Origin of the sequence: Mucilaginibacter sp. UR6-11 (genome assembly GCF_020880695.1) — a bacterium.
Lineage (GTDB): Bacteria > Bacteroidota > Bacteroidia > Sphingobacteriales > Sphingobacteriaceae > Mucilaginibacter.
Window position 1 is genome coordinate 1 of record NZ_JAJIWO010000011.1, and the last position, 115,343, is coordinate 115,343.

At 43.9% G+C, this 115,343-nt stretch carries 99 protein-coding genes (1 of these 99 running past the window's edge); 46 read left to right on the plus strand and 53 right to left on the minus strand.

All coding sequences use genetic code 11. The features are described from left to right. The 7 genes from LJ658_RS19140 to LJ658_RS19165 form a co-directional block, all read right to left on the minus strand. The coding region (locus LJ658_RS19140) for a porin (RefSeq protein ID WP_230548162.1) at positions 1-297 on the minus strand (297 nt) is incomplete at its 3' end. 77 nt (positions 298-374) lie between these two features. Continuing rightward, positions 375-938 carry a K(+)-transporting ATPase subunit C gene (locus LJ658_RS19145; RefSeq protein ID WP_230548163.1) on the minus strand — a complete coding sequence of 188 codons (564 nt, stop codon included), beginning with the start codon at positions 936-938 and terminating at the stop codon, positions 375-377. Between the two features lie 4 nt (positions 939-942). Next, positions 943-2,976, minus strand: a complete 2,034-nt coding sequence (gene kdpB / locus LJ658_RS19150) for a potassium-transporting ATPase subunit KdpB (protein WP_230548164.1) — start codon at positions 2,974-2,976, stop codon at positions 943-945. A 9-nt stretch (positions 2,977-2,985) separates the two neighbouring features. Beyond that, positions 2,986-4,704 carry a potassium-transporting ATPase subunit KdpA gene (gene kdpA, locus LJ658_RS19155; RefSeq protein WP_230548165.1) on the minus strand — a complete coding sequence of 573 codons (1,719 nt, stop codon included), beginning with the start codon at positions 4,702-4,704 and terminating at the stop codon, positions 2,986-2,988. Positions 4,705-4,714: 10 nt separating this feature from the next. Next, positions 4,715-4,792 carry a potassium-transporting ATPase subunit F gene (locus LJ658_RS20600; RefSeq protein WP_370633098.1) on the minus strand — a complete coding sequence of 26 codons (78 nt, stop codon included), beginning with the start codon at positions 4,790-4,792 and terminating at the stop codon, positions 4,715-4,717. Positions 4,793-5,158: 366 nt separating this feature from the next. Beyond that, complete coding sequence (locus tag LJ658_RS19160) at positions 5,159-6,508, minus strand: sigma-54 dependent transcriptional regulator (RefSeq protein WP_230548166.1); 1,350 nt, start codon at positions 6,506-6,508, stop codon at positions 5,159-5,161. Between the two features lie 208 nt (positions 6,509-6,716). After that, a complete protein-coding gene (locus LJ658_RS19165) occupies positions 6,717-8,228 on the minus strand; it encodes an alpha-L-fucosidase (RefSeq protein ID WP_230548167.1) in 1,512 nt (503 codons plus the stop codon). Positions 8,229-8,619: 391 nt separating this feature from the next. Here LJ658_RS19165 and rlmF point away from each other — a divergent pair, with 391 nt between their 5' ends. Continuing rightward, positions 8,620-9,582, plus strand: a complete 963-nt coding sequence (rlmF, locus tag LJ658_RS19170) for a 23S rRNA (adenine(1618)-N(6))-methyltransferase RlmF (protein ID WP_230548168.1) — start codon at positions 8,620-8,622, stop codon at positions 9,580-9,582. Positions 9,583-9,612: 30 nt separating this feature from the next. On the opposite strand, the gene LJ658_RS19175 is transcribed toward rlmF, so the two are convergent. From LJ658_RS19175 to LJ658_RS19190, 4 genes are read right to left on the minus strand one after another with little or no spacing between them, the layout of a single operon-like run. Continuing rightward, the gene (locus LJ658_RS19175; protein ID WP_230548169.1) at positions 9,613-11,037 is read right to left on the minus strand and encodes a rubredoxin domain-containing protein; all 1,425 of its coding nucleotides are present in this window, start codon (positions 11,035-11,037) and stop codon (positions 9,613-9,615) included. 2 nt (positions 11,038-11,039) lie between these two features. Beyond that, a complete protein-coding gene (locus tag LJ658_RS19180; protein WP_230548170.1) occupies positions 11,040-14,564 on the minus strand; it encodes a nitrate reductase in 3,525 nt (1,174 codons plus the stop codon). A gap of 8 nt (positions 14,565-14,572) precedes the next feature. After that, positions 14,573-15,865 (minus strand): MFS transporter, encoded by a 1,293-nt coding sequence (locus LJ658_RS19185; protein WP_230548171.1) that lies wholly within the window; start codon positions 15,863-15,865, stop codon positions 14,573-14,575. A gap of 13 nt (positions 15,866-15,878) precedes the next feature. Further along, a complete protein-coding gene (locus LJ658_RS19190; RefSeq protein WP_230548172.1) occupies positions 15,879-17,420 on the minus strand; it encodes an alginate export family protein in 1,542 nt (513 codons plus the stop codon). A gap of 450 nt (positions 17,421-17,870) precedes the next feature. Here LJ658_RS19190 and LJ658_RS19195 point away from each other — a divergent pair, with 450 nt between their 5' ends. Further along, the gene (locus LJ658_RS19195) at positions 17,871-18,563 is read left to right on the plus strand and encodes a Crp/Fnr family transcriptional regulator (RefSeq protein ID WP_230548173.1); all 693 of its coding nucleotides are present in this window, start codon (positions 17,871-17,873) and stop codon (positions 18,561-18,563) included. On the opposite strand, the gene nirD is transcribed toward LJ658_RS19195, so the two are convergent. After that, positions 18,560-18,904, minus strand: a complete 345-nt coding sequence (gene nirD / locus LJ658_RS19200) for a nitrite reductase small subunit NirD (RefSeq protein ID WP_230548174.1) — start codon at positions 18,902-18,904, stop codon at positions 18,560-18,562. The two genes, LJ658_RS19195 and nirD, sit on opposite strands and share 4 nt — an antisense overlap. A 22-nt stretch (positions 18,905-18,926) precedes the next feature. Continuing rightward, entirely contained in the window at positions 18,927-21,419 is a 2,493-nt protein-coding gene (nirB, locus tag LJ658_RS19205) for a nitrite reductase large subunit NirB (RefSeq protein WP_230548175.1), read from the minus strand. 287 nt (positions 21,420-21,706) lie between these two features. On the opposite strand from nirB, the gene cobA reads away from it, so the two are divergent. From cobA to LJ658_RS19220, 3 genes are all read left to right on the plus strand, one after another. Next, positions 21,707-22,426 (plus strand): uroporphyrinogen-III C-methyltransferase, encoded by a 720-nt coding sequence (gene cobA / locus LJ658_RS19210; RefSeq protein WP_230548176.1) that lies wholly within the window; start codon positions 21,707-21,709, stop codon positions 22,424-22,426. 8 nt (positions 22,427-22,434) lie between these two features. Next, entirely contained in the window at positions 22,435-22,785 is a 351-nt protein-coding gene (locus LJ658_RS19215; protein WP_230548177.1) for a hypothetical protein, read from the plus strand. A gap of 66 nt (positions 22,786-22,851) precedes the next feature. After that, a complete protein-coding gene (locus LJ658_RS19220) occupies positions 22,852-24,000 on the plus strand; it encodes an exo-alpha-sialidase (RefSeq protein WP_230548178.1) in 1,149 nt (382 codons plus the stop codon). A gap of 6 nt (positions 24,001-24,006) precedes the next feature. Here the strand turns inward: LJ658_RS19220 and LJ658_RS19225 are convergent, their stop codons facing one another. The 5 genes from LJ658_RS19225 to LJ658_RS19245 are packed head-to-tail and all read right to left on the minus strand — an operon-like array spanning position 24,007 to position 32,562. After that, positions 24,007-25,302, minus strand: a complete 1,296-nt coding sequence (locus LJ658_RS19225; protein WP_230548179.1) for an FGGY-family carbohydrate kinase — start codon at positions 25,300-25,302, stop codon at positions 24,007-24,009. Position 25,303: 1 nt separating this feature from the next. After that, a complete protein-coding gene (locus LJ658_RS19230; RefSeq protein ID WP_230548180.1) occupies positions 25,304-26,572 on the minus strand; it encodes a TIM barrel protein in 1,269 nt (422 codons plus the stop codon). Between the two features lie 8 nt (positions 26,573-26,580). After that, positions 26,581-28,701 (minus strand): bifunctional aldolase/short-chain dehydrogenase, encoded by a 2,121-nt coding sequence (locus tag LJ658_RS19235; RefSeq protein WP_230548181.1) that lies wholly within the window; start codon positions 28,699-28,701, stop codon positions 26,581-26,583. 19 nt (positions 28,702-28,720) lie between these two features. Next, positions 28,721-29,851, minus strand: a complete 1,131-nt coding sequence (gene rhaT, locus LJ658_RS19240) for an L-rhamnose/proton symporter RhaT (RefSeq protein WP_230548182.1) — start codon at positions 29,849-29,851, stop codon at positions 28,721-28,723. An 11-nt stretch (positions 29,852-29,862) separates the two neighbouring features. Then, complete coding sequence (locus LJ658_RS19245) at positions 29,863-32,562, minus strand: glycoside hydrolase family 78 protein (RefSeq protein ID WP_230548183.1); 2,700 nt, start codon at positions 32,560-32,562, stop codon at positions 29,863-29,865. 87 nt (positions 32,563-32,649) lie between these two features. Between LJ658_RS19245 and LJ658_RS19250 the strand changes: the two genes are divergently transcribed. After that, complete coding sequence (locus LJ658_RS19250) at positions 32,650-33,675, plus strand: GntR family transcriptional regulator (RefSeq protein WP_230548184.1); 1,026 nt, start codon at positions 32,650-32,652, stop codon at positions 33,673-33,675. Positions 33,676-33,722: 47 nt separating this feature from the next. Here the strand turns inward: LJ658_RS19250 and LJ658_RS19255 are convergent, their stop codons facing one another. Further along, entirely contained in the window at positions 33,723-35,864 is a 2,142-nt protein-coding gene (locus LJ658_RS19255; RefSeq protein WP_230548185.1) for a hypothetical protein, read from the minus strand. Positions 35,865-36,045: 181 nt separating this feature from the next. Here LJ658_RS19255 and LJ658_RS19260 point away from each other — a divergent pair, with 181 nt between their 5' ends. Further along, the gene (locus LJ658_RS19260; protein ID WP_230548186.1) at positions 36,046-37,788 is read left to right on the plus strand and encodes a PQQ-dependent sugar dehydrogenase; all 1,743 of its coding nucleotides are present in this window, start codon (positions 36,046-36,048) and stop codon (positions 37,786-37,788) included. Positions 37,789-37,838: 50 nt separating this feature from the next. On the opposite strand, the gene LJ658_RS19265 is transcribed toward LJ658_RS19260, so the two are convergent. After that, positions 37,839-39,122 (minus strand): hypothetical protein, encoded by a 1,284-nt coding sequence (locus tag LJ658_RS19265; RefSeq protein WP_230548187.1) that lies wholly within the window; start codon positions 39,120-39,122, stop codon positions 37,839-37,841. Positions 39,123-39,326: 204 nt separating this feature from the next. Continuing rightward, the gene (locus LJ658_RS19270; RefSeq protein ID WP_230548188.1) at positions 39,327-39,482 is read right to left on the minus strand and encodes a hypothetical protein; all 156 of its coding nucleotides are present in this window, start codon (positions 39,480-39,482) and stop codon (positions 39,327-39,329) included. A 604-nt stretch (positions 39,483-40,086) separates the two neighbouring features. On the opposite strand from LJ658_RS19270, the gene LJ658_RS19275 reads away from it, so the two are divergent. Further along, positions 40,087-40,662, plus strand: coding sequence for a YdcF family protein (locus LJ658_RS19275; protein ID WP_230548189.1), 576 nt, complete (start codon positions 40,087-40,089; stop codon positions 40,660-40,662). Between the two features lie 4 nt (positions 40,663-40,666). On the opposite strand, the gene LJ658_RS19280 is transcribed toward LJ658_RS19275, so the two are convergent. From LJ658_RS19280 to LJ658_RS19290, 3 genes are all read right to left on the minus strand, one after another. Then, on the minus strand, positions 40,667-42,673 hold the full coding sequence (locus LJ658_RS19280) for a KUP/HAK/KT family potassium transporter (protein WP_230548190.1): 2,007 nt from the start codon (positions 42,671-42,673) through the stop codon (positions 40,667-40,669). Between the two features lie 224 nt (positions 42,674-42,897). Further along, complete coding sequence (locus LJ658_RS19285) at positions 42,898-44,247, minus strand: sigma-54 dependent transcriptional regulator (protein WP_230548191.1); 1,350 nt, start codon at positions 44,245-44,247, stop codon at positions 42,898-42,900. A 104-nt stretch (positions 44,248-44,351) separates the two neighbouring features. Continuing rightward, positions 44,352-45,110, minus strand: coding sequence for a DUF1080 domain-containing protein (locus tag LJ658_RS19290; RefSeq protein WP_230548192.1), 759 nt, complete (start codon positions 45,108-45,110; stop codon positions 44,352-44,354). Positions 45,111-45,459: 349 nt separating this feature from the next. Here LJ658_RS19290 and LJ658_RS19295 point away from each other — a divergent pair, with 349 nt between their 5' ends. The 14 genes from LJ658_RS19295 to cysM all read left to right on the plus strand — a co-directional run bounded on the left by LJ658_RS19295 (position 45,460) and on the right by cysM (position 58,103). After that, on the plus strand, positions 45,460-45,984 hold the full coding sequence (locus tag LJ658_RS19295; RefSeq protein ID WP_230548193.1) for a DUF177 domain-containing protein: 525 nt from the start codon (positions 45,460-45,462) through the stop codon (positions 45,982-45,984). A 15-nt stretch (positions 45,985-45,999) separates the two neighbouring features. After that, positions 46,000-46,188: a 50S ribosomal protein L32 gene (gene rpmF, locus LJ658_RS19300; RefSeq protein ID WP_144246778.1), complete on the plus strand. Its 189-nt coding sequence runs from the start codon at positions 46,000-46,002 to the stop codon at positions 46,186-46,188. Between the two features lie 15 nt (positions 46,189-46,203). Continuing rightward, complete coding sequence (gene plsX / locus LJ658_RS19305) at positions 46,204-47,139, plus strand: phosphate acyltransferase PlsX (RefSeq protein WP_230548194.1); 936 nt, start codon at positions 46,204-46,206, stop codon at positions 47,137-47,139. A 12-nt stretch (positions 47,140-47,151) separates the two neighbouring features. Then, complete coding sequence (locus LJ658_RS19310; RefSeq protein WP_230548195.1) at positions 47,152-48,141, plus strand: beta-ketoacyl-ACP synthase III; 990 nt, start codon at positions 47,152-47,154, stop codon at positions 48,139-48,141. Between the two features lie 228 nt (positions 48,142-48,369). Next, the gene (accB, locus tag LJ658_RS19315) at positions 48,370-48,834 is read left to right on the plus strand and encodes an acetyl-CoA carboxylase biotin carboxyl carrier protein (RefSeq protein WP_230548196.1); all 465 of its coding nucleotides are present in this window, start codon (positions 48,370-48,372) and stop codon (positions 48,832-48,834) included. 95 nt (positions 48,835-48,929) lie between these two features. Continuing rightward, on the plus strand, positions 48,930-50,270 hold the full coding sequence (gene accC, locus LJ658_RS19320; protein ID WP_230548197.1) for an acetyl-CoA carboxylase biotin carboxylase subunit: 1,341 nt from the start codon (positions 48,930-48,932) through the stop codon (positions 50,268-50,270). Positions 50,271-50,335: 65 nt separating this feature from the next. Then, positions 50,336-51,187: a twin-arginine translocase subunit TatC gene (tatC, locus tag LJ658_RS19325; RefSeq protein WP_230548198.1), complete on the plus strand. Its 852-nt coding sequence runs from the start codon at positions 50,336-50,338 to the stop codon at positions 51,185-51,187. Positions 51,188-51,203: 16 nt separating this feature from the next. Continuing rightward, positions 51,204-51,638 carry a ribose 5-phosphate isomerase B gene (gene rpiB, locus LJ658_RS19330; protein ID WP_255670532.1) on the plus strand — a complete coding sequence of 145 codons (435 nt, stop codon included), beginning with the start codon at positions 51,204-51,206 and terminating at the stop codon, positions 51,636-51,638. Positions 51,639-51,720: 82 nt separating this feature from the next. Beyond that, positions 51,721-53,106, plus strand: a complete 1,386-nt coding sequence (locus tag LJ658_RS19335) for a LutB/LldF family L-lactate oxidation iron-sulfur protein (RefSeq protein WP_230548199.1) — start codon at positions 51,721-51,723, stop codon at positions 53,104-53,106. 7 nt (positions 53,107-53,113) lie between these two features. After that, positions 53,114-53,674, plus strand: a complete 561-nt coding sequence (locus tag LJ658_RS19340; RefSeq protein ID WP_230548200.1) for a dihydrofolate reductase family protein — start codon at positions 53,114-53,116, stop codon at positions 53,672-53,674. 53 nt (positions 53,675-53,727) lie between these two features. Continuing rightward, the gene (locus tag LJ658_RS19345; protein WP_230548201.1) at positions 53,728-55,704 is read left to right on the plus strand and encodes a thiamine pyrophosphate-dependent enzyme; all 1,977 of its coding nucleotides are present in this window, start codon (positions 53,728-53,730) and stop codon (positions 55,702-55,704) included. A 10-nt stretch (positions 55,705-55,714) separates the two neighbouring features. Next, complete coding sequence (locus LJ658_RS19350) at positions 55,715-56,323, plus strand: class I SAM-dependent methyltransferase (RefSeq protein ID WP_230548202.1); 609 nt, start codon at positions 55,715-55,717, stop codon at positions 56,321-56,323. A 96-nt stretch (positions 56,324-56,419) separates the two neighbouring features. Further along, complete coding sequence (gene epsC, locus LJ658_RS19355; protein WP_230548203.1) at positions 56,420-57,229, plus strand: serine O-acetyltransferase EpsC; 810 nt, start codon at positions 56,420-56,422, stop codon at positions 57,227-57,229. A 1-nt stretch (position 57,230) separates the two neighbouring features. Continuing rightward, positions 57,231-58,103: a cysteine synthase CysM gene (gene cysM / locus LJ658_RS19360; protein WP_230548204.1), complete on the plus strand. Its 873-nt coding sequence runs from the start codon at positions 57,231-57,233 to the stop codon at positions 58,101-58,103. Between the two features lie 23 nt (positions 58,104-58,126). On the opposite strand, the gene LJ658_RS20605 is transcribed toward cysM, so the two are convergent. The 5 genes from LJ658_RS20605 to pdxA all read right to left on the minus strand — a co-directional run bounded on the left by LJ658_RS20605 (position 58,127) and on the right by pdxA (position 63,301). After that, the gene (locus LJ658_RS20605; protein ID WP_370633099.1) at positions 58,127-59,077 is read right to left on the minus strand and encodes an acyltransferase family protein; all 951 of its coding nucleotides are present in this window, start codon (positions 59,075-59,077) and stop codon (positions 58,127-58,129) included. A 201-nt stretch (positions 59,078-59,278) separates the two neighbouring features. Then, positions 59,279-60,271: a glycoside hydrolase family 43 protein gene (locus LJ658_RS19370; RefSeq protein WP_230548206.1), complete on the minus strand. Its 993-nt coding sequence runs from the start codon at positions 60,269-60,271 to the stop codon at positions 59,279-59,281. A gap of 10 nt (positions 60,272-60,281) precedes the next feature. Beyond that, the gene (locus tag LJ658_RS19375) at positions 60,282-61,487 is read right to left on the minus strand and encodes a DEAD/DEAH box helicase (RefSeq protein ID WP_230548207.1); all 1,206 of its coding nucleotides are present in this window, start codon (positions 61,485-61,487) and stop codon (positions 60,282-60,284) included. 214 nt (positions 61,488-61,701) lie between these two features. Further along, the gene (locus tag LJ658_RS19380; RefSeq protein WP_230548208.1) at positions 61,702-62,130 is read right to left on the minus strand and encodes a CBS domain-containing protein; all 429 of its coding nucleotides are present in this window, start codon (positions 62,128-62,130) and stop codon (positions 61,702-61,704) included. Positions 62,131-62,248: 118 nt separating this feature from the next. Beyond that, positions 62,249-63,301: a 4-hydroxythreonine-4-phosphate dehydrogenase PdxA gene (gene pdxA / locus LJ658_RS19385; RefSeq protein WP_230548209.1), complete on the minus strand. Its 1,053-nt coding sequence runs from the start codon at positions 63,299-63,301 to the stop codon at positions 62,249-62,251. Between the two features lie 166 nt (positions 63,302-63,467). Here pdxA and rsmA point away from each other — a divergent pair, with 166 nt between their 5' ends. Continuing rightward, positions 63,468-64,247: a 16S rRNA (adenine(1518)-N(6)/adenine(1519)-N(6))-dimethyltransferase RsmA gene (gene rsmA, locus LJ658_RS19390; protein WP_230548210.1), complete on the plus strand. Its 780-nt coding sequence runs from the start codon at positions 63,468-63,470 to the stop codon at positions 64,245-64,247. 4 nt (positions 64,248-64,251) lie between these two features. On the opposite strand, the gene LJ658_RS19395 is transcribed toward rsmA, so the two are convergent. After that, the gene (locus tag LJ658_RS19395; RefSeq protein WP_230548211.1) at positions 64,252-65,304 is read right to left on the minus strand and encodes a hypothetical protein; all 1,053 of its coding nucleotides are present in this window, start codon (positions 65,302-65,304) and stop codon (positions 64,252-64,254) included. A 25-nt stretch (positions 65,305-65,329) separates the two neighbouring features. Between LJ658_RS19395 and LJ658_RS19400 the strand changes: the two genes are divergently transcribed. The 3 genes from LJ658_RS19400 to LJ658_RS19410 all read left to right on the plus strand — a co-directional run bounded on the left by LJ658_RS19400 (position 65,330) and on the right by LJ658_RS19410 (position 67,511). After that, positions 65,330-66,286 (plus strand): 2-hydroxyacid dehydrogenase, encoded by a 957-nt coding sequence (locus LJ658_RS19400; protein WP_230548212.1) that lies wholly within the window; start codon positions 65,330-65,332, stop codon positions 66,284-66,286. Positions 66,287-66,555: 269 nt separating this feature from the next. After that, on the plus strand, positions 66,556-67,029 hold the full coding sequence (gene greA / locus LJ658_RS19405; RefSeq protein ID WP_230548213.1) for a transcription elongation factor GreA: 474 nt from the start codon (positions 66,556-66,558) through the stop codon (positions 67,027-67,029). A gap of 74 nt (positions 67,030-67,103) precedes the next feature. After that, positions 67,104-67,511: an HIT family protein gene (locus tag LJ658_RS19410; RefSeq protein WP_230548214.1), complete on the plus strand. Its 408-nt coding sequence runs from the start codon at positions 67,104-67,106 to the stop codon at positions 67,509-67,511. Here the strand turns inward: LJ658_RS19410 and LJ658_RS19415 are convergent. Genes LJ658_RS19415 through LJ658_RS19445 form a run of 7 tightly spaced genes read right to left on the minus strand, consistent with a single transcriptional unit; the run spans position 67,480 to position 75,829 of the window. Beyond that, positions 67,480-68,721, minus strand: coding sequence for an O-antigen ligase (locus LJ658_RS19415; RefSeq protein ID WP_230548215.1), 1,242 nt, complete (start codon positions 68,719-68,721; stop codon positions 67,480-67,482). The two genes, LJ658_RS19410 and LJ658_RS19415, sit on opposite strands and share 32 nt — an antisense overlap. Next, positions 68,702-69,826, minus strand: coding sequence for a DUF1972 domain-containing protein (locus LJ658_RS19420; RefSeq protein ID WP_230548216.1), 1,125 nt, complete (start codon positions 69,824-69,826; stop codon positions 68,702-68,704). The genes LJ658_RS19415 and LJ658_RS19420 overlap by 20 nt, the downstream gene beginning before the upstream one ends. Continuing rightward, positions 69,823-70,905, minus strand: coding sequence for a glycosyltransferase family 4 protein (locus LJ658_RS19425; protein WP_230548217.1), 1,083 nt, complete (start codon positions 70,903-70,905; stop codon positions 69,823-69,825). The genes LJ658_RS19420 and LJ658_RS19425 overlap by 4 nt, the downstream gene beginning before the upstream one ends. Continuing rightward, on the minus strand, positions 70,905-71,864 hold the full coding sequence (locus LJ658_RS19430; protein ID WP_230548218.1) for a glycosyltransferase: 960 nt from the start codon (positions 71,862-71,864) through the stop codon (positions 70,905-70,907). The genes LJ658_RS19425 and LJ658_RS19430 overlap by 1 nt, the downstream gene beginning before the upstream one ends. Beyond that, positions 71,861-73,516 carry a hypothetical protein gene (locus tag LJ658_RS19435; protein WP_230548219.1) on the minus strand — a complete coding sequence of 552 codons (1,656 nt, stop codon included), beginning with the start codon at positions 73,514-73,516 and terminating at the stop codon, positions 71,861-71,863. Before LJ658_RS19435 ends, LJ658_RS19430 begins: the two co-directional genes overlap by 4 nt. Positions 73,517-73,561: 45 nt before the next feature. Beyond that, complete coding sequence (locus tag LJ658_RS19440) at positions 73,562-75,016, minus strand: oligosaccharide flippase family protein (RefSeq protein WP_230548220.1); 1,455 nt, start codon at positions 75,014-75,016, stop codon at positions 73,562-73,564. A 15-nt stretch (positions 75,017-75,031) separates the two neighbouring features. Beyond that, complete coding sequence (locus LJ658_RS19445) at positions 75,032-75,829, minus strand: glycosyltransferase family 2 protein (RefSeq protein ID WP_230548221.1); 798 nt, start codon at positions 75,827-75,829, stop codon at positions 75,032-75,034. 255 nt (positions 75,830-76,084) lie between these two features. On the opposite strand from LJ658_RS19445, the gene LJ658_RS19450 reads away from it, so the two are divergent. Genes LJ658_RS19450 through LJ658_RS19470 form a run of 5 tightly spaced genes read left to right on the plus strand, consistent with a single transcriptional unit; the run spans position 76,085 to position 79,960 of the window. Next, on the plus strand, positions 76,085-76,723 hold the full coding sequence (locus LJ658_RS19450; RefSeq protein ID WP_230548222.1) for an RNA polymerase sigma factor: 639 nt from the start codon (positions 76,085-76,087) through the stop codon (positions 76,721-76,723). Beyond that, a complete protein-coding gene (locus LJ658_RS19455) occupies positions 76,720-77,997 on the plus strand; it encodes a hypothetical protein (protein ID WP_230548223.1) in 1,278 nt (425 codons plus the stop codon). Before LJ658_RS19450 ends, LJ658_RS19455 begins: the two co-directional genes overlap by 4 nt. 3 nt (positions 77,998-78,000) lie before the next feature. Further along, complete coding sequence (locus LJ658_RS19460) at positions 78,001-78,546, plus strand: YceI family protein (protein ID WP_230548224.1); 546 nt, start codon at positions 78,001-78,003, stop codon at positions 78,544-78,546. 29 nt (positions 78,547-78,575) lie between these two features. After that, positions 78,576-79,490: a DUF5777 family beta-barrel protein gene (locus LJ658_RS19465; RefSeq protein WP_230548225.1), complete on the plus strand. Its 915-nt coding sequence runs from the start codon at positions 78,576-78,578 to the stop codon at positions 79,488-79,490. A gap of 29 nt (positions 79,491-79,519) precedes the next feature. After that, entirely contained in the window at positions 79,520-79,960 is a 441-nt protein-coding gene (locus tag LJ658_RS19470; RefSeq protein WP_230548226.1) for a ubiquinol-cytochrome c reductase iron-sulfur subunit, read from the plus strand. Between the two features lie 75 nt (positions 79,961-80,035). On the opposite strand, the gene LJ658_RS19475 is transcribed toward LJ658_RS19470, so the two are convergent. After that, positions 80,036-80,599 (minus strand): arylesterase, encoded by a 564-nt coding sequence (locus LJ658_RS19475; RefSeq protein ID WP_230548227.1) that lies wholly within the window; start codon positions 80,597-80,599, stop codon positions 80,036-80,038. A 155-nt stretch (positions 80,600-80,754) separates the two neighbouring features. Between LJ658_RS19475 and LJ658_RS19480 the strand changes: the two genes are divergently transcribed. The 4 genes from LJ658_RS19480 (at position 80,755) to LJ658_RS19495 (ending at position 82,962) form a co-directional block, all read left to right on the plus strand. Beyond that, positions 80,755-81,204, plus strand: a complete 450-nt coding sequence (locus LJ658_RS19480; RefSeq protein WP_230548228.1) for a KTSC domain-containing protein — start codon at positions 80,755-80,757, stop codon at positions 81,202-81,204. A gap of 70 nt (positions 81,205-81,274) precedes the next feature. Further along, the gene (locus tag LJ658_RS19485) at positions 81,275-81,805 is read left to right on the plus strand and encodes an OmpA family protein (protein WP_230548229.1); all 531 of its coding nucleotides are present in this window, start codon (positions 81,275-81,277) and stop codon (positions 81,803-81,805) included. 140 nt (positions 81,806-81,945) lie between these two features. After that, a complete protein-coding gene (locus LJ658_RS19490) occupies positions 81,946-82,419 on the plus strand; it encodes a ribonuclease H-like YkuK family protein (RefSeq protein ID WP_230548230.1) in 474 nt (157 codons plus the stop codon). A 63-nt stretch (positions 82,420-82,482) separates the two neighbouring features. Beyond that, positions 82,483-82,962: an SRPBCC family protein gene (locus LJ658_RS19495; RefSeq protein WP_230548231.1), complete on the plus strand. Its 480-nt coding sequence runs from the start codon at positions 82,483-82,485 to the stop codon at positions 82,960-82,962. Positions 82,963-82,965: 3 nt separating this feature from the next. Here LJ658_RS19495 and LJ658_RS19500 read toward each other — a convergent pair whose 3' ends face one another. The 7 genes from LJ658_RS19500 to LJ658_RS19530 form a co-directional block, all read right to left on the minus strand. Continuing rightward, positions 82,966-85,101 (minus strand): tetratricopeptide repeat protein, encoded by a 2,136-nt coding sequence (locus LJ658_RS19500; protein ID WP_230548232.1) that lies wholly within the window; start codon positions 85,099-85,101, stop codon positions 82,966-82,968. 11 nt (positions 85,102-85,112) lie between these two features. Then, positions 85,113-85,907, minus strand: coding sequence for a hypothetical protein (locus LJ658_RS19505; protein ID WP_230548233.1), 795 nt, complete (start codon positions 85,905-85,907; stop codon positions 85,113-85,115). 68 nt (positions 85,908-85,975) lie between these two features. Beyond that, the gene (locus LJ658_RS19510; RefSeq protein ID WP_230548234.1) at positions 85,976-87,346 is read right to left on the minus strand and encodes an acetylxylan esterase; all 1,371 of its coding nucleotides are present in this window, start codon (positions 87,344-87,346) and stop codon (positions 85,976-85,978) included. Between the two features lie 10 nt (positions 87,347-87,356). Next, on the minus strand, positions 87,357-88,589 hold the full coding sequence (locus tag LJ658_RS19515) for an acyltransferase (protein WP_230548235.1): 1,233 nt from the start codon (positions 88,587-88,589) through the stop codon (positions 87,357-87,359). Between the two features lie 104 nt (positions 88,590-88,693). Then, the gene (locus LJ658_RS19520) at positions 88,694-89,677 is read right to left on the minus strand and encodes a TIGR01212 family radical SAM protein (protein WP_230548236.1); all 984 of its coding nucleotides are present in this window, start codon (positions 89,675-89,677) and stop codon (positions 88,694-88,696) included. A gap of 97 nt (positions 89,678-89,774) precedes the next feature. Next, entirely contained in the window at positions 89,775-91,187 is a 1,413-nt protein-coding gene (locus tag LJ658_RS19525) for a glycoside hydrolase family 76 protein (protein ID WP_230548237.1), read from the minus strand. A 358-nt stretch (positions 91,188-91,545) separates the two neighbouring features. Further along, positions 91,546-94,020 (minus strand): glycoside hydrolase N-terminal domain-containing protein, encoded by a 2,475-nt coding sequence (locus LJ658_RS19530; protein ID WP_230548238.1) that lies wholly within the window; start codon positions 94,018-94,020, stop codon positions 91,546-91,548. 700 nt (positions 94,021-94,720) lie between these two features. Here LJ658_RS19530 and LJ658_RS19535 point away from each other — a divergent pair. The 3 genes from LJ658_RS19535 (at position 94,721) to LJ658_RS19545 (ending at position 98,628) form a co-directional block, all read left to right on the plus strand. Further along, a complete protein-coding gene (locus LJ658_RS19535) occupies positions 94,721-96,436 on the plus strand; it encodes an IlvD/Edd family dehydratase (RefSeq protein ID WP_230548239.1) in 1,716 nt (571 codons plus the stop codon). A 126-nt stretch (positions 96,437-96,562) separates the two neighbouring features. Continuing rightward, positions 96,563-97,879: a gluconate:H+ symporter gene (locus LJ658_RS19540; protein WP_230548240.1), complete on the plus strand. Its 1,317-nt coding sequence runs from the start codon at positions 96,563-96,565 to the stop codon at positions 97,877-97,879. Positions 97,880-97,914: 35 nt separating this feature from the next. Beyond that, complete coding sequence (locus LJ658_RS19545; protein WP_230548241.1) at positions 97,915-98,628, plus strand: DUF1080 domain-containing protein; 714 nt, start codon at positions 97,915-97,917, stop codon at positions 98,626-98,628. A gap of 8 nt (positions 98,629-98,636) precedes the next feature. Here LJ658_RS19545 and LJ658_RS19550 read toward each other — a convergent pair whose 3' ends face one another. After that, the gene (locus LJ658_RS19550) at positions 98,637-99,452 is read right to left on the minus strand and encodes an alpha/beta fold hydrolase (RefSeq protein WP_230548242.1); all 816 of its coding nucleotides are present in this window, start codon (positions 99,450-99,452) and stop codon (positions 98,637-98,639) included. A gap of 159 nt (positions 99,453-99,611) precedes the next feature. On the opposite strand from LJ658_RS19550, the gene LJ658_RS19555 reads away from it, so the two are divergent. Beyond that, positions 99,612-101,279 (plus strand): ABC transporter ATP-binding protein, encoded by a 1,668-nt coding sequence (locus LJ658_RS19555; RefSeq protein ID WP_230548243.1) that lies wholly within the window; start codon positions 99,612-99,614, stop codon positions 101,277-101,279. Continuing rightward, complete coding sequence (locus LJ658_RS19560; RefSeq protein ID WP_230548244.1) at positions 101,272-102,336, plus strand: glycosyltransferase; 1,065 nt, start codon at positions 101,272-101,274, stop codon at positions 102,334-102,336. The genes LJ658_RS19555 and LJ658_RS19560 overlap by 8 nt, the downstream gene beginning before the upstream one ends. Here LJ658_RS19560 and LJ658_RS19565 read toward each other — a convergent pair. Next, on the minus strand, positions 102,312-103,409 hold the full coding sequence (locus LJ658_RS19565) for a glycosyltransferase family 4 protein (protein ID WP_230548245.1): 1,098 nt from the start codon (positions 103,407-103,409) through the stop codon (positions 102,312-102,314). The two genes, LJ658_RS19560 and LJ658_RS19565, sit on opposite strands and share 25 nt — an antisense overlap. A 129-nt stretch (positions 103,410-103,538) precedes the next feature. Here LJ658_RS19565 and LJ658_RS19570 point away from each other — a divergent pair, with 129 nt between their 5' ends. Beyond that, entirely contained in the window at positions 103,539-104,456 is a 918-nt protein-coding gene (locus tag LJ658_RS19570) for a hypothetical protein (protein WP_230548246.1), read from the plus strand. A gap of 8 nt (positions 104,457-104,464) precedes the next feature. Here LJ658_RS19570 and LJ658_RS19575 read toward each other — a convergent pair whose 3' ends face one another. Genes LJ658_RS19575 through LJ658_RS19590 form a run of 4 tightly spaced genes read right to left on the minus strand, consistent with a single transcriptional unit; the run spans position 104,465 to position 108,324 of the window. After that, entirely contained in the window at positions 104,465-105,412 is a 948-nt protein-coding gene (locus LJ658_RS19575) for a GNAT family N-acetyltransferase (protein WP_230548247.1), read from the minus strand. After that, complete coding sequence (locus LJ658_RS19580) at positions 105,405-106,412, minus strand: polysaccharide deacetylase family protein (protein ID WP_230548248.1); 1,008 nt, start codon at positions 106,410-106,412, stop codon at positions 105,405-105,407. Before LJ658_RS19580 ends, LJ658_RS19575 begins: the two co-directional genes overlap by 8 nt. 6 nt (positions 106,413-106,418) lie before the next feature. Then, positions 106,419-107,546: a hypothetical protein gene (locus LJ658_RS19585; RefSeq protein WP_230548249.1), complete on the minus strand. Its 1,128-nt coding sequence runs from the start codon at positions 107,544-107,546 to the stop codon at positions 106,419-106,421. After that, entirely contained in the window at positions 107,533-108,324 is a 792-nt protein-coding gene (locus LJ658_RS19590; protein WP_230548250.1) for a class I SAM-dependent methyltransferase, read from the minus strand. The genes LJ658_RS19585 and LJ658_RS19590 overlap by 14 nt, the downstream gene beginning before the upstream one ends. A 202-nt stretch (positions 108,325-108,526) precedes the next feature. Between LJ658_RS19590 and LJ658_RS19595 the strand changes: the two genes are divergently transcribed. Genes LJ658_RS19595 through LJ658_RS19615 form a run of 5 tightly spaced genes read left to right on the plus strand, consistent with a single transcriptional unit; the run spans position 108,527 to position 114,105 of the window. Continuing rightward, a complete protein-coding gene (locus tag LJ658_RS19595; protein ID WP_230548251.1) occupies positions 108,527-110,029 on the plus strand; it encodes a B12-binding domain-containing radical SAM protein in 1,503 nt (500 codons plus the stop codon). A gap of 12 nt (positions 110,030-110,041) precedes the next feature. After that, complete coding sequence (locus tag LJ658_RS19600; protein WP_230548252.1) at positions 110,042-110,776, plus strand: bifunctional 2-polyprenyl-6-hydroxyphenol methylase/3-demethylubiquinol 3-O-methyltransferase UbiG; 735 nt, start codon at positions 110,042-110,044, stop codon at positions 110,774-110,776. Positions 110,777-110,779: 3 nt separating this feature from the next. Next, positions 110,780-111,817: a radical SAM protein gene (locus LJ658_RS19605; protein ID WP_230548253.1), complete on the plus strand. Its 1,038-nt coding sequence runs from the start codon at positions 110,780-110,782 to the stop codon at positions 111,815-111,817. A 6-nt stretch (positions 111,818-111,823) separates the two neighbouring features. Further along, positions 111,824-113,284: a radical SAM protein gene (locus tag LJ658_RS19610; protein WP_230548254.1), complete on the plus strand. Its 1,461-nt coding sequence runs from the start codon at positions 111,824-111,826 to the stop codon at positions 113,282-113,284. After that, entirely contained in the window at positions 113,284-114,105 is an 822-nt protein-coding gene (locus tag LJ658_RS19615) for a bifunctional 2-polyprenyl-6-hydroxyphenol methylase/3-demethylubiquinol 3-O-methyltransferase UbiG (RefSeq protein WP_230548255.1), read from the plus strand. The genes LJ658_RS19610 and LJ658_RS19615 overlap by 1 nt, the downstream gene beginning before the upstream one ends. 9 nt (positions 114,106-114,114) lie before the next feature. Here LJ658_RS19615 and LJ658_RS19620 read toward each other — a convergent pair whose 3' ends face one another. Together LJ658_RS19620 and LJ658_RS19625 are read right to left on the minus strand one after the other, a co-directional pair. After that, entirely contained in the window at positions 114,115-115,035 is a 921-nt protein-coding gene (locus LJ658_RS19620) for a nucleotidyltransferase domain-containing protein (protein ID WP_230548256.1), read from the minus strand. A 119-nt stretch (positions 115,036-115,154) separates the two neighbouring features. After that, positions 115,155-115,343, minus strand: the 3' portion of a protein-coding gene (locus LJ658_RS19625) for a carboxypeptidase regulatory-like domain-containing protein (RefSeq protein ID WP_230548257.1). It continues 3,438 nt past the right edge of the window; only the last 189 of its 3,627 coding nucleotides appear in the window; the start codon falls outside the window, past its right edge; the stop codon is at positions 115,155-115,157.

Here is a 115,343-nt window from a genome sequence, read left to right on the forward strand (position 1 = left end):
TAACGAAGCATCACTGCGCGGGCCAAAAGATAATTCACCTACAAAAGCAGCTTTGCCTACTTTCTTCTTAAAACCAAAATCGATCATACCTATTGAAAATGAATTCTGGTCATTGCCATAATAACTACCTCCCGCCGGAAGTGCAATGTTGTTATGACCTGAAAAATCATATTTGTAATAAGCATCCGCCGAACCGAAAATAACTAACGGAGCATCACTGGTCGTTTTAACAGTATCCTGGGCTTTAACCGTAAAAGCTGTAACGGCAAGCACACATATCATTATTATTTTTTTCATGTATTTTTAGTAAGTTACGTAAACCATCACCAGCGGCTGCCCGTGATGGCGAATTTATTGTTATAGTATCCCGACGATTATTTTAACCCGTCAAGCGCCACATTTAACTTAAGCACATTGATTTTTGACGGACCGAACATCCCCAACAGCGGACCTTCGGTATGGTCGGCAACCAGTTTGGCCACTTTGGTTTCATCGAGCTTGCGATAGGCCGCAACCCGTTTTATCTGTATCTGTGCAGCCTCGGGCGATATGTCGGGGTCAAGCCCGCTGCCCGATGCGGTAACCATTTCGGCCGGGATATTACTGCGTTTTAAATACGGATGATATTTTAAAAGCGTATCAATACGTTTAGCCACATCCTTTAAATAATCCGGGTTGCTTGGGCCTTTGTTTGAGCCGGCAGAACCGGCGGCATTGTAAGCTACGGCGGATGGCCTGCCCCAGAAATACTGCGGCTTGGTAAAGCTCTGACCTACGGCGGCATAGCCAACTACCTTCCCGTTTACAACGATGGTTTCGCCGTTGCCGGCGCCTTTTGATAATTTGCCCGCGAAGGCGATAAATACCGGGTAAATAACACATAATAACACGGTAAGCACTACGGTAAGCCTGATGGCTTGTATGAGGTAAGTTTTCATAGTTTTATATCATTAAAGAAATAACCATATCAATTAATTTGATGCCGATGAAGGGCGCTATAATACCGCCAACCCCATAGATCAATAAGTTACGGCGCAGCAATGCGCTGGCACCGATGGGTATATATTCAACCCCTTTCAGCGCCAATGGGATCAGCATGGGGATAATGATGGCGTTGAATATCACAGCCGACAGGATAGCGCTCTCCGGACTGTGCAGCCCCATAATATTAATGCTTGCCAGCGCCGGGATACTTGCCATAAACAAAGCCGGCACAATGGCAAAGTATTTAGCCACATCGTTAGCTATGGAGAAAGTGGTTAACGTACCCCGGGTAATGAGCAATTGTTTACCGATCTCAACAATCTCAATAAGCTTGGTCGGGTCATTATCCAGGTCAACCATATTGCCGGCTTCTTTGGCGGCCTGGGTACCGCTGTTCATGGCTACACCTACGTCGGCCTGGGCTAACGCGGGAGCATCGTTGGTACCGTCGCCCATCATCGCTACCAGTTTACCGGCGGCTTGTTCCTGTTTAATGTAGCGCATTTTATCTTCAGGCTTGGCTTCGGCAATAAAATCATCAACACCTGCTTTCTCGGCAATAAATTTGGCGGTAAGCGGGTTATCGCCCGTAACCATAACCGTTTTTATCCCCATTTTCCGCAGGCGTTCAAAGCGTTCGGCAATACCCGGCTTGATAATATCCTGTAATTCAATCACCCCCAGTATCTCGTTATTCTGCGAAACCACCAGCGGAGTAGCGCCATTAGAGGCGATCGCTTTTACGCGTTCTTCCACATCTGCCGGAATTTCTTTTTTTGCTTTATAAGCCAGATTGCGGATAGAATCAAAAGCACCCTTGCGGATTGATTTTCCGTCCGGCGTATCGATACCGCTCGACCGGGTTTCGGCCGAGAATTTAATAAATGTTGATCCGTCCGGGGCTTGCACCGAGAATCCGGGTTTGCCTGTTTGTGCCAGCTCAACAATAGATTTCCCTTCGGGTGTCTCATCAGCTATTGACGATAATACCGCGGCCCTCACCAGGTCATCCGGCAGGATATTTAAAGCCGGCCAGAAATGGGTTGCTTTGCGGTTACCAATGGTGATGGTACCGGTTTTATCCAGCAACAAAACATCAATATCCCCGGCTGTTTCTACTGCTTTGCCAGATTTGGTGATCACGTTGGCACGAAGCGCCCGGTCCATGCCCGCAATACCAATGGCCGATAACAGGCCGCCAATGGTAGTAGGGATCAGGCAAACAAACAGCGAAATCAGGGCCGCAATAGTTATCGGTGTATTGGCATAATCAGCAAATGGCTTTAACGTTACACATACGATGATAAAGATCAGCGTAAAACTTGCCAGCAGAATAGTTAGGGCAATTTCGTTAGGTGTTTTTTGCCTTGACGCGCCTTCAACCAGGGCTATCATCTTATCCAGGAAGCTTTCGCCGGGTTGGGTGGTCACCTGTACCCTGATCTGGTCGGACAATACCTTGGTACCGCCGGTAACCGATGATTTATCACCTCCCGCTTCGCGGATAACCGGTGCAGATTCTCCGGTTATGGCTGACTCATCAATGGTAGCCAAGCCCTCGATGATCTCGCCGTCGGTAGGGATAATATCGCCTGTCTCGCAGGTAAACACATCGCCTTTAACCAGCTGGTTAGATGAGCGGATAACTACGGCGCCATTGTCAAGCACCACTTTGGCAGGCGTGTCTTCGCGGGTTTTACGCAAGCTGTCGGCCTGTGCCTTGCCGCGTGCTTCGGCAATAGCCTCGGCAAAATTGGCAAACAATACGGTAAGCAACAGGATGATAAAAATGGACAGGTTATATACAAAAGATCCCTGGCTATGGTTGCTGTAACTGTAAACGCTTACATACAGCATAATAGCGGTGCCTATTTCCACGGTAAACATCACCGGGTTACGCATCATGACCTTTGGATTTAATTTTACGAACGACTGTACCAGCGCGGTTTGCACTAAAGCCGGTTCAAATAATTTATTAGATTGATTCTTCATTTTGAGCAATTATTTAAGCATTGAAAAATGTTCGGCTATAGGGCCTAAAGCCAATGCCGGGAAATACGACAGCGCGTTAAGTACCAGTATTACCGCGAATGTCATTAAGCCGAAAGTCATGGTATCAACTTTTAGGGTACCGGCAGACTCAGGCACAAATTTCTTTTGAGCCAGCAGGCCGGCTATGGCAACCGGGCCGATTATAGGCAGGAAGCGGCCCAGGATCAATACAAACCCGGTAGATACGTTCCACCAGATATTGTTATCGCCCAAACCTTCAAAGCCCGAGCCGTTATTGGCATTTGCCGAGGTATATTCATAGAGCATTTCTGAAAAACCATGATACCCCGGGTTGTTTAACCAGGCCGAAGGTTTTACGGCCCAGTCGATATTTTGATGGGCCACAAATACATAGCTGGCTAAAGCGGTGCCGGTCATGATCAGGAAAGGGCTAAGCAGGGTTATCAGCGCGGCTATTTTTACCTCGCGGGCCTCAACCTTGTGTCCCAGAAACTCCGGCGTACGGCCAACCATCAGGCCTGATATAAATACGGCTATAATGAGATAGATGAAATAATTTAATAAACCTACTCCGCAGCCACCAAAGAAGCCGTTGATCATCATGGCCAATAATTGCCATAAACCGGTTAATGCCATGGTGCTGTCATGCATCCCGTTTACAGAACCGGTGGAGGTTACGGTTGTTAAGGTACTCCAATAGGCAGTAGCAGCAGGGCCGAACCTTACTTCTTTACCTTCCATTGCGCCGGTATGCTGGGTTATGCCCATTTTGGCAATCAGCGGGTTGCCGCCAAGCTCACTGCTTATTGTTGGCAGCATCAGCATCAATACGCCGGCCATCATCACCCCAAACATTACCCAGCCCAGTTTTTTGCGGCGGATAAAATATCCAAAAGCCAGGATCATGGCAACCGGGATAATGAATTGTGAAATGATCTCGGTCATGTTGGTTAAATAGTTGGGGTTTTCAAGCGGATGCGCCGAGTTTGCGCCAAACCAGCCGCCGCCATTTGTACCTAAGTGTTTAATCGCGATCATTTGTGCTGCCGGGCCGCGCGACAGGTTTACCGTATCGCCCTGTAAAGAAATAAATTTGTCTTTACCGGCATAGCTGCTGGGTGTGCCGTTAAAGGTTAAAATGATTGCTATAATTATAGATAGGGGCAAAAGCAAACGGGTGATGGATTTTACAAAGAAATTCCAGAAGTTTCCAAGATCTGCTGTGGTTTTGTCCCTGAAAGCTTTAAACACCGCAACGGCTGAGGCTATACCGGTAGCTGCGCTCACAAAATGCAGAAACATAAAGATGAAGTGCTGCGTAAGGTATGTGGCGCCTGATTCGCCCGAGTAATGCTGCAGGTTACAGTTTACAACAAAGCTTATGATGGTATTAAAAGCCAGGTCGGCCGTTTGGCCGGGATTGCCATCAGGATTTAATGGCAGCTTATCCTGGTAAATTAAAGCGAAAAAGCCGTATACCAACCAAAACAAGTTGATGGTCATCATGGCTTTCAGGAACTGTTTCCAGTTCATCGGCGTGTTGGGGTTTATGCCCGATAGTTTAAAAATGCCTCTTTCAAGTGGTTTCAGAAAGTCTGTCCATACTTTTTCGCCTGCAAACATCTTAGCCAGGTATTTAGCTAAGGGTATCGCAATTAAAAGCGTGATGGCGAATGAGGCAATGATTCCGGTTAATTCTGTGTTCATTGTGTTTCAGTTAAAAATTTTCGGGTTTAAGCAGTACATATACCATGTATATAAAAACCGCAATAGAAATGATGAATAGTGCTAACATAGTTTTCAGATTTTTTCGAACCAGTCGATTGATTTAAAAATGAACCACCAGCATATCAGGATGGCCAGGAAAAGGATTATTGTGTTCATGTTTTATTATTTATTGTTATTGAGCGTTTTGCTTTATAAAGTTTTGAAAATCATTTAGTTAATAAAATGTCGTGCGTCATTTAAAAACCTGATGGCACTTCTAGCCCAAATGCTTTCTTATAATGAAAAGACGGATGCCAAACCAATGCCATGATTTTTGCTTTACTTTTAATTATCTCATTATCAATGGCTTATTTGCATGACAGGCAATGTTTGCGACCCGGAAACAAAAAAACCCTACCAAAATGGAAGGGTTTTTTATCAAATAGGTAGGTTATTATTGTAGTGTATAATGCTCCAGCTTTCGGTAGAGGGTGGTGAGGCCGATGTTTAACAAACGGGCAGCTTCTGTTTTATTACCATGGGTATGGTTCAATACCTTATAGATATGTTGTTTTTCTATGGATTCCAGGTCAAGCGCTTCCGCATCCACATGGGCGGTTCTAAACTCAATAGGTAACAGGTCTGCACCAATGGTCTTATCCTCCGCCAGTATAACTACCCGCTCAATAACGTTTTTAAGCTCGCGTACGTTCCCTTTCCAATGGTGCTGGGTTAGCACCTGTAAAAATTCATCGCTCATGCGCTCAATCCTGATGTTTACTTTATCAGCAAACTGTTTAAGGTAATGTCTGGCAAGGATTTCGATATCCGCCTTACGCTCATTTAACGACGGGAGGTTGATTGTGAAAACAGATAGCCGGTAAAACAGGTCAAGTCTGAAATGGCCGGCCATGGCTTCTTTTTGCAGGTCGCGGTTGGTAGCAGCCAGTATGCGGATGTTCACGCTGGTGGTTTGCGTATCGCCAATTTTAATAAAGGTGCGGCTCTCTATTACCCGTAATAATTTAGCCTGCAGCTCAAGGCTCATTTCGCCTATCTCATCTAAAAATATGGTGCCGTTATTAGCCTCTTCAAACAGCCCTTTTTTATCTTTTAATGCCCCGGTAAATGAGCCGGCTTTGTAGCCAAACAGTTCGCTCTCCAATAATTCAGACGGAAATGAGCTGCAGTTAACCGCAACGAAGGGTTGCAGCCGGCGCTTGCTTTCATAATGGATCGATTCGGCAAAAACTTCCTTGCCGGTGCCCGTTTCGCCCAGCAACAACACGGTGGTATCTGTGGGCGCTACTTTTTTGGCCGCCTCAATAGATTCTTTTATCGCTTTTGATTTGCCCAGGATATGGTCAAAATCATACTTGCCGGTTAGGCGCGCCTCCAGGTTAAACACCCTTAATTGAAATTGGGCCTTTTCGGCGGCTTTGTAAACCAGGGGAATGATCTTGTCATTATCATCACCTTTGGTAATATAGTCGAAGCCGCCGTTTTTTATGGCCTGTACGCCATCGGCAATGGTGCCGTGCGCGGTAAGGTTTATAATTTCAACATAGGGCTTTTTCTCCTTAATTAGCTTAACCAGCTCAATGCCGTTTATATCGGGTAGTTTAACGTCGCTTATTACTACGTGTATATCTTCCAGCATCAGGGTTTTGAGGCCCTCTTTAGCGGTAAACGTTTTAAACAGATGAAAGCCCTCCAATTCTAATATCCGGGCAATTAATGCCGCCAGCCCCTGTTCGTCATCAATGATCAGAACATTGGCTGACGAGGTTATTTTAGTTTCCATGCAAACAGACCAGCCAAAAATATGCCCGTTATGGAGCCGGAAAAATAAAGCCTTTAATTAGCTGTAAATGAGCGCTTATTTATTTTGCGCCGTTTTTATTAAAATGATAAGCATTTCAAAATGATAGGGTTTATTATCAATATGGAATGACGAAAAAAGACCAGGATTGGGTACCTGATCTTTAACGGGCCATGTGTCTTTGAGCGGTTTAATTCAGTTCTATCTGCAGGCCCAATACTGTCCAGCCTGGCAGGTTTGCAGGTTTGGTGATCACCAGCGCATCCTCCTCCTGTTTCCAGCTGATTTTTTGGTTGCTGCCCAAAAGTGATACGTTAATAATTTTCTTATCATTAACCGTTGAGTTTTTCCCAAGGGATTTGATACGGATATCCTTTTCGGGCTTCTCCATACAAAAAGCGTACAGGTTGTTGCCCCTGGTTGTAAACCGGATATCGCCTGCCTGGTAAGCGCGGGTATCGGTCAGCCCCGAAAATTGTCCTTTTTTTTGATTCTCTTTAATGGTTGAGGGCCCCTCGCCATAAATTTTCCAGGGGCGGGTACCGTAAATACCTTTGCCATTGGCAGGCATCCAGGCAGCAATTTCTTCAACTATATTTAGTACGTCGGGTTCAAGATCACCCTCGGGGGTTTGCACAATGTTAATAAGCAGGTTGCCGTTCTTGCTCACAATATCAACCAGCATTTGTATAACCTGGGTGCCGGTTTTATATTTTTGGCCGGTTTGATAAAACCAGTCGCCTATAGAAGTATCTGTTTGCCAGGGGTAGGGATTAATGTTATCCTGTACGCCACGTTCCAGGTCCTGCACCCATTTGCCGTTTGAAGTTTCTTTGCAATTATAAACCGCTGTTGGGCCGCCGTTATGATAAGCGAAATTGCCGTTGTAAAAATTAGCCAGCATGCTGCGGCCAACTTCGCCAAAAGGCAACTGGCTGTCAGAGTAAAGCAGGTCGGGATGATAAGTGTCCACAAGTTCTTTTACATCAGTATACCATTCTTTCATCCATTCGGGATTGGTGGTTAACCAACCGTTATCGCCGGGTGCCGCTTTGGTGTGATACAGGTCTGCGTATTGCGGGTCAGCGCCATCATAGGGAACGTCCTTAAACTCACCATCCTTATCAGCGCCGTGCGATGTCTGGAACCAGGTATAGCTGGCCGCCAAATGTTCGGACACGCCAAATTTAAGCCCTTGTTTTTGAGCCGCTTTTTGCCAGGTACCCACCACATCTTTGTGCGGGCCCATATTAAAAGCGTTCCATTTATGGATCTTCGATTTCCATAAAAAGAAATTATCATGGTGGCTGCCCATGCTTACAAAGTATTTGGCGCCTGCCCTTTTATACAGGGCCATTAATTTTTCGGGGTTCCATTTTTCGGCTTTCCATAAGGGTACGAGATCTTTATAACCAAATTTTGACGGCGTACCATAATGGGCGACATGATATTTGTTTTGCCGGCTGCCCTGCTCATACATATTGCGGGCATACCAATCGCCCTGGCGCGGTACAGCTTGCGGGCCCCAGTGCGCCCAGATACCAAATTTGGCATCCCTGAACCACTCCGGGTATTGATATTGTTTTAACGACTCCTCGGTAGGTTTGAACGGGCCGGCATTTACCGGCAGATCCTGCGCTTTGACCGCCGACAGGCAAGTAAGCAGCGTCCCGGTTAACAGGTATTTAAGATTACTGTTCATAATTGGCTTGTATTGGTGATTAAAGTTATGACAAAAGCGGGTAAAACCGATAATGTTGAGCTCTTATTATCGCCTGAAAAATTTGCATCGGGGTGATCCATCCGGGGTGATCCACTCCGGATTATGCAAAACAACAAAAACACACAAGCGGCTTATTTGCAGCGACTTAGCAATGCTGCTAACGTATGGCGACTGATCCAAAGTGATCCATCATTTTTTATAAACAGCTCATTGTCAATTTATTATTCTGTTTTGGTGATCCGGCTGATCCACATTTTCGGTGGATCAGTCAATCGTATCTCCACCTATTATTGGCTGCATTTACAAAGCATGCCATTGCCCTTTTTAAATTAAGAATACCGACCTTAGCAAAAAACATCATCAGCCATAAATGAGCATCGAAGAGCCAAAGAAACCTGCCGAAAAAGAGAATATGCATCACCGTAACGGGCACCGCCAGGGTTATGATTTTAAGCAGCTCTGCAAAGCTGTGCCTGAGCTTAAGGCGTTTGTTGGTATCAATAAATATGGCAGCGAGTCGGTTGATTTTACTAACCCTGACGCTGTCAAGACTTTAAATAAGGCTTTGCTAAAAAGTGTTTATGGCGTTGATGGCTGGGACATCCCAGAAGGGTATCTTTGCCCGCCCATACCCGGACGTGCCGATTATATTCATTACGTGGCCGATCTGTTAAGAGAAAACAATAACGGTAATATCCCTAAAGGAAACAAGATCCATGTTTTAGATATTGGCATGGGCGCAAACTGTGTTTACCCGCTAATTGGCAACAGCGTTTACAAATGGCAGTTTACCGGTACGGATATTGATCCGGTGGCGGTCCGCTCGGCAAAGAATATCGTTGCCTTAAATAAAGAGCTGGAAAGCAGTATGGATTTTAGGCTGCAAACCGGCAACGATCATATTTTTACGGGAATGATCAGGCCCGGCGAACGTTTTGACCTGACGATTTGTAACCCACCCTTTCATGGTTCATTTAAAGAAGCACAGGATGCTACCGCCACCAAATGGAAAAAGCTGGGTGTAATGAAAAAGCCGACGTTATTAAACTTTGGCGGTCAAAAGAATGAGCTATGGTGCAAAGGTGGCGAAGCCGGATTTATCCGCCGCATGGTAGATGAGAGCGCACAGTTTGCTCAACAGTGTCTTTGGTTTACCACGCTGGTATCAAAGAAAGACAGCCTGCCCACTGTTTATAACGCCTTAAAATGGAATAAAGCAGTAGAGGTTAAAACCGTTAACATGGCGCATGGCCAAAAAACCAGCCGCTTTGTTGCCTGGACCTATTTAACGCCCGACGAGCAATTGGAATGGAGACAGAAATTTTGGAAATAGCCCAACCGCTGATTTAATGAAACGATATGGTTAAGCAGTGACGAGGCTAAAGTCGGTCATTGGGGCTTCACAAACCGGACAGGCATAGTCTTTAAGGGTTTCAAACGGTATGCCTTTTTCAATATTATTTTCGGGGTCACCATATGATTGATCATAGCGGCTCAGGCAACAGTTGCATTGGTAAATTATCGCATGGTCTTGTTGCGAAGGCGCTTCATCCGGCGGCGGGGCAGTCTGCAGGCGGTTGCTTTGCGCATCGTAAAACGCATGGCACAATACTATTAGATGGCTGCTCAGATCCCGGGGCTTAATCTGTTGCTTATAAATTACTTCGTCCCTTAAATTTGGATTAAAATCACGGGTATGCAAAATGTCATATAGCCCGGCATAGTCTTTTTTTAGGATGATTGAACCCTGCAATCCGGTTTTAGGTTGGGTTTTAACAGCAAAGCAAAGCTGGTAAGTGCGCAGGTCGGCCTCTTCAAATTGCCGTACCAACTGCTGTTTTAACTCCAGCCCTTCGGTACAGATGTCCTCAATTTGCCAGTTAAGTTCGTTTGCCGCATGGCGTATGTTGAGGTGGTACTTGCTTAATATCAAACCCCATTGATTACGGTCGGCCTGTTCAATCCCCTTAATGATGATAGATTTCCAGGGCGTGGTATAAATTTGGCCTATCCTTGATTTTAAGCATAGTAAACAAACCGCCTTTAAAAATTCCAGCGGAAACAGCTCATGACGACGGTAAATCCCCAGCCAATACTTATTACTGTATTTGTTGAATCCTTCGTAATAAGGTAGTTGAAAATCCGGCAGCTTCAATGGTTCCGTTACAGGCTGAAAAGCCACATTTAATTTTTTTGCCAGTGTTTTATAAAATAGTTCTTCGTCAATATCAGTCCGGCTATAAAACAGTTCTTTTTTTTGCAGGATGATGTCTTCGGCAGTTTTGGCAAGAGCGGGGATGTCTTCAGAATAAACCAACGTTGGGAAACAATACAATTTATCGGTTTTTGGGAACCGGACGTAGGTATACCAATAATTGCTGACGCCCGACGCGATAAAATTTATGTTGCCGCTAAAAAAAGGCACAAAGGTTTGATGGCTGTCAACCAGGTTAACCTTTAATTGCGGCTGATGATCAAACCGGTCAAAAATATCTTTGTAAACCCCTTCACGCACCCATCCCTCCTGGTAGTTAAAAATAGTGTCGGCAACATATGAACTTATGATATTGGCATGTTGATCCTCATCTACCTCATAATTGATCTCTGATTTTAGCATATCCAGCTCAAGGTCTTCCAGCCGGTCGCCGGTTATGGAAAAATACAATTGCTGCCGGTTGCCAAACCTTAGGTTTACGGCGCCGGCGCTCTCTGCAATCAGCAGGATCTCATAAAGGTCACCCGCTGATATAAAGCCACCGGGCAGGTTTATTTTTATCAAATGTTCCATAGTTAAACCGCTTTAGCCATTGTCAGGTTTTCTAATGCTTCGTCAAGTAAACGTTTAACTTCCGGCCGGCATGATCCGCAGCCGGTACCCGCCCCCGTTGTGGCGCACAGATCGTTCATGTTTTGACAGCCGTCTTCTATCTTCCTGCGGATATTTTCTGTGCCGACATTGTTGCAGCTGCAAACCAGTTTGCCCAATACAGGGTCGGCTTTGTTACCGCTACGCAGCAGTTGCAGGCGTTTTTCGCTCAGCTCAGTTTGGTTGGCAATCAGGTCGCGAAACTCCAGGAATTCACTTTTGTCGCCAATCAGTATTGCGCCCACCAATCTGTCCTGGTGGATGATGCATTTTTTATAGTAGCGCTTGGCCTTGTCTGTAAATACCACTTCTTCATAATTGGCGTCATCCGGGCACTCGGGTAAGCCTATGCTGCATAAATCAAACCCGTGAATCTTAATGATATTCATAAACAGGCTGCCTTTATAATAACTGGCTATATCCCCATTCATATAAGCGGCAACTACCTGTGCCTGCTGCTCGGCGGCGGCGGTAATACCGTAAAGGGTGCCGTTAAACTCGGCTATTTCGCCAATGGCGTAAATGTTTGGGTCGCTGGTCTGCAGGCGCTCGTTTACAATCACCCCCCGACGGCATTCCAGCCCGCATTCTTTGGCTATTTCAAAATTAGGGCTGGTGCCAATAGCCAGTATCATGGCATCGCAGTTAATTTTGCGCCCGCTTTTTAAGCCGATACCGGTTAGTTTTGAGCGGCCGTAAAAAAGCTGAATTTCGTCGTCATAATAAATATCACAACCCTGGTCGGCCATTTCTTCGTGTAGAAGCTGGCTGCCCAATGCATCCAGCTGGCGGTTTAAAAATCTGGAAGTACGCTGTATAATGGTGATCCTGATCCCAATTTCGCGTAATGAAGCCGCCATTTCCAGGCCCAGCAGGCCGCCTCCCACAATAACCACATGCCCGTTTGCAGGCACATGCTTTTTAAAACTATCGGCATCATTCCGGTTACGCATGGTAAAGATACCCGGGAGCGTGGGGACGTTCCGCGGAACGGCCGCCCTGCTGCCCGTGGCAATCAACAAAACATCATAGCTGGTTTTCACACCCCGCGAATCAACTACGATTTTATTAGCGCGGTCAATCCGCTCAATACTGATACCCCGTAACAGGTTAATTTTATATTCGGGTTCTTCTTCATCCTTCATTTTAACCAGTTGCTCCCACTGCTGTTCGCCACTGATATAGTCGGGCAGCATAACCCGGTTGTAGAACGGGTAATTCTCTTTACTGAAGATGGTGATCTCGTCTTCGCCATTTAATTCGCGGTATGACTTTACAAAGCCGTATGCCCCGGCACCTGCGCCGATAACCACAATACGCTGAAAAGGCTTTTTAAATTTAGCCACCTGCACGGCGCAAAACTTAAAGTCGGGCTCTTTCGATATAGGGTCCACCTTGTCGCTGGTGAGGTTGTTTGCGCGGTTAAGATCGCTGCCCAGTATTTTGCCCCAATGCATCGGTAAAAATACCACACCTTGTTTTATCCGGGCTGATATTTTGGCTTTTACCTGTACCGATCCCCGTTTTGAAGTTATTACGGTAACGTCGCCCTCGTTTATGCGCAGCGTTTCGGCGTCCGCCGGATGAATCTCTAAAAATGATTGGGGGTAATGCTGATTAAGCTTATTTACCTTCCCGGTTTTGCTCATGGTATGCCATTGATCGCGGATGCGGCCGGTAGTCAGGATAAAAGGAAAATCCTGATCAGGCATTTCGCTGGTCAGGCTATCTGCCACCGGGTGGATAATGGCCTTTTGCGACGGTGTATGGAACTTCTTATCGGTAAACAGGCGCGCTGTGCCCGCGCCTGATGTTTTCTTTTTATAGGGCCATTGTACTGTTTTGCGCTCTTTTAAGATCTCATAGCTTAAGCCGCTGATATCAATATTGGTTTTAGTCGTGAGGCGTACGTGCTCATTATAAATGGCGGCAGCATTTTCAAAATCAAAGCCTTTATAGCCCATTTTTTGCGCAAAGCGACAAATGATCTCGGCATCAGGCAAAGCTTCGCCCGGTGCGTCAAGTACTTTGTTGAGATAACTTATGCGCCGTTCTGAGTTGGTCATCGTTCCTTCCTTCTCTGCCCAGGCTGCGGCGGGTAATATCACATCAGCAAAAGCTAAACTTTCTGATTTATTGGTGATCTCCTGCACCACCACAAATTTGGCTTTTTTTAGGGCCTCTTCAACCAAACGTACATTAGGCATGCTGGTTAAAGGATTGGTACACAATATCCAAATCGCTTTTAAGCGGCCATCGTTCAATGCCTCAAACATTTCTGTTGCCGAAAGGCCGGGCTTAGGATTGATATGGGTGCCGCCCCAAAATTTCTCCACCTCTTCACGGTGCAGGGCATTACCCAGATCCCGGTGAGCGGGAAGCAGGTTTGCCAATCCACCAACTTCGCGCCCGCCCATGGCGTTTGGCTGACCGGTTAATGATAATGGACCTGAACCAGGCTTACCGATATGCCCGGTTATCAGGTTCAAATTTATGAGGCTTAAATTTTTATTTACGCCGATGGCACTTTGGTTAAGGCCCATGGTCCACATTGAAATATAGCCTTTTGCTTCGCCGATATATTTTGCCGCAAGGCGGATATCAGCTTCACTGACACCACAGATCAAAGCCGATTCGCAGACAGTTCTTTCAAAAACCAGTTTGCTGTATGCCTCAAAACCTTCGGCATGGTTGGTTACAAAATCAAGGTCTATATCGCCATTCTCTATCAGCACCCGCCCGATGGCATGGTTGAGCGTGACGTCTGTACCGGGATTGAGCTGCAAATGCAGATCGGCAATGCTACAGGTATCAGTAGCGCGGGGATCAACAACAATTATTTTTACCTGCGGATTGGCGGCCTTGTGCGCCTCTACCCGGCGCCATAAGATGGGGTGGCACCAGGCCGGGTTTGCACCGGTTACGTAAAAGCAATCAGCCAGTTCAATATCGTCATAGCAAAGCGGGACACTGTCTTCGCCAAGTGCCAGCTTATAGGCGGCAACAGCGCTGCTCATACATAGCCTCGAATTGGTATCAATATTATTGCTGCCAATAAACCCTTTCATGAGTTTATTGATAACGTAATACTCTTCGGTAAGGCATTGGCCCGAAGCATAAAAAGCGACAGAATCAGGCCCGTATTTGTTAATAAAAGTTTTAAACACCGCGGCGGCACGGTCTAAGGCGCTATCCCAGCTAACCCGCTGCATGGGCATGCTTTTACTGTATCGCATCTGAGGGTATAGCAGGCGATCAGTTTTATCATTTACGGTATGATGCAGATTCATGCCTTTGCTGCACAGTGCGCCCTTATTTACCGGGTGGTCTTTGTCGCCGGCTAAACTAACCGAGCCATTCTTTTCTTTATTTAAAAGCACACCGCAACCAACCCCGCAATAACAGCAGGTAGTACTTAGTTGGTTGGTGGTGTGCCTTGATTTTGACATGCTAAAACTTATGCGGCGCCTGCCAGTTTGCTTTCCGCTAATTGCTCCTCAGTAACGGTTTGATTTTGAAACCGGGTTATTAACACAATAACAGATACCACAATTACCGTATAACCTATATAGGTAAACGCCTGTACATAGGTAACCGAGGTTGACTTAAACAGGAAACCAAACAACATACCGCCCAGGTTGCCACCCGCGCCTACAATGCCGCTTACCAGGCCCACATTTTTTGCGTTAACAAAAGGCACAATGCCATAAGTGGCGCCATTAGACATTTTAAGGAACAAGGCAAACGTCAGCATGGACATAATGGCGATCATTAAAGAGCCTGATTGCGCAAAAAGTATTAATCCAAAGCCCTCTAACAGCAGTACACCGGCAAGCAATAAGCCTTTGCCGCGCATACCAAATTTCTTGCCCACTTTATCAGATGCTATACCGCCCAATGCGCGGGCAAATAGGTTCATAAAGCCAAATATGCCGGCCCAAAAACCTGCCGCGCTTTGGCTTAAATGAAAAGTATCTACAAAGTGCAAGGATGCCACGTTGTCAAAAGTCAGTTCCATCCCAAAACACATGGCATAAGCCAGGGTTAGCGCCCAGATGCGCCAGTCGGCCAAAATACTCCAGTCTGTTTTCGTGCGTTTTTGTTTATGACCTGTCTCATCGTAGTTGCCTTCAGGAGTGTCTTTTGTATATTTAGAATACAAAAAAGCAATGATCAGCATCATCACACCCGGAACGATCATGGCGTAACGCCAGGCTTCCGCTTTGGTGTAGCCGAAGCTAACTATAGCGGCGAATATTAACGGCATAACCATATTGGTTACCCCACCACCCAGGTTGCCCCAGCCGCCTGTTACCGCATTCGCGGTGCCTTTTATATTAGGGGCAAACATCATTGAGGTATGGAACTGGGTAATAACAAATGATGCGCCTATAACACCAATAGCCAGCCTGAATAACAGGAACGAAGTATAATCATGTGCCAATCCCACAAAAAACACCGGCAATGACCCCATCAACAATAACCTAACCGCGGTTTTCCGGGGTCCCCAGGTATCACAGAGCTTGCCTATTAAAAGGCGTGCAATTATGGTAGCGGCTACAGATGCAATAATGGTATTGCCAACCTGCGCTTTGGTTAAATGCAGTTCGGCGCGGATAGTAGGCATTAACGGCGCCAGGCCAAACCAGCCAAAGAAACATACAAAGAACATTAGCCAGGTGGTATGGAACGTGCGCATTTGCACCCCTTTTAAAGATAATATGTTGAGTTTAGTAAGTTGATGTTTCATGTCCGGTGAATAATTATTTGTTTAAGAATTCTGGTTTGATATTGATCTGCAAAAAGGCCCAAACAGGTTTCAGGCGGGCAGTTAACGGGGTGATGTTTTTGGCATATTCCATGCTGGCTGTAGCGGCCATATAAGATAAGCCGACGTCAACACCGGTAAACTTATTAAGTTTATAGCCCGCGGTAAAGTCAAGCTCGGTGCCGAGGTGTTTGCCGACAGCAGCGCCGTTTATATCTTTTTGATTATCGGCCAAAGAAAAATAATGGCCGGCAAGTTCTGTTGTCAGTCTGTTGTTAGCTGATGTATATTTTAATTTGAGGTAAGGGTCGATCAGCCCTCCCAGCGGTGAGCCGCTTGAAGCATAGAAATAATCCATATATCCCCAGAACTTATGTGGGCTGCCATATAACGGATCAAAACGATGATTTTCTGCCGATGTTGAAAAGGCGTCATTGCCTGATAGTACATCCAGTCCGCCGGTGTAAGCAAGCCGGCTTGATTTGTAAGATAGCGCCAGGGTATAAGTATAAGCGTTTAACTTAAGTCCGTCTTTATCGTGCCCGCCCTGGTAGTAATAGCCGCCATTAAAGGCCCATTGATTTTTATCGCCAAAAACCGGGTTAACCAGCAGGCCGGTAGTATAGCGGGTGTTTACCCCGGCCTGGTTAAACCGCTTGCCATATACATAGCCAACGTCGGTGCCTGAGGTGTTTTTTACAGAATCTAGTATATATTTACCAAACTGGTCAGCCAGGAACAGTCCTGATACTTTGGTTTTGCCAAACTTTTTTGCGGCATATAAATATTGAAGTGCTTTATAATTTTGATTGAGTGCATTGCTGCCCGGGGGGTTAAGGAATGCCGGCGATCCGTTCTTTGCGCTAATGCCTGATGAATTGATCAGCGGGATGAAACCTGCAGGGGTATTCACTAAATTCCCCTTACTGTCTTTTACGGTCGCAGGTACATTGGCAGGGGTATAATAGGTGCCGTTATAGTTTATGGCGTCGGTGTTTTGATTAAAGGCCACACCCAGGTCTATCTGCCAGCCCTTTTGCAGCAACTTAAATACGATGGCATCGTGACGTCTCGCCTGGCTCAGCCAGTCTGATGCGCCTAACAGACGTTCATCATCATATACCAATTCCTGTCGACCGACTTTTACAGCAAAATAATCAAACGGCGATACTTTAAAAGCAGTATCTTTTTTATTAGATAAAATAATTTCGGCCCATGCCTCATGAATAGCAAGTTTAGACCCATCGGCTGGTGTTATAGTAGAGGCATCCTGGCCCCATAGTCTAACATCCTGAATAGAGGTTTGAAAAATCAGATGGCTCGACTTATAGTTAAAAGTAAGCCTTGTGCGCTGCGCAATAAAGGCGGCATCTTTACTGCCAATTGCTTCGAGGGTGCCGTATCCGTCGCGCAATTCTCCGCGGGTACGCAGTTGACCTGTCAGCGAGAGCTGTGCTTTGGCGCTAAAGCACAGACAGACAAATAAAATTACAATTGTTGTAAATAGCCGGAGCTTTTTAAGTACATTTTTATACATTTGATTAGTTTTTGGTTTGTTAAAGCTATAAAAACTATTTGGCCTTGTTTGGGAATGCGACCTCCCTGCAAGGCTTTTTTGTTATTTTTTTAGTTGTTTTTTTTCATGTATTGTCTTTTTATAAATATTTGCTGATTTATTATGCTAAATATATTCAATTTCATGTAGTTTTTGATAAAATGGATATATTTTGAGTGATTTTTATGATATATATAATCGAATATTTATTTTTTTGTGAAATGCTTAAATATATAGCCGCATAAAATCCCTTTAATATGATTTTTATAAAAATAAATTGTAAAATTTTGACAAAAAATTCAATAATAGATAAATAAATATGGCAAATACAATCAAAAAACGGCGTGAATTTAAAAAACGATTGAAAATGTATGATGTAAATCACCCTTAAATTGACTAATATTGTATTATTAACTGATTTTATTTGTTAAAATGAAGAAAGTGACCATAATTGAGGATGAAAAAAACTGTTTTTTATGCCAAAACTGTTTAAAGGAGTGGATCCCGGCGATTTTAGCTCATAAAAAAAACTACAAAGTAAAAAAAGGCGAGGTTATTTTTAGAGAAGGCGACCCGGTAAAGGGTATTTTTTTTGTAAAAAGCGGAATTGTGAAAGTTCACAAACGCTGGGGTGCAGACAAAGAGCTGATTTTAAGATTTGCCAGCGAGGGATTAATATTTGGACACAGGGCCTTAGGTGGTGACGGTATTTATTCAATATCGGCAACAGCTGTGCAGGCGGGGGTGGTGAGTTATGTTGATATGGAGTTTTTTGATGCTACCTTAAAAGTAAATACCAATTTTACTTATGACCTGTTGATGTTCATGGCGCAGGATTTACGTATATCTGAAAGAAAGATGCGCAACCTGGCACATATGCCGGTAAAAGGGCGCGTTGCCGAAGCATTAATTATATTGAAAGATCAGTTCGGCTTGACGCCCGAAGGCTTTATTAATATTGAACTAAGTCGTCAGGACCTGGCATCCTTCTCTGGCGCTACCTATGAGACGGTGTTCAGGGTGATCAACGAATTGATACAGGACGGCCTGCTGGTGCTCTCGGGTAAAAGTATTTCCATCGCAAACTACAATAAACTTTTAAAGCTGACGGAAGATATAGCTTAAAGGCTTATAAATACTTTTCCGTCCTCAATTCTTACCCCGTACGTTTTAATTGAAAGTTCTTCGTTGGTTAAGCACTGCCCGCTTAACAGCGAAAAAGTGTTTTTATGAAAAGGGCAGGCAACTTTGGGCTCACAGCTTTCGCCGGTACTGCCGATCATCCCTCTTGATAATACCATCTGTTGTTTGTGAGGACATAAATTTTGGGTTGCAAACCACTCGCCCCGGCGGGTGAAGTTAAAAACCGCAATTTGTTCGTCGCCTAATTTTACGCAGGCACCCCCATTTTCAGGTACGTCGTCAACAAGACAAGCCAATACCCAGTTATCTATTAATGTTTCCATTTGTTGTCTTATTAATTAGTAATTACCATTTTGCCTTTACCTGCTCTCGCATTGGCTCAAATTGTACTGTAGGGTCTTTTTCACGGGGCGCGTTTACAAAGTGGGTAAAGCGTTTACGTAATGCGGGGTCTTCAATAACCTCTTTCCATTCGCAATGGTAGGTGTTTACCAGCGCCTGCATTTCTTCCTCCAGTTGTGCACATATGCCCAGGCTGTCATTGATCACCACATTTTTCAGATAAGCCAGTCCTCCATCCATCTTGTTAAGCCAGGTTGCGGTGCGCGATAAGGGCTCGGCTGTCTTAATGTAAAACATCAGGAATCTGTCGAGGTATTTAACCAGGGTTTCCTTGTCTATATCTGTCGCGAACAATTCGGCATGCTGGGGCTTTGATCCGCCATTTCCGCATACATATAAGTTCCATCCCTTTTCTGTTGCAATCACACCGAAGTCTTTTGATTTTGCTTCCGCGCATTCGCGGATACAGCCGCTTACGCCGCCTTTCAATTTATGTGGGGCGCGTATGCCCTTATATCTGTCTTCAATTTCAATAGCAAAAGATACGCTGTCATGCAATCCAAAACGACACCAGGTGCTGCCAACGCAGCTTTTTACGGTACGCAGGGCTTTGCCATAGGCATGGCCGCTTTCAAAGCCAGCATCTATTAATTCCTCCCAGATTGCCGGCAGATCATTTAAATGTGCGCCAAACAGATCAATCCGTTGGCCACCGGTAATTTTGGTATATAACCCATATTGTTTGGCAACCTGGCCCAGTACAATTAATTTATCCGGTGTAATCTCCCCGCCGGGTATACGCGGAACTACTGAATACGTCCCGCCTTTTTGGATGTTCGCCAAAAAGCGGTCGTTGCTGTCCTGTATGGTATCTTGTTTAACAATAACGTCGTTCCATAAACTTGACAATATGCTGGCTACGGCGGGCTTGCAGGTTTCGCAACCATCGCCCTTGCCGAAATGATCAAGCACCAGGTCGTAGTTTTTTAGGTTATTGATCTTCACCAGGTCAAATAATTCCTGGCGAGAATAATCAAAATGCTCGCATAGTACGTTTTTAACATATTGGCCATTGGCCTTCATGGTGCCGGCTATTAAATCCTTAACCAACGGAACGCAGCCTCCGCAGCCGGTACCGGCCCTGGTGCATTTTTTCATCCCGTCAATATCAGTAATCCCCAGATTTGTTACCGATGAGCAGATAGCCGCTTTGTCAACAGCTTCGCATGAACAGATCAGCGCATCATCAGGCAAATTCATTATACCGGCGCCTTCGGTTTCCAGGCCGCCTCTTGAGCCCAGTATCAAATCTTCCGGGTTGGGCGGAAGCACAAGTTTATTGTTGACGGTTTGCAGTAATATATTATAAGCATCGGCATCGCCAATTAAAATACCCCCTAACAGGTACTTGCCATCGGTAGTTATATTAATGCGTTTGTATATACCTTTGTGGGTATCTTCAAAAACAATGGTCCGGCAATCGGGCTCGGTAACAAAGGCATCGCCAAAACTGGCCACATCAACACCAATCAGCTTAAGTTTGGTGCTCATGTCATAACTGTAAAACAACTTACTGCCACCCGTTAGTTGCGATACCGCGATATCTGCCATTTCATAACCCGGAGCAACCAGGCCGTAGATCATACCATCATATAGGGCACATTCGCCAATGGCAAAAATGCATTCATCACTGGTTTGCATTTTATCGTTAACTACAATGCCGCCCCGGGTTCCAACCTGCAGCCCTGCAAGTTTCGCCACCTCATCGCGGGGGCGGATGCCTGCAGAGATAACCAGCATATCAATAGGTAAAACGCTTTCATCATTAAAGTGCAGAGCTTCTGCCTTATGATTGCCGCCGATGTATGATGTGCTTTTATTTAAATGGATATTTAACCCAAGCTCTTTCAATTTAGATTGCAGCATGGCGCTACCCGCAGAATCTATCTGCCGCGGCATTAACCTTGGTGCAAATTCAATTACATGGGTGTCTTCAATGCCCAGGTCAATTAGCGCCTTGGCGGCTTCCAGGCCCAGCAGGCCGCCGCCCATTACCGCGCCGGTTTTTGCGTTGGTAGCGTAGGCTTTTATTAGTTCAAGATCTTCGATAGTCCGGTAAACAAAAACGCCGTCTTTTTCAATACCAGGGATATCCGGAACAAAGGCCGATGAGCCAGTGGCTAAAACCAAGTAATCATATTGTATGGTAATGCCTAATAGGGAGTGTACGGTTTTAGTGGTACGGTTTATCTCTTGTATCGGATCGCCGAGATGCAGCATGATGCCCTGCTTGTCATACCATGATCGGGTTGACATCGAGAGATCGGCTGCTGTTTTGCCATTAAAATACTCACTCAAATGTACACGGTCATAAGCCTGGCGTGGCTCTTCGCCAAATACGATGATGTTGAACCCTGACGATTTGGATACAAGTTTTTCACAAAACTTGTATCCAACCATGCCATTGCCAACTACTATAATGGTAGGTTTTATCATGACGTTTTTGTTTGTTAAAGCGTTTTTATTAAGTAAATTCAATTAAAGTGCGACCTATATTGCATTTACAATAGCAAGTTTAAACAAAAAAATAATAAAATCAAATAATTATTGTTATTTTAGTCATGTAATTTATGTTGTTGATATAAAAATAATGCCGATTTACATGATTTATATCAGAATTAATTAAATATTTTAATAATAAAGTTAATTCTAATTGAAAAATTTGCCATTTATGGCTTTTATAACGAGTGTTTTTTAACAAATCACTAAAAATTATAAAAAATATGCCTTCACAACCAGAATTATATGTTTTAGGAGCGGGTCCCGGCGATCCGGAGTTAATTACGGTTAAAGGGTATAAACTTTTGCAGCAAGCTAAAGTGGTTCTTTATGATAATTTAGCAAACAGGGCGTTGTTAGATTTAACACCACCCGATTGTGAACAGATATATGTTGGTAAACAACCCTATGGTAAATATACCCCGCAGGAGGAGATACACTCTTTAATAAAACACTTTGCTTTTAGTAAGGGCAGCGTAGTTAGGTTAAAAGGAGGTGATCCGTTTATATTTGGGCGCGGTTTTGAGGAGATCATGTTTGCACGTGAACAAGGCATTAAAACATTCTTTATACCCGGGATTACCAGTATGCAAGCGTCTGGATTAGAAGATATCCCGCTCACCCATCGCGCTATAAGCGAAGGTATATGGGTGGTTACCGGTACTAAAAAAGACGGCACACTTTCAGGCGATCTGCGCTTGGCGATGCAAAGCAACGCTACGGTTGTAATATATATGGGGATGAAACAACTGGCGTCAATAGCTGCTGCGTATACCGATGCCGGACATGGCGATATACCGGCGGCAATTATACAGCATGCGTCAACACCAAATCAAAAATCAGTAAGAGGTGCGGTAAAAGATCTGGTAGCCTTGGCCGATAGCAAGCAGCTAACTTACCCGGCAATTATTATTATAGGTGCAGTAACCAACCTGGCTATTTAAAAATCGTTATGAAAATTAGAATAAAAGGCAATTCGTTACGGTACCGGCTAACTAAACGGGACGTGGAACAATTTAGCAAAGAGGGCTATCTGGAAGAGATCACCAATTTTGGCGGCCCATGTTTAATTTATGCTTTACAGCGCGGCGGTGACGATGGTTTGAAGGCATCATTTAACAATAATAAAATCCTGTTGACTATACCTGTTGCAATGGCTATTGAATGGGCGCAAACCGAACGCGTAGGTTTTGAAGGGCAGGACAATGACCTGTTCCTGTTAATAGAAAAAGATTTTAAGTGCCTGGATAATGTTGCCGAGGATCAAAGCGACAATTATCCCAATCCGCAGGCGTTTCGCTAAACTGCAATAAGTTTTATAACTTGTATTAATAGTGACTGCCATTATCTTTATATTATAAGTAATAAAATGAAAGCACATTTAAAGATCTGGTGGACCTCATCGGTTATACTAATAATCGCATTTTTTTTTATTTCATGGAGCGCGGAAGCCATGCCCGTGCAATCAGCAGTGCTGAATTATATTTATAAACCCGGCGATAACGGCTATAGTTGTTTCCGGATCCCGGCGTTAATCACTACTAAAAACGGCACGTTGCTGGCTTTTGCTGAAGGGCGAAAACAGGATTGCGGCGACTCGGGCGATATCGACCTGGTATTAAAAAGATCAGCCGATGGTGGCAAAACCTGGAGCAACCTGCAGGTTGTATGGAGCGACTCAACCAATACTTGTGGTAATCCCGTGCCTGTGCAGGACGTGACCACCGGGACTATTTGGCTTTTAAGTACCTGGAACCTGGGCACAGACCATGAAAAACAAATCCAGGCACAAACCGGGAAAGATACCCGCCGGGTTTTTGTATTATCGTCAGATAATGACGGCCGGTCATGGTCGGCCGCTAAAGAGATTACCAACGATGTTAAGTTGCCTGACTGGACCTGGTATGCAACAGGCCCGTGCCATGGCCTGCAGCTAAGTAACGGTAAATTTAAAGGGCGACTGGTAGTGCCCGTAAACCACGTTGAGGCGGCCACGCATAAAAATTTTGTACATATTATTTATTCGGACGATCACGGCGCAAGCTGGAAGCTGGGTAACAATACTCCGCAGGATAAAACCAACGAAGTAACAGTTGCCGAACTTAATAACGGAAACCTGATGCTTAATATCCGCAATGCGGACAGGCGGCATAGAACAAGGCTCACCGCTATAAGTGCCGATGGCGGCCAAAATTGGGGTGATGTGCAGACAGACACTACCCTGATTGAGCCAGTATGCCAGGGGAGTTTATTGAACTATGCACTCTCCCGGAAAAAGTCGATATTATTGTTTATAAACCCGGCAAGTACCACGTCACGGGCCAATATAACTTTGCGCGCCAGCTTTGACGACGGGCATACCTGGCCAAAAAAACAGGTGATTTATCCCGGTCCGTCAGCTTATAGTGATATCGCAATCTATAAAAAGCAAGTTGCCTGCCTTTATGAGGCAGGCAAACTTAAAGCCAATGAAGGTATTGCCTTTCAAATGATCAGTCTGAAAGAGCTGATCAGATAACGGTTGTTAATAGCTTTTAGATTTTACGGTCGAGTAATATTTAAGATTGATCAGGTCATTTGGTATTGGCCTGGTGTTCCAGCATTTATGGATCGCAAGTGCGGTACCCATAGCCGTTGCCTGCGCCATTGACGCGGCATAAACCTCTAACTGCGGGAAGGCCGCTGCCAGCAAATGCATAAATACCGAGTTTTTACTAAAGCCCCCATCTACAAAAATGCGTTTTACCGGCGTGTCTTTTAAAACATATTGGGTTGATATCTTCTGTTTGTCTATCAGCTCATGAACCAGCTTATAGTAAGCAACCACATCAGGTTCTGATACATTAGTGTCATAAGGGATATTGCGGTATTTGATAACATCGTGCCCAAACTCTTCTGCAATTTTCTTAATCCCCTGGTCATACTCATGGCCGCTAAATAACCTAGAGGCTTTAACCGGTTTGCCTTTATATTGAATGTAATTCAAACAATCATGTTGTAACTCCTCGGTCGTTAACGGTGATTGATCGAAGGGATTTAAGCTGATTGACCAGGTGCCGGTGGAGAGCAAAATAAAAGGTTCATGAAAACTGGCCAGATAAGGGATCAGCGCCGCTGAGCTATCATGTAATCCAATGCCTACTTTATAATTGCTGTTACTAATTGCCGGCGCAACAACCTTATCCGCGGCAGCTATTGGAGCCAGGATATCCGCAATGCCTTCCTTTTTAACCCAATCGTGATAATCGTTCTTTTCAAAATCCCATAAAGCGGTATGGCAGCCTATGCTGGTGAGGTCAGAAAACGGTTGACCGCTTACCAGATAGCTTAAATATTGTGGCAAATGCAGCGCATATTTTATCCGTTTAAATAATTCGGGCTGCTGGTATTTAATGCGGTATAACTGTAACCCCGAATTTAAACTGCCCAAAGCCGGCGATGCTGTTTTAAAGGCGATATCGGCCTCGTCGCCATAAGTGTCATAAAATTGCTTTTTGATATCTTCGGGATAGGGCTTAAGGTAATTATATAGCGGCGCCATTGCTTTACCGTCGTTATCCAGACATACGAAGCTTGCGCCGTAGGCAGAGAAGTTGACCGCTTTCAGATCAAACTGTTTCAGGCGGCCACCTTCAGTTAGCGAATCAAATACGGAAAGCCTCAGCGCCTCCAGGTTTTCGCAGGGAAAGCCGTCTTCATCGGTAATTTCATTAAACCTGGCCGAACGTTCAAAAACAATATTATAGCTTTCATCAAAAAGAAAAAGCTTTTTGTTGGTCTTGCCTACATCAAAAACTGCAATAACTGGTACAGGTTTCATATTATAACCCGGTTGCTACGGTTTTCGCACCACGCTGTTTAATCAAACTGTCGCGTACGCCCTGTTCGCGATATAACGTTATTGGGCTAAGCGCACCGCCTGCGCGTAAACGCGCTTCGGAAAGCAGCGGCCTTACATCGGTGCGGTAAGCAGCTTGTAATATCTCTTGCGCTTTGGCCACATCATTGTTTTGCTGAGCATCAACCAAAGCTTTGGTATCCACCAATAAAGCCTGCGCATAAGCCATTTTAATAGCCTCTACCGATTGGATCAGGTCCTCGATAGGATCTTTTACGTTGTGCGATGCATCGATCATCCAGCCTATGCCAGTAGCGTGATTTAAGCCACGCGCATCCATACCTTCAACCAGCTCATTAAATATCAGAAACAGTTGGTATGGATTAATGCTGCCCACAGTAAGGTCGTCATCACCGTATTTTGAATCATTAAAGTGGAAACCGGCCAGCTTTTGTTCCATCAGCAATAAAGAAACTATTTGTTCTATGTTGGTATTTGGCAGATGGTGGCCTAAATCAACCAGCGTCAAGGCTTTTTTACCCAATTTAGAAGCTAACAGGTACGATTGGCCCCAATCAGCAATAGTAGTCGAGTAAAAGTTTGGCTCAAATGGTTTGTACTCTATCCATACTTTCCAATCATCAGGCAGCGCGGCATAAATTTGTTGCAGGCTGTCTAAAGTATTTTGGAACGCCTTGCGGAAATTTAACTGTCCGGGAAAGTTTGACCCATCTGACAACCAAACCGACAACGCGTTTGAACCCAGCTCAACCCCGTATTTTATCACTTCAATATTGTGAGCAATAGCCTGATCGCGTACCGCTTTATCGGTATGATGTAGAGAGCCAAATTTATAGCTCAGCTTAGCATCTTTTTGATCCTGAAAGGTATTTGAGTTTACCGCGTCAAAATGCAAGCCGTATTGTGCCGCGTGGGCTTTTATAGCTGTAGCATTTTCCGGGATATCCCAGGGAATGTGCAGGGAGATAGAATTACTTGAACGGTTTAGGGCATGGATCATACCCACATCACTGATCTTTTCTTCCAGGTTACGCGGCTCGCCACCGCCAGAGAAACGGCCAAAACGTGTGCCGCCGGTGCCTAAGGCCCAGCTTGGTATGGCAATATTAAATGCCTGCAGTTTTTGCAGCACATCATCCAGTTTGTTTACATCCTCGGCAACAAAATTAAATTTGCGCTGATGATCTTTTATATGCTGATGATTAAACTCATCAATTTTATGTTGTTCCATAATGGGCTTTATCTTACAAAGGCAGCGGCAACACCGCCGTCAACATTTAAAACGTTTCCTGTTGACTTGCTCAATAAACCGCCGGCAAAAGCAAAGCAGGCATTAGCAATATCATCAGGCAGAATAACTTCATTTAATAAAGTGCGCTTAGCGTAATATGCAGGTAATTCAGCAACGGTTACACCGTATGCTTTAGCACGGCCTTCGGCCCAGCCACCGGCCCAGATATTACTGTCGCTAATTACAGCGTCGGGATTTACCACATTAACACGGATCTTGTCGGGCCCTAATTCTGCAGCATTTAGCCTGCTTAGGTGTAACTGAGCGGCTTTGGCGCTACCATAACCGGCATTATTTGGCCCGCTTACCAAAGCGTTTTTACTTACGATATTAATGATATCGCCGCCGATATCTTGTTTTTGCATAACTGTGCTGGCGGCTTGTGTTACCAGGAACTGGCCCTTTACCAATACATCATATAACAGGTCCCAGTCTTTTTCGGTATGGTCGCCAATAGTTTTTGAAATAGACAAGCCAGCATTATTAACGACCAGATCAACCCCGCCAAAAGCCAGAATAGCTTCTGCCACGGCGTCGGAAATTTGATCTGCCCTGGTAACGTCAAGGACAGCTGTGGTATAGGCGTCTTTACCGAATAATTTTTTAAACTCTTCACCGGCTCCTTCCAGGCGTTCGGCATTCATATCATTTAGTATTACGCAGGCACCTTCATCAGCGAATTTCTTGGCGATAGCCTTGCCGATACCGCCCGCACTACCGGTAACCAAAGCCACACGGCCGGTTAAAGCTTTAGGCTTAGGCATCCGCTGTAATTTAGCTTCTTCTAACAACCAGTACTCAATATTGAATGCTTCCTGGCGCGGTAATGAGGTATACTCAGAAATAGCTTCTGAGCCCTTCATTACGTTGATGGCATTGATATAAAATTCGGCCGCAACGCGTGCTGTTTGTTTGTCCTTAGCGAATGTGAACATCCCCACACCCGGATATAAAATAACAACCGGGTTAGCATCACGAATAGCCGGGCTGTTTGAATGCTTGCAGGTGTTGTAATAATCGGTATACATGGCGCGGTAAGCATCAAACGCAGGGGCAAGGCGGGCCTTAAGCTCCTTAACATCGCTCAGGTCTTCACCTTTATCCAGCGCTAATACCAGCGGGCTGATCTTGGTGCGTAAAAAATGGTCAGGGCAGCTGGTACCTAGTGGTGCCAATCTGTCCAGATCATTTGAGTTGGTAAACTCTAACACACGGGCATCATCAGTAAAGTGGCCAATCATGTTTTGTTTGGATGAGCAAAAGCCGCGCAGGATAGGGGCCAAAGCAACAGCTTGCTTTTTACGGCCTGCTTCATCAAGGCTTTGTATTTTGGCACCGCCAAATATTGGCCCTTTTTTTCCATAGTTCTGCTCCAGGTATTCGGCGCATTGCTCAATTACCTCCAGGGTATTAACATAGCTTTCATAAGCGGTATCACCCCAGGTAAATAAACCGTGTGAGCCCAGCATAATACCCCGGATACCGGGGTTAGCATCCAGACATGCCTTTAATTGCAGGCCCAGATCAAAGCCCGGTTTTTGCCATTCAACCCAGCCAATTTTGCCTTTAAATAAGTCGGCCGTAATTTGTTTGCCGTCTTTTGCTGCCGCGATAGCAATAGCCGCATCGGGGTGCAGGTGGTCAATATGTTTAAATGGTAAAAATCCGTGCAGCGGAGTATCGATTGATGGCGCCTTTGAAGCCAGATCATAAATGGTGTGGTTAAACAACTCCACCATTTCGTCCTCGTGCTCTAAACCGCGGTATACATTTTTAAGGCTTCTCAGTTTTTCAACATATAACGCGGCCAGGCCGCTTTTTTTCAATGTGCCGATATCGCCACCTGAGCCTTTGATCCACATCACTTCAACCTCCTGCCCGGTTAACGGATCTTTTGCCATTGCTTTACATGACGTATTGCCGCCGCCGTAATTGGTTAACCGCAGATCGGCGCCCAATAAATTTGAACGATATATCAGTAAGGCTACTTCGTCACCGGCTAACTTTGCCGCTTCGGCATCGTCCCATAAATAGCTTACGTTTTTAAAATTTGTTTCTTTGATAGACATTGTAATTGTGTTGATCGTACTATTGTTTAATTGTTTGAATTGCTGCTGTTTTCGGTGTTTCTTTATCTTTTAAGTTATTGCCGTAGCCTACTATAATAACCGAAATAATAATGGTGGCAATACCCACAACAAGGGTACCAAACGCTTTTTTACTAACGGTTTTCCACTCTTTTAAAACGATGCCCCACATGTTGGCTACTAAAATAATAAAGGCCATGTGCAGAATCCATGAGCTTGCGCCGTTACCCAGCTTACTTTCGCCCATGCCGTAAAAGAAGAACTGCAGGAACCAGGTTGTACCGGCCAATGCCGAAAAGATATAGTTTTTTAATAACGGTGTTTTGCTGTCTGTATAGTTCCCAAACGTTTTGTTGCGTGCGTTTAATATCATACACCAGATAAAGTTGGTAGTTAAGCCGCCCCATAGGATAACGATATAAGTAACGTTGTTTTTATACAGGAAATTTGCGCTGTCTGTAATGTGGTTAGCCTCCCGCCAGGCTGCGTTCGCGGCATTTGCCATACCTGCACCGGCATCAATACCGAAAGCGAAACAAGCGCTCAATACCCCCGATACGATCGCAACAAAAATACCCATGCCAAAACGGTAATCTTTATTTTCATTGGCTAAAGCTCCTTCTTTGTTCAGGTCGCGCTCTTTTAAGGTGCCTGCACGGCCACAGATCACGATACCGATAACGCAGATCAGGATACCTATCAATACCAGCTGTCCCCAGTGGCTTGATGCCAACATACCTATGCTGTCTTTACCGGCTTTTGGTGCAAATTCGTAATAAACCGCCGGTACTAAGGCGCCGAATACCGAGCATAAGCCCAATATAATGGTGCTGCCTAATGAAACACCTAAATAACGCACACCCAGGCCGTAAGTTAAACCGCCAATTCCCCATAATAAACCGAAGAAGTAAGTTAACCCCAGGATACCGCCATTGGTAGCTTTAATAATATCAACAAAATGCGGAACAGTTAAGTAAGCCGCTAACGGCGGAACGATAAGCCACGAAAAAATACCGCCAACAATCCAGAAACTCTCCCAGGCCCAGCCCTTAACTTTTTTGTACGGGATATAAAAACTACCCGAGGCAAAACCCCCGATAAAGTGAAAAATTACGCCGAAAATTACTTCCATGTCTTAATTTATTACAATGATGTACTAAAATGATAATTACCTGAACCAACGTTTACAGCAGTGTACCCTTCTATTTGGGTTGCCGCTTTTGTAACCGGTTTACCGCCTTCGGTAACTGTGTTGTCGCCTTTTGTAGGGACATAAATGGTAGCGGTTGTATTGGGTGGAATTACCACGTCAAGCGTAAGTTGGCCATTGTCAGCTTTCCAGTGTGAGCTGGCTTTGCCATAAGGTGTTTCATAATCAGCTGCAACGGTAGTTAAATTACCGCCGATAGTTGGTTTGATGATGATGCCTTTGTAACCAGGTTGGTCGCCCTTAGTATCAATGCCGGCAACGGTACGATACATCCAGTCGCCAATGGCGCCGTAAGCGTAATGGTTGAACGAGTTCATCCCCGCATCCTCAAAAGTGCCGTCGGTTTTTTGGCCATCCCACCGTTCCCATATGGTAGTTGCGCCCATTTTTACAGGGTATAACCATGATGGATAGCTGTCTTGCAATAAAAGTTTAAAGGCAACGTCCGAATAACCAAAGCGGCTAAGCGCGCTGCATAAATATGGTGTGCCCAGGAAACCCGTGGTTAGGTGATTGCCATAACGGCCAATGTTTGCCGCTAATCTTGCAGCCGCTTGCTGGCGCAGGTTCTCAGGCAGCATATCAAACTGTAATGCTAACGCATAAGCTGTTTGGGTGTCTGATGAGATCAAACCGTTAGGCGTAACGTACTCTCTTAAATAAGCTGATTTAACATCAGCAAGTAGCTTGGTATAAGTAGCTACATCATCTGATTTGCCTAGCACTTTTGCTGTATTGATCACCAACTGTGTTGAATAAGCGTAAAAACACTGCGCTATTAAATATTTGCTTGTGATTGCCGATGTACCGTCAACGTCATTATTACGGGTATAAAATAACCAATCGCCAAAGTGGTCGCCGGCGTTCCATAAATTGTTATGGCTGCGGCTTTTCATAAAACCAATCCAGGCCTTCATGCTGTTATATTGGTTAGCCAAAATCTCTTTATCGCCGTAGGCCAAATACATGTTCCATGGAACAATGGTAGCTACGTCCGACCACCCGGCACTGCCACCACCACCTGTGGGATGACCATTATCAAAAGCATCCGGAATAACATGGGGTACACTGCCGTCACTAAATTGATCCAGCGCAACATCTTTCAGCCACTTGGCAAAAAAATTATGCGCGTTCATGTTATAAGTGGCTGTACGCGAGAATACCTGCGCGTCGCCTGTCCAGCCTAAACGCTCATCGCGTTGCGGGCAATCCGTAGGGATATCCAGAAAGTTGCCTTTCTGTCCCCATTGTATATTATGTTGTAATTGATTGATCATTGGATTTGAGCACGTAAAACTGCCTGTAGCCGGCATATCCGAGTATAAAGCTATCGCTGTAAAATCTTCCGGCTTAATATCGCCCGGATAACCTTCAATCCTGATAAATCTAAATCCCTGCCAGGTAAACTGCGGTTCGAAAGTTTCTTCGCCATCGCCTTTTAAAATAAAAGTATTTTGCGAAGTTGCGGAACGCAGATTCTCAGTGTAAAAATTACCTGCTTTATCTATCACCTCGGCGTGTGAGATCACAATCTTATCGCCAGCCTTACCATGTACTTTAAACTTCACCCAGCCTACCAGGTTTTGTCCAAAGTCAATTACCTTTTCGCCTTTAGGCGTAGTGAATATTTTTAATGCTTTAAAAGTTTCATGTTTTTTTACCGGCTCATTAATGGTAGCTATCAGGTTGTTTTTTGGATAATTCTGTACGGTCACGCCGGTCCAGTTTTTATCATCAAAACCTGGTGATGACCAGCCTTTTTGCTGCAGGCGGTTATCTGTAACCGACCCCAAGTAGATCTCTGCCGAACGGATCTCGCCGGTTGATGTCTTCCAGCTATCGTCTGTGCCAATTATGGTTTTTGTGCCATCGGTATAAGTAATCTCCAACTGTAATAGTAAAGCAATGTCTTTACCGTAAATTTCATGTCTGTCGCCAATGCCGTAAAAGCCACGGTACCAGCCGCTGCCTAATGACGCGCCTACCGCATTTGTTCCCGGCTGCAGTAAACCAGTAACATCATAAGCCTGGTACTGAAGGCGTTTGTTATAGCTGGTATAGCCCGGCGTAAGGTATTCGTCGCCAACACGGTGACCGTTAATATGCGCCTCGTACAAACCGTGCGAGGTGATATAAGCCATTGCCGATTTAATTTTTTTGTTTACTGAAAAGCCTTTTCTAAATAAAGGACTTGGTCTGGTTGGTTCTTCTGTACCACTGGCTGCAATCCACTGTGCTTTCCAGTCGGCAGGCGATAACAAGCCCATTTGGAAAGTGGCTGTGCTCCATTGGGATGTTTTGCCTTTGTTGTCCCAAACACGTACCTGCCAGGTATATTTTTGGCCGGATGTTAAGGAGGTCCCTTTGTAAGTGACGTACATTGACTGATCAGTCAAGACCTTTCCAGTGCTCCAAACAACACCTTTCGCAGTGTTGGTGACCTTTATCTCGTAGGCGGTTTGCATTACGTTACGGGCATCGCCTGCAATCAGCTGCCAGCTAAAACGCGGCGCGGTTGCGTCTACACTTATGGGGTTTGGTAAATTTTCAGTTTGTAAATGCTGCACTTTGGTTTGTGCCATACAAATCTCGCCCGCCAGCAGGGCAATAAATAAAAAGAAGACTTTTTTCATCGTTTATTAAAAAAGGACGTATAATTGGATAGGGCAAGTTAACAAAAATGATTTTAGTTAACTATCCCCTACTGTCCTGTAAACGGAATGAAAAATTATCTAAAAATTATTCAGATTGATGAGCACTCCATCACCCCGAAATACCTGCAGATCTGCAACTCCATATTGCGTGGAATAGAGGACGGCAAAGTTGAAAAAGATGATATTTTACCATCTATAAATGATTTGAGCATTGCCCTGGAAGTTGCCCGCAATACCATTGAGCGGGCTTACAAAGAGTTGAAAAAGTACAATGTAATTAACTCGGTAGCGGGTAAAGGATATTTTATAAGCAACACGCAATTTAATCAGCCTATTAAAGTACTGCTGTTGTTTAACAAGCTAAGCAGCCATAAAAAGATCATTTATGACGCTTTTGCCGAGGTGTTGGGCAGTAACGCGGCTATCGATTTTTACATTTATAACAACAATTTCAATTTTTTTAAAAAACTACTGACCGGCAATATCGATCATTATTCAAAACTGATCATCATCCCACATTTTATTGAGAACGCCGGCAGCGCCAAAGCGGTAATAAACGAATTGCCCAAGGATAAACTGATATTGATGGACAAGCTGCTTGAAAACATAAGCGGCGATTTTGGCGCCGTTTATGAAAACTTTGAACAGGATATTTATGATGCTCTGAGCCAGCTGTTGCCGCAGTTAAGCAAATATAATACGCTTAAGATCATCTTTCCGGAAAACAGTTATTACTCTAAAGAGATCCTGACAGGGTTTGTTAATTTTTGCCGGCAGTATGCTTTTGAATATGCCACTATCCATGAACTGCATAAGGAAACCTTACTGCCGGGTACCGTGTATATTAATTTAATGGAAGATGATCTGGTGGAACTGGTAGAAAAGATCATCAGCAATAAACTAAAGGTAGGGCAGGACATAGGGGTGATATCCTATAATGAAACACCACTAAAAAAAATCATCCTTAACGGCATCACCACCATATCAACAGACTTTAAAATGATGGGCGAAAAGGCCGCGGAAATGGCTTTGAACAATACGAAGGCCCATTTGGCAATACCATTTAAGGTTACCTATCGGGATTCGCTGTAAGCAACTGTTTTGAATGGTTTCTTAATCAGGTAGCAGAAATTAAAAGCTTATAAAGCTTTACTCAACCCTTCCCATTTAACTACCCACGATCCGTCTTTTGGCCAGCCGGGCTGCTGTACATTTTTATCGCCGTTCCAGCCGGCAGTCATCATGGCGACAGCATATAGCAGGCCTCCATTTGATGGGAAGTACGGATATGGATTACCGCCGCCAACGAAGCCATGTTCATCAAAACCAAATTTACGCGATGGGTGTAAAAGCATTTTGACCGCGTCTTCGGGGTGGCCCAACCTGGCGGCGCCCATCGCCATCATCGGGAAATCCCAACCCCAGCATTTATCCCAGATCCAGACTTCCTGTACTTTTCTATAAGTTTTTTCCATGATAGCTAAATTGACACCATTGCCCGGCAAAACCCCATAAACTCCTATCAGCGCCGGATGCTCGTAGTTAAACCTGGTCCAGGGTTCCTCTATGTTTTCCCATTGCTCATACAAGCTGTCTTTTACCGGGATGGGCGAGAGGTTTTTTAATACTTTATCCCAGGCTGTGTTTGGTTTTAGCTTTAGTCGTTTGCGCCACTGTTGTGCAGTTTGTAGTCCAAACCGCCAGTATGAAAGATCAAATGCCGGGTTCTCAGTCGTAAAAATATCATTGTTTTCAGAAACTACACGTATAGGCGGGCCCAGCACATATTGGTTGCGTGTCTTGTCAAAAAACGCATAGGTAGCTAAAAAATTCGCGGTTTGCTCAACAACATTATCCCATTTCTTTAAAGTAGCCAGCGTTGGATGTGCCTGGTAATCCAGCTCGGCAAAGAAGATAGGATGCGGCTGTTGCCATACCAGGAATGCATGGTTTTTGTCGTCGGGCCATTCTTCGCCGTTAAAAACGTTGGGGCATTTGGGCCAGCGCGCCCCAAGATAGCCCTGCAGGTGTGCCCGCTTCATGGCGCTTTTTAAATTATCGTCATAAACATGCAGGCTATTATTCAACTCGGGCCACCTGTTCCATAAAGCGTAATGGGCGGCGTGCCACCAATACATTTCATAATGCGCCCGCCCATACCAGCTGTTGCTAACCAGCCCGGTTTCCTGCGGGGGATATTTACCCGAGGCATTAATAGCCATATCATATTGTGACAACACAATTCTTCTTTCCAACTCAAACCAACGTGGGTCTTTACTTGCTGACAGATCAATAGCACCGCCGCTTTTCCAAAATTTTTCCCAGTGGGTGATACTGCCTTTGGTTATTTGGTGAAGCGAGGGTATAGGGTGGTTTATCTTGGTTTGCGAAAAATCAAACTCATATTCAACCGCGGCGCCGCTATTATCCGGCGATAGGATGTAGCGATGTTCTTTTTCCTTTTCAATTTTAATGTTTCCCGTACACTGTACGGCAACGTGGTAAGCTATGCTATCCAATTGCCTGTCAAACAGAATGTTGTTTTTTCCGGTAGTTCTTAGTTTGGTTTGGTGTGCTGACGGTTTATTAAAATCGGCGCCATTATTAACATTGGTTAAAACGCCATATGGAAAATCAATAAATAAGCTTAAGCGGTTTTGCTTTATCAGGTTTGATTCTATTTTAAATCCAATAATGTCTTTATTGCCATCGCAGGCGGTGGTGACTTTTACTTCTTCGCCCTCAATAGTGAATTTGCTTTCGGCGATGCCGGTCCACAGGTTTAAGTGTTGGGTAGCGTTCTCAAAATCTTTTGCTTGTGCGATGCTGCCATCAGCCTTTTTTATTTGCATCCCTATCCTGCCCAGATTAATACGATGCGGATTTGCAGACAACCAGGCCATCATTGGCGCCTGGTTTTGATCGGCCATATCATAAGGTACCATACGGCCATGTGTATCGAGCATGGTTTTTTTGAACGAGTTTGCATTAAAGCCGTCGGGTGTTTTTACGCTGTTCCAGCCCCAGTGTGAAAGCGTGGCGTATTTGTCGCTAAAGGTCTGCATCCCCGTGGCATCAAATCCGTAGGCAATGCTGCCGTTGCCCACTTGCGTTGGGCCAGACATGTTTGTGCCTGTTATAAAGATATCATGACGGTTAACCAATGCTTTACGGTTTATGGTACCGCGTTTAACTTGTTGGGCAACGGCCGTGGTTAAAACCAAGCATCCGGCAAAAATCAGCACAGCAAGATTATGCAGGTAGCAGCTAAAACGTTTCATGAATTGATGGATTGAATTGGTTTACAATAATACGCTTATCCAAAGGTGTAAATAATCAAAGTGATAACCTTCCCTGTCTATCTGATTTTAGTTTTTGTATTTAATTTGATACGAAATATACAAACCGCTGTATCTTGTATATCTTAGATTTCAAAGACCAATACCAGTTTTATATCTCTGTATGAATTTTCAAAAAAGCAATTTCCTGCCTTCGTTTTTTAGTTGGGTGATAGTGGCCGCGGGCTTATTGTCAAATGTTAGCACCTATGCCCAGAAAAGCGTAAAAACCTATTCGGCCGATAAACAGGTTATTGATAAAGGTGATGCGTTATTTCAGAAAAACTGTGCCGAATGCCACAACTTCAGGCAGCGCGGTATAGGGCCCGGCCTGGCTGGTATAACTGCCGGTGCGACTTATGCCTACCTGAGCAAATTTATTATCAATTCGCAGGCCGTCATCAAAAGCGGAAATAAACGGGCAACTGCGTTGTTTGCCGAATATAAAGTATCGATGCCCGCCCATCCACAGTTTACACCTGCGGATCTCAATGCACTGCTATCTTTCATCAACACCCATAAAAAAGTAGCTGAGGCAGCGCAGAGCATCGCCAACCTCGGTCAAAAGGTTACCGACCCCATACCAACCAAAATTGCCAAAGGCGGCCTGATCCTGAAACTGGAAGAATGGGCAACCGCCCCGGCAACATCGGCCAAAAACCCGCTGACGCGAATTAACCAGACATTTGTTTTAAAAACAGATAAGGGCAACCGCATGTTTATGCTCGACCTGCGCGGCAAACTGTATGAAGTAAAAAACAAGCAGTTTAACGTAGTAATGGATATGGCTAAAGAAAAGCCGAACTTTATTAATGAGCCGGGGCTTGGCACGGGCTGGGGTGCTTTTGCTTTTCACCCCGATTTTTTAAAGAACGGATTACTGTATACTACGCATACTGAAAAGAAAAATTCAGCCCCGGCTGATTTTGCCTATGCAGACTCGATACCCGTTGCCTTGCAATGGATAGTGAGTGAGTGGAAAGTTAAGGACCCCACAGCGGCGGTTTTTGAAGCTGTGCCACGCGAACTTTTACGATTGGATAACCCATCGGTTATGCATGGGATGCAGCAAATAATATTTGACCCTACACTTAAGCCGGGCACACCCGGCTACGGATTATTGTATATTGATTTGGGTGACGGGGGCTCGGCAGAGACAGGATACCCGTGGCTTTGCAATGGCTCCACCGAGCCGAGAGGTTCAATTCTGCGGATCGACCCGATAGGCAGAAACAGCCGCAACGGCAAATATGGCATACCTGCCGGTAATCCCTGGGCCAAAACCGGCGACCCTAACATTTTAGGCGAAGTGTACGCTCGCGGCTTCCGTAATCCTAATAAAATTACGTGGGCGCCCGATGGCAAAGTATTGATTGCCGAAATTGGATTTAATAGTGTAGAGGAAATTAACATCCTTAAACCGGGCTTTAATTATGGCTGGCCGGCTCGCGAAGGCACGTTTCTGCTAAACTTTAACGGAAAAAAAAGCGGTATCTATAATCTGCCCGCGAATGACGATCCACGATACACCTACCCGGTTGCGGAGTATGATCATGACGAAGGCAACTCTATTTCGGGCGGATTTGTTTATATGGGTGACATCCCAACTTTAAAAGGCAAATACATTTTTGGCGATATAGTAAAGGGCCGTGTTTTTTATGTAGAGAACAGCGATTTGAAATTAGGCAGGCAATCCGTTATTAAAGAATTCGACCTGCAGTTTGGCAATCAGAAATCAACCTTCGTTGGTATGGTAAAAAATAAAAAAGCCGATCTTCGTTTTGGATTGGGTGAGAATGATGTACTTTATATCTGGGCGAAAACCGATGGCAGGATATGGGAGGTGAAAGATTGTGTTCACAACTAGCTACACGTCAATGAGCGCATACTTTGAGTGATGCCGGTTGATGCCTGGTATTATTGATGTTGTGTGGCCCAAAGCTTTAAACGCCTGATTGCGTCATAAAGCACACCAGCTTCGCCCCTGAAATTACCTGACCCTTTTGGTTCGCCGGTTTGCACATTATACCACTCATAAAAACCTTTATGGGCGATTACCCGGTTGGTCATTGGCGTTAGGTCGTTATAAGCCTCATTAACCAGATTGTAATTCAATAAGGCCTCGGTCATACGGCCGCCGAACCATGTCCAGTCGCCGCCATTTTGGTAATTAAACGGTGCCATATTTGGGTATTGTTCTTTAGGATATGGCGGGTATACGGTGATCCCTATCGTAGCATACTTTTCTTTTGATGCGGCGGCGAGTATTTGCCGGTTAATTTCCAGTACCTCCACACGGGTATTAAAACCGGCTAAAATCGCACAAATTGAGCCGCCTGTGTATAAGATCTGGTTTTCATCGAAATCTTTGGTAAAAGGGCTGCCATCCAGATAAAGATGTGGAAGGTATTTGTTTGTTTGTGGCTGCCATAAATACTTGCGCACATTGATTTTGAGGTTAGCGGCAACGATATTCCAGTTTTTGCTTGTCTTATAGCTTTTTGGCTTAAAGCTCATGAAATCCTTAATCGCGATGGCAAACATGGCATTATCATAAATATCAATTGCCCACTTGGTTTTTTGATTGATGGCTACACCCCAACCTGCTTCAGGCTGTACATCGCCCCAATCAATAGTGGTAGCGCCGATAACCAATCCATATTTAGCCGACCAACGGTCTTTCATGATATAATTTAATGCGTATTCAATCCTCTCGATAACAGATTTGCCACCTATCTCCTCATGGAGGATGGACACATCGCCTGTAACATCAATATATTTTTTTACGGCTTGTACCAATGACGATTCCTGGTCGGTTTCGACCGTATTTTTATGAGCCTCCCAACCGGGTAATAAATCAGAGTGCCGGTAGTTATAGCCAACATTTGCCTTTGTTGTTTCAACAACCCCGTCTACAATATTGCCGTCATCGCCCTGGATCTTAAAAAACATCAGCAACATTTTCTTTACTTCTTCTTTGGGGTGCGCCTTAAGCGAACCAATAATAAAGGTATTGAAATCGCGTATCCAAACTTCATTATAGGAGTTACCTGCCGAGAACCCTGATAGTAATTTTATAGCTTTTACCTGTACAGAGTCAAAGTTTTTGTTGGTTAAAATAAGTTGTTGAATCCCTTGGGCATTGCCTTTAAAATTTAGCAGACAAGCAATACAAAAACAAAACAGAAAAGGTCTTTTCATAACGATAATCAGAAACTTGGCAGGTTAAATTGGCGAGATTTACGATCACAGGCTTATTTGCCACGATTGATATCCCTGCACTAAGGTAGAAAAGTTTTGATAAAGAGCCTTATTTTGATAGTTACCCGATAAATCGGTGCTGTAATATAGCAATAACATGAGGAGAGGTTAACACAACATTGTGCTCCGTATTTAACGGAATTTCTAAAAATCGCCCGGATTTAAAGTATAGTCATCTTCGCCGACGGTAAAAATGCCTTCCAGGATAAAAAAGCTTTCTATAACATCGGTACGCAACTCATTGGTCACGTTAAGTTTTGTTACTATTAAAGTTTGTTCAATTTTATCATCATTACGCAAAGTATATGCAGAGAAATCTTCAAAAGGCTTAGCGGGTATTAAATCTTCAACCGCTTTTAGCCAGGATTGATAGTCTGAATAATTGTTAATTTCCGGCTGAACGAGCGTATTAATTATTTTTTGTTTAATGCCTCATCAGGAGTAATGGTGTTGGCCAATGCCAGGCGGTCAGGTTTTTTTTACTTCGGGATATATAGCACTCGTAACCAACATTTCTGTAGATGCATTTTTAATTAGATGATAATAGAAATAGTGCTCCAAAATCAGAGGTTTGTTTAAAGGCACGTAAATTTTATCACTGCAAAAGCTGCAGAAAGAATAGCATATATATAAATATACCAAATGTTTTGAACTTGAGTGTCATCCCTGTTGCTCTACTATTGTTGCCGAACAATTAAATTATTAGATATATTTAAACGATAATTAAATCCGTATGTATTTCATCTTGTCAAAAATCCTTTTGTTTATGTTGTTGCCTGTTTATTGGGTAGTAGCCCTATTGATTATAGCAGCAATCAGCAAAGATACCAGGACAAAAAAAAGGTTCTTGACAGCCGCACTTATTATGCTTTATTTTTTTTCCACTCCTTTATTTCTTAAAACTATGGAGCGGATCTGGGATATAAAGGCATATCCCGTTAACAATAATAGAAAGTACAGTTGTGTCATTGTATTAGGAGGATTTTCATCCGGCGGAGGTGCAGACGGGGGCCATTTTAACAATTCTGCAGACCGGTTTATTCAGGGGGTTAAATTATTACAAACGAACCAGGCATCGCATATATTAATAAGCGGTGGCAATGGACAATTGGTGCCCGGAGAATTTAAGGAAGCTGCCTGGGTTAAAACACAATTATTGAAATTAAATATTCCCGACAGCTTGATACTGGTTGAAAGCAATTCAAAAAACACCATCGAGAATGCCCGCTTTTCTAAAGTATTGTTAAAGAAGGTTAAACTGCCGCCGCCCTATCTGTTAGTCACGTCTGCATTTCATATGCGAAGAGCGTCTATGATCTTCAGAAAAGCAGGCGTGGATATTGTACCTTATCCATGCAATTATTTCCATACGTGGAACGGATTAGGCCTGATGGATTTTCTGCCGGATGCCGGCACCTTGTCTAACTGGGAGTTTTACACCAAAGAGTTAGTTGGTTATATGGTTAATTATTTGAAATAATAACTTAAGCATGGGCCAATTCAGGGATGGGTTCGCCACTAAAGGGGTCGATCCGTTTTAGTTTAAAGCTGGTAACTGGGTTAACTACCAACGGTATTTTTTCGATATGCGTTTCGCTTGTATCTAAACCAAATGTTTTGGCATCAGACTGAGCGAGTTTTTTAATGCTGAAATAACTGTTTAATATAAAACTCTCCGCCACGCTGAAAACATTATTATAAGACAAGAACTTTTCTAATATCACGAACCTGAAATCAGAAACAATTTTAAACTTGTTTAATGATTCGTATTTGCTGATGATGTCCAGCTCTTTACGGCTCAACATATCCTCAATCACTTTCCGGAAGAGCACATTCACCCGCGGCTGTATCCTGAAACCCAAACGGAAGTCTACCCGGATGATCTTCCCTTTTTCGATCTGGTCAACACTGTATTCCATTGTAAAGGGCTCGTCAGTAGTGTCTATATGGATAAACCAATAAGTATCAGCACGCTTGGGGCTGCGACTCATGATCGAGTACAATATTTTTTCTTCAAGTTGCCTGCCGTTATTGGCTTTGGTTAAATAGATAAGCTGGCCAGCGTATTTAGGGATAGACTGATCTGCGCTTAATGCGTTAAGTAACGGGATATGTTCTTTAAGATCGACAAAATTTAAGAAGCGGTTATTTATTTTGCGGGCCTTATACCAGATATACATGGTAAATATCAGTCCAACTTCAAATACCAGAAAGAACAGCCTTTTTAATATTTTAACCGCGTTCACTACAAAGAAGCTAAACTCGACGGTTAAAAACACGCATAGTATTATGGTAACCAACCATACCGGCCAGTGCTTTACGTAACGCATAAAATAATACATTAAAATGGTGGTCATCAGCATAGCTATAGTGATAGAGAAACCATAAGCGGCTGTCATATGCTCAACCGTGCGGAAATACAGGGTAACGGCGATGCATCCAAAACATAAGATCCAGTTTATGCTGGGGATATATATCTGACCGCGAATGTTTGATGGGTATTTGATAGTGATACGCGGCCAAAAATTCATACTTACTGCCTCGCTAATTAGCGTAAATGAGCCGCTGATCAGCGCCTGGCTGGCAATTATGGTGGCCAATGTTGCCAGTGCCACGCACGGTATCATTAATAATTGCGGATAAGGTACAATTTGATAAAAAGGATTTAACAAGCTAAAGTTAGTGTTAGCCGGCTGCATTAATACCCAGGCACCCTGGCCAAAATAGTTTAACAGCAAGGCGGTTTTAACAAAGATCCAGCTGGCCTGTATATTTTTACGACCGCAATGACCCAGATCAGAGTATAAGGCCTCGGCACCGGTTGTACATAAAAATACGGCGCCTAATAACCAAAACCCTTTTGGATGATCCATTAATAAACGCGCACCGTAGTATGGATTAATAGCTTTAAATATTCCGGGGTTATGTACTATTTGTAGCGAGCCTAAAACGCCGATCATTAAAAACCAAAACAGCATAACCGGGCCAAATGAAGTGCCTACCACTTTGGTGCCAAACTGCTGAAAGAAAAAAAGCAGCAATATGATACCGGTAACAATGCCCATTATAAGCCAGCTGCCGGGTATAAACGAAGATGCCAGCGCAGGTACATTGCTTAATCCCTCGATTGCTGAAGTTACTGAAACGGGCGGGGTGATAATGCCGTCGGCCAGTAAGGTGCCTGCACCAATTATAGCCGGTATAGCCAGCCATTTACCGTAGCGGCGCACCAGCGCATATAAAGAAAATATGCCGCCTTCGCCTTTATTGTCAGCTTGCAGGGTTATAAAAATGTATTTAAAGGTAGTTTGCAGCGTAAGCGTCCAAAATATACAAGACAACGAACCAAGTACCAAAGCCTGGTTTACCTTGCCGCCCTCAATTAAAAGGGTTTGAAAAACATATAAAGGCGAAGTGCCTATATCGCCAAAAATTATTCCGAGTGTTACTAATAAACCTGCTGCTGAGATTGTTTTTAAATGGGGCGTCATTATAGTTTAGAGGGGATGATGAATGATAGGATTTTAGAAAGCATAAAATCATCATTGCCAAGAAAATGCCACTTAAGCGTTGTTTTTGTAAACGGTTGAAAAATAACATATTAAATATATATAGCAGCATTTTTTAATGCGCCAATCATATCATTTTGATAGGGTATTATCAAAATGGGAGTGTGGGTTTGTTATAATGAGATCCTCTCTGGAACCGGACAAGATTATTCCAGTCCGTACTCTTTTAATTTGCGGTATAACGTAGCGATGCCAATATTTAACAGCCGGGCGGCTTCTGCACGATTGCCCTGGGTGTGTGCAAGAACACGTTGGATATGTTGTTGCTCTATCACTGCCAGATCAAAGGTTGAGGCTTGATTTGCCGTTTTGCCTGAAGTAAATTCGAACTCGTAAGGCAATAACGACACGTCTAATTCATTACTATCGCATAATATTACAGCACGCTCAATAACATTTTTGAGTTCACGGATATTACCGGGCCAGTTATAAGCTTCCAGCTTTGCTAAAAAGCCGGCTGTATAGCCAGTTATATGTTTGTTTACTTTTGTTGCATAGGTTTGTATAAAGCTGGTGGCTAACAGGGATATATCCTTCCTGCGATCGCGCATTGGCGGTAAAATAATCTGAAACACAGATAAGCGATAAAACAGATCAGACCTAAAATTTCCCTTTGCCGATTCATCCTGAAGATCGCGGTTGGTGGCAGCCAATATGCGCACATTTACCTGAGTGGTTTTGGTATCGCCGATCTTAATAAATTGCTGTGATTCTAATACACGCAACAATTTGGCTTGCAGATCATGGTCAAGCTCGCCTATTTCATCCAAAAATATAGTGCCACCATTAGCTTCTTCAAACAGTCCCTTCTTGTCTTTGATGGCCCCGGTAAATGAGCCGGCTTTATGGCCAAACAACTCACTCTCTAACAGTTCCCTGCTAAATGCGCTGCAGTTTATAGCCACAAATGGCTTGGCGTTTCGTGGGCTGGCCTGGTGTATTGCTTCTGCAAAAACCTCTTTGCCGGTACCTGTTTCGCCCAATAGTAAAACCGTTGTATCTGTAGGTGCAACACGCTGAGCCAATTTTATAGCTGCGGTAATACCTGCCGAGGTGCCTATGATCCGCTCAAAACCAAATTTTAAGTTCAGTTTATTTTCCAGTTCTGAAACCCGCCGCTGCAACAGCGCCTTATCCATAGCCTTGCTAACCAGGGGGATTATTTTTTCATTATCATCGCCCTTGGTTATATAATCAAAGGCGCCGTTTTTTATAGCCGTTACGCCATCGTTTATAGTGCCGTAGGCTGTAAGCACAATGATCTCGACAGCGGGGTGGGCGGCTTTAATCGTGGTAGTAAGTTCAATTCCGTTAGCATCGGGCAATTTTACATCACATATCACTACATCAATGGTGCCGGTGTCTAAATAGCGCAGACCCTGTTTTGCAGTTGCGGCTTCCAGCAGATCATAGCCTTCTAATTGCAAAATGCGTGCAAGCAGTTGTCTTAACCTATCCTCGTCGTCAATAATTAAAAGTTTACCCTTTGATGCCATACTTGCGTGTTACAAATCTGCCTAATTTAATTGTTATTATAAAACAACAAAGCCCCGTTAATGAAATGCATCAACGGGGCTTTATAATTGAAGCTAAAAGTTAATTAATCTTTTAACTCGCGGATCTTGATGTTTTTCCAACCGCTTGATCCCGGGTGTTTTTGAACAGCAATGTGACCTTTAGTGATTTTCATGAAGTCAGCAAAATATTTCTCTTTAAATTTGCTGCTTGCAATTGCCGCGTCCCATTCAGGGCTGCCTATTTTCACGTCAACGGTTTTAATGCCGTTTAAGTAAAATGTTAACTGGCCTTTATTTTGGATCAATCTAACCTGATTCCACTCGCCAACAGGTACCGGTTTTGAAACAGAAGCGTCGCCAATCATATCATATAAGCAACCAGCTAAGTGGTTTTGTTTTTTGTTGTCGCTTGCATCAATGTTATCCAATACCTGCATCTCTGCACCGGTTTGGTAGGTAGCGCTGTATTTAGGGGCCTCCTGGATATCAAAAATAATACCGCTGTTACCACCTTTGGTAATTCTCCATTGTAATTGTAACTCGTAGTTTTCGTAAACACCATCAGTCAACAAGTCATCGCCATCATTGTCATGCGTACGATCATATTGTATCTGGCCGTCCTTTACTATCCAGTTTGCCGCTGCAAAGTCCTTATGCCATGAGTGCCAGCCTTTAAGATCGGTGCCATCAAATAATAGTTTCCAGCCTTCTTTTTTCTCTTTACTGGTTAACGTGTTGTCTGCCGCAGGTGTCATAGCTGCTTTGTGCGCAGTACAGCCGGTTAGCATAACAGATAGCATAGCTGTAAATGCTATGGAACTTAGTACAAGTATTTTTTTCATGTTTAATTTTAAAATGGTTAGGGTAAATCTACAATAATTTTTAAAGCTGCGACATTATTTACCAGTTTGTCAGGTAAATAATGAGTTACAATTGAACTGTTACCGGGCTACGTATCTATTAGAGCTGCCTCATCATCGTGGCATTAAGTTGCTGACTTCTCCGGCAAGCCTTGAAAAAGAGCCATTTAGCCGTTTGAGTTAAGCTGGTTTACAGAACGGTTACCCTTAATTAAAGGCTGGTAAAATCTTCACCGCTGTAATTCTGTATTTTAAACCTCAAAAACCATTTAAAAAAAACCTTTTTCTGTATTAGTATTTTTCCCTACATTTGCAGGCTAATTGTTGCTCATTGAAATCGCTAAGAAATTATTCGATTCCTTTTACTGGTTTGGCACTGGGAAAGCATCATTTTGAATTTGATGTTGACGATGCTTTTTTTAGTGAGTTCGATTACTCACTGGTTAAAAAAGCTGATCTGAAATGTCAGGTGGAAATTGAAAAACAGGAAACTATGCTTATCCTGGATTTTCATATAACCGGTAAAATTGATGCTACCTGTGATAAATGTTTGTCGCAATATCCGCAGATGCTGGATGTACGCGAACAACAGATAGCTAAGTTTAGCGACGAGGAGATAGATGAAGATGATGAGATTATAGCCCTGGGCAAAAACGAGCATGAGATTATGCTTGCAGGGCTGATCTATGAATACATAAACGTAGCAGTGCCGTTTATATCGGTTTGTGACGACGAGGGTAACACCCCGTATTGTGATAAAGAAATGCTTGCCAAGTTAAACAACCTGGCAGCTGGTAGTAATGAACAAGATGAGAATCCGGACCCACGGTGGGACGCGCTCAAAAAAATTAAATAATAATAACATTAAGTTATGCCACATCCAAAACGTAAAATATCCAAATCAAGAAGAGACAAGCGTAGAACTCATGATAAAGCTATCGCTCCAACTTTAACTACTTGCAAAGTTACCGGTGCTGTACATTTGCCACACAGAGCTTATACGGTAGATGGTAACGTATACTACAACGGTAAATTACTGATAGAAAAAGCAGTAGCCTAATACTAATTTTCTAAAATGAAGATTGGCTTAGATATTATGGGCGGAGATTACGCCCCCAAAGCAACTGTTTTAGGGGCTATCGAAGCGTATAAAGTTTTATCGGGCCATACCCTGGTGCTTATAGGCGATAAAGACGCGGCTGTAGGCATTCTTCGTGAAAATAACTTTGACCCTGATAATTTCGAGTTTGTACACACAACCGAAGTTATAGGCATGGGCGAGCACCCAACTAAAGCGGTTGTTCAAAAACCTGATTCAAGTATCAGCGTAGGTTTTAAGCTGCTTAAAGAAGGCTACATACAGGCTTTTTCTTCGGCAGGTAATACTGGCGCCATGCTGGTTGGTTCCATGTTTAGCGTTAAAACAATCCCGGGCATTCTTCGCCCTGCTATTACCACTATTGTCCCAAGGTTAAAAGGCGGCATCAGCATTTTGCTTGATGTAGGCGCTAATGCCGATTGCAAACCCGAAGTATTAGTACAGTTTGGTGTGTTGGGCAGTTTGATGGCGCAACATGTTTATGGCATTGATAATCCGCGTGTAGCGCTGATGAACATTGGCGAAGAAGAAGAAAAAGGAAACCTGCTTTGCCAGGCCACTTATCCTTTAATGAAAGAAACAGATCTTTTTAACTTTATTGGTAATGCCGAAGGGCGCGACCTGTTTGGCGATCATGCTGATGTTTTTGTGTGCGATGGTTTTACCGGGAATATTATTTTAAAGCTTGCCGAGTCTTTTTACGTGATAACCCTTAAAAAAGGGTTGAAGGACGAGTTTTTCGATAGATTTAATTATGAACAATATGGCGGCAGCCCGATTTTAGGGGTAAACGCACCTGTTGTTGTTGGCCACGGTATTTCAAACCCCGAGGCTATAAAGAATATGGTTCTGTTGTCTAAAGATATGGTTGAGAGTGAATTGGTTAGTAAAATAACCAGGGCCTTTCAATAAAAAATTATAACTATGAGTAAAATTACTGCAGCTATTACCGCTGTTAATGGTTACGTGCCTGATTATGTACTCACTAACGCCGAGCTATCTACAATGGTTGATACCAATGACGAGTGGATAACCACCCGCACCGGGATCAAAGAACGCAGAATATTAAAAGGCGAAGGCCTTGCTACATCAGACCTGGCCGTACCTGCGGTTTTAGGATTGCTGAAAAAACGCGGCATTGGCGCCGAGGAAATCGACCTTATTGTTTTTTGTACCACCACACCTGATATGCCTTTCCCGGCTACTGCAAATTTATTTGCACATAAAATTGGCGCAGTCAATGCCTGGGGATTTGATTTGCAGGCAGCCTGTTCAGGCTTTTTATTTGGCCTGGCTACCGGCGCACAGTTTATTGAAACCGGCAGGCACAAAAAAGTATTGGTTGTTGGGGCTGATAAAATGTCATCAATTGTTGATTACCAGGACAGGGCAACCTGTATTATATTTGGCGATGGTGCCGGCGCTGCTTTATTGGAGCCTAACTACGATGGCTACGGCGTTATCGATTCTGTATTGAAAAGTGACGGTTCAGGCATCCCGTTCCTGCATATGAAAGCTGGTGGTTCTTTAAAACCGGCAAGCCACGAGACTATTGATGCCCGCGAGCATTATGCCTACCAGGAAGGTAAAGCAGTGTTTAAATTTGCCGTTACCAATATGGCTGATGTTGCGGCCGAGGTAATGGAACGCAATAGCCTTACCGCTGATGATATTGCATGGCTGGTACCTCACCAGGCCAACAAACGTATCATTGATGCAACCGCTGCCCGCACAGGCGTAAGCGAAGGTAAAGTTATAGTAAATATTGAGCGTTACGGTAATACCACAAACGCAACTATTCCTTTATGTTTATGGGAATGGGAAGATAAATTCAAAAAGGGCGATAACTTAATTTTAGCCGCTTTTGGCGGTGGATTTACCTGGGGATCACTTTATATTAAATGGGCTTATTAATTATATAATAAGTGCAGATGTATGGAAATGCTCAAACAAATACGCCTGAATTTAAATTGGAACATTATAAAACCAAACTTGTTATATAGCTTATAATTAACCTAATAAAAAATATTGCATATCTGCATAGCTGTCTGTTCGCACACCGAATAATGCACCTTGTACATTTGCGTATTATAACTAACTTAGATAAAAACACATTATCCAAAAACCCTATAATCTGCAACAATGGATATTAAACAAATACAAGATCTTATACGCTTTGTCTCCAAATCAGGAGTAAATGAAGTAGCTATCGAACAAAAAGATTTTAAGATCACTATTAAAACTACCGGCGAACAAACTATTGTTCATCACGCAACTGCAAGTGTGCCGTTACAGGCACCCGCACTTCCTGCCGCTGCTCCGGCTCCTGCTGCCGAACCGGCAGCTGCTGTTGTCGATGCCACAAACTATATTACAATTAAGTCGCCAATGATTGGTACTTTTTACCGTTCTGCATCGCCGGATAAACCATTGTTTGTAAACGTTGGCGATGAAATAAAAAGTGGTACGGTAGTTTGTATTATTGAAGCGATGAAATTATTCAACGAGATAGAATCAGAAGTATCAGGCCGTATTGTAAAGATACTGGTGGATAATGCTTCACCAGTTGAATATGACCAGCCATTATTTTTAGTAGAACCTATATAGATGTGCAAATATGCTGATGCGTGGATGTGCAGATAATATGCGTATTAAAACCATCAGTACATCAGCATATTCGCACATCTGCACATTTAAAAACTATGTTTAAAAAAATATTAATAGCTAATCGTGGTGAAATTGCCCTGCGGATAATCCGTACCTGTAAGGAAATGGGGATTAAAACGGTAGCTGTATATTCTACTGCCGATCGTGACAGCCTTCACGTACGCTTTGCTGATGAGGCTGTTTGTATTGGCCCTCCACCAAGTAAAGACTCTTATTTAAATATCCCCAATATTATATCAGCTGCCGAGTTAACCAATGCCGATGCGATCCATCCGGGTTATGGTTTCTTGTCAGAGAATGCTAAATTTTCGGCCATTTGTGCAGAATACGGCATTAAATTTATTGGTGCAACTGCTGATCAGATCAACGCCATGGGCGATAAAGCATCAGCCAAAGAAACCATGAAAAAAGCAGGTGTACCAACTATTCCCGGCTCTGAAGGTTTGTTGGCCGATGTTAAATCCGGTATCGCGATTGCAAAAAAAATTGGCTACCCCGTTATATTAAAAGCTACTGCCGGTGGTGGTGGCCGCGGTATGCGTGTAGTTTGGAAAGATGAAGAGTTTGAAGCGGCCTGGGATTCGGCACGTGCAGAATCGGGTGCAGCCTTCGGTAACGACGGCATGTACCTGGAGAAATATGTACAGGACCCGCGTCACATTGAAATACAGGTAGTGGGCGACCAATATGGTAAAGTTTGCCACCTGTCTGAACGTGATTGTTCTATCCAGCGCCGGCATCAAAAACTGGTAGAAGAAGCGCCATCGCCTTTTATGACAGAAAAGCTGCGTAAAAAAATGGGCGAAGCTGCTATAAAAGGCGCCAAAGCTGTAAAATACGAAGGTGCCGGTACGGTAGAGTTTTTGGTTGATAAGGACCGCAATTTCTATTTTATGGAGATGAACACCCGGATCCAGGTAGAGCACCCGGTTACCGAAGAGGTGATCAACTTTGACCTGATAAAAGAACAAATTAAAGTTGCTGCCGGCATCCCCATCTCGGGTAAAAATTACGAGCCAACGATGCATGCCATTGAGTGCCGTATCAATGCTGAGGATCCGTTTAACAACTTCCGCCCGTCACCGGGTAAGATAACCAACTTCCATTCGCCGGGTGGCCATGGTGTACGTATTGATACCCATGTTTATACCGGCTATGTTATTCCGCCTAACTACGACTCGATGATAGCCAAGGTGATATGTGTGGCACAAACCCGCGAGGAAGCCTTAAGCACTATGGAGCGCGCATTAAGCGAGTTTGTTATTGAAGGTGTAAAAACAACTATACCATTTCACTTAAAATTATTACATGATCCAAACTTCCGTGCCGGTAATTTTACCACTAAGTTTATGGAAACGTTTGACTATTCTGAATAATTAAAACTAACAACCCACGTTAACACGTAATTAGCATTCTGGCACACATACCGGGAACTAAAAAAATGAGCGATAATAAACTAGTAAAAGCAATACAGGATAAGGGTAAAACTATAGAGTCGGAAATGTCTTTCTTTGAGCATTTGGAGGCTTTAAGGTGGCATTTGATTAGGGCTGCTATATCTGTTGTTGTATTAGCAATTGTTGCATTTTTTAATTTCGACTTTATTTTTAATACCATTATAATGGGGCCGTTCCGCGGCGATTTCTGGACATACAGAATGTTGTGCAAGTTTGGCCACGGCATGTGTATCACAAAAATAAACGGGGAAATTATCAATACTGAAATGGCCGGCCAGTTTATGTTGCAGATCAATCAGTCGTTGTTAATAGGCATGATCCTGTCTATCCCTTATATATTATGGGAGTTGTGGCGCTTTATTAAACCTGCGCTGCTTGAAAAAGAAAGAAAAGCTGCCAGTGGGTTCGTTTTTTATGCTTCTCTTCTATTTGTGGTGGGTATTTTGTTTGGCTATTATATTATAGCTCCCGAGTCGATCTCTTTCCTGGCTGCATATACGGTTAGCCCTAACATTAAGAATCAATTTATGATAAGCTCCTACGTATCAATGGTGGCTACCATAACATTGATACTCGGTATTGTATTCGAGTTGCCTATGATCATTTATATCCTGGCTTCGTTAGGCATATTAACCGGCACCTTCATGAAAAAAACGCGAAGGTATTCGGTTGTTATCCTGTTGATACTTGGGGCCGTCATCTCTCCGTCGCCAGATTTTTTAACTACCATGATATCAACTATACCATTATTTGCTTTGTATGAAGTGGGTATTGTTGTTGCTTCAATGGTTGAGAAAAGACGTGCAAAAGCGCATAACGATTTAATGAATTCGTAATCAGTTTATATATATCATGATAGAAGGATTGAAAATTGCCATTGGCGCAGATCACGCCGGGTTTGAAATGAAAAACGCGCTGTTAACTATATTGGGCGAAAACGTAAAAGATTTCGGCACGTTCTCCAAAGACTCATGCGATTATACAGACTTTGCTCACCCGGTTGCTTCGGCGGTTGAAAGTGGCGAGTTTGATTATGGGATATTACTTTGTGGCAGTGCCAATGGCGTAGCCATCGCTGCAAACAAACACCAGGGTATCCGTGCTGCATTATGTTATAACGAGGCGGTAACCGAGCCTGCCCGCAGCCATACCGATGCCAATGTACTTTGCATTCCGTCGAACTTTGTGACGTTAGATCAGGCAAAAAATATTGTAGAGATATTTTTTAGTACCGAATTTGAAGGTGGCCGCCATGCCCGGCGGGTTGGCAAGATAGCTTGCTCATAATCATACATACAGCAAATTAAAAAAAAGCGATGGGTTTTAAACCCATCGCTTTTTTGTTAATGTAAATTCATAAATTAGCCGCATGACAAGTATAGCTGAAGAGTTTTTAGTCGACTCAGAAAATAAAGCATTTGATACCGGGCACCGCACCATTATCAACTACAATATTGCTAAATATGATACTGCTGTCGACAGAGGTTTATCAAGGATCGTCAATTTAGAGAATGCCAAACGTAAAGGGCACGTTCTGAAATGGAAGATGATGGAAACCCTGGATAAAGTACTGCCCGAGTTTGAAGCTAACTTTCAAAAACGCGGTGGCAAGGTAATCTGGGCTAACGATGCAGCTGAAGCGAATCGTGAGATACTTAATATTATACAAAAAGCCGGTGCTAAAACAGTTGTAAAGTCAAAGTCAATGGTTACCGAGGAGATCGAATTAAACGAATTCCTCGAGCATAATCATATTGAATCAATTGAAACCGACCTTGGCGAATACATTATACAGTTGCTGGGCCAAAAGCCTTATCATATTGTAACGCCGGCCATGCACCTGTCAAAAGAAGATATTGCCAAACTTTTTCATGAGCGCTTTGGTACGCCGATAGATTTCACGCCCGAGCAGCTTACTCAAAAAGCCCGCGAGCTGCTACGTGAAAAATATGTGCAGGCCGACGTTGGTATAACCGGCGGCAACTTTTTAATTGCGGATACCGGCAGCATTGCGCTGTCTGAAAACGAAGGTAACGCAAGGTTAAGCACATCATTTCCTAAAATACATATTGCTGTTGTCGGTATTGAAAAGGTCATCCCTTCAATGATGGACCTTGATCTGTACTGGCCAATGTTAGCGACACATGGTACCGGGCAAAACTTAACCGTTTATAATACCATACTAAGCGGACCGCGCCAGGCTGAAGAAACAGATGGCCCCGAAGAAATGTATGTGGTTTTGCTGGATAACGGGCGCACCAACCTGCTGGCACAAAAGGACCAGCGCCAGGGATTATATTGCATCCGTTGCGGCGCCTGTTTAAATGCCTGCCCGGTTTATAAAAACATAGGCGGGCATACTTATAACACGCCTTATAGCGGCCCAATAGGTTCAATCATTACCCCGCATTTGCAGGGCATGGAAAACTTTAAGCATTTAAGTTATGCATCAAGCTTGTGTGGTAAATGTACCGAGGTTTGTCCTGTTAAAATCGATATTCATAAAATCCTGCTGCTTAACCGCAGGGATGCTGTAAATGAAGGCCTGGCCCCAACCGCAGAAAAAATTGGCTGGAAAATGTGGAAACAAGGCATGCTTAGCCGCCGGTTGGAAGACTTCTTTAGCGGCAAAACCAAAAACCTGCTAATGAAGACCTTTTTCAAAAAAACCTGGGGTCATTATAAAGAAATGCCAAACGTTGCCGGCAAATCATTTGCCGAGCAATGGCGCGAAAAACATCAGCCTGAAAAATAAATAGGCCATGCGGAAAATAATTTTGAACCTGGCAGTTAGTTTGGATGGTTTTATTGAAGGACCCAACGGAGAAACCGACTGGTGCCTGACAGATCAGGATTACGGCATGGAAGCTTTTTTTGCCAGTACCGATGCGATATTTATGGGCCGCAAGAGTTATGATCTGATAGATGGGTTGCCCAGCCCGTTTGCTGACAAGCAGCTCTATGTTTTTACCGATTCCCCGTTCATTATACCCAACAGGAAGATTGTCGTTGTAAGCAGCAAGCGTTTTCTTAAAGACGTACAAGGCATTCGAGAACAGCCCGGCGACAATATCTGGCTTTTTGGCGGCGCTACCTTGCTGTCCAGTTTTATCAAACATAAATTGATCAGTGAGTTTATTATTTCGGTACACCCGGTAGTTTTGGGTGGCGGTACACCCCTGTTTCATGATATATCCGAAAAGCTGGATTTGCTGCTATTGGCCAGCGAAACCTTTTCAAGCGGATTGATCCAGTTAAAATATGCTATCAAGCCTAAGTTTGATTTCAGTATTTTAGATCAGCAGTTATCCTCATTAAATTAGATTCCTCTGTCAGGCTATTCGTTAAGGCCCCCAAATTTGAGTAAATTGCCTCTATGATTTTTGACCGGAAAAACCTGGACGATAATACGTTGATCGCAATTTATAAAAAGCTGCTGTTCCCGCGTGTTATTGAAGAAAAAATGCTCATCCTGCTACGGCAGGGGCGCATTGGCAAGTGGTTTTCAGGGATAGGTCAGGAAGCCATAGCTGTAGGCGCTGCAATGGCTATGCAACCTGATGAATATATACTGCCCATGCACCGCAACCTGGGTGTGTTTACCACTCGTGGTGTGCCTTTTAGCCGCCTGTTGGGCCAGTGGCAAGGCAAGGCATCGGGCTTTACAAAAGGTCGCGATCGGTCATTCCATTTTGGTACGCAAGAGCATAAGATCATCGGGATGATCTCACATCTCGGCCCGCAAATGGCCCTGGCTGATGGTATCGCGTTAGCTGATGTTTTGGCCGGTAACAAAAAAGCAACCCTGGTTTTCACCGGCGAAGGAGGTACCAGTGAAGGTGATTTTCATGAAGCCTTAAATATTGCCGCGGTATGGAACCTGCCGGTTATTTTTCTGGTAGAGAACAATGGGTATGCATTGTCAACCCCTACAAATGAGCAGTACCGGGCAAAGAGATTGATTGATAAAGCAATAGGGTATGGGATAGAAGGGCGCCAACTAAATGGCAACAATATATTAGAAGTTTATTATGCTATAAGTGATATAGCCAGCAATATCCGGCAGAGGCCACGGCCCGTATTGGTGGAATGTACCACCTTTAGGATACGGGGGCACGAAGAGGCATCGGGCACCAAATACGTGCCGCAGGACTTAATTAATGAGTGGCAGGATCAGGACCCAATTGCCAGGTTCGAGAATTTTCTGATTGCCGAAGGTGCGCTGAGACCCGAGTGGATACCTTTTTTACGTAATGAATTTTTAAAAGAAATAGACCCGGTTGTTGATTCGGTTTTAAAAGAACCAGCTATCCACCCTAATATATTTACAGAGATAGGTGATGTATATCAATCCTCGGCCCGGCCTGCATTTAAGCTTTCGGGTAAATCATCCGTGATCCGTTATATAGATGCTATCCGCGATGGTTTAATGCAGGCGATGCATAAATACGATAACCTGGTTATTATGGGCCAGGATATTGCCGAATATGGCGGTGTTTTCAAGGTAACCAAAGATTTTGTCGGGCTTTTTGGTAAAGAGCGTGTACGCAATACGCCGCTTTGCGAATCGGGTGTGATCGGCACTGCTATGGGCCTGGCGCTTAACGGTTACAAAGCGGTAGTTGAAATGCAATTTGCCGATTTTGTAAGCAGCGGCTTCACCCAAATAGTGAATAATCTGGCTAAAACGCATTACCGCTGGGGTCAAAATGTTGATGTGGTGATCCGCATGCCCACGGGCGCGGGTACGGCAGGCGGGCCGTTTCACTCGCAAAGTAACGAAGCCTGGTTTACCAAAACCCCGGGCTTAAAAGTGGTATATCCTGCCTTTCCTGCCGACGCCAAGGGGCTGTTAATGGCTGCTATTGCCGATCCGAATCCGGTAATGTATTTTGAGCATAAATATTTATACAGAAACCTAACCGGCGAGGTGCCCGGGGACGATCTTTTTATAGAAATCGGCAAGGCCCGCGTGGTAAAGAAAGGCACCATGGCCACTATAGTGGCCTACGGCTATGCGGTGCATTGGGCGCTTGAATATCTAAGTAACCACCCTGAGCTTTCGATAGAAATTATTGATCTGCGTAGTTTGCAACCCTGGGACAGTGCAACAGTGATAACAAGCGTAAAAAAAACCAACAGGGCAATGGTGCTGCACGAGGATACCCTGACCGGGGGCTTTGGCGCCGACGTTGCCGCAGTAATTACCGAACAATGCTTTAAGGATCTGGCCGCGCCGGTTTTGCGTTGCGCCAGCCTGGATACGCCTGTGCCGATGGACAAAGGATTAGAGAACCAATTCTTAGCCAAATCGCGACTGGAAAAGGCGATGCAGCAGTTGCTTAATTATTAATTATTATATTATGGCTGAGGACCTGCAACAACTATACGGCAATATCGATATCTACCTGTTTGACCAATTGTTAAAAGGCACCTATCAGCGTTGCCAAAAGGTTTTGGATATTGGTTGCGGCGGTGGCAGAAATCTCTTTTATTTCCTGAAGAATAACTACGAGGTGTTTGGTGTTGACCAAAATCCCGGGGCCATTAATTCGGTCCGCTTGTTATCAGGCGCTTTAGCACCGGTTAACCCAGCTACGAATTTTAGTGTAGCAAATGCCGATGAGCTTCCTTTTGAGGACGCAATATTTGATTTGGTGATTAGCAGTGCTGTGCTTCATTTTGCCAGGGACAAGTCTCATTTTGATGCGATGGTTAACGCTGCTTTCAGCGTTTTAAAGCCCAAAGGATATTTCTTTGCCCGTTTGGCTTCTGATATAGGTATAGAATCAATAGTTAAAGATATAGGCGACGGCCGCTATTTATTACCTGATGGTTCAGTAAGGTTTTTAGTTAATGAAAAGATTTTGCTTGCTTCTACTCATCGTTTCGGCAAGCTTCACGAACCAATAAAAACCACTAACGTGCAAAATTTACGCTGTATGACTACCTGGTGCGTGCAAAAAACATAAGTGTATTAATCTATCAAATCCGTATACTTTTTACATCCAGACAACAAATTTTTGCATAAACTTGCAATGCAGAGGGTAGCAAACCATTGTAATATTATGAACGACGAATTTTACCGGCAGATATTAAATAAACAGCAACTGGCTGAAGCCGTACCTTCTAATAAGGAAATTACGATCTGGGCTATGCAGGTAATACGTTTGTTGTTTCCTGAGCAATCAAAAAAGGTATTTATTTCTATAGGCCAGCTGCAGGACGAATTTGCAAAGCTACAGGAAGAGCTATTGCATATTATGAATGCCACCAAAGCTTGCGGTAATTGTGATAATAAAGACAGGGCCAAAAGTTTCTTTGACCAATTACCCGAATTATACCGCATACTGAATACCGATATCCAGGCTATTTTTAATGGCGACCCGGCAGCGCGCAGCGAGTTTGAGGTGATACGAACCTACCCGGGATTTTTTGCCATATCATTTTATCGTTTGGCGCATAGTTTATATAAGCACGACGTGCCGCTGATCCCGCGGATATTAACCGAATACGCGCACACCAAAACCGGTATAGATATACACCCGGCGGCTGATATAGACGAGTATTTTTATATAGATCACGGCACCGGCATTGTTATTGGCGAAACCAGCCGTATAGGCAAAAATGTAAAACTTTACCAGGGCGTAACTTTGGGCGCACTAAGTGTGGCCAAATATATGGCCGATACCAAGCGTCATCCAACAGTTGAGGATAATGTGGTGATCTACTCGGGTGCCACTATTTTAGGTGGCGAGACCATCGTTGGTCATGACAGTGTTATAGGGGGTAACGTTTGGTTAACCAAGAGTGTAGAACCATACTCAAGGGTTTATCATGCGCCTGTGGTAAAGGTTTTAAAAAAGGAGAAAAAATAGCATGGCAACATTGATTGACCTGATAGGCAATACACCGCTGGTTGAAATTAAACGGCTTAATCCTAACCCAAATGTTAAAATATTTGGCAAGCTGGAGGGCAATAACCCGGGTGGCAGTGTAAAAGACCGGGCAGCGTTAAACATGATCAGAAGCGCTTTGGAGCGTGGCGATATTAAACCAGGCAGTAAATTGATTGAGGCTACCAGTGGCAATACCGGCATTGCCCTGGCGATGATTGCGTGTTTGTTTGGCCTGGAGATAGAGCTGGCCCTGCCATCAAACTCCACCAAAGAACGAACGCTTACCATGGAGGCCTTTGGAGCCAAAGTAACTCTGCTGGACGGCATTGAGGCCTGCCGCGACTACGCCGAAAATAAAGCAGTTAATGAAGGCTATTTTATACTGAACCAGTTTGCCAATCATGATAATTATATGGCCCATTATAAAACAACCGGCCCCGAAATCTGGCGAGACACAGACCAAAAAATTACCCATTTTGTAAGTGCTATGGGCACCACCGGTACCATTATGGGTTGTTCAAAATATCTGAAAGAGGTTAGTCCGGAAATTCAAATAATAGGTTGCCAACCCACCGAAGGCTCATCCATCCCCGGTATACGCCGCTGGCCGGAGGCTTATCTGCCGAAAATATTTGATCCGTCAAGGGTAGACAGGACAATGGATATTTCTGAAACAGATGCCATAGCCATGAGCCGCAGATTCGCGCGCGAAGAAGGTGTTTTTGCGGGCATGAGCAGCGGTGGTGCGTTATCAGCGGCTATCAAACTGGCCGAAGAGGTTAAGGAAGGCGTTATTGTATTTATATGCTGTGACAGAGGCGACAGATACCTGAGCAGCAATTTATTTGGATAAAGTCATCAGGTATAATGCTCAACCTAATTGTTATGGTTCCGTTTAGCGTTGAGATCTTTTTTAATAAAGTGAGACTTTAGTTTCAAAAAAGGTTTTTCATACAGATAATAAGAGACATTGGCCACAATTAAAAGACTCAATAATTGAACTGGAATTGAGCTTGACGGGATAATTAGATTTTGGGAATTTGTAAATAATTGTTGCCAGATATATAAGCTATAAGAGAGCAATCCGAGGTATACCAATAGCTTACTATTTAAAATCGTTACAAGGATGTTGGTAGTACTTAAATTTAATATTATTACCAATCCAATCAATACCGGAAAAAGTACAATATCTAAGTAAGGAACGAAAAATAAAAAGCGATGGCTGCTTATTAAGATGGCAATCACCAACAAAATTAAACTTAAATAATTTGTTATCCAGCGCTTTTTTATTTCAAAAAAACCTTTAAACATCAACATAGAAAATAAAGAACCTATTAAAATATTTAAAGTGCTTCCAAACAGGTTTATTATTCCGTAAGTAAAAAGGTGAACTATACGATTTGAATAAAATATACCTATGTTGTGGTACCCCAACCACATAATTACCGGAATAAAAACAACCAATAGCAATAAAACTTTAAAATATTTATTTGAACTGAAGGCTAGCAGAAATGGAAAACTTATGTAAAACTGCTCTTCCACAGATAAACTCCAAAAGTGACTTGTATACCAATTATAGACATTTTTAATTGGTAGATTTTGAAAAAAACATAAGGCTGAGAGGAACGATAATCGTTGGATATTTAGGTGCAAATAACCGTTTAAAACAAAAAGAGTCAGCAGATATAAAAAAGCTACCGGTAGTATCCGCAAAAAGCGCCTGGCATAAAATAATTTTAACGAAATATTGCCTGTTTGTATTTTTTCTTTTAATAGTAGCGTTGTTATTAAAAAACCACTTATTACAAAAAAAATCTTTACACCAATTTCTCCATTAAAAAACTATGTGTAAGGCTTGCCCAAAAACAAATGGCTTAGTATGACAATTATTATAGAAAGTCCTCTTAGCCCGTCTAAACCAACAAGTTTTGTAGGTTGTAATACCTCAGGAATTACTTGTATATCGCTTAGTAACTTGGTCTTTAACGTTACCAAATTTTGTTTTAATCTGGCGCCCATGATAAAACATTATTTTACCACCCTTGCCGCAACACCCTCGTTGGTGATTTTCACCGGCAGGATGTGCCCATCAGCATCAAAATACATTTTATCAATACAGGTTACCCGGTGGTTGCCGTCATGCTCACCTAAAGGACGACGGTGATATATAATATACCATTCATCTGTTTTAGGGATATTGATAACCGAGTGGTGTCCTGCGCCAGTAGCAACGCTCATGTCTTGCTTCAATATTACGTCAATGCGGTTAAACGGGCCTGTAGGAGAGTCGCCAATAGCATACGCTACGCGATAGTTAGGGCCAGTCCAGCCACCTTCGCTCCACATTAAATAATATTTGCCTTTGCGTTTAAACATCACCGGGCCCTCTACGTAATCTTTAGGGGTGATAGATTTAAAAGTTTCGCCATTAGCAAACGGAACGACGTCCGTAAAATCGTTTTTTAGCTTCGCGATATTGCAATGTCCCCAGCCGCCATAAACAATGTAATACTGGCCGTCGTCATCTTTAAACACAAACTGGTCAATAGGTTGCGCCCCGTTAATGATCTTACCGATCAAAGGTTTGCCCAGGTAATCTTTAAATGGTCCGCCCGGTTTGTTGGATACTGCCACGCCGATACCGCCAATCTCGTGGTCATTTTGTATATCATTGGCACCGAAAAATAAATAGTACTTGCCGCCCTTTTCGGTGACAGCAGGTGCCCACATGGCACGTCTGGCCCATTTAACGGCAGATGTGTCTACAATACGATCATGTTTGGTCCAATGCACCAGATCGGTTGATGAGAAGGCGTCCATCAAAACCTGTTGGTTATATGGTGCGGAGTAAGTTGGATAAACCCAATACGTTTTCCCGAAGATCTTAGCCTCAGGATCGGCATACCAGCCCTGTACTATCGGATTCCCTGAAGTTGGTTTTGGCGCTTCCTGCGCAAAAGTAATCCCTGCAGATACTGCAAGGATGGTAATGGTTAGCTTTAATGATTGATAAAGTCTCATAAGGTATTACTTACTTTTTCCAGACGCGTTTTTTGCCCCTGTTATTGCGATTTTGATTTGGTTTCGCTTCCTGCCTAACCTCGGCAATACTGTTTAAATGCTCGGGTAGCGGGTGTTGCGTGATTTTTCTGTCAATTAGTTCTTCAATACTTTTCAGCCTGCGCTCGTCACGGTGATTTACAAAAGTAATGGCGGTGCCCGTAGTGGCGGCCCTTGCGGTACGGCCAATACGGTGAACATAATCCTCCGCATCGCCGGGTACGTCATAGTTAACTACCAGGTCAATGCCCTCCACATCAATGCCGCGCGATAAGGCGTCGGTACCAATGATAATTGGCAATTGTTTATTTTTAAACCGCAGCAAAATTTCCTCCCGTTCCTTTTGCTCCAAATCAGAGTGGAACGCTTCCGCTTTAAGGTGTATGCCCTTTAATTCTTTGTATAATGCTTTTACAATTTCTTTCCGCGAAGCGAAAATAATGGTGCTTAAGTAGTTTCCATCCTTTAGCAAATGTTGTAATAACGGCGTTTTTTGCTGATCGTGTAAACGATAGATCTGCTGATCGATACCGGCCGCAGGCTGCGAGATAGCAATATTGATCTGTTCCGGATTGTTCAATACCGATTTAGCCAGGTTGCGGATACGCCCCGGCATCGTTGCCGAAAATAACAGTGTTTGCCGCTCTTTAGGCAGGTAACTTATTATACGCATAATATCGTCAGAAAAACCCATGTCCAGCATACGGTCAGCTTCATCCAAAATCAGATGGTTGATTTGGTCCAGCTTTAATATGCCTGATGTAAGGTGGGCTATCAGCCGGCCGGGTGTGGCAATAATAATATTTACATTATTTTGTATGCCACGGCGCTGCTGTTCATATACATGTCCGTCGCCACCACCAAACACGGCGATAGAGCTTATGCCGGTAAAATAGGCTAGCCCTTCAACCTGCTGATCTATTTGTTGTGCGAGTTCGCGCGTTGGAGTTAGTATAAGGGTACTGGTATGGTTTTTAGCCGTACGGCCTATTTGTTCAAGTACGGGTAATAGAAAGGCCGCTGTTTTGCCGGTGCCTGTTTGGGCGCAAGCTATTAAATCCTTACCCGCTAAAATCAGCGGAATTGCCATTCCCTGTATAGGGGTTGGGGTAATGTACCCCATGCTCGTAACGCCCTCTGTTAGTTCGTTGTTAAAATTAAAATCCTGAAAAGTCACTATATTTTTTTGTGTGGTACAAGATAAGCAAAAATTGTGGTGCCAACAGTATTTTTAGCTTATTACTGAATGTCAATTAAGACGTAAGCGCAAGCCAATGCAACCGCTTTAACGAATCTACTTCCAAGGGTTAGCGGTATTAAATCCAAACTTAACAAGCTACATTTGGAAAATATTACAGAGAATGGTTGTCCCGGATAAGACCGGAACATTCTTAAGATTGTATATAATTCTTCAATTGCTCTATCGTATCCTCATGCGACAGGATGGTTTCATTAACCACATCGCTCATAGATATAATGCCGCATAACTTATTGAAGTTAAATACCGGCAGGTAACGCACATTGCTTTCACTCATGATATGCATACAGGTGTCTATTGAATTATCAGGCAGTAGCCTTGGCAGGTCTGTACTCATAATTTCACGTACGGTGGTGTGATCTGATGATCGGCCCTCTAAAATAACTTTACGCGCATAATCTCTTTCTGTAAGTATGCCCGAATATTCTCCATGCTCAGTCACTACTACAGAGCCAATGTTCTTGTCGGCCATCAGTCTTAATGCATTTAACACTAAAGTATCGGCATCAATGGCAATAACATCCCCACCCTTGCGGGCAAGTATATCTGAAATTTTTCGCATAACGTTAAGTAATTTAGTTGAACAATGGGTTATTTCAAATATAACGAAATAGAAAATAAAAAAAAGCCTCTGAATGAGGCTTTTATATTAACATTTGTGGAGTTCTGTTGTTGAATAGTTAATCCCTATCGCGTTGCAGCTTAGTAAATTGCAGCGGGTTTTCATTCAGCTCCAGGCCTTCCTTGCGGTGTTTTGCAATATGTAACGCTGTAAATATCGCCTCGCGGAAAGATACTTCAGATGCTTCGTTTTTACCGGCAATATCATAAGCTGTGCCATGATCGGGCGATGTACGGACGAATTTCAGCCCGGCCGTGAAGTTAACGCCCGATTCAAAGGCAATTTGTTTAAAAGGAATCAGGCCCTGGTCGTGGTACATAGCCAGCACTGCATCAAATTGCATATAGGTAGCGTTTGCAAAAAAACCGTCGGCCGCGTATGGGCCAAAAGCCAGTATGTCATTTGCCCTTGCCTCTTCAATAGCCGGGATAATAGTTGTTTGCTCTTCATCACCAATCAACCCATTGTCGCTGGCATGAGGGTTAAGCCCCAATACTGCAATTTTAGGTTTACGTATCCAGAAATCATCCCGCAGACTGGCATTCATCAACTTTAACTTAGCCAGGATCTTTTCGGTAGTAATACTTTCTGGTATCCTTGAAACCGGAATGTGGCCGGTAACAATACCAACACGCAGTGTATCGCTTACCAAAAACATTAATGATTCGGCGGCGCCGTCACGGTCCTGTAAATATTCTGTATGACCAGGGAAATTAAAGCTTTCGCTTTGTATAGTGTCTTTATTAATTGGGGCGGTAACCAGGGCATCAATTTCGCCGCTTAGTAAATCAGCGGTTGCACGCTCCAAAGACGCAAACGCAAATTTGCCAACCTCCTTGTTAGGCACACCCGGCTCAATTTTTACATCTTCATCCCAGCAATTGATCATATTGGCACGCTTAGGTTGCGCTTTTGACGGATGATCTATCACATTAAAGTTAAGCTCATTGGCTTCGGTTACACGGCGGTAAAACGATGCTACCTTAGTATGCCCGTAAACAATCGGTGTGCAATAGTTAAATATCATACTGTCAGACAATGTCTTGATGATGATTTCTAAGCCGATGCCGTTTACGTCGCCTATACTGATGCCTATTTTAAGTTTATTCATTTTTTTATGATGATAGCCGGTGGGTTTATAATTACACCGGTTGCGGCTTTTACCTTTAACCTTTGGCTCTTTGCTGCAAATTTATACTGCAAAGAAAAGATTTTAGGCTAAGAGTTCCTGATTAAAGCACAAATATGACGTAATTTGCTCAAATATTTGATTAATAATGACATTAGTACGGGCAAAAAAACATTTGGGCCAACATTTTCTTACCGATAAAAACATCGCTGCCAAGATAGTGGATAGCCTGCGCCCCGAAAACAGGTATACGCAGGTGCTGGAGGTTGGCCCGGGTATGGGTATCCTGTCTGATATATTATTGGAACGCGCCGGGTATGAGGTGTCATTAATCGATATCGATACGGAGTCGTATGAGTTTCTGCAAAAAAAATACCCCAAGCTTGGTGAAAAACTGATAAATGCTGATTTTTTAGCGATGGATTTCGCCGCCACATTTAATGGACCGTTGGGTATAATTGGCAATTTCCCCTATAATATATCATCTCAAATACTTTTTAAGGTGCTGGATAACCGCAGTCAGGTGGTAGAGGTAGTAGGCATGTTTCAAAAAGAGGTTGCCGAACGCTGTGCCGCCAAAGCCGGCAGTAAAGAATACGGTATACTAAGCGTATTTTTGCAGGCTTATTACAAGGTTGAATATTTGTTTACCGTTAAGGCCGGAGTTTTTAATCCCCCGCCCAAGGTGCTGTCGGCAGTGATCAGGTTAACCCGCAACGAAGTGGCGAATTTGGATTGCGACGAGAAGCTTTTTTGGCAGGTAGTAAAGGCGGGTTTTAATCAGCGCAGAAAAACGTTACGCAACGCATTGTCATCTATCATCAACAAAGAAAAAATGACCGGTGAACCACTGCTTGATTTGCGTGCCGAGCGCCTGACGGTCGCCGACTTTGTTAAAATAACCCAACAGGTAACGGCTAACCGGTAATTCCTTAATTTACAATAGCGATAGCATTTGGTGTAGTTGCCGAAAAATAGCCCATCAACTTGCCATTTTCATCCGTAAGTTTCCAGACATGTGATATAAAGGTTTTTTGTATTGCCCTGTTATAGGGTGAAATTATACCATACGGGCGGGCCTTACCGGTAAAGTCTATAAAAAACAGCTTTATTTTATGAGGCGTATTATTCACAAACATTAAGGCTGCCTTTTTACTGTCTGAGCCGGATAAGGTGCCGGGTTGTACCTGCTTAGCGGTGCTAATATTAATAATTGGGGGCTGCAATTTGCCCGAATAAATAGCTTTTAATAAAGCATAGCCTTCAACATCATACTTCATTAAACCATCAGGCCCCGGCGCCGGGATTTGGGCTCCCTTTAAAAATTCGCCATGGCCGCCAAAGTACCACATGGATAGTTCGGCCCAGTACTCGCCTGCGTCAACTGCGGCGCAAGCCCCTTTCCATAGACCTTTATTTAAAGCAAAACGGTATTGATTTTGAATTCTTTTCTGCAAACTATCATTGAGCCCGTAATACATAATGTTGTGGGCAAATTCATGTATGCAAATATCTGATCCGGCATAGCGATCGCCGGGCAGATTCAATAAGCTTTCTTCGCCGCACGAGGTATAAATGCCGCCCATGCCGCGGGTTCGGGTATCAATATTTGAGGTAACACCACTCTTGTCAACATCGGATACGACTTTTTGACCCCTAAACTCGGGCAAATCAGATGTTGGCTGATCTTTACCAATGATATGGATCTCAACCCCCCATTGCGCAAGGTTATGCCGGGTAGCCGGGATATTAGCCAGCATCATATTTATTTTTTGACCGGCTGCAATCAGCGCCCTGTCATCAACCACGCTTGAAGAACGTATGGCTACGCCCCCGCAATCAAGGTGTTTGGTATAAAAGCCAAATACCGGCGGACTAACCTGAACAACGGGGTCTGCAGTGGTTGCCTGTGCCATGGCATATTGCATAGTACAAATTATCCCCGTAAATAATACCAATGTCTTTTTGAGGAATAGGGTAATCATATTCAAAAGTAGTTAATCTTTCGTTATGTATATTTGGCTTTTTAGTGATATGGAGATCAACAACAGAATACTTATAGCAGACGATATACACCCCATCTTTATTGAACAAGCTGAAGAAATGGGCTATACCTGCGATTATCAGCCAACCATAAAATTAGATGGCGCGCTGCAAATTATTGGCGATTATGCCGGGCTGGTTATCCGCTCAAAATTTAATGTGGACAAGCAGATAATTGACGCCGCCGCGAACCTGCGTTTTGTTTGCCGTGCAGGTGCGGGGATGGATAATATTGATGTGCCTTATGCCGAAGAAAAGAATATAGCTCTAATCAATGCCTCGGAGGGTAATATGGATGCCGTAGGTGAGCATGCCGTAGGCCTGCTCCTGGCCTTAATGAACCACTTTAATACTGCCGATGCCGAGATCCGTAATGGCCAATGGAGACGCGAAGCTAACCGCGGGTTTGAGTTAAAAGGTAAAACAGTGGGGATAATAGGCTATGGTTTTATGGGTAAAAGTTTTGCTAAAAAGCTATCGGGTTTTGAAGTTGAAGTAATTGCCTATGATAAATATAAAACAGGTTTCTCTGACCGGTACGCCCGCGAAGTTAGCATGGAAGAAATTGTAAAACACAGCGATGTATTAAGCGTACATGTCCCGTTAACTGCTGAAACAAACGGCATGATCAATGACGAACTGCTGTTTCATTTTAAAAAGCCTATTTTTTTTATCAATACGTCTCGTGGTAAGGTGGCTAAAGTTAGGGCGGTGTTAAATGCAGTTAAAGCCGGTAAAATACTGGGCGCTGGACTTGATGTGCTGGAGACAGAGAAATTCCCGGCGCTGGCAGAGCAGGAATGGTTTGACGATCTTAAAAAATCAAACAAAATAATATTAACGCCGCACGTTGCCGGCTGGACGTTTGAATCATATCGCAAAATAAGTGAAGTAATGGCGGCGAAGCTCGGAGAGCTTCGGTAGATCAGTGAATAGTTGAGCAGTGATTAGTTGCCTGCTGCTTAAACTAATCTCTGACCTCTAATTACGAATCATCAATTTTTTGTGCCCCGCACAAAAAATTTGCATTTTAAAACTTAAATAACTTATCTTCGTTTTACATAAAACAAGACTATATGGGCGCGCCTTTATAGTCTTGTTTGTTTTTAAAGTCATTGCGTCCTTCTATAAAAAAAGGGAGGGCGGTTTTTTTTGGCAACCAATTAGATAAAAAGAATTTTAAATAGAGCGTTATGGCAGAGGTAGCATATTTTACCAAAGAGGGTTTAGAGAAGTTAAAACAAGAGTTACAAGAGCTAAAAACAACGGGCCGTTCTAACATATCAAAGGCGATTGCCGAAGCACGTGATAAGGGCGACCTTTCTGAGAACGCCGAGTATGACGCGGCGAAAGAAGCACAGGGACTGCATGAGGCTAAAATATCCCAGATGCAGGAAACACTGGCTAATGCCCGTTTGCTGGATGAGTCGAAATTAGACGCAACAAAAGTATTAGCTTTGTCTATCGTTAAAATAAAGAACGTTAAAAACGGCGCCACCATGAGTTACCAGCTGGTAGCCGAAAGCGAAGCTGATATGAAAACCGGCAAAATATCGGTAAGCTCGCCAATTGCCAAAGGGCTGTTAGGAAAAAAAGTAGGCGAAATAGCCGAAATAACCGTACCGGCCGGAAAAATGGAATTTGAGATATTGGAAGTAAGCAGGTAATTGTTGTTATATGTTTGACGTTTTGGGCATGATTTAACTTACGACGTCAAACCGTTAACTTAAAACATCATATCATGTCAAGCATATTCACCAAGATCATAGCCGGCAATATCCCCGCCTATAAAGTTGCTGAAAACGATGAGTTTTTAGCCTTTTTGGATATTGCCCCGCTGGCAGAAGGCCACTTATTGGTTGTCCCTAAAAAAGAGGTTGACAAACTGTTTGATCTGGATGATAAAACCTATACAGGGCTCATGCAGTTTGCAAAAACGGTTGCCATAGCTATGGAAAAAGCGATCCCCTGTAACCGTATCGGGGTTACGGTGATAGGTTTGGAAGTGCCCCATGCCCATGTACATTTAATACCAATTAATGGCGTTAATGACATGAATTTTACCCGCCCCAAATTGAAATTTACGCCGGAAGAGTTTCAGGCCACTGCCGACAAAATCAAAGCAGCTTTTTATCCCCTGAAAAAATAAAGAAAGAGAAGAAGAACGCATAAAAGATTACCCCCTTATCTACATCAAGCAGATTTTCTGAAAACGATACAAAGGTTATCAGCAGCATAAAAGTAAAAAACAGCAGGTCCTTATGTTTTAAAGCCTGCGTAAAGCCAAACCACAAGGTAGCCAGGTAAACCAGCAAACCTATTATCCCCGACTTTAGCCAAAAACTTAAATACTGATTATGTGCGTTAAGATGGTTAAGAAACGAATTATAATATTTCTTTGCAAAAAAGCTTTCATGTAACAGGCTCAGTTCTGAGCCGGCTCCATAACCAATAACCGGCGATTTTTTTATCAGTTCCGCGGCGGTGCGCCAACGGTCAAGACGCGAATCAAACTGCTGATCTTTTGAAGTTAGGGCCAGGTCATATTTTAAGTTGGTGACATAACGATTTTTTAAAATGCCGAAGCTAAATATACCTGCAATGAGCAGCACCGATAAGGAGCCGGTAACCGCTATAAATGTAAGGCGTTTTTTTCCTTCTAAAAGAAATAACGGAATGGCCAGGTTGATAATAAAGAACAGTGGTACAATCACCGATTTTGAAGAGAGCTGCACCAGCCCGGCTAAAAGCAGACAGGCACAACAAACATAAAAAAACCGCCAGTTTTTTAAGGGCTCTTTAAGCAAAGCCGACAACAGGTAAATCAACGCAACAGCCAGTTGCATAGAAAAAAATGTAGCATGGATATCAATAGGTTCTGCAAAATTATGGTTGGTGAATGCTGAGGTGAAGATGGCCCGGTAAGGCAGTCCGTAAAACCGGATGGTGCGTAGGGCATCCAGATACAAATAAGCAACAACTGCAGTACAGATCGATGAAAACCCCAATAGTAATTGGTCGCGATATTTTTTCAGGTCAAAAGATGTTAAAGAAAATATTACCGGGAACAGTAAGATGGTAACATGCCTGCCCCACTGATTGAAAGCTCCCGGGAGGTTAATAGTGTAAATTGTGCTTAATACGGTAACAAAAAATACGGATTGCAGCACTAGATTTCTGCGCGTTAAAACTGGTCTTATCGCTTGTTTATTAAGCTGTATTAAAGTGTGTAAGCAGAAACTTATCAGGATAATATGGCTATAAAACATATTAAAAGGCAAACTGGCCATAAAAAGCATAATATGATAATAGCTTATTTTGGCAGCTGTGGTGCTTTCTTTAAGTAATAATCCGTTCATTGTTATAGTTCAGGTAGCATTCAATCGCATATTGCTCATAACCATCAACTACGCTCTCCCAGTTAAACAGGTGTTTTATTTTTTGCAGGTTATTGCTAACCATTACCTTTTCAGTTTCTTGTCTTTGTACGTTTTCAACCAAATGCTTTACATCTTTTGGGTTTGAAAAATAAAAGGCATCGGTACTCAACACGGCTTGGTTAAAGGGGTTGTTATGTGCAGCAATTAGGGCTTCGCTGGCCATGGCTTCTAATAATGATGGGTTGGTGCCGCCAACGCTGTGGCCGTGAAAATAGAGGTATGAGTTGTTTTGAAGGGCACGTACTTTGGCGGTATCAAAAATGGCCCCCTTAAACTCAATGCGGCTATCATTTTGAAATTTATGCGTTATGAATTTGCCGAACCGGTTGCCGGTATCCCCTAAAACTTTAAATGGTTTGCCCGAGTTGCTTTGATTATAACCTTCCAGGATAGTTTCAATATTATTCTCTGGCTCCATCCGCGCCATTAATAAAAAGTAATCTTCTTTTGCCGCTTCGGCCGGGGTTATTTGCTCCCGCTCAAGTGGGGTTATCATATCCGCACCATAGGGTATATAACGACTGTCGATATCATATTTCCGGGCCAGGTATTGTTTAATAACCATTGAGTCGGACACGTAATACCGGCTATGTTTTACCGCCAGTTTTTCGGCATATTTTAAAAAGCTTTGTACCGGTTTTGAGTATTTTGATCGTTTCCATTCCAGGCCATCCATATTGGTAATGATGGCGCTGTTTTGCGGATACCAGCTGCCCCAAACCGAGCTGCTGGTGTAACCCATGATAATGATCACATCAAATGCCCTTTTACGGGCGTCGCGGATACAATTCAAATCATACACAAACTGCCCCGCCGAACCAATTAGATACTCCGGATCATAACAATGGATTATGTTTACGCCATTCCAGTTGTCTTTGGTGTAGGGATGGTTATGCGAGTTATAAACGCATACATTGTGCCCGCGTTTAGCCAATCCGGCTGATACATATTCTGATATATGCTCAAACCCACCGTAGTGGTTGGGGATGCCCCGGGTTCCTAATATGGCTATTTTTAGTTTCATGCGCTGGGTAGTACTAGTTGATACGCGTTAAGTGTACAATAGGCTGCCTGCGCCCAGGTATATTTTTTTAATATTTTTTTGCGGAGCTGTTGATTTATTTTCGCAGTACTTGCCTGCTCAACAGCGGCTAGTATGCTTTCAGGCCGGGCAGGATCACAATAGAAGGCATCGTTCTCGAAATATTCGCGGGTATCGCCTTTGTCGGTAATAACCAGATTGCAGCCCATTGCCGCAGCCTCAACCGAGCTCAGGCCAGTTGTTTCAAACCAGCTGGGTAAAACGTGTACGCCGGCCTTTTGATAATAAGCCACCAGTTCGTCCTGTGGTAAATGAGCGATAAATCGGATGTTTGCTGCCGCGATATTATGGCACTCCTGATAATAAGCTTGCTGATTAGGACTGTGATTACCTATCAGTAATAGTTTAAACTGGGTGTTATTTAAAGCTTTTATTAAATTAAGCTGATTTTTTATTCCCTCGATGCGGGCAACGCACAGCACCAGCAACGGATCTTTTTCAACGGTTCCATCATATTGAAACAGCCTGGGGTCAATACCATTTGGGATGATACCATATTTTACATTGGATGGATAGGCTTTTAAAACGCGCAGGTATTCTGATTCAGAATTAGGTAAGATCATTTTAGCAGACCGCAATATTTGTTGTATGCTTTTCCGCTGCCCCTTCCAGATGTAAGACAGGCTTGATAAATGATCGCGCCCAAGCAGCCAGCGGGCTACGGTTTTCAGGTATTCAATACTGTCGGGCGGCAAATAGCTAAACAATGATCCCAGCCCCTTACGGTAATGTTTATCATACTCGCTATAATCAACCAGTATGGTTGATACTACGTAAGGTTTATGCGCCTTTTGGCTATGATATACTATGTCCGCGGGACGTATAATATTGAAAAAATGTAATAGGTCATATTGGCTGTAATCAATAACTTCATTGCTTAGTTTGATAGTTGCGCAAACACCCAGATCAGCCAGGTGCGACGCGGTTTGCACCGCCTGCACGGTATCGCCGCCCGGGACGGTATATAAGGTAGATCGTGCTATAATGGCCACCCTCATCATTACAAACGGTTTGGACTGAGTTTATGCAGCCAGGTTATTATGCTTTCGGGGAAATAACTTAGCAGGTACAGGAGGTAATTTTCAAAGCGCAGCGGATATATTTTTATGGCTTTATTAAAGTAATTTCTGGCTCTTTCTGGCTGATGGTTAGCTGTAAGGAATTTTTTTCCGCATAGTGAATTATAGGCCCCTTCTTTTATTTTTCGTACATCCTGATCCCTGATAATAGCCAATAATTCGTTACCCTCGGCAGCAGTTATCGAACCACGTAAAACTATCCCGCGCTTTAACTCGCGGAACCTGCGGCCGCGCCATTTCTCGTCAATCGTAACTGAGCTTGAGTTAAGGCGATATTTAATCAACGGCTCGGTAAGGTTACAAAACAGGCCCTGGTTTACCAGGTTGGTCCACAGTAAATAATCTTCAAAGTTATGGGCGTGGGTGGGATAGCCACCGGCATTTAGCACCGCAGCTTTTTTATACATCACTGCAGGGTGCACAAACGGGCAGTAGAAATAAAGCTTAGCCATGATCTGCTCATGCGAGTAGGCAATGCAGTGAAAGTCGAATAAAAAATCGCCGTTCTCTAAAATATACTTCGCCTCACTGCCCACTAAAATGTATTCAGGGTTATCCTGTAAAAAACGTATTTGTTTTTCAAGGCGGTAAGGATAGCAAATATCATCAGCGTCAAACCGGGCAATATACGGCGCCCTGGCGTACTTAAGGCCGGTATTCAACGCGTCGGCCACGCCCCTGTTGGATTGGTTAATTAATACTATCCGCTCATCATTAAAACTGTTAATGATAGCCACTGTTCCGTCGGTCGATCCATCATTAACAATAACCAGTTCAAAATCAGTATAGGTTTGCTGCAAAACAGAAGTAATGGCTTCGCCTATATATTTTTCAGCATTATAAGCGGGCATTAAAACGGTTATGTTTGGCGTGATTTTCATTTGGAATATGCTTTGGCGCTAATTGATTCTTTGCCTTCTTTAATATTTAAAAAGAGGAGCAATTCAAAAAATACAATAACTGATAACTGCTCGAACCAGTAATCAATAAAAAAAATAAACAGCACCAACAGCAATATGGGGACACCATAGGTAAGCGTAGCATAGTTCCCCGTAAAAAAGCCCAGATAAAAAACAAAGAGGGCCACTAAACCAAGCAGGCCATATTCGGCCAATAACTGGTCATATACTGAAAATGGACTGTTGGTTAATGAATGGGTAGCTGCCGACTGGGTAAAAAAGCTCAGGTAAACATCAAGATGATTGCTTAAAAAATCAGGATTGATATAAATATACTTTTTAGGATATCCGCCCGTAAAAGCCAGGCCGGTTGCTCTGAATGTCAGCTTTGATGAAAAATTGCCTACGCCGGCACCGGTCAATATTTTTACAGGATGATATTTTAAAAAATTAACAGTTTGCAGCAACCCGATAACTTTTCCCGGGGTGAGGCTTAATTGATGGGAGCGTGAAATAGGGAGCGCCGCCTGGTTCGTATTGACAAAATCAACCAGTTGCTTTTGTTCCGGCGGTGTTGTTTTAAGCCATTGGTAAGCCGGTGCGTTAACATCCGGCCCGGGTATTATTATTTTTCCTTCCGGCGTTGCCAATACCCCAGGGGGGAGCTTGCTGTGCTTTATTTGGTTAATAGGTAACGCTGCGATACTATCTAGATAAAGCGTGGCAATTTTTTCTCTTTTTTCATCCGGGTTTAGGGTGCTGTCGGGCCGTCGGGTAATTGGTATATGGTTGTTTTGGGGCCACGGCGATATGATTTGTTTTTGGTAGAAAGCAGTTTTAAGGGTATTCACCACGTAATTATTGTTCTGCGGCGATATCCTGGCCATAAAAACCACTAAGAAGGAAACACAGACAATGATCACACTTTTTTGGTCGCGGTTGCTGTTAAAAGCAAACAGAAATGCCAGTATGGCCAGCGTAAATACATTGGTAAAGTTGCTACCGGTAAGCAGTAAAATGATCATGCAAACCAGCGTCATCCCCATGTTTTTTTTGGTAAGGAAATAGATAACGCCAAAGGCGTTCAACACGGCGTTGGTTGTCGAGGTATCAAAGGTAATGCCTTTAACAAAGTCGCCGGTGCTGATAAAATATTTTTGGTATTGGCCCTGGTAAGTGTAGGGATTAACGGCGTGCGTCTCTATTACAATGAAGGCCAGGTTTAATAATGAAGCTATGGTATTAATAATAAAAAAAAGGACGATTGTGCGGTGTATGGTTTCAGTATCATTTTTTTCCACCGATAATTTAACCTGATGGATAGCAAGGATGCAGATTAGCCAAAAACCGATCCCGGTAATAAAAACCAGATTATAATTGAAATTAGAATAGTGGCCATTGAGTATAAAGCCGGCCAGCGCCACTAAAATTATTAAAGGATAAAACAAGGGTAACCTTGAGTTTTTAAGTTTAAAGCCAAACTTAAAATCAAACTGTAGTAAGTAGATCAGGGCAATTGCCGGAATCTTTACCGCCAGTTTTACATTTAAAAGCAGCAGCAAAAACAGCAGTAGTTTCCAATCGGCATAGCCTCTTAGTTTTTTTAAATTTAAAGCTGATTGCAATTGCGTCATCCGTGTTTTCGGCCCCTGTAAAACCGGTTAATCCCGATAGAGGGATTACGGCCGAAAATTGGGTTTGGTTGCCTGTAGCGGCGGCACCTGGCCAAAAATAGTTTTAAATCTTTGCGTGTCTTTTACCTGGATTTGCCCGGTAAGAAACAGTAAAATCCAATAATTTATTATTGAGCATGGTATCACCGGCCAGCCGGCGGCAAAAAGAGCTTTGGCGGCAAAGCAGCTGCCCAGGGCGCAAGCCATACAAATAATTAGCGGCTGCCATATTTTATTCAGATCAGGCAAAGTGTTTTTACAACTGTAAAATATAGCCTGGGCAATACAGGCCAGCAAAAATGCAATTGCGGCGCCTTCGTTTTTATAAATAGGGATAAGCATGATATCGCCGGCCATATTAACCGCCAGCGTTACTATAAACGCGTTCAGGATCATTTTTAAACGGCCCTGTGCAAAAAACATCGTCCACAAAAAATTCTCGATATACAGCAATGGTAAGCAGAGCGATAATATGAAAATGGTATTAATATTTACCGCACCGTATTTGCCGCCGGTGAGCCAGTCAATGACAGGTGCCCAGTATATATTTAATACCAGTACCGTAAACGCTGCGATGGTAATTTCTATCCTGATCAGAAATTTCAGGCTTTCGGTATTAATATCGCCCTGCTTAAACATTTTGGTAAAACGGGGGATAAGCAGCGGTGCAATGGCGAGCAGGGGCAGCGTGGCCAGTTCAAATAATTTATAGGCAAAACTATATTCGGCCAATTTAACGGCCGACAACATGAAGCCGATAAATATCCAGTCAAACCGCGCCAGCGATGAGGTAATTAATACTACCCCCATTTGGGGCAAAGCTTCGCGCAACAGGTTAAAATAGTTGGCCCTGTCCCATTTTACCACAATACGTATTTGGGTAGATCTTTTAAATAAGAGCAATCCTGTTACAAATTCTAAAGCATCGCCCGCTATAAAAATGGCGATGATTGTTGTCAGGCCGAGTTTATGAAGTATTAAAAAGATCAACAAACAAACAGCCCGGACCAAATTGGAGATAACGGACAGGCGGGCCAATAAATTAAACATTTCCAGTCCGTTTGCAGCTTGCTTATAGGGGGTCGAAAAATAGATCATCAACTTTCCAATACCTATCAGCAGCAATAAATTATATACCGCGGGCAGGTTAGGCAGCCATATGTAGCCGGTAAACAGTAAACCGTAAAACACCAATCCGGTAATTAAAGTGTGGGTAATGTAAAGTGACAGTGCTGATTCCTTATCATCCCCCGAGGCAATTTTCCGGACGATGAGCTGATCCATCCCGCAGGAAAGAATATTAAAGACGGCTAATAAAATGGCCAGCGCCAGGTTGATCTGCCCAAAACTGTCTTTGCCAAGGCTGGTTGACAGCACGTAGAATATTACCAACCCCAGCAGCTGATTAAAAATCAGCTGCAAAGCATTTGCCGAGAGATTTTTTAAGTGGGGCCTTTTCACTATACAGCTAAATAATTAATACTCAACCGCTAATTTAGGTTTTAGGTATTGTTTTTTCTTAGCGTTATTTTCGAGGCGAAGGAGGTAGTGGTATTTAAGCCATTTGTTTTTGTAGGTAATGCGTGCAATAGCCAATCCTTCTTTTCCATCCAGGAAACCGCCAAAAAAAATGTAGTTTTTTATAAAGCTAAAAATTGGCGATAAATACAAATTAACAGTATTGGCCTTTTTGCCAATGCTCAAATATTTCTCGGCGCTAAGGCGCGCGTAATAAAGCGCTTTGGCATTACACTCCCTGGTGTTTTTTACCGAGTAATGATGTATAAAGCCATCTAAGCGCTGCATTTTGGTATGATCGGGCAGTACCAATGTTTCATGCACGTTTGATTGCGACCATTTAACCCGGGTACGGTTAAATAACCGAATATGATGATCCCTGCCCCAGCTGCCATAACGTATCAGCTTTTTTCCGAAATAAGATTTAAACCTAACGTCATACACCATGGCCGGGTCGTCAAGTTTCAGGCTATGCAGTGATAGTGCCAGTTCAAGGTCGGCAATTTCATCGGCATCGATGCTTAAAATCCAGTCATATTTAGCCAGGGCAATCCCTTTGTTCTTGTTAGTGCCATAGCCATCCCAGTTCCGCTGATAAACCCGGCAGCCCCCGGCCACCGCAATGCTATACGTTTCATCGATACTGTAATTGTCAATTATAAGTATATCATCTGTTATCATTTTTGCCGCGGTAATACAGTCACCTATAACTTCAGCTTCATTTTTGGTAATAATTACTACGGAAACGGGTATCATGCCAATGTTATTTATACGTGTTTTAACAGGTTGATTACTATGAACACGGGCACGGATTATAAAAGGTTGCCTATCCGTATAAAAATTACAATTGAAATTCGTAAGTGCCTGTGTTTAAACATTAATTGTTTTAATGGGCCTTGTTTTCAATTATTTTAAACTAAATTTAAATTGCGGGGCAACCTTTAGGCTGCAATCAACGTGATGCATATAAACACGGGATAATATCACTTTAGCAACTATTTTATAACCCATATGGGCGAAGAAGAGTTACATCAATTGATCGACGGCTGTATGAAACAGGACAGGAAATGCCAGAAAATGCTGTATAAAGCATTTTACGGTTTTTCTATGGCCATATGTTTGCGTTATGCCGGCGACCGTGATGAAGCTGCTGAAGTGATGAACCAGGGCTTTTTTAAGGTTTTTACCAAGATAGAATCGTACGACACTACCCGCCCGTTTAAGGCCTGGCTGGGCAGAATAATGATGAATGTATCAATTGATTATTACCGTGCCAATCTTAAAATGGCATATGCCGAAGATCTTGACCAGGCCGAGCACCTGTATGATGCCAGCATAGCTACAGACAATAATTTAAATTATAATGATCTGTTGGCTATGGTGCAAAAGCTGCCACAGGGGTACAGAACCGTTTTTAACCTGTTTGCTATTGACGGCTACTCGCACGAAGAAATTGCCGAGATGCTGAACATTAACATAGGCACGTCAAAATCAAATCTGTTTAAGGCCAGGCAAAAATTAAAGCAAATGATACAGGATGCTGACTCATCCGGTAATTATATAAATGGAGTGAGTTTTACACCGGTAGTTGCCATGAACGCATCTGTTATTACGCCGGTGTTCTATAACGATAAAGGTATTAGAGAATGAAAAAGGAAAAGGGCATAGATGACATCTTTAAGCACGGCCTCGGGGACCCGGTTGATGAAACCGCATTCAGGGAAAGTGATTGGGATGGACTGGAAAATATGCTCGATGAGCGTAAGGGGAAAGGGAAGATTTTTTGGCTGCCCATTTTAGGCAGCGTCGCCGCAGTGTTGTTGGCGTTTTTTGGCTTGTGGATGTTTAGGCCACAGGCAACACCAACAAAACACAATACAGAAATGGTTGCCACTAAAACTATAAAAAGCAAATCATCTGTTGCTTATGTTCCACAGTCACGGCAGCATCCGGCAGTTAACCAGCCGTCGCAAAATGGTAATGCACCAGTTTCTAAATCAATAAGTACAACGGATGATGGGAAAATAGTTACACAACCGGGTAGATCATCGTATTTAGCCGGAAATTTAAATAAAAGGAAACGCGGTGTGGCAGATACGGCTCCACAAACCGCAGGGAATTACGGGATATCGGCTGCCGCCAAAAAAGGCCGTGATGCAGCAGGGCCTAACACCACTCTGGCCGCCATAAGTACAGGGGTTGTTACAATAGATAATGGTTTGCAGGTGCCGGCCATTACCACAACTGATATTTTACCGAAAAGGGGTTTTGATGCATTAGCAGCCTCGAAGCCCGTAAGCAAAAAAATAGGTACTTCGGCATTTCGTCCGCAATTTGCTTTAAGTGTACTGGCCGCTTCTGAGTTAAATGGGGTCGGTTCATTCCAATCCACAAGCAGCGGCACTAATTTAGGGCTGATGTTTTCAGTGGGGGTAAAGAAGTTTACCCTAAGCACCGGCGCAAATTACTCTACCAAACCATATACATTACCGTTTGATCAGTATCATACTTCTTACCAGTTTAAAAATACCCCCCAGTATGTAACCGCCGATTGTCGGGTTTTGGATATCCCGATAAATATCGGCTACCAGTTATACAACAAATCGCGCAACAAGATAACCGTCGGCACCGGCATTTCATCATACATCATGATGCATGAAAGTTATACTTATGATTATGGCAATACATCAACGTTATACGGGCCGTCGTATTACGCAGTAAAAAACAAGGGTAAATATATATTCAGTATTATGAACCTGCAGGCAAGTTATGAGCGCCAGATAAATTCAAAAGTGGGGATAAGTTTACAGCCTTATCTTAAAGTGCCATTATCAAATATAGGCTACAGCCAGGTTAAGGTACAAACCTTTGGGGTAGCTGTAGGGCTTAACTGGAACATAAATTCGTTAATAAAACCTAAGTAAAACATGAAACATATCAGTATTATTTTACTCGCCTGGCTAAGCATCATGAACCAGACGGGGCAGGGACTTTATGCTTGTAAAAACGCTCAGATCAGTCTTTTTTCGAGCGCACCCATAGAGGATATCGCCGCTAAAACATCCTCAGGCACATCGGTTTATAATTCCGCCACCGGAGATTTGATTTTTAGCGTGGCGATAAACACTTTTAAGTTCCCCAAGGCGCTTATGCAGGAACATTTTAACAGTGATTACCTGGAAAGCGACAAATACCCACGGGCTACTTTTAAAGGTAAAATACAGGAACATCCAGATCTGACCAATGATGGGAACTATCCCATAACCGTAACCGGCGAGCTGGATGTACATAATGTAAAGCAAACCCGCACCATACCTGCTACGCTTACGGTAGCGGGTGGAATTATCACCATGAAAGCAGAGTTTACGGTAAAATGCGTCGACCATCATATTGATATACCGAGGTTGGTATTTCACAACATTGCAGAGAGTATTAAAATTAATGTCACTGCCACTTATACGGCAGCCAAATAAATAATAAACACAACACAATTATCACAACAATGAAAAAACACATCGCACTATTAGCCTTGCTGGCAGTAACAATGGGAGCAAGAGCGCAGCAAAAATCAGCGGCAGATTCTTTAATGAACGCTATGAATGCAAACGAAAAACCGGTACCGGTCACTATATTTAAATCAAGCCGGTTAGTATTGGCCCAAACTACCGAGACGGTTAAAAAGAACGAGCTAAACTTCCAGATCATTCACCGCTTTGGCGACATCGCCGGCAGCAACGGCGGCGGCCAAACCGCATTTGGTATTGACCGGGTTAACGATGTTTTCTTTGGATTTGAATACGGGGTTAGCGATAATTTTAACATTGATCTGGGCCGCAGCACTATTGGCCAATTGGTGCAGTTAGAGGCAAAATGGGCAGTGATGCATCAAACATCTGATAATGCTTCGCCATTTGCAGTAACCCTGGTTGGCGAAGCCGGGGCAAAGCCTTATCAAACAGCAACCTTTCCTACATTTAGCAGCCGGTTGTCTTATTTAGGGCAGGTTATCATTGCGCGTAAGTTTTCGTCTGATATTTCTTTGCAGGTATCGCCAACTTATGTGCGTGATAATACACCGTTCCCGCTATTGCCGGGCAACGAGCAATCTTTTTTTGCGATGCAGGCTTCGGCACGCATTAAATTAACCAATCACTCCGGTTTGATATTTGATTACGCCCATCCCTTTTCAAATTTCAGGAAAAACACCGACACTTTTGAAGACCCGATAGGCTTTGGCTACGAGGTTGAAACAGGTGGTCACGTTTTTACAGTAAATATCACCAATACTAACTCGGTATCTGAAATGAATATGCTAAGCAACTCGCAGCAGCGTTTTTCAAAAGGTCAATACCGCATAGGTTTTACTATATCCAGAATGTTTGATTTTAACCCAAAGGTTAAAAAAGAGAAATACTAATAGTTATCCAACAAAAGAGCGAAAAGATTATGGAACGTGACGAATTTTTATCGAAACTGGGCATAGGCGCCCTTGCCGCCTGTATGGGCTGCAGCCTGATAGCCTGCAGCAAAAGTGGTGATGCAAATCCTTCAGGCGGCAATAATACCACAACCCCGCCTGTGGGTACAACATTTTCTATCGACCTGAATTCGACACTTACTTCGGTGGGCGACTCGAAAGTAAGCAATGGAATTATACTGGTAAGAATTGCCGCCGGTAATGCCGCTAGCTCATTTACAGCCGTACAGGTAGCTTGTACCCATGAAGGCACCGCTATTAATTATAACAATAACCAGGGCCTGTTTATTTGCCCGCTGCATGGCAGTGAGTTTAGCAAGAGCGGCGCGTTGATACAGGGCCCGGCAACCACATCATTAAAGCAATATACGGTTGCAGTTACCGGCAGTACTTTAACGGTGACCGTATAACAACTGAACCATGATATTCCGGATTAATAGATTAGCTGATTGTGGTATAATCATAAAAATCCTAGAACCCTGAAGTCATGGTTCAGACAATAACCCCTTTATAACCGGCCAAACATTTTCGGCTATAACTTTGTAGCCTTCGGCAGATGGGTGCAAGCCGTCTGCCAGATTTAAATGTTGTTTATCCGCTACACCATCTAAAAAGAAGGGTACAAAGGCCAGGTTGTTTTTGTCTGCTATGGCGCCAAACAGGTTTCTAAATTCAACGGCCCTGTTGCCGGGTATAAAAACCGGCAGTTGCATACCCATAAGGGCAATCTTTACGTTTGGGAACTTAGTCTTTACTTTGTCAATGATCTGCTGCAAATTTTGCTGTATGGTAGTAACGGGCACATTACGTATAGCATCATTAATGCCAAGCTCCAGCACAAGCACGGCAACGGGCCTGCTTAGCCAATAGTCAAGCCGGCTTAAACCCCCGCGTGTGGTGTCGCCGCTTAGCCCGGCGTTTATTACTTTGTAATTTAATTCCAGTTCATCTATTTTATGCTGGATCAGCGCCGGGAACGAATCAACATCCGCATTGGCAAGGCCATAGCCGGCAGTAAGGCTGTCTCCAAAAAATAATATGTTTTTCATAAAGCTACAATAGCTTAAGGGCGCTATTTGTTTATTAGTGAGGATATTTTTAACGCTATCAAAAGAATTGGTACCTTTGCAAAAATTATTTTCTTGAACGATAAGTGCTTATTACTAATGCTTTCTGCTTCAATTACAAAATTATAATTTATAAGATGAAAAAAATTGTTGATTACAGAAAGCTTTTGGGCGTTGCAGAAAATGCTGAACTACAGGAATTAAAATCAGTTTACCGCGGATTGATGAAAACATGGCACCCTGACAAATTCCAGGACAGCGAAGAGCATAAGCTTCATGCCGAAGAAAAGAGCAAAACCATTATTGAAGCCTACCATTTTTTAGTGAGCATTGCGCCAGAGACGCGCGATCAGTCATTAACCGAATATACGGCCACTACCACCACCGCCAGCATTACCGATTTTGAGTTTAAACAACAGGTGCTTAAAGTTGATTTTTCGGATGGTAACAGTTATGAATACTTTGATGTTCCGAGAGCGGTATATGTAAAACTGGTTAATGCCGACTCGCCCGGGCGGTTTGCGCGCCGGCACATTTATAACGAATTTGTGTACAGGAGTTTAAACAGGCTGGTTGCCACCACGTAGATTTTATAGTGTATTATTTACAATAACCGGCCGTAAAATCCGTTTTCTGAAGATACCATTAATCGCAATTATGAAATTTCTAAGAACCCTTAACTTCTCTATTTTTATTTTATCGGCCGTTATAGCGCTGGATGCCTGTAAGGCAAAAAAACCGGTACAAACGCCGGTCGCACCCGTTGAAGAAACTACACCGCCGCCTGCCGCAGCTAAACCCGCACCTGCTGAAGAAGCTGCAAGGCCTGCACCTGCGCCTGTGGTGCAAGCGCCCGATTATAACTTCAGCAACATCCAGTTTGAGTTTAACTCCGGGATATTAAAGACAGCTTCATATCCAATTATGGACAGGGCCGCTGCCGAAATGAAAAAGGAGCCGTCTGTAAAATTTATACTTAATGGCCATGCATCGGCAGAAGGTACTGACGCGCATAATATGTCATTATCTGTTGAAAGGGCAACCGCCGTAAAAGCATATCTGGTAAACTCTGGCATTAGCGCTGATAACCTGGAGGTTAAAGGTTATGGCGATAAAAAACCTGTTGCTGATAACAGCAGCGAAGCCGGCCGCGCCAAAAACCGCCGTGTTGAGATAAAGAAACTTTAACCATTTACAAGATTGGTGCCGTTAACCTGTTGATATATAGGTGACTGTTAACAAATAAATCATAATAAGGTAACGTTTTTATAGTTGCATATGTGCTATCTTTAGGATATGCATTAACCACTACTATAAAAACGCACTTTATGACCTGGAGAAAGTTTAGCGGGGAGATTATCCAATCGCCCATTATCGAAGAAGTAGAATTAGCAATTGAACGGGAAACGCTGCTTGGAAACAAGCTCAAAGTTTGCATCGGGACCGACTCGCAGGTAAAAGGCGCCATTACTGATTTTGCGACGGTCATTGTTTTTTTGCGCGAAGGGCGGGGCGGTTTTATGTTTATCCACCAGGAACGTACCTCTCAAAAAATGAGCATTAAGGAACGCATGCTTACCGAAGTGCAAAAATCAATAGATATTTCCTATAAACTATGCGATTTGCTTGATCTGTATGACGTGGATCTGGAAGTGCACGCGGATATCAATACCAACCCTATGTTTAAATCAAACCAGGCCCTGCACGAAGCTATGGGCTATATATTGAGCATGGGCTTTGTATTTAAAGCCAAACCAGAGGCTTTTGCCAGTTCATGCTGTGCCAATAAAATGGTGCAATAAACGCAGAATTAATTAAGCTGCCCCAAGCCGGGTACTTGGCTGAGTTTTTGCGCTGCTAAAAACGTGAAAACATATCTATTTAAATTTGAACAGGACCTGCCCATCCCCCTGGCAGAAACCTGGGATTTTTTTACTTCGCCTTTAAATCTTGCTAAAATAACCCCGCCGCAAATGCGGTTTGAGGTTACCTCGCCTTATAACGCAAAAACCAAAGTGTATGAGGGGATGATCATTACCTACAAAATAACGCCGTTGCTGGGCATAAAGATGAACTGGATGACCGAAATTACGCATGTAAAGGAATATGAATATTTTGTAGATGAACAGCGCTTTGGCCCTTACGCGCTGTGGCACCACGAGCACCATTTTAAAGAAATAAAAGGCGGTGTGCATATGACGGATATTCTTAACTATGCCGTCCCTTACGGTGTGCTGGGCCGCTTAAGTAATAAACTATTAGTTGGCAAAGAGATAAAGAAAATATTTAAGCACCGCGAGAAAGCAATCAACGAGCTATTTGGCGTGTACAAAAAACCGGCGTAGGCCTTATCTGCAATACCTCGCAACTGCCGCCTTACCCTCTTTCGAGCCGAGTGCTGCCGCGGTATTAAAATCCATACAGGCACCGGCTTTATCTATCTGGCTGATCTTTAACATTCCCCGTTTAATAAAAGAAACTGGATTTTTAGGATTCAGGCTTATAGCCAGGTTATAGTCTTTCATGGCGCCGGCAGGGTTCCTTAAATTTAGTTCGGCATCGCCCCAAAGGTTATAATTATCCTCGTTTTTTGGGTCGAGCATTATAGCATAATCAAAATCTTCCTTTATGCGCTCGGCATCAGGTAAAAAACTTTTGGCATACCCGCGATAAGCAAACGCCTTAATATTATCCAGGTTTATAAATAGGGTACTGTTATAGTCGTCAACGGCGCCCTGGTAGTCTTTAAGGGCTAGTTTAACGCCGGCCCGTAAAAAATAAGCTTCATCATCATTGTCATTTATTTTGATGGCCCGGTTAATGTCTTCCAATGCCCCGTCGTAATCCCCAAGTGTAGTTTTGGCGTGACCACGGTTTTGATACGCTTTAAATGATGCAGTATCCAGTTTTAGGGCTGCATTATAGTCATCCATGGCTGCTTGTACATCATTCAGGTTCTCGCGCGCTATGCCGCGTTCTACGCGCAGGCCGGCATTGTTAGGGTTTTGGGTAACCATGCCGTTAAATAACATAACTGCCTCGTTAAAAAACTTACCCCGCACCATTGACTGCCCAAGCCTTATGAACAGATAATTGTCTTTCGGGTTAAGATCACCTATCTTTTTGAAATCCTGCAGTGCCCCGGTTCTGTCTCCTAATTTAAGGCGGATATCGCCGCGCTTTAAGTAATTTTCCGTACTGCGGGGGTTATTCGCTATGGCGTTGCTGTAGTCGGCCAGTGCGCCACTATAGTCTTTCGTCAAGGTCTTTATATCGCCGCGTATGGAATAGGCGTAATCATTTTGCGAATTAATTTCAATAGCGATATTGATATCTTTAAGGGCGCCCGGGGTATCATTAAGCGTTAATTTTATTCGGGAGCGGGTTATAAAAGCATAGCTGTTTTTCGGGTCAAGTTCAATAGCCTGATCTGCATCGTCACCGGCCTCATCATATAGTTTGCTGTTGAGTTTAGCGTCTGCGCGGGCCTGGTAAGCTTCACTATTGTTGGGGGCCAGTTGTATAGCCTTGTCAAAATCAGCAATGGCCCCTTCCTTGTCATTCAGGTTGTTTTTAACAATGCCGTCATATAAGTACAGGTCGGCATTATTGGGTTCGGCCTTAATCCTGTCGCCAAAATAATCGAGCGCGGCTTTTTCATCGCCATTTTTTGCCAGTGCATTAGCCAGGTATTTATAAATGTTAGGTATTTTAGAGTTAATGGATATCGCCTTTTTATAATCCGCAATGGCGGTTGTATAGTCACCGATATTACCGTAGGTGTTTGCGCGGTAAAAAATTGCGTCAACATTCTTAGGATCCATGGCAATTGTCCGGGTATAGTCAGCAATGGCACCTTTAAAATCAGGGATATTGCCTTTGGCATTTGCACGGTAAAATATAATGTCCGGATTTCCGGGGTCAAGTTTAGCGGCGATATCGTAATCAGTAACGGCGCCTTTATTGTCGCCCAGGTTGGCTTTGGCAACGCCCCGGTACTCATATAAAGAGGGGTCATTGGGTGAGAGCTGCAAAGCCCTGCCGAAATCCTCTATAGCCCCTTTAAAATCTTTAAGGTTTGATTTTGCATCGGCGCGATAATGATAAAGGATGGCATTCCTGGGGCTTATACTTAGCGCCTTTGTATAATCCGCGACTGCCTCTGCATAGTTTTTATTGGCATTATAGCTGTTGCCACGATAGTAGTAGGCAAACATATTATTGGGGGAAGGATCCAGCTGGATAGACTTTGTAAAATCTTTTATGGCTGAATCATAGTCCTTCAGATTATTGTAAGCATTGGCCCGATAAAAATAGATTTTGGCATTGGTGCCATCCTGCGTTAGGGCTTTGGTAAAATCGGCAATGGCACCTTTATCATCTTTTGCCCCGGCTTTAGCATTGCCCTGCTGTATAAATGTTTCTGCAGATTGCGCCAGGCAGTAAAAAGGGAAGAGAAGGAAAATAAGCAATGATTTTACCATGTTCTTACACACTAAAAAGGCCTTATAATTAATGATGCTGAAGCGCTTGATCCGTCGCCGGTATTGCGCCCGTTAATAAATGTACCTGCCGATAAAAACAACGACAGGCGCTTGCTGAAGGCATAGCCATAGCTTAATGAAACCTGGTTAAAAGCAAAGTTTTTATTGCTGGCGATATGCGCCGGATCATAAGTGCTGCTAAGGCTGCTGGTGGAGTAAAAACCACCCGCCGAAAAGGACAGCTGGTGTTTGAACTTCTTGTCCAGCGTTAAGCCGAACGTGGCAGTGTACCTGTCCTGTAATGGCCCCGCTGTGCCAAAATATTGTCTTAAACCATTCTCTATCGTGAAATAATAATTTTTGCCCAAAACATGGCCGCTGCCGCCAAATGATGCTTTTAATTCTGCGCCTTTTTCGCCATAACCTAAATTAACGTTGTTGGTATATAACGGCATAATAAAGGTACCCTGTACAGAAAAATAATAGATATAGTTAATATTGGCCACATAACATTTAAGGCCCACTTCAAGGTCTGTCAGTCCGTTGGTCTGGCTGTTATAGCCGCTGTTGTCGCGATAATTGTTCATTACAAACGGAAGGGTACCCACCACTGCGAAACGCTTGCTGATGCCATACTCTGTATATAATGAGTAGCTGACAGATTGAAACCGCCCGCCCGCAGCAAACGGATTACGTTTACGCAAAGAATCCCATCCTTTGTTGGCAAAGAAATAATTTACAGACGGCGATAAAACTAAACTGCCCGGCCGCACCGGAAAAGCGCCGCCGTAACTATCAGGCTGCATTGTAAAAAAAAGTATTGTTGCCGTTACAAGAAATCTTAGCCGGCTTTTAGTAAATTTCATATCATTCTTTAAAATAATGCAAAGGTGTCGCGCATCCAGCGGCCTTCCAATTCTTTGTAGGCAATAGATATTTCGTGGCCAAGGTCTTTAAATACCATTATGCGTTTACTGGGTTTAATGTTATTATAAGCCGCATATTCATTATTTGGCGGGGCAAACGGATCCAGCAAACCTATACCCATTATGGTAGGGCAGGTTAAATTGGTGGCAAAGTTTTTAACATCAAAATAGTCCAGGTTGTCTAATACTTTATTCATGGTTAAACCGGGCTGTGTCGCAACATATTTGGTAATGTCGCTAATGGGCCATTTTACTTCGCCAACCAGGTTACGTATGTCGCATAGGATAGGATTTTGCGCCGAGCAAAGCCGTACCCTTTTATCTAAACTGGCGGTTGCCACGGCCAAGAACCCGCCCATGCTGCCACCTGATACCAGTATCTGGTCATGCCGAAGGTCTGGTTGCGCACAAATAAAATCAACGGCACGTAAACAGTCAGCAATTACACCACGCATAACGTACTTGTTTTTATCTTCGATGTGATAAAAAATAAACTCGTCCCTGCGGGTATCAACCGGCCCGCGGCTGTTTCCCTGGCCCCTTACATTTAAGGTTATAATTACCAGGTCATCATCCAAACCCATTAACGGATTTAAAGCAACCTGGTATCCCGGAAGGCCAAGCAGGACAGAAAACTTGCGGTTTTTGTTGTGTGTTTTTGGCATGGTCATCCAGCCCCTGATCATCATATTGCCTAACGACTGCATTTCAATCGCGTATACGCGCCGGTTATCTTCATCCATTTTAGGGATGCCAACTACCTTGAACTTGGGCGGCACTTTAGCCAGCTCGTCTTTTACAGTTTGCCAGAATACTTCAAAATCAGCCGGTTTTTGGTATTGCGATACAATTTGCTCGGGCCTTATACCAAATACCTTTTTTATCGTATCATCATAGTCGCTTACATTGATGATGAAACTGAGTTTGTAAAAGCCAACGCCATTGGCGGGGATCTCAAAATTATATTTTTCAGCGCTTTTTTTGCCGATCCTCACTTTGATGGAATCCTCACGTAAAAACTTGCCGGTTTCTGTAGTAACCCGGTATGATACCTTTCCAATCTGGTCATTAGGTGTGGTGTTTTTCACCTCAAAGGTATATTGGGCCTTGTTATCAAAAAAAGCATTTTTATTGGCCGGGGTTAAAATAGTTGATATTTCACCGTCATCGCCGGTTTCGTCTTTTGCCGGGACGGATGCCGGCGTGCCGTCATGCGTTTGTGCATCGGCGCTCCCGGGCAATTGTACACCCAGAATAACCACCGACAGTGAAATTATTTTTATCAGGCCCTTAAATATATTAGTTGTCCTTTTCAGCATAGGGTCGGGTTTATTTTATCGCTACCGAATTATTATCAGGATTACGCGCTCTATTCCTGATCAGGAAATCTGATTTACGGATATAATGATTGAGCGGTTCCTCTATCGTTTTAAAAAGTAAAACTGACAGTGCGTTCAGCAAAATAAAGGCATAAAGTAAATTCAATTTATCATACTCAAATGGTGAGTGCCAGTTTACGCCCCACTTATCATACAGTTCAAATACATAGTTGTTTAACCATTCGGTAGCTTTATGGATAAGGTTATAGAGCCAGCCTAAATGGATCAGGTAAAATATATAGGAGCTTTTACCCAATAGTTCGACAAATGGCATAGCCAGCAATCTTTTTAAGGCAGTAGTTTCCGTTAATATGCCATAAAAAAACAAAGCCACTGCCAGACATAAAAAATAATTATTGACGATGATACCAGTCGGGCTTTCAACCCCGGCTGCCCAGCCTTTGGGTATGGGCTGCAGGGCCATAACCAGCACACATAAAAATATCAGCAGGAAACCTAAATAGGTGTATACTATTTTATTGGTACGCTCAAAACCCTTGTTTAATACAATGCGGGCCAGTTGTATGCCAACAAAAAACTCAAAACAGCGCCCAAAAAAAGTAAACAGCATTACAAACGGAAAATTGCTGAAAAAGCCATACCAGTTAACTTGGCTAAATATTAGTACCAATACAACAGCAATGGCAGTTAATACCAATGGCTGTATATAAAATTTGCCATATTTTTTGGCGATAAGAAAGATGATTGGCGCCGAAAAATAAAAGCATTCCTCGACAGTGAGGCTCCATCCCTGTGCAATGCCGGTATCCCAAAAACGGTAAAAGAAACCGCGGATAAACGTGATGTTCATTACCATTAACCAAACCGGGTTTTGATAGCCCCGGGTTATGCTTTCGTCTTTGGTAAAAAAGTAATAAATAAAAGCGCAAAGGGTAAGCAGGGCATACATGGGGTATATCCGCGCCACCCTGTTTTTAAGATATTGCTTAAACCAGTCGGCTGTTAAATGAAAATTATTGTAATACCTGAAAGTGATTAAAAAGCCGGATAGCACAAAGAAGATAGATACCCCGATATGGAACTCACCAAGAAAACGTTGCACAATATGAGGAAAAGAATCATCAAATACATAATAGTAATGTGATACAAAAACCAGGTATGCGGCCAATGCACGCACGCCGGTTAAAGCCGGAAAGTAGTTTTGTACAGGTTTTTGTGCCAAACGACCTATTATTTAATTGTATTTAAAATACTTGTTCGTGCTTTTAGTGCAAAAGTGATGCCGCCGCCTGGCAGTTTGCAATTCCCGGTTTACAGGTGACTGATTTATTGGGTGTTGTCCTCTGAAAACTGCCTGGCGTTAACTGCACTGCCCTGTACAACGCCGCTGTTTAGTATCTTTTGGTCGATATAATATTGTATTTCTGATTTCTTTAATCCCCAGTTTGGGGCGATGAGTAATTCGCGGTCGCTCAAACCAAACAGGCGCTGTATCACTACGTCCGGCCTTACCAGCGGCAACAGCTCGCAAAGAAACCCGGCATATTCGTCAAGGCCGAATAGTTTAAAAGGCTCGCGTTTGTATTTCACCCCCATAACTGATCCTTCAACGATATGCAGGTGGTGAAACTTTACAAATTTTATTTGCGGATGGCGGTTTATCTCGTCAGCGTATTTTAGCATCATTTCCCGGGTTTCCCACGGGAAGCCAAAAATAGTATGGACGCAAATATCGAGTTTGCTGTTTTCAACCAGTTTCAGGGCAGTTAATAAATCGTCGTGGCTGCAACCGCGGTTTATCTGGTCAAGCGTTTCGTTATAGATGCTCTCCATGCCCATTTCCAGGTCGACATCAAAGCGGTCGGTATAGCTTTCCAGCAGGGCTATCTTTTCAGCGTCGATACAATCGGGGCGGGTACCTACACTCAGGCCCACAATATCCTCGGGGCAATAGCTCAGCGCCTCGTCATACAGGGCTTTTAAATAATGTACGGGAGCATAGGTATTGGTATTGGGCTGGAAGTAGATGATAAACTTATCGGCCTTATTGCCTTTACGGGCACGCTCCATACCCTCCATCACCTGTTGCTTAATGGTGCTGGCATTACGGCTTACTGATGGGGTAAATGAATCGACATTACAATAGGTACAGCCGCCAAAACCTTTGCTGCCGTCGCGGTTGGGGCAGGTAAAGTTGCCGTCGACAATAACCTTAAATACGCGGTGCCCGGGGTACTTCTCTTTAAGCCATGGCCCATAGTTATTGTAACCCTTTTCCCAAATACTTGCCGGTGTGTCTGTTAGCTGCATTGCCGCAAAGATACGGATTGCTGTGCAAATGCCATGTCACAAAAAAAGCATAACCGGCAGCGGCCGGTTATGCTTTTTTAGATTTAGGTTGAATGCACTATTGAATTTTTACCGATGTAACCAAATCATTGGCCGTCGGCGTAAGATTCGGAAAATGTGGCGTATCACCAGCAGGCAGCGTCCATGCCTGGCCGGTGAAATTGTCATCGGCGTACATGGTTACTGTCCATCCCGCAGGTACTTTTGCTGATGATGCCCAATCGTTCACGAAGCCGTAGGGCGTTAGCTGCGACAGGGTATAATTTCCTTTTGGGATAGTGCCGGTTACGGTACCGCCATATAAAGTATTCTGGTAAAAAGTAACCCCCGGATACAGCTGCATAAAAGCTACCAGGCTGCAAGCCTCATAAGTTTGTATATAGCCCGTTGGGCAGGCAACGGCGTAATTACGGTAAGTTAAATTACGGGACGGATCGCGGTTTGCCCAGCCAGTATCAACATTGGTTTGAACCCAGCTTAGGTATTGGGTTTGTCCACCCTCGTTTATCAGCTGCATCAGGTAATCAGCAAAGATGGCTTTCATCACGCCCTGCTCATTAAAATCGCCCTCGGCAGGTAAAATGCCCTGCGCGTTGCACATGTTGTTTTTTACATAGTCGGCATAGCGGGTAGCGTCAGAAAGGTAGGCGCTGTTGCCGCTTTGTTTGTAAAGTGCAAAGGCAGCGCCAATGGCTGTGCCCGAGTTATAGGTATAATCAGTACCGCCCGGAGGGTTGGTGCCGATTTTATTGTCATAAACCTGGCCCGTTGAAGTATTGGTTAGATTAGCTTTTGCCCAGGTATAAATAGATTGTGCTTTTGTTAGATACGCACTGTTGCCGGTTAGGTTATACAAACGCATGGCAGCAATAACGGTTGGAAAGTTAATGCACGAGTTTTTGCCCGAGTGGTTAAAATCCCAAAACATGCCGCCATTTGTCGGGTCATATGATCCGGCCCACACACGGTCAAAACCGGCCTGGGCGGTGGTTAAATAAGTGGCGTTGCCGGTAATTTGATTGGCGCGCGCCAAAGCCATCACCCACCACATCATGTCGTCATAAATAAACCATACCGTGGTGTTGTTCCAGTCGTATTGAGCGTACTGGTTATACCCTCCGGTATACATATCGTTTACCCGGGTAAGTGCTGCTGATGTACGCGTGCGGATATAATTATCCATTGCCATATCCCAAAAGATGGCGTTGGTCCAGATAGCCGCTATGTTATCTTTTAACGTGGTACTGTAATACAGCTTGGTAGCAGGGTTATAACACGCCGTATTAAATGCGTTATAAGCAGTAGTAGCATCGGCGGGGTCCCACGAGTTAAATGAACCTGTAATAGCGGCTGACGGGACTGAACCCAAAGTTGTTTTGCCCGGAGGGACCTGATTTTGAGCCCCCTCTTTTTTACTGCAACTTAAAAACGCAACACATGCGCCCAACATTAAGATACTTGCTTTCTTCATAATTGTAAGAATTAGTGTTTATTAATTGTTTAGTAGTATTAATAACAATAATTGTAGGTCCAACTACCACAAGCTATACCTAAACGAAGACGCTGGTTGCCCAAAGGCAAGCCCGTTCAATAATAACCATTCAACAACTTTTCGATCTTTATGGGGGGGACAGATCGGTTTATAATTAATTTACTTATACGTTAAGTATCTTATAAAAGGTTTCGTATAACTTAATTTTTCGCGTTATTTTTTTAACTGAGATATTATAATGTCAGCCTCTACAAACGTTGCCGGATACTAAGAGTAATGGCAAAAAGGAAACATCGTTGTTAGATGCTTCCCTTTTAAATAATGTGGCTTATGTTAATTATATCCCTACCAATGTATAGGTTTTACCTGCTACCGTTGCAAAATCATATAATAAAGTAGGCCTGGCTCCGGTTGGCTTTAGCTGCGCTTTGTCTGATATGATGGGCTTGGCGGTTTCCTCGTTCCGGTAAAAGAAGTTGGTATTTGCTCCTTTTGCAATTTTTAATGTGCCGCCCTGTAATTTTATGTTGTTTGGCACACGTAACCGGCAATTGCCACCAACCGTCGAGCGGATCTTTACTTCGGCCAGGTTGCCGTCTTTCCATTTCATGCTTACAATTTCAAAACCACCGCGTGCCCGCAGGCCGCTTACTGTTCCGCTTGGCCAGGCATCCGGCAGGGCAGGTAATAAATTTAAAGAGCCGTCTGCGCTTTGCATCAGCATTTCGGTAATGCCTGCAGCGCAGCCAAAGTTGCCATCAATCTGGAACGGCGGGTGGGCATCAAACATATTTGGATAGGTTCCGCCGCCATTATTTGAGCTGCCGCGATTTTTACCTGTAGGCGTAAGCTGGTTTTGTATCAGCTTAAACGCATGGTTCCCATCCAACAGGCGGGCCCATAAGTTAACTTTCCAGCCCATACTCCACCCGGTTGATACATCAGTACGGTAGATCAAAGAGGTACGTGCGGCATCAAACAGCTCGGGCGTACGGTAAGGCGAGATCTGGTTTCCTGGATATAAGCCATACAGGTGCGATACGTGACGGTTATGGTCATGGGGGCTATCCAAATCATGCAGCCATTCCTGCAATTGGCCGTATTGACCTATTTGCATCGGGGGTAAACGGTCGCGGGCGGCTTTTATTTTGGCAGCGAAATCTTGATCTACATTTAAAACCTTAGCGGCGGCAATAACCTCACTAAAAATATCAAAAACCAATTGGTTATCCATGGTAACTCCCGCGTCAATAGCTATCCCGTTGCCATAGGCTTCAGGGTTGTTCTCCGGCGATACGGAAGGCGATATAACCAGCCATTTGTGCTCAGGCTCCTCAATCAAAAACTCCAGGTAAAATTGGGCCGCACCGCGCAACGTATTATATACGGATTTCAAATAAGTTTTATCCGCATTGTACAGGTACCTGTCCCAAAGCTGGGTGCTTAACCAGGCGCCGCCCGACGGCCACAGGCCCGAATAGATACCGTCTACAGGACCGGTAATGCGCCACAGGTCGGTATTATGGTGCGCCATCCAACCGCCCACGCCGTACATGTCTTTAGCGGTTTCTTTGCCGGTTTCACTTAGCTCTTTAACCATTTGTATCAGCGGCTCGTGCATTTCGGCCAGGTTGGTCTCTTCTGCCGGCCAGTAGTTCATCTCGGTATTAATGTTGATGGTATATTTACTGCCCCAGGGCGGGCTCATTTCCTTGTTCCAGATGCCCTGCAGGTTGGCAGGCTGTCCGCCCGGTTGTGAGGACGAGATCAACAGGTACCGCCCAAACTGAAAATATAGCTCAACCAACTGCGGGTCATTGCCGCCGGCAAAATCATTGATCCGTTTATCGGTTGGGTTTTTAACAGAATCAGTCGAGCCCAGGTTAAGTTTTACCCTGTTGAAGTACTTTTGATAGGCAGCGACATGATTGCTCACCAGTATTGAATACGGGATTGACCAGGCTTTATTCAGATAAGCGTTGGCCCGCGCCGACTCGTCAGCACTTACATCGTCGTATTTTACAAAGTTGGTAGCTATGGAAATAAATAAGGTTGCCGATGTTGCTTTGGTTATATTAACCGAGGTGTCAGATGCGGAAACCTCGCCGCCGTCTAATTTAACTTTTACCAATGCCTGGAATTTATCCCTCCCTTTCACGCCGTCCCGGCTGCCCGAAACGCCTGACAGCATTACCTCATTCCTGCCCCTGGTTACCACAGCTGACTTTTGCGGGCTGGACATAGCCGCCGAAAAAGTAAGGCTGGCAGGTTTGCTTGCGGATAGATGCACCACAATTACCTGGTCGGCATTGGATGCAAATACTTCGCGTTTATAGGTTACGCCATCAACTGTATAAATTGTGGTTGTTATGGCTTTGGAGATATCCAGGTCGCGGGAATAATTTTCATACAGCTTATGGCCCGGAAAGTTAAGATACACATTACCCACCGGCTGATAGCACATGCCATTATCAGGGTTTGAGCGCATAGCCTTACTGGCTATAGCAGCGGCTTCTTTACGTTTATTCTCAAATATCAGGCGTTGTACTTCTTTTAACACGGCTAAAGAGCCCTTGCTATCGTTGCGACTCGGGCCGCCGCTCCACAGTGTGGCTTCGTTTAATTGGATGGTTTCGCGTGCGGGATTGCCGTATACCATCCCGGCCAGGCGGCCATTGCCAACGGGCATAGCTTTTTCCCATACGCTACCCGACGGTTTATCGTACCATAGCTTTAAATCGTTTTTTTGTGCAAATAGGTTAGCGGTTGTACTTAACAGCACAAGCGTCAACAAGGTTCTTCTAAAAGGCATAATCTTGGTTTACAGCTATAAAGCTATTTAAAAAACTAATACTGTGTAACCAAATAATAACAGGTGTAAGGAAAATATTACAGTTGAAAGCCAATCTTATATTATATTTCCACGGTATGCTTAATTAGTAAGCTATTTTGTCCGTTCTTGAATTTTTAGATTGTTTTATTTCACTTTTTGGCGGGGTTGAGTTTAATCTTCATTCGAATGACACCTATTATATTTGCGAAGATCCAGGAGAAATGCTTTATAAGATTGCGCGTGAAGGAGATAAGAATAATTATGCCGGCATAACCTAAGTTATACCGGCAAATTAACCAACTCAAACTAAATAACGGTATGCCAACCCCCTAATTGGCATGCGCTAATACAGTTGTTCTTACACGTGATATGGTTTAGGTTCTTTGAAGATAGAAAATATAAAATAATAATTTGTTGTTCATTTTGTTCACAATTTAATTTCCTGATTGTCAGTATGTTTGTAATTGTCAGCCTTCTTTTATAAGGGTAATTATATTTTATAAAAATAAATTGTGAACAACCTTAGCCTATATAGTTTTTAATTGTTTTATTTAAAGATTTGCTACTTTGCAAATAATAACACCAATTTTAAAATAACGGATATTTTATAAGATCGATGCAGTTGTCTGGTATGGACAAGGTGCCGCATATTCCGGGAATTAAATTCACTATAAGAATTATGTCTACATTTCGCAGCGCCGACTGGTTTGGCAAGAAAGATAAAATGGGTTTCATCTATCGCAGCTGGATGAAAAATCAGGGAATGCCCGAGGATATGTTTGACGGCCGTCCGGTAATCGGCATCTGCAATACCTGGTCTGAACTTACCCCGTGTAATGCCCATTTGCGTGATCTGGCCGAAAGTGTAAAACGCGGCGTGCTGGAGGCCGGTGGTTTCCCGCTGGAGTTCCCCATCATGTCATTAGGCGAAACCCTGCTAAAACCAACCGCCATGTTGTTCAGAAACCTGGCCAGCATGGATACCGAGGAATCAATCAGGGGCAATCCTATTGATGGCGTGGTGCTGCTTACCGGCTGCGATAAAACTACGCCATCCACTTTAATGGGCGCCGCCAGTGTCGATCTGCCAACCATTGTGGTACAGGGCGGGCCGATGCTGAATGGTAAATACAAAGGGCACGATATCGGATCGGGCACTAACGTGTGGACTTTTACGGATGACCTGAAAACGGGCAAAATGAGCCCTGCTGAATTTGCTGAGGCCGAAAGCTGCATGTCGCGCAGCCCCGGCCACTGCATGACGATGGGCACCGCGTCAACTATGGCCTGTATGGTTGAGTCATTAGGGATGTCATTAAGCGGTGGCGCGGCTATCCCGGCTGTTGATTCAAGACGTAAAAGAATAGCCCAGTTATCCGGCAGGCGCATAGTAGAGATGGTTAAGGAGGACCTTAAAATGTCAAAGATCTTAACCCGTTCTGCTTTTGAGAATGCGATCAAGGTTAACGCAGCCATCGGCGGTTCGTCAAACTTCGTGATCCACTTAACAGCCATAGCGGGCCGTGTTGGGGTTGAATTAAACCTGGAGGATTTTGACCATATCGGCAGTAAAATGCCTTTGTTGCTTGACCTCATGCCGTCGGGCAAATTCCTGATGGAAGATTTTTATTATGCAGGCGGGTTGCCGGCCATTATTAAACAAATGAGTTCGGTGTTAGATCTTGATGCCCTAACCGTAACAGGAAAATCGCATAAAGAAAACATTGAAACCGCCGGCACCATATATAATGAACAGGTGATACACCAATTTGAAAGTCCTGTTATACCCGAGGCCGGCATTGTGGTACTGAAAGGTAACCTTGCTATAAACGGGGCGGTAATTAAACCATCGGCGGCAACACCTGCGCTGATGCAGCACCGGGGCCGGGCCGTGGTATTTGAAAACATTGAAGATTACCACGACCGGGTTGATGACCCTAACCTGGATATAAACGAAACCTGCGTTATGGTTTTAAAAAGCGTGGGCCCGGTTGGCTATCCCGGCATGCCCGAGGTGGGCAACATGACACTGCCCAAAAAGCTATTGGATAAAGGCGTAACTGATATGGTGCGCATCTCTGACGGCCGGATGAGCGGTACGGCTTTTGGTACCGTGATATTGCATGTATCGCCCGAGTCGGCCATTGGCGGTAATCTGGGGTTGGTTGAAAACGGCGATATGATTAAGCTGGATGTCGCCGGCAAGTCAATTCATTTAGAAGTATCTGACGAAGAACTGGCGGCACGCCGTAGCAAGTGGATAGCACCGCCGTTGGCATCAGGGCGCGGGTATGTTAACCTTTATGTTAACACCGTACAACAGGCAGACAAAGGTGCCGACCTGGATTTCCTGGTAGGCGGATCGGGATCAGAAGTGTTAAGGGATTCGCATTAATTATAGAAAACTTAAACAACATGTCATTTCGAAACGGAGTGAGAAATCTTATACGAGCGACCTCTAATACGGTTAAGATTTCTCACTCGTTCCTCGTATCGCAATGACAAAAACACTTATAGCTGTATGGTCATACTAACCCTCGTCCTCTGCATTGTAACGCTGATATTGCTGGTAACCTGGGCCAGGCTAAACGTGTTCCTTACCTTTTTGGTTATATCATTAATGGCTGCCCTGTTATTGGGTATGCCGTTAACGCATATCGTCCAGTCAGTAAATAAAGGGCTTGGTGATATGCTGGGGTCGCTGGTTATTATTATTGTCCTGGGCTCAATGCTGGGCAAGCTGGTTGGAGTGAGCGGCGCGGCACAAAAAATTGCCACTTCAATGCGCAATGCTTTTGGCGAAAAATATATTACCTGGGCCATGTGCGCCACCGGTTTTATAGTGGGCATACCCTTATATTATAATGTTGGTTTTTTCTTGTTGATCCCCATTATCTTTTCGGTTGCCAACCGGTATAAATTGCCGCTGGTTTATGTGGGGATTCCGATGCTGGCGTCCCTGTCCGTTATGCACGGATTTTTGCCGCCGCACCCATCGCCTATGGCGCTGACAACGCAGTTCCATGCAGACATTACCAAAGTTTTCATCTATGGGTTCGCGGTGGCTATACCAACCATTATCATCGCCGGGCCGTTGTTTGCCAGGCTTTTGCGTAATATGCCGTCGCAGTCAGTAATAGCCATGTCTGTGCAGGAAATGCCCGCGGACAAGCTTCCCGGATTAACCAACAGTATTCTTTCATCACTTTTGCCGGTTATTATTATCGGATTGAGCACGCTGGTAATTCGTTTTGCAGGAAATAACGCGCCGTTAAAAAATGTTGCCGCCTTTTTAGGCGATCCGAGTATAGCTATGATGGAGACCATCGCCATTGCTACCTGGACCTTAGGGATGCGCCAGGGCATGAAATTAAACGAGGTAATGAATGTGTATGCCGATGCGGTAAAAGAAGTAGCCATGATATTACTGATAATTGGCAGCGCCGGGATATTAAAACAGATATTTTTAGATAGCGGTGCAAGCGGTCAAATAGCCATGACGTTACAGGGCCTCAGCCTGCCGCCGTTGTTATTAGGTTGGATCATAGCCGCCGTTTTAAGATTATGCCTGGGTTCGGCAACGGTTGCCGGACTAACAGCCGCCGGGATTATTTATCCCTTAATGCAACATGTTCCGGTTGATGCTAACTTAATGGTGCTGTCAATAGGTGCGGGAAGTTTGTTTTGTTCGCATGTTAACGATACCTCGTTTTGGGTCACTAAAGAATACTTCGGCCTCAGCATGAAAAATACTTTTTTGTCCTGGTCGTTAATGGAAACGCTGGTATCTGTAATAGGATTGATTGGCATACTGATACTGAATGCCCTGTTGCGATAAATTTTAATTATTTTTGACTTACACCAATAAGAACCATGAAGAAATTATTTTTAACCCTGCTGATGGGCGTTGTTATAACCTCGGCCTTCAGCCAAAAGGCGAAAGACAATACCTTAACCAAAAAAGAAGCTGCCGCACATTGGAAACTATTGTTTGATGGCACAAGCGCAAACGGCTGGGTAAACGGAGATGGATCGCCGGTTACGGCTGCCCCGGGTGCCTGGGAAGTTGTAAATGGCGCTTTAACGCTAAAAAAAGACGCTAAAGGCGGCGATATTTATACTACGGATGAATATGGTGATTTTGAATTCAGCGCCGATTTTAACATTGAGCCCGGCACCAACACTGGTATTAAATACTTTTGTCATAAATATGAAAAAGGTGGCAACCTGGGCTGCGAGTTCCAGATCATAGATGATGTTTTGGGCGAGGATAATAAATTGCCTAACCACCTGCTGGGTTCATTATATGATGTATTGCCACCCATTGAGGCTAATAAAAAAGTAAACCCGCCGGGCCAGTGGAACACCATACGTATTGTGGCCAAAGGTAAAAAGGTACAGCACTGGGTAAATGGCCTTAAAGTATTAGAATACACCCGCGGCAGCGACGAATACCTGGCCGGGGTAGCAAAAAGCAAATTCAGCAAAGTTGAGCCGGTATTTGGTACCGTTGAAAAAGGACGTATCCAGTTACAGGATCATCATGGGCCGGTAGCGTTTAAGAATATTAAAGTAAGAGTGTTGTAAGTTTATTGCTATCGCTTTTTAAACGGCATGGTAAAAAAATCATCAACTATTTTGTTAAACTCATCCCTGTGCTCATTAAGCGTAGCATGCCCCGAGTTGGGTACTATCCATAACGAAGCATTGGGGATGTTTAAATAGATATCAACGGTATGATGCACCGGGATAAGGTCATGGTCGCCGCCGATGATGAGCGACGGCGCTTTAATGGCCCGCAGCGCACTAAACGGGATATTGGGTTGCAGCCAGTCCAGCAGGAAAATCTTATAGGTGTTTTTCGTTTTGGCATCCTTTAACGGCATTTTGGTTTGCCATTCTTTATAGTCCCTTTCCTCGCTTTTCCAGTAAGACGGGATCAGGCCGGTAGAATCAGGCACCAAATTGGCCCCGGTTGATGCAAGCCTGATCACTTTACCCGGATGCCGCATTGCCAGAACCAAGGCATTAATACCTCCATCGCTCCAGCCCAAAACATAAGCCGAATCAATATGCATGGCGGTAAGCAGCGCGTCAAAATCATCAGCCATCATTTCAAAGCTTAATGAGTCACGGTCGTCTTTGGTACGGCCATGCGCCCGGCTGTCGGCAGCAATTACCTGATACTTTTTAGCGAAATAGGGTATGATGCCGCTAAACGATGCCATATTGCCACCATTGCCGTGGATCAATAATAACGGTTTGCCGCTGCCGTAAACTTCGATATACATTTTAATGCCCCGAACGTCATAAAACCGGCCAACGCTATCGTTATGCCCGTAGTTTATTTTAGACTGACTAAAAGCGGTTACGCTGAGTAGTAATAACAATAAGAGAAGGGCTTTTTTCATCAGGACAATTAATTACTTTCTAAAAATATTTTGTTCGATCAGCCTAACGGCTGTGCTTTGGTATTCGATTTTTAAATATAATCAATTACTGTAAGGCAACGCATAGTAATTTTTATCCGTAATGCTTAAAGCGCGTTGAATAATAAACAGGGACCTGATTTGCGACAAATATTAACCGATATTTTAAACATCCTTGAACGACGGGAAAAGTTAAAGCTGGCCCGGCTGGTTTTATTTGACCTGGCGATGGGTGTGCTGGATGTGGCCTTTTTAGGGATGACATTGGTGGTGATTAATTTTTATACCAAAAGCCAGCCCGCAGCCGTCATCTCTTTCCTTCCCGACAGGTTGTTAAACCGGGACTCGCTTTTACTGATCTCGATATTCCTGGTACTGTTTGGGTTAAAAAATTATCTGGGGTATTTAAATACCAAATGGCAACAGCATTTTTTTTACGGGGTATCTTCCAGGTTGTCAAAACGGAATATACAGGGTTATCTGAAAGATGATTACCTGCGCTTTGTAAATATTGATTCGTCTGTACTGATCCGCAGGATAAGTCAGCAGCCTATTGAGTTTAGTAATTACGTACTCACTAACCTGCAGCAAATTATATCGCAAAGCATACTTATTACTGCTACCATCACGGGTATCCTGTTTTGGCAACCCGGTTTATTTTTTATGCTGTTTTTGTTGCTGACACCGCCGGTGATATTGCTGGGCAATTTTATCCGCAACAAGCTAAAAGCTATCCGTTACAGTACACAACTGGTCAGCCAAAAAACTATCCAGCATTTAAATGAATCATTAGCCGGTTATATAGAGAGTAATGTTTATCGTAAGGATGATTTTTTTGTAAAACGATACTATGATCAGCAATTGCAGCTAAACAACAACATTGCCACCCAGCAAACTTTGCAGGGACTTAGCTCAAGGCTGATAGAGGTTTTTGCCATACTCGGTTTTTTTATTTTGATAGCTATAAACAAGCTATCGGCGGGCCAACCTGCGGTTAGTTTATTAACCATCGGTGTTTTTTTGGCAGCCAGCTATAAGATTATCCCCGGTATTGTAAAAATATTAAACAGCGCCAGCCAGATAAAGACTTACCGGTTTAGCATAACTGATTTGCAGCCTGCAGGTAAAGCAATACCTATTGTTGATGAAAAGACGCCTGTTAAATCAATATTATTTGAGCAGGTTAAATTCAGATACGATGGCCGGTATATACTCAACAGCCTTAATTTTGATCTGCGGGCCGGCGATTTTGCAGGTATTTCGGCCCCGTCGGGGAAGGGTAAAACTACCATTATACACCTGATGCTGGGCTTTTTAAAACACCATAAAGGCAATATTTATTTTAACGGCGAAAAAACTAACTGGATAAAGCGGCAGGGTTATTTAAACCGGGTGTCGTATGTAAAACAGCAATCATTTATTATTAATGACACCTTGCTTAAAAACATTACACTTAGCGACGGCGCTTACGATAAAACCAGGCTTGATGAAGTTTTATCATTTTGCGGCTTGCAGCCCCTGGTCAACCATTATCCCGGCGGGATAAATGAATTTATAAAAGAGAACGGCAAAAATATAAGCGGCGGGCAGCGCCAGCGGTTGATGCTGGCCAGGGCTTTATACCATGATTTTGATTTGCTGGTTTTAGATGAGGCTTTTTCTGAAATGGACGAGGAATCAGAAAATACTATCCTTCTAAAATTAAAACAGCTGGCACGGCAGGGAAAAATGGTGATACTGATAACCCATAACAACGCCAGTCTTAATTTTTGCGACAAGATAATAGCGTTAGATACCACTTATGCGTAAAACATTGATCATAGTTACCCCCGGTTTCCCTGAAAATGAGCAGGACACTGCCTGCCTGCCAGACCGTCAAATATTTGTGCGGGTTTTAAAAGAAACTTATCCCGAACTGAATATTGTGGTGCTGAGCTTCCAGTATCCCGACCAGCCGCGCCAGTACAGCTGGAACGGCGTACAGGTTATTGCACTCGGCGGAAAAAATAAAAGCGGGCTATACCGCAGGATAACCTGGATAAGTGCCTGGCAGAAACTTAAAAAGCTAAACGAAACCCATAAAGTAATTGGCCTGCTAAGCTTTTGGCTGGATGAATGCGCCTTTATAGGTGATAAGTTTTCAAGAAGCTATAAGCTAAAACATTACAGCTGGTTGCTTGGGCAGGACGCCCGCCCGGGTAATAAATATGTTTACCGGATGATGCCCAGCGGCGAAAGCCTGATTGCTTTGTCTGACTTTATTGTAACGGAGTTTAAGCGAAATTATGGCGTGACGCCTAAGTACCTGGTGCCGGGCGCGGTAGACCCCGCCGTGTTTAAAACCTATACCGGCGACCGGGATATTGATATTATAGGTGCAGGCTCACTCATCAACTTAAAACAGTATGCTGTTTTTGTGGATATGATTTTTGAGTTAAAAAAAGATTTCCCGGCAATAAAGGCGGTAATATGTGGGAAGGGGCCCGAGATGAGAAGGCTGCAAGATAAAATCAGACAGTTGGGTCTTGAAAATAATCTCGAATTAAAAGGCGAGCTACCCCATGCCGAAGTATTGACCCTGATGCAACGGGCAAAGGTGTTTCTGCATACTTCAAAATATGAGGGATTTGGCATTGTTTGTTTAGAGGCATTAGGCGCCGGCGCAAAAGTGGTAAGTTTTGTACAACCCATGAACACCGGTATACCCAACTGGCATATTGCAAAAAATGCCCGGGATATGCAACACATAACCACCGGCCTGTTAAGAGCCGACGAAGATTACCAACCGGTTTTACCATACCGGGCCGATGATGCCGCGCGGGCCATTATGCAGTTGTTTGATCAGCAGGAACTGGCGATGTCCTGAATGCGGTTGGCTATGGCCTCAAAAGACAGGGTTGATTTAAAATAAGCAAGCGCTTTTTCTTTTTCTGCGGATTTGTCCAGGCCGGTTGCCTGGTGCAGGGCGGTTAACAATCCGGCCTCGTTCCCGGCTTCATACAGCAGGCCGATATTGCCGTTGTTCGTCATCATCCTGAAAGAAAAGATATCTGTAACCAGGGGTATGCAGCCGCATGACAATGCTTCACAGACAGCCGTCCCGCTGCCTTCGTAATGCGATCCGGATAGCACGAAATCTACACTGTTATACCAGTACAGCATATCCTCATTAGGTATTTTGCCGATTAGTTTTATCGCAGCGGCACGGGGGGCATTGTTTATCAGCCGGGTTATTTCGGGCAGTAATTCTTCGGTATGGTAAAGCATATATAAACAAGCCGACGGTGTGTCAGCCGCAAATTTCAGGAAGGCATTTACTACGGTTAACGGGTCCTTATTTTGATCTAATCGCCCCACCCATAAAAAAGCGTTGGTTTCTGTAACCCCGGTTTTTGCCTGTGCCAGTCGTTTATCTATCGGGTAAAATACGGAGGACAGCTCCATTACCTCATGGATTTTATCCGCCGAGGCCAGGTTACCTTTTCTTACCCAGTCCAGCCCCATCGCTTTCGAAGCGAATAAATAAGCATTTACATAGCGGCTGGCTAGTTTTTGTGCCGCCTTTTTTAGCCCTTTGGCGGGCTTTTCTGCATGGTTTTGAACAATGATCTTTGTTTTGCCGGCTAAGTAAAAGCGTAATTGCATGGTTTGTAAAGGCTTGTGCAATCCATGTACGATTACTACATCCGGCTTCATACTACCTATAAGCCGGTGCATTTTATGCGGAAACCATAATCGCGCGTCATTATAATTTACAAATCTAAAATGTGCGCCGTTAAAGGTGTGTTCGCCCTCATAACTGATCTGTTTGATGCGGGTGACATTATTGTTTTTGCTTAAAGCAGTAAGCACCCCCAGGTATGCCTTTACCCGGGTAATCCAGGTACCGGGCGAACTATATTCGGGGTTGTAGTTATAGCTTACAAAAACAAATTTCATATATCCTGTAGTTTAATAGGATTGTAAATACGCTTCCTTCTGAAATAGCGTCACCATCATAAAGCAACCCGCAACAAACAATCCCCGTATTTTAAATAAACATACATAACATATACTTATAACTGGCCAATGGGGTTGTCTGTAAAAAACATATTTTTTAAGCATACGGATATTAAGACCTTTTTTATAACCCGCCTTACCGAAAGCCAGATAAAAGAAAAAATATGGCTAAAAAAAGGTGGGCTGATTATTGACATAACCCACCGGCAAAGCATGATCTGTTTAGATCCGTTTTGTATAGCCGTATGGTTGCCTTTAGCACAGGGTGTTGGTGATAAGGCTGATGCCCCAGTAATTTTTTTCACAAAAGATGGTAAAACTACCGCCTCAATTAATGTTAGCCTGATAGAAAATGTACCCACCGATAACGGCACATTGCTGTTGTATAAAATTGAAAGTGTTAAAAATTACCAGCTAACGTTAATGCACCGGCTGGCCGTTTTGGGTTATCTGTTACGCTCAAAAAAAAATACCTTCCAAAGCCGCAGGATAATCAGCGCTTTGTATTCATACCCGCGGAAGATCATCATCGTATCTTACCAGGATGATGAATATTACAACATCTTCCCGATGGATATCCAGGGTTATATCCTCGAGCAAGGCATTTACCTGTTGGGTTTACGGACCACCAATGTCACGCTTGATAAAATACTGGCTGCAAAAAAAGTGGTGATTTGCGAGAGCGATGAAATGGATATCGAAATTATCTATCAGCTGGGGAAACATCCCAGTACGTCTCCTACGAAAAAAGAAGAAATGCCGTTTGCCATAACTGAGAGTGAGTTATTTGGCTTCCCGGTACCGGCAACTATTGGCGGATACAAGGAGCTTGAGATTTTTTATAATCGAAAAATGGGCTATCATATGTTGCTGGTGGGTAAGGTTGCCAATTCAAAAGTTATTAAAGAAAGCCCGGCTTCACTTTACCATGTCGGGTTTTTGCAATTTCAAAAGGGAGACTATAAAAGCATAGACGCTATCTATTAATATTGCCGCTAAAAAATATCAATATCCGCAAAAGTAAACTTGATATTTGAAGTTGGCAAACCCTCCTCCAAATTTTTAAAGCCGGTTGTATAGGATGCGGTGGGCTGGTAATATTGGGCAAACAAAGTGTGCAGGCCCGTTTGGGGGCTTGCCTGGAAATGGATTTGGCTAATCCCTAATTTACGGGCAAATGCCCGGAGTTTTTTCAGGGTTGGTCCAAAACCGTCCGTCATATCCTCTATGTCGCCTATATGCAGCCCGTTTTTCAATTTTATCCAGAATAAAGATCCGTTTATCTGAACCACATAGGTGGGCGAATAGCTTTTATACCTGAGGTAATCGTCATCACGAAAAACCCCGTTAAATCCATCGGCTAAAACAGAGTTTGCAATACCGCGCCGCGGTTGCAGGCAGGGTTTTAATACCCACCTCTGGTAACGGCGGTATCCCGGCCGCAGGAAGGGGAACCTGCGGGCAATCCTTTCTAAATTAATAACACGCCCCACCGGGATCATGAAGCGGTCCATAGTCCCGGTGGTATGCCAGTTTAATTTATTCATCAAACCCGGTAGCGAATTTTGATTGGGGAACCCAAAAACCAGGCGGATCCCCGCGTCTTTACACAATGCGTAGGTTTGATTGGCCAGTTCTGTAAACAGGCCCATGTTTCTATAGTCGGGATGCGTCATCGTATCGGCCGATTGGGCCGCTAAAATGGTGTGGCCATCATACCAGAGCAGCGTAGGGATTACCCCGTAGTAGGCTATTGGCCGGTATAGTTGGTTATAGGCGATAAAGCCGATATATTGTGCGCCGGTATAAGCAGTATCGTATTTTTTTTGAAAGAAATCCGCCGCCTGGCTGCGTTTATATACTGCCTGGTATAACGAAGCCAGGTGGGTTATATTAAATACGCTTAACCGCTTAATTGTGTATGCTTTTTGCGTGCTAGTCATATTTACAGGTTATGGTTGCGTAAAGCTGATTAACGGGCGATATAAACGGATTAACAGTAAAACGTTCGCGCATAGTATTATCCAAAGCATCTGTTGCCGCATAAAAATCCATCGCCAGTAATTGGTTATATCCCGCTTCTTTGGCCAGGCTTATTACCTGCGGGTTATAGCTGCCGTACGGAAAGGCGAGGCTGGTTACCGGTTTTGCTGTCAGCTTTTCCAAATATTGCTTTACCTGCAACAGCTCACTAAAAGCATCGCCGGGGCTTATTTTAGCCAGGTCATTATGGTAATAGCCATGCGCGCCTATCCGCGCAAACGGCGAGGCCGCCAGCTCTTTGATTTGGCCCGCCGTCATTTGCAGCCAATAGTCTTTAAGCTGCTCCTCATTTTTAAAAGGTACCAGCGGATATAGCTGTTCCATCAGCTCTGCCTTTTCTGTAAATCCCGTATTGCGCAGTTTTTCTTTAAGTGCGGCTTGATCTTTAGCCGACAGATAGTGATCGTACCGGCCCTTGGTATAGCGCTCGTTTTTAAAGGTTATTTGCCGCGGGCCGTATTTACTAACGACGCCTAAAAAGTCGTTCCATAAAATGTCGTAATTTTCATTGGTTATGCCGGTGATAAAAAATGTGGCGGGTATTTGATATTGCTCCAGTAACGGCAAAACATAGTGATGATTATTGGCAAAGCCATCGTCAAAAGTGAGGCAGATATTAAACTGGTCATTGCTAAAATTACCGGCATAAAAATCATCCAGCGGGATAACGTTGCAATGCTTTTTATAAAGCTGCAAATGCCGCTCAAACATTCGGGCGGTTAAAAAAATAGGGTTAAAACGGGTATGGTCTTCTTTACAAATACCATGATAGATGAGGATGCGGCTACCCCGTGCATTTTTATAAAAAGACTTATCCAGGCCGGTAAAATACTTGGCATCACGCATCAACCCGCGAAAACCGCGGGCTACTTTGGAGCGTATTTTTGAATAGATGTCCATAGGTGGTTAGCTGGCTGTTACCGGGAAAACCGCTTCGGGATAATATTCTTTTATATTGGCCATTAAGCCAGGCAGATCGCCCTGCACATATTTGCAGGCGCCGTTGATATAGATCTTACTGAACCGGCTCAGATCAAGCTGGCCCAGCTGATCCAATAAACTGTCATCAAATAACCTGATCTGCTCTTCATGCACCACCAGCAAGATGTCTGCCGGGTCGGTGGCAAAAAAAACATCGAGGGACGATCCTTCACTCTTCCTTTTAGCTACTACGATGGCTGGCCGGTTGCCGCCGCTGGTGTACCGCCAGGCTGCCCCTTCGGGATGAAGCGAGCGGTACAATTCCGGGTCGGTTAACATTTTTGTTTTGCGCGCCAGCCTGATATGGTTCCAGATGTTCCAGCTGCCGGTGAGGGTGGAGTCTGTGCCGAATAAAATGGTAGTATGTTTCTTTAAATCATCAGCCGGCGCTGTTTTATCCAGCAAAAAATAATTTGACTCCGGGCACCATACCAATGCTTCAAACTTTTTGGCCTGTGCGCCGGTCATGGCAACCCCATGTACGCCTATCAGTTTTTTTTTAAGCAGGTTCCAGTTAATGAGCCGGTCTATCTCGGTACCCGAAACTTCGTCGCTGCCTTCACCTACGTGTATCACTACCGGCAGCTTTCTTTTAAGTGGATTGTTGAGCCTGACCTTCCACAGTTTTTCAAACCCTACGGAGTGGATGCTGTGGCATTGGGCTATATTAATAGGCGCGTTATTTATAGCCAGCGGCTCGCCATGATTAACTACCGTAGTAACGCCGCAAAGCAAATTTTTAAATATGCCCCAGCTAACGCGCAGGGCCAGCGGTATTTTTAACACCGCCGCTATTTCGTTTTGATAATTGGCATGCAGATGATTGCCCCATTCGGTATAGTTATTATAAATTTTGTCGCCCAATTGCGGAAACAGGTTAAAATCAAGATGATCATGTGAATTAACGAGGCCCGGAAAAGCCAGGGCATTATCAAAAGTTAATTGAAGGGCGTCTGCCGGGGCATTGCTGCCCGGGGCAACAATCTGCCCGTTTTTAAGCTGGATGTTAACAGGTCCGGTGCCGGTAATCGTATTAACATTATTTAATATCATGGCTTCGTTTTAAATGAATGCCGTAGATAATGCGGGCATCTTTAAATCTCTCATAAACCGGCAACGCGTTTTTTGCCTCATAATAATGCTTTACCGATTCATCTATTTTTCGCTCCAGCTTATTAACTATCCTGAAACCGTGCTTAAAAAGGATGCTTTCAATATCATATACATAATGCACAAAGTTTTGTATGGCTATGCTGCTGTGTTTATGCTCAAACGTGCGCCTGCCGCCAAATGCCAGGGCGTTTGGGTGGAAATCGGTAATAATGATATCACCGTTATACTTCAATATCCGGCTCCAGGCGTGCAGTGCCTCGTCAATATTTTCAATATGCGCAACCGTAAGGGTTGACACAATAACATCATACGTGGCTGTGCCGGTATCTTTAAAAAGGTTATCGGTTATCTGGTTAGTTTTTGCATTGGGGAACTTTTGCTCCAGACGCCTTAACATCCCCGCCGAGACATCAAAGCCGGTTAGGCCTGCCGGCTTGTTATTAAAAAGTTTGGGCCAGTGCCTGCCGGTACCGCAGCCTATATCAGCAACCTGTTTGCCGGTAATGTCAGTTTCGGCCAATAGTTGGGTAAACACTTCTTCGTCCAGGTCCAGCATCAGGTTGCCGGGTTGTACATCATAACTTTTTGCCCACAGGTCGTACGCCTCAACCGATTTTTTTTCTTTCACGGTGTTAAAAAACAGGGCGTGCTGCACAGTTTTTTTTAAAGCTGATAACAAGCTGTTAACCGGGCTGACAGTTGCTGTAACCGTATTCATTTTTAATGTTTTTTAAAGGCGTCTATAATCAATTACGGCAGGCTATTTATAAAGGTTGCCCCGGCATTTTATTTCATTTAGCGGGCAACCTTTGGTTTGCGGGGGGCGTAACTCTTTTGATAATTGTGTAATATATTTAGTTTTTAGTTTGATAGTGATGGGCGCCACCTGTCACTATCTGTTTACCTGCGAAAAACATCAGATGAATAAGATCTTACTGTTTAACCCCAAAAGCGCCATTGCCAAGTATAGGATCCCGAATTCTATTTTAAACATAGCGGCGTCTGTTGAAGGGAAGTACGAGTGGGTGATTGTCGACGGAAATTGCGAGGCTGATCCGCAGAAAAAAATAGAAGCCTATTTAAATACCGGCGAATTTAAATACCTGGGGTTTACCGTGATGCCGGGCCCGCAGTTAAGGCAGGCCATTACCGCCGCTAAAGCTATCAAACAAAAATATCCGTTTACAAAAATGATCTGGGGCGGCTATTTCCCGTCTAACCAGCCCGAGTCGGTATTATATTCAAGTTATGTTGATTTTATTATCAACGGACCCGGCGATCATGCTTTCCCGGCATTAATAACCGCATTGGAAAACGGCGAGCCTTATGAGTTTATCAAAAACCTGATTTACCGGGGCGCTAACGGGCAGATAGTTAAAACCGCCAAGGAGGATCTGATAGACCAGGACTCATTACCCCCGTTGCCTTATAATAAGCTGAACGAATTTTACCCGATCCCTAAATTTTTAGGCAAAACTTACCTGGGCGAGAAAACGCTGGCCTATCATTCAAGCATCGGCTGCCCGTTTACCTGTTCGTTTTGCGCGGTGGTGCCTATTTATGAGGCGCGCTGGAAAGCTAAATCGGCACAAACAGTTTATAATGACGTTAAATATATTAAGGATAAATGGGGCGCTACCGCGATAGAGTTTCATGACAATAATTTCTTTGTATCAGAAAAACGCGCGGTTGAGTTTTCCAGGCTGATAGAGCCCGAGAACATGACCTGGTGGGGCATGGCCCGCATTGATACCATGAGCAAGTTTAAAGATTCATCGTTGGAGGCTATTCGCCGCGGCGGCTGTAAAATTATATTTTTTGGCGCCGAAAGCGGTAACAATGCCATCCTTGAACAAATGGATAAAGGCGGCACCCAAACCGGCGACCAGATACTGGAATTTGCCGAACGTTTAAAGAAGTTTGACATCATCCCCGAATATTCATTTGTGCTGGGCACGCCTGCGCCCACACCGGAGCAGGTAATGGCGCAGATTGATTTTGAGATAGACTTTATTAAGAAGGTAAAAGCTGTCAATCCGCAAACAGAGATCATTATTTATACCTACAGCCCGGTGCCTACCGAAGGGTCAGAGATGTATAAGCAGGTACTGGCAAGCGGCTTTAAATTTCCGCAGACTTTAGAGGACTGGATAAGCCCGGCCTGGGAGAATTTCGACCTGCGCAAAAATCCGCTCACGCCCTGGCTAACTGCCGGGATGATTGATAAGATCAGGGATTTTGAAACGGTACTGAACGGGGTATATCCAACTACAACCGATATCAGGCTGAGCGCTTTAAAACGCGCGGCCATAAAAGCGGTATCAACCCTTCGGTACAAAATAAATGTATATCAATACCCGTACGAGATCAAACTATTGCAAAAGGTCTGGAAATATCGCCAGCCCGAGATACAAGGATTTTAAATAACTTGGACGTTGGATATAAGTATTCAAAATAGAGCAATAAGGCGTTCAAAACCCCGCAAGCCGGATTTTGAAGAGCTTTATGTTGCCGTGCGCGACTACGAAAAAAAAGTCTACACCGATGCAGAGCTCCAGGTATTGCCCGATTTTAGTATCCACTCTGAAGAATGGGAAATAAGAAAACGCTCAAGCGGCAGGTTGCTGTCTTACCTGGGTAAAAAGCAAAGGTTTTTAAGGATTCTTGAAGTAGGCTGCGGCAATGGCTGGCTCTCGGCAAAAATGGCTGGTCTGCCGCAAACTTATGTGGCCGGCCTGGATATTAATCTTGCCGAAATTAACCAGGCAAACCGCGTGTTTAAAAAACCGAACCTCGAATTTATATACGACAGCTTTACCGACAATACTTTTGATACCGACAAATTTGATATAGTTGTGTTTGCGGCGTCACTGCAATATTTTCCGTCGGTTGTGGCGGTGTTGCAGCAGGTCGAACGGATTTTAAGCCCCCACGGCGAGATCCATGTTATTGACACCCCTTTTTATGCCCCGGAGGATGCCGCGCGAGCGGCCGACCGCTGTCGCAGCTATTATAAAGATATGGGTATCCCCGAAATGGCTGATCATTATTTTCATCACTCGGTAAGCGAATTTTGGGGTTTTAATTACCGGGTGCTATTTAACCCAACCAGCCTGTTTAACCGGTTGTTTAAAAAAGATCCGTTTTACTGGATCGTTATTAAAAAATAAACAATGCAATCCCTCATACATACCTACAAACGCTACCGCACGTTACAAACGCACCGGATATCAGCCCTGCCCGTAGTTATCCTGATGCCGCACAGCGCCTGCAACTGCCGTTGCGTGATGTGCGATATCTGGAAAGACAATAAAAACCTGAAGCAGCTAACTACAGAGGACGTTACCGGTTTGTTGATCTCTCTGAAAAAATTGGGAACCGGGCAGGTCGTGATGTCGGGCGGAGAGGCGTTATTGAACAATAATTTTTTTGAGCTTTGTAAGATCCTTAAAAACGAGGGTATAAAAGTTAGTTTGTTAACAACCGGCCTATCCATAAAAAATAATGCCATACAGCTGTTAAGATGGGTTGATGACCTGGTGGTATCACTGGACGGCGACGAGCCTACGCATGATGCGATACGTAATATCCCCAGTGCTTTTGCCAAATTAAAAGAGGGTGTAGCACATCTAAAATTATTAAACCCAAACTATCGTATAACCGCGCGTACGGTTATCCACCGGCTTAATTTTAGAAATTGGCCAGCTATAATTGCAGCTGCCAAAGCGATGGGGATTGACCAGGTAAGTTTTTTGCCTGCGGATATCAGCAGTCATGCTTTTAACCGCCAAACCGCCTGGAGCGAACCCCGGCAACATGAAATACTGCTAAGCGAACAGGAACTGCCCGAGCTACAGGAGGTGGTTAATACCGTACTTAGCCAAACTGCCGATTTTACCGATAAATTTATTGCAGAGTCTGCCGCTAAAATTCAGGATATCTATCATTATTATACAGCGTTTTATGGTTTAAATCCGTTTCCTTATAAAAAATGCAACGCGCCCTGGGTGTCAGCCGTAATTGAGGCTGACGGGACCGTAAGACCCTGTTTTTTTCACGACAGCATTGGTAATATCCGCGATAGCCCGCTGGCCGATCTGTTAAATACCGAAGCGGCCATAGCTTTTAGAAGAACGATGGATATGAGCACCAATGCTACCTGCGTAAAGTGCGTGTGCAGCTTAAATCTGTCGCCACTGGCAACATTATAACAGGATATGAATACGATACTTTTTTCACATTCCTACTTTTTAAGGTTCGACCCTAAACAATGGTCGATAGGCCAGCCCTATGCGCCATTGGGCACGCTTTATGCCGCGGCGTTAATGCGTGAAAACGGGTACAATGTCAGCTTGTTCGATACCATGTTTGTTGCCGGCCCGTCCGAAGTTGAGCCGGCCCTTGATCAGGCTAATCCTGATTTTTTTGTGATCTATGACGACGGGTTCAATTATCTCACTAAAATGTGCCTTACCAATATGCGCGAGGCGGCTTTCAGTATGTGCAAAATGGCGAAGGCAAGGGGGTGCACTGTAATAGTATCCAGTTCAGACTCCACCGACCGATACGAAGAATACCTGAAAGAAGGGGCCGATTTTGTATTGATAGGCGAAGCCGAACAAACCCTGCTGGAGCTGGTAGATCATATCCGGGCGGGCGAAAGTAATACAGATCTTATCCCCGGATTAGCTTATATGAAAGACGGCCTGGCATTGAAGACCCGGCCACGCCCGGTGTTAAAGGACCTGGACAGTCTGCCCCTGCCGGCATGGGACCTGGTGGACCTGGAACCCTATCGCGACAGCTGGTTAAAAAATGCGGGCTATTTTTCAATAAACATGGGTACTACCCGCGGTTGCCCGTTTAAGTGTAACTGGTGCGCCAAGCCTATTTATGGCAACCGCTACAACTCGCGCAGCCCGCAAAATGTGATAAAGGAACTGAAACTTTTAAAGGAGCGTTACCCTATTGATCATATCTGGTTCTGCGATGATATTTTTGGTTTAAAACCGGGGTGGGTGCTGGAGTTTGCGCAACTGGTTCAGCAGGAAAACCTGCGTACCCGGTTTAAAATACAATCGCGGGCAGACTTGCTGGTTGACGAAGAGCTGGTTAACGCGCTGGCCGCCGCAGGCTGTGAAAATGTCTGGATAGGCGCCGAAAGCGGATCGCAGAAGATATTAGATGCTATGGATAAAGGCACCACCGTGGGGCAGATTCATATCGCTACAAAAGCTATGAAAAAGGCAGGTATTAAGCCGTCGTTTTTTATCCAGTTTGGTTACCCGGGCGAGGATAAGACAGACATTGCCAAAACCATAAAAATGATCAATGAACTGTTGCCGTTTGAGATTGGCATCTCGGTGTCGTATCCGTTACCGGGCACGGTTTTTTATGACCGGGTAAAGGCTGATCTGAAGAAAAAAACCAACTGGACAGACTCGGACGAGATGGCCCTGATGTTTAACAACACCTTTGCGCCAACTTACTACAAGCAGCTGCACAGGTATGTACATCAAAACTACCATATGCACCTGGCAAAAAACAGCCTGCTTAAGCTGATTAAAAACCCGTTGGGCGCAAACGCCCAGAGTTTAAAAAAGGCGCTGTCGGTAATTTATTATAGCCCGGCAACCTATATAGAGCGGTTAAGACTAAATCAGCTGGAAAAAGCGTGATGGAGGCTGTTGTAAAAAATATCAACGAGCGATATGCGGCAAAAGCGTTTTCTGCACAGTCGGGTATATTTGATGAAATTTATGCCGCCAATACCATCGTCAATTATAAACGCGACCGGGTGCGGGCGCATGTATTACATTACCTGAAACCCAACGCTACTATATTGGAACTAAACAGCGGCACCGGCGAAGACGCCGCCTTTTTTGCCAGCCTTGGCCACCGGGTACATGCTACGGACATTGCCAAAGGCATGCAAAAAAAGCTGCGCGAAAAAGCGGCGAAGCACGGGCTTAATAACCTGATCTCGACCGAACTGCGTTCATTCACAGAACTTGCGCAGTTAAAAAACAAGGGCCCTTTTGATTGTGTTTTCTCCAACTTTGCGGGCCTTAACTGCACCGGCGAGCTGAACAGGGTTTTATTGTCATTACCCCCGCTGTTAAATGACGGCGGTATAGCCACCCTGGTTATTTTGCCGCGGTTTTGCTTATGGGAGTCGCTGTTGTTGTTTAAGGGGATGTTTAAAACCGCAACCCGCCGGTGGTTCAGCAAAAACGGGGTGAAGGCACATATAGAGGGCACGTATTTTACCTGCTGGTATTACAATCCGTCTGATGTGATCAACACGTTAAAAGACTCGTTTGATGTACTGAGCGTGGAGGGGTTATGCACCGTAGTGCCACCGTCTTATATTGAGCATTTTGCCGAGAAGTATCCCGCTGCCTATCGCCGGTTAAAAAAAATAGAGGAACGGGTTAGGTTTAGCTGGCCGTGGCGCTTTATCGGTGATTACTATATTATTTCTTTGCGGAAGAAATAATGATCCGGCCTAATTGGCCAGTAAATTTTCGGGCACTACCAATATCTGCGACATCTTGTTTTTATACTGCTCCAGCAGCCGCGCCTGGAAATTCCCCGGATCGGGTTTGGCGTAATGTTTGTCAGCATCCATGGCCATTATGGCGCCCTTCGAGTTTAGCTTTTTCTGCGCCGTTTTCTTGTTCCATCTGCCGGCGGTAATTTTCATCAGCCGGCTATCAATAGCATTACCAACCGGGTTGTTTAACAGCTTTTCAAACAATACCTTAAACAGCGTGGGCCTTAACGGCTTGGCAGATGATAAGCGCATGATTTTGTTGGGCAGGTATTCGCGGGTCCAGCTGTTGGCTGCGTAAAATTGCTCAATCACCGTATCGCCCTGCAGGGGGATAAGGGTAACCACCTCAATAGCGGTATAAATAGTTTTCTCTTTAATCTCCAGCTGTTCTTCATCAATATAATAATTCATGCAGAAATAGTCCTGCTTGCCTACCAAAAAAGTTAGCTTTTTAAAGGTATGCATTAAGGTGCGCGCTATCCATAAGCGGTTTTTCGCGGTGATGATAAACAGATCGATATCCGAGTTCTCATCCGCAAAATTTTTTGATAACGAGCCGGATATGGCAATGCCGCGTACATATGGGAACCGGATAAGCATATCCCCAACCCTGACGGCAATTTTAATCAGCTCGGCAGCTTTTTTATTACCGTTGTAGCGGCGGGCTATTAAAGAATAATCATTTTTAAGCGTATAGAAATTACTGAACTGGTAAACCGACCGGCTGGCAACCAGGCATTTCAGCGCCAACTCAAAGTCCGGCTGATCATACCTGTTTTTCAGGAACAGGTAAATTTCACCGCTGGTTAGCGGATATTTGAAAATATCAAAATAGGCCAGTGTAGCTAATATGTTTTCTTTTGCCTCGTTCACTTTGGTAGGTTCTGCATCTTGATTATACTGATGACGGAACAATACCGCAATAGGTTGCCCCCCGCTCTAAATAAACAGCGTATTTGGTTGATTTACTGTTTAAAAGCCGGTTTGCCGCCTCACTCCACGGCGTAAGTATATACCTGCCTGCCCAGTTCGCCGGCGGCGTTAATACCCTCTACCACTACGCGGTAAGTCCCCGGGCCATGGGCATTATAAAAGTCGAGGGTGGCTTTTCCGGTTTCGTCTGTGTTCACATAAGGGTTCCAGTAGATGGTGGTACGGCGGTCCGGTTGTTTATAGTCAAC

Bases quoted from the DNA above. Each gene is read 5' to 3' on its own strand.
- accC (WP_230548197.1), top strand. From the start codon at position 48,930: ATGTTTAAAAAAATATTAATAGCTAATCGTGGTGAAATTGCCCTGCGG.
- LJ658_RS19455 (WP_230548223.1), top strand. From the start codon at position 76,720: ATGAAAAAGGAAAAGGGCATAGATGACATCTTTAAGCACGGCCTCGGG.
- LJ658_RS19180 (WP_230548170.1), bottom strand. From the start codon at position 14,564: ATGTCAAAATCAAGGCACACCACCAACCAACTAAGTACTACCTGCTGT.
- LJ658_RS19285 (WP_230548191.1), bottom strand. From the start codon at position 44,247: ATGGCATCAAAGGGTAAACTTTTAATTATTGACGACGAGGATAGGTTA.
- LJ658_RS19500 (WP_230548232.1), bottom strand. From the start codon at position 85,101: ATGGTAAAATCATTGCTTATTTTCCTTCTCTTCCCTTTTTACTGCCTG.
- LJ658_RS19245 (WP_230548183.1), bottom strand. From the start codon at position 32,562: ATGAAAAAAGTCTTCTTTTTATTTATTGCCCTGCTGGCGGGCGAGATT.
- greA (WP_230548213.1), top strand. From the start codon at position 66,556: ATGGCAGAGGTAGCATATTTTACCAAAGAGGGTTTAGAGAAGTTAAAA.
- LJ658_RS19475 (WP_230548227.1), bottom strand. From the start codon at position 80,599: ATGAAAAACATATTATTTTTTGGAGACAGCCTTACTGCCGGCTATGGC.
- LJ658_RS19605 (WP_230548253.1), top strand. From the start codon at position 110,780: ATGCAATCCCTCATACATACCTACAAACGCTACCGCACGTTACAAACG.
- LJ658_RS19485 (WP_230548229.1), top strand. From the start codon at position 81,275: ATGAAATTTCTAAGAACCCTTAACTTCTCTATTTTTATTTTATCGGCC.
- LJ658_RS19410 (WP_230548214.1), top strand. From the start codon at position 67,104: ATGTCAAGCATATTCACCAAGATCATAGCCGGCAATATCCCCGCCTAT.
- plsX (WP_230548194.1), top strand. From the start codon at position 46,204: ATGAAGATTGGCTTAGATATTATGGGCGGAGATTACGCCCCCAAAGCA.
- nirB (WP_230548175.1), bottom strand. From the start codon at position 21,419: ATGATAAAACCTACCATTATAGTAGTTGGCAATGGCATGGTTGGATAC.
- LJ658_RS19420 (WP_230548216.1), bottom strand. From the start codon at position 69,826: ATGAAACTAAAAATAGCCATATTAGGAACCCGGGGCATCCCCAACCAC.
- LJ658_RS19165 (WP_230548167.1), bottom strand. From the start codon at position 8,228: ATGAACAGTAATCTTAAATACCTGTTAACCGGGACGCTGCTTACTTGC.
- LJ658_RS19595 (WP_230548251.1), top strand. From the start codon at position 108,527: ATGAATAAGATCTTACTGTTTAACCCCAAAAGCGCCATTGCCAAGTAT.
- kdpB (WP_230548164.1), bottom strand. From the start codon at position 2,976: ATGAAGAATCAATCTAATAAATTATTTGAACCGGCTTTAGTGCAAACC.
- LJ658_RS19445 (WP_230548221.1), bottom strand. From the start codon at position 75,829: ATGATACCCGTTTCCGTAGTAATTATTACCAAAAATGAAGCTGAAGTT.
- rpiB (WP_255670532.1), top strand. From the start codon at position 51,204: ATGATAGAAGGATTGAAAATTGCCATTGGCGCAGATCACGCCGGGTTT.
- LJ658_RS19400 (WP_230548212.1), top strand. From the start codon at position 65,330: ATGTATATTTGGCTTTTTAGTGATATGGAGATCAACAACAGAATACTT.
- LJ658_RS19460 (WP_230548224.1), top strand. From the start codon at position 78,001: ATGAAACATATCAGTATTATTTTACTCGCCTGGCTAAGCATCATGAAC.
- LJ658_RS19220 (WP_230548178.1), top strand. From the start codon at position 22,852: ATGAAAGCACATTTAAAGATCTGGTGGACCTCATCGGTTATACTAATA.
- LJ658_RS19615 (WP_230548255.1), top strand. From the start codon at position 113,284: ATGGAGGCTGTTGTAAAAAATATCAACGAGCGATATGCGGCAAAAGCG.
- LJ658_RS19540 (WP_230548240.1), top strand. From the start codon at position 96,563: ATGGTCATACTAACCCTCGTCCTCTGCATTGTAACGCTGATATTGCTG.
- LJ658_RS19370 (WP_230548206.1), bottom strand. From the start codon at position 60,271: ATGAGACTTTATCAATCATTAAAGCTAACCATTACCATCCTTGCAGTA.
- LJ658_RS19490 (WP_230548230.1), top strand. From the start codon at position 81,946: ATGACCTGGAGAAAGTTTAGCGGGGAGATTATCCAATCGCCCATTATC.
- LJ658_RS19175 (WP_230548169.1), bottom strand. From the start codon at position 11,037: ATGGAACATTTGATAAAAATAAACCTGCCCGGTGGCTTTATATCAGCG.
- LJ658_RS19275 (WP_230548189.1), top strand. From the start codon at position 40,087: ATGGAGCGGATCTGGGATATAAAGGCATATCCCGTTAACAATAATAGA.
- LJ658_RS19505 (WP_230548233.1), bottom strand. From the start codon at position 85,907: ATGCAGCCTGATAGTTACGGCGGCGCTTTTCCGGTGCGGCCGGGCAGT.
- LJ658_RS19160 (WP_230548166.1), bottom strand. From the start codon at position 6,508: ATGGAAACTAAAATAACCTCGTCAGCCAATGTTCTGATCATTGATGAC.
- epsC (WP_230548203.1), top strand. From the start codon at position 56,420: ATGAACGACGAATTTTACCGGCAGATATTAAATAAACAGCAACTGGCT.
- LJ658_RS19235 (WP_230548181.1), bottom strand. From the start codon at position 28,701: ATGTCTATCAAAGAAACAAATTTTAAAAACGTAAGCTATTTATGGGAC.
- LJ658_RS19560 (WP_230548244.1), top strand. From the start codon at position 101,272: ATGCGTAAAACATTGATCATAGTTACCCCCGGTTTCCCTGAAAATGAG.
- LJ658_RS19545 (WP_230548241.1), top strand. From the start codon at position 97,915: ATGAAGAAATTATTTTTAACCCTGCTGATGGGCGTTGTTATAACCTCG.
- LJ658_RS19225 (WP_230548179.1), bottom strand. From the start codon at position 25,302: ATGAAACCTGTACCAGTTATTGCAGTTTTTGATGTAGGCAAGACCAAC.
- pdxA (WP_230548209.1), bottom strand. From the start codon at position 63,301: ATGAATAAACTTAAAATAGGCATCAGTATAGGCGACGTAAACGGCATC.
- LJ658_RS19190 (WP_230548172.1), bottom strand. From the start codon at position 17,420: ATGTATAAAAATGTACTTAAAAAGCTCCGGCTATTTACAACAATTGTA.
- kdpA (WP_230548165.1), bottom strand. From the start codon at position 4,704: ATGAACACAGAATTAACCGGAATCATTGCCTCATTCGCCATCACGCTT.
- LJ658_RS19335 (WP_230548199.1), top strand. From the start codon at position 51,721: ATGACAAGTATAGCTGAAGAGTTTTTAGTCGACTCAGAAAATAAAGCA.
- LJ658_RS19340 (WP_230548200.1), top strand. From the start codon at position 53,114: ATGCGGAAAATAATTTTGAACCTGGCAGTTAGTTTGGATGGTTTTATT.
- LJ658_RS19470 (WP_230548226.1), top strand. From the start codon at position 79,520: ATGGAACGTGACGAATTTTTATCGAAACTGGGCATAGGCGCCCTTGCC.
- LJ658_RS19525 (WP_230548237.1), bottom strand. From the start codon at position 91,187: ATGAAGAAAGCAAGTATCTTAATGTTGGGCGCATGTGTTGCGTTTTTA.
- LJ658_RS19395 (WP_230548211.1), bottom strand. From the start codon at position 65,304: ATGATTACCCTATTCCTCAAAAAGACATTGGTATTATTTACGGGGATA.
- cobA (WP_230548176.1), top strand. From the start codon at position 21,707: ATGCCTTCACAACCAGAATTATATGTTTTAGGAGCGGGTCCCGGCGAT.
- LJ658_RS19230 (WP_230548180.1), bottom strand. From the start codon at position 26,572: ATGGAACAACATAAAATTGATGAGTTTAATCATCAGCATATAAAAGAT.
- tatC (WP_230548198.1), top strand. From the start codon at position 50,336: ATGAGCGATAATAAACTAGTAAAAGCAATACAGGATAAGGGTAAAACT.
- LJ658_RS19310 (WP_230548195.1), top strand. From the start codon at position 47,152: ATGAGTAAAATTACTGCAGCTATTACCGCTGTTAATGGTTACGTGCCT.
- LJ658_RS19480 (WP_230548228.1), top strand. From the start codon at position 80,755: ATGAAAAAAATTGTTGATTACAGAAAGCTTTTGGGCGTTGCAGAAAAT.
- cysM (WP_230548204.1), top strand. From the start codon at position 57,231: ATGGCAACATTGATTGACCTGATAGGCAATACACCGCTGGTTGAAATT.
- LJ658_RS19590 (WP_230548250.1), bottom strand. From the start codon at position 108,324: ATGAATACGGTTACAGCAACTGTCAGCCCGGTTAACAGCTTGTTATCA.
- rsmA (WP_230548210.1), top strand. From the start codon at position 63,468: ATGACATTAGTACGGGCAAAAAAACATTTGGGCCAACATTTTCTTACC.
- LJ658_RS19610 (WP_230548254.1), top strand. From the start codon at position 111,824: ATGAATACGATACTTTTTTCACATTCCTACTTTTTAAGGTTCGACCCT.
- nirD (WP_230548174.1), bottom strand. From the start codon at position 18,904: ATGGAAACATTAATAGATAACTGGGTATTGGCTTGTCTTGTTGACGAC.
- LJ658_RS19415 (WP_230548215.1), bottom strand. From the start codon at position 68,721: ATGAACGGATTATTACTTAAAGAAAGCACCACAGCTGCCAAAATAAGC.
- LJ658_RS19195 (WP_230548173.1), top strand. From the start codon at position 17,871: ATGAAGAAAGTGACCATAATTGAGGATGAAAAAAACTGTTTTTTATGC.
- LJ658_RS19250 (WP_230548184.1), top strand. From the start codon at position 32,650: ATGAAAAATTATCTAAAAATTATTCAGATTGATGAGCACTCCATCACC.
- LJ658_RS19425 (WP_230548217.1), bottom strand. From the start codon at position 70,905: ATGATGAGGGTGGCCATTATAGCACGATCTACCTTATATACCGTCCCG.
- LJ658_RS19530 (WP_230548238.1), bottom strand. From the start codon at position 94,020: ATGCCTTTTAGAAGAACCTTGTTGACGCTTGTGCTGTTAAGTACAACC.
- LJ658_RS19215 (WP_230548177.1), top strand. From the start codon at position 22,435: ATGAAAATTAGAATAAAAGGCAATTCGTTACGGTACCGGCTAACTAAA.
- LJ658_RS19280 (WP_230548190.1), bottom strand. From the start codon at position 42,673: ATGACGCCCCATTTAAAAACAATCTCAGCAGCAGGTTTATTAGTAACA.
- LJ658_RS19145 (WP_230548163.1), bottom strand. From the start codon at position 938: ATGAAAACTTACCTCATACAAGCCATCAGGCTTACCGTAGTGCTTACC.
- LJ658_RS19290 (WP_230548192.1), bottom strand. From the start codon at position 45,110: ATGAAAAAAATACTTGTACTAAGTTCCATAGCATTTACAGCTATGCTA.
- LJ658_RS20600 (WP_370633098.1), bottom strand. From the start codon at position 4,792: ATGTTAGCACTATTCATCATTTCTATTGCGGTTTTTATATACATGGTA.
- LJ658_RS19185 (WP_230548171.1), bottom strand. From the start codon at position 15,865: ATGAAACATCAACTTACTAAACTCAACATATTATCTTTAAAAGGGGTG.
- rhaT (WP_230548182.1), bottom strand. From the start codon at position 29,851: ATGGAAGTAATTTTCGGCGTAATTTTTCACTTTATCGGGGGTTTTGCC.
- LJ658_RS19565 (WP_230548245.1), bottom strand. From the start codon at position 103,409: ATGAAATTTGTTTTTGTAAGCTATAACTACAACCCCGAATATAGTTCG.
- LJ658_RS19580 (WP_230548248.1), bottom strand. From the start codon at position 106,412: ATGGACATCTATTCAAAAATACGCTCCAAAGTAGCCCGCGGTTTTCGC.
- LJ658_RS19265 (WP_230548187.1), bottom strand. From the start codon at position 39,122: ATGAAAAGACCTTTTCTGTTTTGTTTTTGTATTGCTTGTCTGCTAAAT.
- LJ658_RS19510 (WP_230548234.1), bottom strand. From the start codon at position 87,346: ATGCTGAAAAGGACAACTAATATATTTAAGGGCCTGATAAAAATAATT.
- LJ658_RS19570 (WP_230548246.1), top strand. From the start codon at position 103,539: ATGGGGTTGTCTGTAAAAAACATATTTTTTAAGCATACGGATATTAAG.
- LJ658_RS19585 (WP_230548249.1), bottom strand. From the start codon at position 107,546: ATGATATTAAATAATGTTAATACGATTACCGGCACCGGACCTGTTAAC.
- accB (WP_230548196.1), top strand. From the start codon at position 48,370: ATGGATATTAAACAAATACAAGATCTTATACGCTTTGTCTCCAAATCA.
- rlmF (WP_230548168.1), top strand. From the start codon at position 8,620: ATGAGCATCGAAGAGCCAAAGAAACCTGCCGAAAAAGAGAATATGCAT.
- LJ658_RS19345 (WP_230548201.1), top strand. From the start codon at position 53,728: ATGATTTTTGACCGGAAAAACCTGGACGATAATACGTTGATCGCAATT.
- rpmF (WP_144246778.1), top strand. From the start codon at position 46,000: ATGCCACATCCAAAACGTAAAATATCCAAATCAAGAAGAGACAAGCGT.
- LJ658_RS19465 (WP_230548225.1), top strand. From the start codon at position 78,576: ATGAAAAAACACATCGCACTATTAGCCTTGCTGGCAGTAACAATGGGA.
- LJ658_RS19255 (WP_230548185.1), bottom strand. From the start codon at position 35,864: ATGAAACGTTTTAGCTGCTACCTGCATAATCTTGCTGTGCTGATTTTT.
- LJ658_RS19350 (WP_230548202.1), top strand. From the start codon at position 55,715: ATGGCTGAGGACCTGCAACAACTATACGGCAATATCGATATCTACCTG.
- LJ658_RS19575 (WP_230548247.1), bottom strand. From the start codon at position 105,412: ATGACTAGCACGCAAAAAGCATACACAATTAAGCGGTTAAGCGTATTT.
- LJ658_RS19380 (WP_230548208.1), bottom strand. From the start codon at position 62,130: ATGCGAAAAATTTCAGATATACTTGCCCGCAAGGGTGGGGATGTTATT.
- LJ658_RS19430 (WP_230548218.1), bottom strand. From the start codon at position 71,864: ATGAAAATCACGCCAAACATAACCGTTTTAATGCCCGCTTATAATGCT.
- LJ658_RS19550 (WP_230548242.1), bottom strand. From the start codon at position 99,452: ATGAAAAAAGCCCTTCTCTTATTGTTATTACTACTCAGCGTAACCGCT.
- LJ658_RS19260 (WP_230548186.1), top strand. From the start codon at position 36,046: ATGAATTTTCAAAAAAGCAATTTCCTGCCTTCGTTTTTTAGTTGGGTG.
- LJ658_RS19435 (WP_230548219.1), bottom strand. From the start codon at position 73,516: ATGACGCAATTGCAATCAGCTTTAAATTTAAAAAAACTAAGAGGCTAT.
- LJ658_RS19535 (WP_230548239.1), top strand. From the start codon at position 94,721: ATGTCTACATTTCGCAGCGCCGACTGGTTTGGCAAGAAAGATAAAATG.
- LJ658_RS19450 (WP_230548222.1), top strand. From the start codon at position 76,085: ATGGGCGAAGAAGAGTTACATCAATTGATCGACGGCTGTATGAAACAG.
- LJ658_RS19520 (WP_230548236.1), bottom strand. From the start codon at position 89,677: ATGCAGCTAACAGACACACCGGCAAGTATTTGGGAAAAGGGTTACAAT.